Consider the following 115,343-nt stretch of genomic DNA (forward strand, 5'->3'; position numbering starts at 1 on the left):
GCAATCGATTCAAGTACTTTATCATTCATATCTCCAAAAGCATCTTGAGCAATCGTAAAGCGTTCATGTAACTTCTTCCCATATATATTCATCGCATATGCCATAATCGGCAAGGGCAGAAGTGCCGCAATTGTAAGTTGCCAACTGATTGAAAATCCCATCATAAAAACAATTGTGAGCATATATAAACTAGAATCAACAAGTGTCAAAATCCCAAAACCAGCAGTCATAGCAATCGCCTTTAAATCATTTGTCGCTCTCGCCATTAAATCACCAGTACGATTTTTGTGATAAAAGGTCGGCGTCATTTTCAACAAGTGCCCCATAAATTTTGAACGCATCGTTTTTTCAAGCACGAATGCACCGCCAAATAATTGGTGCTGCCATACGTAGGTGAGTACATACCCACCAACTGCCGCTCCAAATAAAATCCAAACATACTGTATAATCACTTCGTTTGTTAAAGAACCTACTTTTATATGATCAATTGTTAACCCAATTACTTTTGGAGGAATTACCTCTATTACATTTACAATTAGAAGCACTCCAATCGCGATGCTATACCTCTTCCAATGTTCTTTAAAAAACCATGTTAACTTTTGTAATACTGAAAACAATGAAATCTCTCCCTTCTCGATCTTGTTTCAGTCTATTTCTGTTATCCACTATCAAAAGCCCCTGCTTTTACACCGTACCAATTGTACTGATTCACCATATCTTCTCACCTTCCGTATTTTTTCTACCCCGCTATTTGCGGGCAGTAAAATCCCCACCTCAAGATTCAGCAAGAAATGAGAACGATAGATAAGGGGATAACTGCCCGTAAATGCCCGATTGGTTCAACTAACCATCCGTGGGAGATAAATCCCCCTTACGGATGGAAGTTTCACTTTATCGAAACCATACAAAGTATGGAAACAACCAAAATAGAGACAAAAAAACGCATACCGCCGCTTGACGATATGCGAGAAAAACGCATAAAAGCGTACGTTACGAAATACGCAACGTACGCTTTTTTTGAAAACAAAAAAGCACTATCTTTCCGTACGGGTTGCGTAATGATATGAATGTTTTCCACCATGTAATCCAACTAAGCCAGTCATATTTACCATTACAATCATTACGCGCACCCCCTTCATTTATTTTCCATTTTTAATTTTATAACTTTATCAACTTTTCTGTCAATTGTTTTTTTCATTATTTTACAAAACAAACTTTTATCACAAAAAATAAAAGATATACAATACCACTTCGATACCCGAAAAAATTATCTATCGATATTATTATGGATAATCCTATATTTCACTTACAAATAAGGTAAACCCCTTTAAGAAAGGGCATACAAAATAAAAATCACATAAGAAATCGTTTCCATAAACATTTTGTTTGAAAAATATTCTCAAACCCCCTACAATCACCATATACTCACTCTTACAAGTTGCTATTTTAGGAGGACAAATCATGACAACTAGCAATACGTACAAATTTTATTTAAACGGTGAATGGAGAGAAAGCTCTTCTGGGCAAACAATTGATATTCCATCACCATATTTACACGAAGTAATTGGTAAAGTACAAGCAATTACTCGCGGGGAAGTTGACGAAGCAGTTAAATCAGCACAACAAGCTCAAAAAGAATGGGCGGAAGCTTCTCTTCAAGATCGTGCAAAATATTTATATAAATGGGCTGATGAGCTTGTAAATATGCGAGATGAAATTGCCGATATCGTAATGAAAGAAGTCGGTAAAGGTTATAAAGATGCGAAAAAAGAAGTTGTTCGTACAGCGGACTTAATTCGTTACACTGTAGACGAAGCACTTCATATGCATGGCGAAAGCATGATGGGTGATAGCTTCCCTGGTGGATCTAAATCCAAGCTTGCAATCATTCAACGTGCACCACGTGGTGTTGTTTTAGCAATCGCACCATTTAACTACCCTGTAAACTTATCTGCTGCAAAACTTGCACCAGCTCTTATTATGGGGAACGCTGTTATCTTTAAACCAGCAACACAAGGCGCAATTAGCGGTATTAAAATGGTTGAAGCTCTTCATAAAGCAGGTCTTCCAAAAGGACTTGTAAACGTAGCAACAGGACGCGGTTCTGTTATCGGCGACTACTTAGTAGAACATCCTGGCGTAAATATGGTATCGTTCACAGGTGGTACAAACACAGGTGCTCACTTAGCGAAAAAAGCTGCTATGATTCCGCTTGTATTAGAACTTGGCGGTAAAGACCCTGGTATCGTACGTGAAGATGCTGACCTAGGGGAAGCTGCAAAACATATCGTTAGCGGCGCATTCTCATACTCAGGTCAACGCTGTACTGCAATCAAGCGCGTGCTTGTACATGAAAATGTAGCGGACGAGCTTGTTAGCTTATTAAAAGATCAAGTGGCTGAATTAACTGTTGGTTCTCCAGAACAAGACAGTACAATCGTGCCATTAATCGACGATAAATCTGCTGATTTCGTTCAAGGATTAGTTGACGATGCAGTAGAAAAAGGCGCTACAATCGTAATTGGTAACAAACGCGAGCGCAACTTAATTTACCCAACATTAATTGACAATGTAACAGAAGATATGAAAGTTGCTTGGGAAGAGCCATTCGGCCCAATCCTTCCAATCATCCGTGTTTCTTCTGATGAACAAGCAATTGAAATTGCGAACAAATCAGATTTCGGCTTACAAGCAAGTGTCTTCACAAAAGACATTAATAAAGCATTTGCAATTGCAAACAAAATTGACACTGGTTCCGTTCAAATTAACGGACGTACAGAGCGTGGTCCTGACCACTTCCCATTCATCGGCGTAAAAGGTTCTGGTATGGGAGCACAAGGTATCCGTAAGAGCCTTGAGTCTATGACACGTGAGAAAGTAACTGTATTAAACTTAGTTTAATATTTTAGAAGCTAGTCTACAGCTGTAGATTAGCTTCTTTTTATATTCTTTCATTCTCCTATTCACTTATCTAATATGCTTTAGGATCACTGTTCATTAACCAATCCATTACATTCTCAAATAAAGTTACAGAATAATTATGTTGTTTTTCTAGATTCAAGTGAGACAAAATATCAAAAATATTTTTTTCATTAGTTTAACACACAGATTAACAGAGCCTATTTCTAAAAAAACCCCTCTTCTTTTAATGACAAATTGTTCGCTATAGTCTGATTATTACTATATCCATTGACGTATAAAAATTCATTTGTTACCCTTGATTATGTTAATTTAATACATAAATCCTCATTCGTATCTCGGTGAGGTAGAGGTTGCAGTCATTAAGAGTATCATTTCAGGAGATGTAGTGGCATCGATGAATGAATGGGAAAGGAATGGTTGCCGAAGTAAGAAATGCCCACTGTGCATTCTTGCTGGGTCTGCTATTTAATAAGTGCAGAACTGTCACAAACAATTTGTTTGTGGAGAGCTATCGAGAGGTATGTCGTGGGTTTCCTATAAGATAGAAAGCACGTAGCGACAATTACACGTGCTTTTTTTGTTTTGTATGAAGCTTACCTTTCTTCCCTTTTTGGAAGACATACATATCTCCTCGCTTGACTTGGTTATACTAACTTTGGAGGTATTTTTTATGCAACAAAAAAAATGGGGTTTTTGGGTACTGACAGCATTTGTTGTTGGTAACATGGTTGGCGCTGGTATTTTCATGGTGCCAAGTACGTTAGCACAAACAGCAAGTCCTCTCGGTGTCACTTTAGCTTGGTTAACAACAGGGTTTGGTGTTTTAATGCTAGCTCTTGTTTTCGGTAATTTAGCAATTCGTCGTCCTGATTTAACGACAGGACCACAAAGTCATGCATATGCACTATTCTCATCACCAAAAAAGAAAAAAATGGCTGGTTTCAGTATGGTTTGGGGCTATTGGGTTGCAAACTGGGCAAGTAATGTCGCTATTATTACATCTTTTGCGGGATATTTATCACTCTTCTTCCCGATTATGAAAGACACACGCCTATTATTTTCGATTGGCTCTTTCGATATAGAAGTTGGAAAACTAATTACATTTTCTATTTGTTCTGTCTTACTATGGGGAACACATATGATTTTAACAAACGGTGTAAGCGGAGCTGGGAAGTTAAACTTCTTAGCAACAACAACAAAGGTGACTGGATTCCTTCTATTCATTGTTGTGACTTTGTTTGCATTTCAAGCTTCAAAATTTGGACAATGGTATACACCAATGATTGATAAAGAAGGCGTGTCACACGGACTGCTTTCACAAATAAATTTAGCTGCACTTACAACACTTTGGGCATTTATCGGTATTGAATCAGCTGTTTTATTATCAAACCGAGCTGTTTCTCCAAAAACGGTAAAACGAGCAACTGTAGCAGGTTTATTACTAACAGTTGCCATTTATTTAGGAATTACCATTTTAACAATGGGTGTTCTGCACATTGATAAACTTCAAACTTCTGAACGTCCATTAGCTGATGCATTAAATGCTGCAATGGGCCACGGCGGTGGGAAATTAATGGCACTACTTGCTCTTACTTCCCTATTCGGCTCTATCTTAGGCTGGATTTTATTAAGCTCAGAAGTACCTTATCAAGCGGCGAAAGAAGGATTCTTCCCTTCCTTCTTTGCAAAAACAAACAAAAAAGGAAGTCCAATTTATTCACTAAGACTGACAAATATTATGTCGCAAGTCTTCCTTTTCTCAACTTTATCAGGGACAATTGCTGAGGCCTATACATTCGTTATTACTGTCTCAACCTTAGCTTACTTAATCCCTTATCTCGTTTCACCAATCTTCCAATTAAAACTCGTTGCAACTGGTGAAACGTATAAAAACGAACCCGGTTCACGAATTATGGATGGTATTATCGCAGTCATTGCACTTTGCTATGCACTGTGGGTCATTAAAACTGGATCCTCAGATATAAAAACATTCCTTCTTGGAATTGGCTTATTTGTAATTGGCTTTGCATTTTATCCATTAATGAATCGCGATAAGAAAAAAAATGAAGAAAATAAAAACGAGCAAATTGCTTAAAGCAATTTGCTCGTTTTTATTTTTGTATAAGAAAGAAACCTATATAATAGAAGACAGAGGTGAAAAAACATGTCAATCGAAACACTATGGAGCACTCGTTTCCAAAAGCATATTCAAAACGTCATCATGTACTTTGCGCGCATGATTAGCGGTCTACTATACAGTTTCATCTTCGTCTCATGCATTGGTGCGTATTATTACGCCAAGTTTCTTAAAACATCTCCTTCTAAAGGCATTTCATTAATCATCATTATATCTCTGCTTACCATCATGATAACGAGATGTAAGGTTCGTACTTTTATCCAAAAGCCTGACGCTGTCTATTTACTGGCACTCGAAGAGAAATTAACATCTTATTTCAAACAGTCTCTTCTATACAATTATGTCATTCAACTTTTCCCATTGCTATTTACGTTTCTAATCATTACACCGCTAGCAATGCAAACATTACAGACAACCGTTCCATTCTTATGTACAATCTTTTTCATTTTAATGTTAATAAAAGGTTGGAACCTATATATCAATTGGATATGGCGTGATCAATATAACAGTCAAATCTGGTTTATCATTCGCTTCACTTGTAATGCACTCATTCTTTACACGCTCTTTCAGTCCGTATCAGTTGTTCTATTAGGTGCGATGCTATTACTTCTTGTCTTCCTACTTGTTTATACAACAAAACAGCCAACAAAACGAATTGGATGGGAATATATAATTGAGCAAGAAGAAAAAATGGACATGCACTTTTACCAATTTGCAAACTTTTTCACCGATGTCCCGCAGCTGAAAAAACAAGTAAAACAAAGAAAATGGCTAACAAGTTGGCTAGAACCTATATTACATAAAAAACAATCTACTTTTTTATATTTGAACACTTTATCATTCTTACGTGCGAATGATTATTTTGGTATATATATTCGATTGACTAGTATCGGTTCTTTTATTTTATATTTCGTACCGAATGTATTTGCAAAAGGCGCTATTACTTGTTGCCTCTTATATATGAGCTCTATGCAATTGCGTGCCTTATGGAAATATTTTTCAGGAAATAATATTGTAGCATTATATCCGATTTCATTTGAAGAAAGGGTACGTCAATTTCTTAACCTTGTATTTTCATTAGCAATCGTTCAGCTAGTGTTATTTTTCATTATTATATTCGCTGCACTCCAGCAGTTTTTACTTGTTCTTTCAACTATTATAGTCAGCATATTTTTTATCAAATTTATTATCTTACCAAGAACCAAAAAACAAATTTCTTCATCGGAAATTTAAATGAATGATTGTGTATTCTGAAAGAAAAAAACAGAAAGTTTAGCTAAAGAAGCTACTAGTAAAAAAAGAGAGCAGATTATCTGCTCTCTTATGATGCCTCATTATGTTCAGAGGAATGCTTAACACTCCCCATTCTCTTCAGTTTATTCCATCCTACCGCTACCCCTCGAATAGATGAAAATACAGATTTAATTACAACATAAGTCATAAATTGACGATAAATAAAGCGTTGTAAAATTAACCAGGCTAATGGTTTAGGATTCTCTTTCTCTAATTTAAATGCAAAAAGAGAAGCGAGAAGATCCATTGCAAAGAACACAAGATAAAACCCTAAAACTTTTAGAGGATTACTACCAAATAGCCCTATAATCATTAATATATCTGCTAAAGGAGCAATGAATTGCAGGACATATTGGAATAACCACATATTAGGTAATGCAACAAACCCTAATGTTTTATGCTTTGGGTTAAACAGTGCTTTTCGATGTTTCCAAAGACATTGGAGTGTACCATACGACCAACGATATCGTTGTTTAATGAGGCTTTTCACATCTTCAGGTGACTCCGTATAAGCATATGCTTTTTCTTCATATACAATTCGATGTCCTTGACGTAAGAATGTTATAGTAAGATCCGTATCTTCTGCCAGTGTATCTTCGCTTAAATATCCAGATTCAACTACATTCTTTTTACGCCATGCTCCAATAGCTCCAGGAACTACCGTGATACAATCCAACTCATCAAAAGCTCTGCGTTCTAAATTAAATCCTGTAATGTATTCAACATGTTGCCAAGTAGTTAACAAATTCCGTCTATTTCCCACTTTGACATTGCCTGAAACTGCTGCTACATTATGATCTTCAAAGTGTCTAATCATTAGAGAAATAGCATCTTGCGCAATAATAGTATCCGCATCTAAAGTGACAATGATTTCTCCTCGTGATTTTTGAAATCCTAAATTCATTGCGGATGATTTCCCACCATTTTCTTTCTGAATTAAACAAACTTTAGGATGTTTATGGAATGCTTCTTGAATTACTTTTGACGTACCATCTTTCGATCCGTCATCAACAACAATAACTTCAAATTCTCTATAATCACTATCCAAAATTGAGCGAATCGTCTTGGTAATAACCTTCTCTTCATTATATGCTGCTATCACAACACTAACGAAAGGTTGATAAGACGAATTAGTAAATAAACGAGATCTTGTTTTCCTTTTTTGCTTGAATGCAAAATAAATTAAAAATAGGAATCGGAAAATACCTAATCCAATAGCAATATAAAAAATAGTTGTTAATATATGCTTAGAATACCCCGCTCCTGAAAAAACAGCTTTGTTGTAAAGTAAATATTGCTTACCCTCAGAAGAAACGGGAGGCATTACTTCATCTCGTTCTTTATCCATTAAATCTGAAATTGTTACAAAACTATATCCATGTTTTTTAAGGTCTTTAATAATAATTGGTAGCGCCTCTACTGTATGGGTACGATTCCCTCCTGCATCATGAAGAAGAATAACATTTCCCTCCCCCTTATAAATGGGATTAAGAGCACGCTTTACCAATTCATTTGTTGAGGGCGTCGCCCAGTCCTCAGGATCAACTTTTTCTGCCACCATTGTATAGTTCATATTTTGTGCACGCAAAATAGGCAATATTTCATTTGATGAATCCGGATCAGCACCCGCTTCATATGGTGGCCTAAATAAAACCGTAGAATGTCCAGTTATTTCCTGAATCAGGCGCTGAGTTGTATTCAGTTCTACTTTTGTTCGTAGTAAAGACGTATCAGCTACGTTAGGATGTTTGAAGGTATGATTGCCAATTTCATGGCCTTCATCGTATATTCTTTTAACAAGACTAGGATTTAGCTGGGCGTTTTCACCAAGTACAAAAAAGGCTGCTTTTATTTTATACTCTTTTAATATATCTAGAATTTCCGGTGTGTATTTAGGATCTGGCCCATCATCAAATGTTAGTACTACTTGTTTTCCTTTTGGTTTTCCGTAGCGCTGCACTTGATATGCAGATGGTAGTGATTGATATACTTCATCTGTAAGATAGCCTTCTTTGCTTACTTTAAAATCTCTCAATCCATTTTTCTTTGCATTCTTAATCTGTAAAATTTCTCCTTGTCCAGAATATTTTACTTCATCTAAACTAGCGATTTTATGTAATGTGTCAGAATTTTTTTGTACCTCTATAGGATCTTTTAAAGCTTTCCATACAGTAGGATCTTCTGCTCCTAATCTCCATAATGCAACTCCCTTTGCATTGTTGTTCATTGCAATTTTTACTTGATTATAAAGAGTAACACCATCTAAGAACCAAGCAGTATGTTCTTTCGCTCCTTTTTTATATCGAAAATAAGGATTTCCACTAATCTTATCCCATTGAATTTTTATATTTGAATCATGAGCCATTGTCATAACTTCTGAGAAAGTTAAAGACTTCGCAGGTTTTTTGCTATTTACTTCCCAATCATATCCATAGTTACCGAAAGCAACTATAAGTTTCTCAGAGGGAATGTTTAGATCATTGAGCGTATGTTCAAACCATTTATTTGAAGCAATTGGTCCTGGTGTCCCTGCTCCATAGTGCTCATCATACATCATTACAATCATACGATCTATTACTTTGGCTAATGCACCATAATCAAAGGCTTTATCATTAGCAGGGACATCTTGCGTTACGAGCAAATGATGTTTGTGAAAGACCGTAGTAAGTTCTTTCATGAAATTTGTTAATTTATCTCTATCGCCTTCAGGTATTGACTCAAAGTCAATATTAATACCTGCAAATTGATTCTCTTCAATTCGCTTTACTAAATCATTAATAAACTTTGTCTGTACATTAGCTGGATCATTCAGTAACTTATGAATAAGTTTACTATCAGGACCAGAAGCTTCTTGCGTATAGTTAGTAAGCAAAGGCATAATTTTTACATGATTTTTTTTTGCTAACTTTACAATCTCAGGTTTAATCTCACTACTAATTGTTAAGTTTGCTTTTAAGTGATACCATTCTGGTACTAACATGGTTAATGAATCAATATTTTCTTTTAAAGAAGCAGTACTATTTTCATCCCAGTTTACATAAAAACCATAAACTTCTTTAGGTTGTTCGCCATTGCCTGTTGAATTTTCATTATTGCTTATTTCGGTATTAGAAGATTTGAATTCTCCCTTCTTTAACTGCTGGTCGCTGAGTTTTTGATTAATAGGTACAAGTTTAGTATCTTGCTGTACAGAAGGATTCATATTTGGAATTTCTGGTGTTGAAAAAATACTTCGAAAGAAAAAATAAAATACAATACTTATGCTAACTATTGAGATACATAGAAACCAACTGAAAGCTATTTTTCTTCTTCCTTTAGGATCATAAAAAACGGGTTTTGAGTTATCTTTCTCTTGTTGAATTTTTTTCTCCATTATTTTTTTACATACTCCTTTTCTTGTTATTCTGAATACAAGAATAAAATATTTTATTCTAAGTACAACGCAAACTATTTTAATAGATAGACTTCTAGGGTTTTGGTGCGAAAATAACTTAATAGGAATATAGAACAGTAATTTCCTGTTAACTTTGAGATCAAACGACTAATCCAAATAACTTATGAATGACTTCAACCTCATTTGGGGCAAATTTCACCCTTTGTTTGGTGAAGTTGCCCTTTTTCATCATATGCATGGCTTCGATACCTCTCAAAATCAAGGTTGCTGTACGAAATGACTTCAATCCTAACATGGAACGAACCCTCTTCTTCAATATTCTATGGATTTTTCTTTTCTTTCCCCTGATGTTGCGTGTCAGGAACGTTTTTGTCCTCTTTTTTATGCCCGTTGTTTTCGTTTATATTGCCTTTATTTTCTTGCTGAGACTCTTTATTTTCTTGTTTATATCCTTTTCCGTTGTTTTCTTGCTGAGACTCTTTATTTTCTTGTTTATACCCTTTTCCGTTGTTTTTTTGCTGAGACTCTTTATTTTCTTGTTTATACCCTTTACCGTTGTTTTCTTGCTGGGACTCTTTATTTTCTTGTTTATACTCTTTACCGTTGTTTTCTTGCTGAGACTCTTTATTTTCTTGTTTATACTCTTTATCGTTGTTTTCTTGCTGATGCCCATTATTTCCTTTTGATTGCTGGGGTTGCTGTTCCTGGGATTGCTTTTGTTCTATTTGCTCTTGCTTCTCATATCTTTCTTCTTTTACAGGAGACAAATTCGATGATGCATCGGGTGATGACTTTGGTTGCGAATGTATCTCCTGAGGGTGTTCCTCCTGATTAGACGGCGGTGCAGGAGGAGTAAGCGATTTCTTCTTCTCATTCTCTTGCTTTATATAGACACCTGTGCCGACTCCTGCTTTCTTGGCATTCTCTCGCACTTGCATCGTACTACTTTGATATACGACTGTAACATGTTTTGTCTCATACTCTTTCTTTAATTCTTGCATAGCCTTTTCCAACTGTGGTTCTAGCGACTTGTCCTTTGTAACAGCTGTTAGCATAATTTGCTTGTCATTCGTTAAGTATCCATCCTCTTGACTTTGCTTTACAATGGTACGTACTACGTCTTGCAAAAGTTTACTTTTCCATCGTTTCATTTCTTTTAAAATGCGCTTTCCATCATCATTACAAGCTCGCAAATCTATAACACGAAGATCCTTTGTTACGCTCGCCTCTAAACTTGGATTAATATCAATTGAGACATAAGCGAGTGCTTTTTCTTCCGGTTGGTTGTAGAAAAACAGAAACACACATAGAAAACAAGCAACAAGTAATGATGCAGGCTTTAAGAAAGAAGGGATTGAAAAACGCGGTACTCTTTGTTCTTGTTCGTTAAACGAGATTTCCTCTCCAATCATATAAGAGTGCGATTTTCTTTTAAACGTAATAAACTCTCCATCTGGAGTTAAAACAACTACGCTATGTTTTTTTATATCCATCACAATCCCTTTATTCATCATGCTTCCCCCCTCTTATATAATCAAGAATATATGTATAGTTGTTTGCAAAGATAATACACATTGCAATAATGTATTTTCTATGCCGCTCCAACGTTTTACGACTTGCCCTAACACGCGGTTCAATGTGTTTAAGCGGTAACTTTTTCTTTCGAAACAGCTCTTCCATCATTTTCTCTTCTTTTATAATAATCTTTACAATTTCTATTAAGTGCTCACGCGTATCACGATGCTTTGGAGATTCCTTAGCAAGCTCTGAAAATGTGATTTTAAACTCAGCTAGTACAATTTGAAAATGAAGAATCTCCTCCTTACGGTTTCTGTTTTCCATCTCTTTCATATACTCCGTAAGCGATACCTGCATTTCTACCATTTCCTCTTGCTGGTCTTCTTTTAAAAAGACGAGATTATGCTTAGACTCCTTGCGTATATAGTCAATTACATCCCTTTTTATAAGAAGCTCAGCAAACGCTAGAAAAGATTTTCCTTTTTTATATGAATACTGTTCAATTGCTTGATTAAACGCAAACAATCCAATGCTGTATTCATCATCCTGCTCCGTAATATACCGGCGGCAGACAGACGAGATTGATTTTCGAATAAAAGGCCGATACTGTGCGATAAAAGCTTCCTTATCTCCTCCGTTGTTTTGTATGTTAAATACGATATCTTCTATTTTCGGTTTTTTTATGATCTTCATCACTAAACTCAACACTAGTAATCCCCCTCCCTCCTTTTGCTTCAAATAGCAAAATGGTCACTAAAGAAGTGACCATTTCATCACATTTTCTTACTACTTTTCTTTGTGCTTGTCTTCTTGCTGTTGTTCATGTTTTTCGTGACCGACTTTTTTACCGTTGTCTTGATGATCATTCTTTTCTGTTTGACCCTTTTGGTTTGATTGCTCATGCTTCTCATAAGAAACAGCCGGTTTATGTGCTGGCTGTGTTACTTGTTCTGGTTGTGCTGGAGTTACTTCTGTATTTTGATCTACTTTTTTGTTTTCTTTTGCAATAGCGTCCGCTTGTTTTTCTTGCTCTTTTTCTATTTTAGCTACAATCTTTGAAAAACTCTTCTCTATATTTTTGGTAATTGCAGCTTTTGCTTTCCTTACTATATATATTCGGGGGGAATAAAAATTTTCTGGGGGTCAAAAAAATATTTTTTTATAAAATAGATAAACAATTTTTTCCAAAAATAAAAAGCTGACAATTTCATCAACTTTTTCATAGATTCATATGTAAAAATACTCGCATTCATTTTATCTCGGTTCTGGTGCAAAAATGTTTGATCACATATATAAAAGATGGGAGCCCTACGATGAACAACACTCAAACTTTAACGCCCCCAAGTAACTCTGAGGAAAACCAAAGAAATATTAGTTTGCAAACATTAAGGGTCATTGGACTCATTGTATTAATTAGTGGTTATACCATTGTCACACTCTCTGAAGTAGGTGAACTGAAGAACCTTTTAATGAACCCAAGCACTAGCAATACATTAGCTGAAGTAGACGTTTTTTAGAAAAAAATGGTATATAAAAAGCGAATCATTATAAAAACGATTCGCTTTTTGTATATGTTCTTATCCTATATGAGGTATGTTTTCTTCACGGTATTCTGTCCTATTAATTGCTTTTCTAAATAATAAAATACTACTTACACCAATTAAAAAATAAACAATACTCATTCCCCATGATGCAATGAATGAACCAAGCATAATTCCTAATGCTCCATTCATTTTTGCCACCTGGAATACCATACCATTGATTGCCATATAAGAGCTCCGTGCATCATCTGGAACCATATCAGCCATAATGGATTGACGAACTGGCACATACATCATCTCGCCAACCGTTTGAAAAAGCCCCGCTATTAATAAGATCCACAAGCTACTACTTGATCCAAGTATTGTAAATCCAATTGTATAGATAAATAAGCCAACATATAATATTTTCAAATCATTAAAACGCTTCATCATTTTAATCACAAGTGCTGAAAATAAAACAATCAAAATCGTATTCTCCGCAGAAATCCAGCTTAGCATGCGGATACCTGTTAAATCAAAGGTTCCGTGATTTCCAAATACGAAATGCACCGTTTCAAATTCCTTTTGCAAGCGTACACCTAAATAATTATTGATCTGAAATTCTAATGATAATGTACCTATACTGGCTATACAAAAAATTAAAAAAGTTCGATCTGTCATCACAACTTTATAACTTTCAACCATTTCCTTTAGTACGTGCTTCTTTTTTATAATTGGCCGAGCGACATATACTTCTTCCATATATACAGCAATTAAATATAGCGTCAGCAGTGCTACCACTGTTAATAATACAAATAGTTGCAAACGATAATGTTCAAATAATAGACCACCAAAAATCGCTCCAATTGCAATAGACAAGTTAATTGCCCAATAATTAATACTGTACATTACTTTTCTATTCTCCGGTGTACTCACATCAATTAACATCGCCTCTGTTGCCGGATTCATAAGTCCTGAACCAAGGCTATTTGTTAGCATAAACACAAAAGTGAGCCAAGGTGAATCTACATAATTTGAATTCGCAATTCCCATACAAGCGATAGAAACTACTTGTATCACTTGCCCTATAATCATAACCTTTTTTCGTCCTAATCGATCTCCAATATAACCACCATAAAGCCCAATGACGAGTGCCGCCATTACGTTTATTAGTAATAAAACACCTGCAAGGACACTCCCGAGCTTTACTGAAAAATAAATCGCCATAAACGGGAAAATCATTGTTGATACAGTGCGTGTTAAAAATGATGTTATAATTCTAATTTTTATATTTCGATGCATACTCCAAAATCCCATTGTTTCTTCCCCCTTATGTGTATTCATTTTACTTTGAAAAAGTGGAAGAAAAAGGTTAGAATATTCTAAAGAATTTCCCCTTTTATTGGGAAGGAGTCGTTTAAACATGAAAGTGATGGACTATTATATTCAACTACGATTGCATGATCCAGAAAAACAGTACATGCAAAATAGCTTGCAAGAATTAGCCAATATTTTATATTGCAGTACAAAAAACGTAAAAATTTTACTTAGAAAAATGAATGAAGAAAAATTAATTACGTGGACACCAGGACGAGGACGGGGAAATAAAAGTGAAGTTCTCTTTCTCCATACCATTTCAGAAGTGGTTATGCTCTATGCGGAATCTCTCTTACAGCAAGATAAATTAAAAGAGATATTTCTTCTTTTAAAACAACCATTTCCTGCTTCCCTCCGAAAAAGCTTAGAAGAAAAACTACAGCAGCATTTTGGATACCAACCTTTAAACGATATGTATGACGTGCTAAAGATACCTTGCTCGCGAAAAATACTGCCACTTGATCCAGCATTTGCAGCTGTAACAACAGAGAGTCATCTCATTAGTCAAATTTTTGATACATTAGTGAATTACAACTACAACACAGAAGAAATTGAGCCACATCTCGCACATACATGGGAGGTTAGTGACGATCAACTTACCTGGACCTTTTATTTACGAAAAGGCATCCATTTTCATCATGGAAGAATCTTATCTTCTAAAGATGTTCAATTTTCATTTGAAAGATTACAACGTGTACACTCTCCTTATGCCTGGTTAACTGAAGAGATTGTGCAGATTGAAACACCATCACCACTACAAATAAGCTTTCACCTCCGAAAGCCGAACTTGTTTTTTCTGCATTATGTAAGTTCAATGCAATTAGCCATTTTACCGCATGATGTAGAAATACAAAATCATTATTATATGGGGACGGGACCTTTTAAATTACATAGTTATTATGAAGATCAAGTTGTATTAGAAGCATTTACAAATTATTTTAAAGAGCGTGCGTTACTTGATCGAATTGAGCTTTGGCGTATTCCGGAACATGCACAAATACATACACATTATGAACTACCAAATACTAAACATACAAAAGAACACGAAGTACAAATAGAAGAAACCGGGTGTATATATGCCGCATTTAACTTTACAAAGCCTGGTCCACATCATGATATTTATTTTCGAAAAGCTTGGAGAGAAATATATGACGTTGAATCGATTATTCGTGATTTAAAAGGTATGCGGACTATCCCCGCATCAAGCTTCTTTCCAAGTCGAAGCCGAGAAGCAATGAAACAATCTTATTCTTTATGCAAAGCAAAGGAATACCTGAAAAAAAGTACATATCAAGGTGAAACTATACATATTTACTTTTTCTCTTTTAAAGATAGTGCTCATGATGCAATTTGGCTAAAAGAGCGTTGCCAAAGCTTAGGCATACAAGTGGAATTACACCCTTTTCCTGTCTCAGACTACTCGGATCGTTCTATTGATCAAAACGCCGATATTATTTTAATGGGAGAAGTTTTTGCTTCTGATTTAGAAATCGCCTTTTTAAATGTATTTAAAAATAAAAGCTGCTTTATCAATCGCTTTATGCATCCTCACTATCAAAAACAGATTAATTGTTTACTAGATACATTCTTAGCCGAAGAAAATAAGGAACATCGTTATAAACTTATATACGAAATTGAAGAATTCCTTCGAACGGAATATATCATTTTATTTAATTATCATGTTCTAAAAAAGAAGATCTACCCATCTTCTTTAAAAAATGTAACGATCGATTCTTTTGGCTGGACGGATTTTTCAAAGCTCTGGATTCATCCTACAGAATCAGCTAAAGAGTATTGAAATCAAATTACTTAACCATTTATATATATTCATTTTAAATTTCCGACATATAAGTCGCGGTTATGAAAACAAAGTAAGTTCTTCACTCATTTTCTCCTTCTGTTTTCACATGGCATGGAGCTAAAAAAGGAACTGACCGCTCCTACGCATGATCGGATCCTCTCTCCCGCCTAAAAGAAATGGTTTTATGTCGGTCTTTCAATCCGCATCTCTATAATATGGATAACTTGCATAACCGTAAAACCTCAATCTTCAGATTGAGGTTTTACTAGCTATTTATTTTTAAAATTTAGGAAAGGTTTACTACTTCTTTTAAATGTGTTTCCAGTTCTGCTAAAAACATATCAATATTAGGATTTTTGACTACATCATAGCACGCAAAACTCTTTAAAGGACTCATACCAATAAATTTCTGTACTCGGTGCAAATGACCAATTGCTTCTTCTAAACTCTCACCTTCAAAGAATTGTGTGGAATTCTGAAATGCTGTTTTAGGTGCATTCCATGTAGTGGAAAACATGTATTGTTTCTCTGTTAATAATCCTCCTGTTCCGTATTGATCTCCTCCTTTAAAAAAGAGGCCGTACTCATATACTTCATCCATATACGTTTTAAATAATCCTGGTACACTAAACCAATAAATCGGTGTTTGATAGATGATAACATCCGCCCATAAAAACTTTTGTTGTTCTTCCTTAATATTGTATCCATCTTGAATAATCGTTGTTTTCACATGATTCTTTTCACTGAGTAAACTGACCATGTGATCAACCAATGTTTGATTTAATTTCCCTCCGTCGGCACTATATTTTTGATGACCATTTATGATTAGTATGTTTTTCATAGTTTTCTTCCCCTTTATCTGTTATTGATTGAATTGCATATATCTAAATCCACATTTTTTCGTACCGCTATCATTTAATTCTCAGCTACTACTCCAAGTTGTTGCATAAGAGTAAGATTGTCCTCTAAATGCCAGTCTTCCGTAATTTTCCCATCCTTAATACGTAAAATATCAATGGCAAAAAAGCTAATCGGCTTTCCATTATGCGTTCCTGTAAAGGATAGACGAGCTGTGACCTTATCACCAACCACTAATAAATCCTCAATCTTGCAATGTATATCCGGAACGACTTTACGAAAGTTTTTTGCAGCAAATGCTAAGCCTTCAGGACCTTGCGGGCGCCCTTTTGGCAACGTATTATCAAAAAATTTCTCTGTAACGGTTTGTGGAATAAGCTCCTCATTGCCAGTATCCCAAAATGCATAAAAACGTTGGGCTGTATGAATCATTACTGTAGCTTCTTTTTGACTTAATGAAGGATCGATTGTCATTGTTTTAGGTTCTGGCGAGCCTTTCAACAATTGAATTTCACTTTTAGAAGCAGACGTTTTTGTATTACTGCACGCAGTAAGTATGGTACCGATTATAACAATACAAATTACGAGAAAACTAAATGACCACCATAACTTTTTTGTTTGATTTTTTATTTTCATCATAGTCACCTCCTTCGTTTAGAAATCATTTGTGGTTCCTAACGCTATTTTATATGCAGTAATTTTCCTTTTGGAAGTAGTGATATTTTTTTCATATAGTTACTAAAAAGATAGTTTTGTGATACTATAAAGCAAATCAATTCAAAAAATTTTTATGGAGGCTATTTCCATGAGCAATATAGATCCGATTGTATTAACGAAAGGTTCACCTGATATACCTTGTCCTATTGCAAAAACACTCGACGTAATTGGAACAAAATGGACATTTTTAATTATTCGTGACCTTCTTATTGAAGGAACATTGCGCTTTAGTGATCTACTAAAATCAATGGATGGTATCAGCCCAAAAACACTCTCACTTCGCCTTAAAGAATTAGAAAGTCAAGGTATTGTAACAAGAAAGGTTTATCCTGAAGTTCCTCCTCGAGTGGAATATACCCTCACGGATAAAGGGAAACAATTAGAAGGTATTTTTATCGAATTAAAGCGCTTTGGGCTAACTTTATAAAGTGGAACCTAACTTCTTTGCTTGCACTGCATTTTGAGGGGGAAAGATTACTGCCCGCAAATAGTAAGATAAAATAAAAAGGAGATGATCGCCTATACACAAATATGTGGCGGTCAATCTCCTTTGTTATTTATCTTTGGATGATAGGGATGCTCAATCGCTGGATATACAACATTCAAAACTATAATCGGCATTATGAATGCAAATCGCAAATGAGGGATGTTTTTTGATTTGTATAGCATTCTTGAAAAGTGCAAGTGTTAAACCGTTTTATATTTTGAACTTGGATCTGGTAAAGTAATCCATGTTTTTATTTCCTCTCTATATCGTTTTTTAACTCGTATTATCAATCTATCACTATGTAATTTACACAACACATCAAACTTATTATTTTAAAAAGAGACTACAAAAGTGAAAATTTATTACAGCTCTTTCTATAGATTTATAAAAGCTCCTTCAAATTTCGAAGGAGCTTTTTTCTTATTTTTAAGATGTATTTAAAAATGTAACTCTACTTATTTTTTATTTCGCTAAACTTTCTACCATTTGCTTTTCTTTCCACATGACTGTAATACCGATGCCAATAGCCATAATAAAAGCAGAGAAAAGATACGGATAGTGGATGTTTACATCAAATAGTATTCCTCCCATAGCCGGCCCAACAATATTACCTAAGCTTGTATAGGTTGAGTTCATTCCCGCAACAAACCCTTGCTCTTTCCCAGCTGCTTTTGATAAAAATGTTGTTAATGCCGGACGAAGTAAATCGAATGCGAGAAAGATAAAACAAGTTACAGCTAATACTACCCAAAAATTAGAGATTAAGGTGGATACCACCGCTAATATTGCACCTGTGATTAAACATACTTGAATCAAGATTTTTTCACCAAGTATATCTACTAACTTTCCAAACATAAATATCTGTACAACAACACCAAAGATTGAGCTTATTGTAATAATGGTGGCAATATCCTTCGGTGTGAAACCAAATTTATGATCAGAAAACAGACTAAAAACAGTTTCATATGCTGATAACCCAAAAGCGAGTACAAATACAATAACAAATGCGATAAAGTAAAGTGGATTTAGTGATTTTTTTAAATCTCTAATAAAGTTTGTTTGCTTCGTATTAGCAGAAATTTCTGCTAGCTGTTCCGTTGTTAACGGCTCTTTAAGAATAAATATTGAAGAAACGCATGCGAAAAAAGCAATGGCTGCCGCAAAAAAGAATGGTATGCGCACACCATATTCTGCAATAAAACCACCGATGCCAGGTCCGATAATAAAACCTGTACTAATAGCAGCAGAAAGATATCCCATCGCTTTTGGTCGTTCTTGAACTGATGTAATATCTGCAACATATGCCGTAACACCAGGCATAATAAAGGCTGCACTAATTCCTCCTAACATCCTTGATATATAAAGCACCGATACATCCGTTCCCAAACCAAAGATAAGTTCTGAAGTACCAAAAATAAATAAGCCAATTATGATAATTTTCTTCCTGCCATAACGATCAACCCATCGTCCTGTTAATGGTGACATAAGTAGTTGTGCCACTGCAAATACGGCAACAAGATAACCCATCGTTTTTCCTGATAATTGCATGATATTCATAAATGACGGCATAACTGGGATGATGAGACCAATTCCGAGAAATGCAATGAATACATTACTTAGAAGAATGAGTAATACCATCTTTTGTTCTTTTATTGATTTCTTCATGTATTAACACCTCTTTCTGTAAAAATCATTGATGTGAAATTCTTCCCGACAATAATACCCAAGAGGTTTTTATTAGCGAAGATTCTTCATCCCTACAAACAGCAAGACAAAACAACATCACAAGTTATATCCTCTATATGGATTGAATGATGAGATTTATTTATAGTATTTACCTCTTACCTTATTTTTCATAAAATCCCTACTCGAAATGACTGACTATCATTCATTTTTAAACAAAATGAACCCATCTCTTTACTAGTAATGGATTCACCTAACTGTTTATTCCCGAATGTCCAATGCATGTGTTAAAAAGTCTAGTACTTCAGCTTTCTGGAGATCAGCCTGATCATCCTTTTTATGATCATATAAATAAACCTGTTCCGCTGCAGATTCAACCAAAGCAATAAATAACTTTGCAGTTCTTTCAGCGTGAATAGAATTACGAATTGCACCTGCATCTTTTGCTTCATTTAAGAATTGATTTAGCCACATATAAAGAGGTTGATATACAGTTTCCCATTCTTTTATATGCTCAGTTGATGCAAGACCAGCATACATTAATGCTTGTATTTCACGATATTCCGCTATAAAGTCAAAAACAGCATCTATCACTTGCATAACTTTCTTTGAAAAAGGTTCATTATTCTGTACTCGTTCTTTTACTGCATGTATCATCTTTTCAACCATAACTTCTGCTATTGCAGGCATAACAGATAATTTAGAAGGAAAATACAGATAAAAAGTTCCTTGAGCAATACCAGCCAATTTTACGATATCAGAGATCTTTGTTTTTTCAACGCCTTTTTCCTGAAACACTTCAATAGCTGCATAGACAATTTTCTCTTTTTTATTCATGATCTGAGTCCTTTCACACGCGTATTGAATGACCGTCACTCATTCTATATGAAAAATTATTGTACTGTCAACAATAGAGTATAAGACATTACTACTCCTCCTATACGATCTTTTTAACAAGCTTGTTCTATCTTTAAGAAAGAGCCTTTAAACCTGTCACTCCGCATACAATAAGAGCCACACTAATCATACGCGCCTTACTTTTTGATTCTCCAAAAAAGAACATATTTAACAAAACAGCTCCGGCTGTTCCTATACCAATCCAAACCGCATAAGCTACACTTATCTGCAAAAATAGGAAAGATGTATATAAAAATGCGAAAGACATACCAAATCCACCTATATAAATCGCTCCATGCGTTACTGTTTTATCCTTACTATACATTTTAAGACCTACTACACCAACCATTTCACAAATTGCGGCACAAAGGACAAAAATCCATCCCATCCTTAAGCAGCTCCTTTCATAACTTCTTCTTCTACTTCTTTGTTATCGGCTAACTTCAGGCCAATAACGCCAGCTACTATCATAACTATGAAAAATAATTTCCCTAGACTAAAACTTCCACCAAAAAGAAAAACGTCCATTAAGAAGGTTCCCACAGTTCCTGCTCCAGCAAAAACGGCATATACTGTTCCTGTCGCAAGATGTTCACATGCTTTAGAAAGCATATGAAAATCAACAACAATAATCCCTAGAATTATTGCCCAATGCCACCATACGTGAGCAGTATTAAAACCAAACACCCAAAAAACTTCAAAAATACATGTTAATATTACATATAACCAAGCTTTATTTTTCATATATTCCCACCTCTTATGACTGAATGTCATTCATTGTTAGCTTGAATTTATCCATCTTGCTATAACCAATGAATGAATATTTATTTTCTTATATCCAATGCATGCGTTAAAAAATCCAAAACTTCAGCTTTTTGTAAATTAGCTTGATCCTCTTTTGTATGATCATATAAATAAATTTGCTCTGCTGCTGATTCAACTAAAGCAATAACAAGTTTTGAAGTTCTTTCAACATGAATAGAATCCCGTATAACTTTAGCATCCTTAGCTTCTTCTAAAAAGCCTTTTATCCAAATGTAAAGAGGTTGATATAGATTCTCCCACTTTTTTATATGTTCGGTCGATGCTAAACCGACATATATTAATGCCTGTATTTCGTGATGTTCTTTTGTAAAATCAAAAATCGCATCTACAATTTGCGAGAATGTATCTAAGAAAGAAGAGCTAGCTTGTACTTTTTCTTCAACTGCACATATCATCTTCTCAACCATAATTTCTGCAATAGCAGGCACTACGGATAGTTTTGAAGAAAAATATAAATAGAAGGTTCCTTGAGCAATACCAGCTGATTTCACAATGTCCGAAATCTTTGTTTTTTCAATCCCTTTTTCCCTAAAACATTCGATAGCAGCATATACAATTTTTTCTTTTTTACTCATTATCTACACCCTTCCACGAAATAAAATGACTGAATGTCATTCATATTTATTGTACATTGATGATTTATAAAATGTCAATCATCCTTTTTTTGATAATTGTTCTTGTTCATACATATATTTAAAAATTCCATAAGGTGAAACTTTAATCAGTTGGGGTTTTATCCCTCACTGATTATTAGCCATCACCAATCAGGCTTTTACGGGCAGTAAGACCCGCGAATAGCGGGATAAACAAAGATTCTAGGAGTTTTTAATTAAATCCCTGAAATTAAGAGCATCCTGGAAGGGGCCTCTCATTATTTAAAATAAATTTGTCACTGGAACTACTCTTCATGTTGAAGGTGGACATACATTAATTTAATTAACGAGGAGGCTATCCCCTCCTCCTTCTGTTTATCTTAATTATCTATTTCATACTAAACCTCAAATAACATACCGAATCATCGCAACTTCATCACAACAATCAAATTTCGGACAATGCCGACAATCAACCCATACTTTTTCAGGTAGCGATTCCTTATCAACAAAATCAAATCCACATTTCTTAAAAAATGTAGTTTGATACGTTAAAGAAATAACTCTTTTCACTTTTATTTTAGTAGCCTCATTCATGACATGATTCACCAACATACGGCCTAAACCTTGACCCGCATATGTATCCAATACAACTAATGAGCGAATTTCTGCAAGATCTTCTCCTAAAACATGTAAACCAGCAACTCCCAAAATTTCTCCTTCCTCTTTCACAACATACAAACACTGTAGATATTGGTAAAGGGACAAAAGTGAACGCGGCAGAACAACTCCTTCTTTCGAATATATTTCTATTAAGTTATATATTTCTTTCACATCACTTGTAATCGCGTTAGAAATTTGCATAATATATCTCCTTAACATAAATATTCATAGCTTATAATGTATAATAATTCATAAATTTATATAATAATACGCCCACTTCTTAAACACGTCAATTATTATTCTGAATTTTTCATATAAAAATAAATACCGATTTCTTCTATATAACCAAGTCAAGTTGGGGCCATTTGCTTAACATACTACTAAAATATTGATCTAATGCGGGTTAAAGCCAAGTTTGAGATGTAGAAAGGCATATATGATGATTTCAGCGTGTCAAAAATCTAATTATAATACGGTTAGAAATGCATAATAAAAGACCTCAACTAGAGGTCACTTTGAAACGATAACTTGATTTTTACTTTTGAGTAGAAAGAAAATCCACCATACGAATAAAAACAAATAACCTATGGTCGTGAATATAGACCAAATAGCTCCTTGTTGTAATTGATTTATTAAATGTTCAAATTCATCCATTCCTTCCGCTCTTCCAATACTATTTATCAAACTAATTATTGGAACTGTTATAGCAAAAACAATGGCTAAAATGGATAAACTTTTCATTTTCTTTCGTATAACACAAAATATTGCAGCCCCTAATGTTATTAATAAAAATGAATAATATATTGCCCAAAACCAATTAGGAAGAGTCTCCCAATACATTTCCCCATCCCCCCTATTTACATTATTTAAGATCCTATTTATTGGAAATAATATAGCATATACATCACGGCTATGAAAATAAAAGAAGACCTCCTCTCATTTTCTTCCTTTGTTTTCACATGGCATGGGGCTAAAAAAGGCCCTGATCGCTTCTATGCATGATCGGACCCTCTCTTCCATCTAAAAAGTGGTTTTATATCTCATTCAGTACTTGTTTTCGAATCTCTTATTGGTAATACTGTAGAATACTTAATTTCACGCAGCGCTAAACTCGTTTGTATTCGCGTAATCCCAAGCTTATTTAACTTTCTAATAAAACGCTCCAACTCTTTACGATCTCTGTTTGCGACCTTTAATAGGTAATCATACTCCCCTGTTAAACAATGACATTCCAATACTTCCGGCATAGATTCCAGTTCCCTTTCCAATACTTCAAGCTTTTCAGATTGATGAATATTTGTACTCATAAAAATAAAGCATAATAAATCAAATCCAAGTTTCTCTTGATTTAAAATCGCGACTTGCTTATCAATAAACCCTTCCCCTTCTAGCCTCTTTATTCGTGCATGCATTGCAGCCGGTGATAAATTAACACGACGCGCAAGTTCGGCATTACTTACTTGTGATTCCTTTTGTAAAATATCTAAAATTTGTACGTCCAAATCATCTAACACTTTAATAACAGATGACTCCATAAAAATCCCCCTTTTTTCTTACCGACGATTCTTCGAAAAAATGCATAATAACCCTAGTGAAATTAAATAAAATTCCGTAATTACAAACCTAAACAAAACATTTTATTGAATTTTCACCATTATACAAAAGAACATATTAGATAACAAAGAAAAATGCTAAAATTATTTACAATCCATACGATATAAATCCATTTTGTGTTTTCAACACATAAGTCACTGCTATGAAAACAAAAAAGGACATACACTCATTTTCTCTTTTTGTTTTTACTCGGCATGGGGCTAAAAAAGGATCTGACCGCTTCTATCCATGGACGGATTCTCTCTTCCCCCAAAAAAGAAAGGTTTTTTATCAGTTTTTCAATTTATACACTAATAAAAGGAGTTCCAAACTATGCCTTATTTTTATGTCTTTTTATTATTGCTAACAAGCTTACTATGGGGGGGAAACTTTGTTGTTGGAAAATCACTTGTCGATCATGCTTCTCCAATGACGCTTACAAGTTTAAGATGGCTGATTGCGATTGTTTGTCTCTTACCGATTGTTTGGTTTAAAGAAAAGAAACTTTTTCCACCGCGCGCTACAATTCTTCCCTTACTACTTATGGGAATCACCGGCGTTGTTCTCTTTAACATTTTTCAATTCTTAGCGTTAGAACAAACATCCGCAACAAACGTTGGACTTATTTCTACGTTAAACGCGATTTCAATTGCACTATTTTCGTCTTTATTCTTAAAAGAAAAAATAAATATGCTTCAAATCTTATCTATGATTCTTTCTTTTTTTGGTGTAATTCTCGTCCTTTCAAAAGGAAATATCGCACTGTTATTTTCATTACATTTTAATAGTGGGGATTTGTGGATGATGGCTGCGGTTTGTATTTGGGGTATCTATTCTGTTTGTAGTAAATGGGCAACAAAAACAACTACGCCAATGATGGCAACTTTATATTCTGGTATTTTTGGTGTCATTATATTGCTTCCATTTAATATACCAAGCTTTACTGTTTCCAATATTAATGCTTCATTTATCACTTCACTACTATATACAGGCTTAATTTCAACTGTAGTCTGTATGGTATTTTGGAATATTGGTGTTCAAAAATTAGGAGCAACTACATCAGGAATTTTTCTAAATTTTAATCCAATTTTCACTGCCATTTTAGCGTTTCTTTTCTTAGGAGAAGAACTAACTTGGATCCAAATCTTTGGGACTATCACTGTTATTACTGGCTGTTATTTATTTTCTCACTTTAAAACAGTTGCTCATCAACCTAGCCAAACTTTAGTACGGCAGCACTCTTAATAGATCAACATCGCCATTATCTTTAACATAATGGCGATGTTTTTACATTCTTCACTTTTTACTTCTCATTTCTTTTAAATACTGCTGTTCTTCTGCTGGTGATAAACGTTCTGTTGCCTTTCCAGTATCCCCGCCTTGAATTTTCCACAAGAAGTTATGTTCCTCAACTGTTTGCGAAAAATCCTCTTTCTCCCAGCGGTCTAAAATAGCAAGTAGCCTTGTTTTATTATTAAAATTTTTACTACTCTCTACAGCCCTCTTCGTATTATGAATTTCCTTTTTCGTCATTTCAATAAATCCCCATTTCTCAGAGGATTTTACTTTTTGATGTACCATCTTATGCATAATAGATATAATTTCATCTTCACTAACTCGCGGCGTTTCTTCCACTACCTTCTTTTCCTTTTGAGCAATTACTTTCTGCTCCTTTAAACGTTTATCCTCTACTTCGACATACTCAAGAAATTTATAAGCGCCAAATATAACACCCATTACAATTACGATAGTCGTAATCGTCCCTATTATCCATTTTTTCATATTATGTATTTTGATATCTCCTCTAATTGTTACTAAAACAAATGGAATCGCCTACAAATAGCCGATTCCATTTGTTTATCATTTTTAAGCTTTCATCGCTTCTCTAACAACGTGACTATCCACATATTGCTTGAACTTCACGATTTTTCCATTCTCAAGTTGCCATACATGAACGAACTCTGCTTCAAATGCTTTTCCAGTTTCTTTATAGACTCCTGAATACACACCTTCAGCAATAATAACGTCTTTTCCTTTTACTTCATGGTACGTATTTACATTCGCTTTATAATCATCCCATTCTGATCCTAAACGACTAAATACATTTTCCATTACTGCATCTACACCAATATACGTTCCACCATATGGAAAACCAGCTGCCTCTGTCCATTCTACTTTTTCAGAAAGGGCTTCTACTAGATGTTTTGCATTTGAAGAAGATGGTCCTTCATATGTGCTTCGAATAATCTCTAAATTTGTTTTTTGTCCCATTATTTTTCCCCTCCAAACGCATTTTCTGCTAAAACAAGTCCAATTTCCCGTTCCTTTACATTTGGAAACCGTTCCTTCATTGCAGTTTGAATTTCTTCACTTGAAGGATTCTTCGAAGGTACTTCATCAAATGGCACTAAGTATTTACGAGTATGTTCAATTGCATCTTTCTCTCCATAAATAATCGTTGATGTAACTTGAAAGGCTTGTTCAGATCCTGTAAAGACTTCTACATGTAATTTTGACATGTTGTTTCCTCCGTTTTTCTATATACATTTACACTTTTATTATTTTATATTTCCTTACTTGTTATAATCACTCTATATTGTAACTAAAGTAGTTACAAATAAACCAAAAAAATATGCTATCTATTTACAACTCATACTTCATTGCTAAGTACTTAGTTGTAATCATCATAGTTACAACTAAGTGCCAAGTCAATACTTTAATATCAAAAAAATTCCCCAGCAAAATAGATATATACAAAAACACTGTTCTTTTCATAAATCTTCTTCAGAAAAGAACAGTGCTTTATATAATAATTTATTTTGCTTTGAGTACTTTTCCTTTTAAGAAACGATCTACATACCCTTCTGCTTTTACAACAAATAAATAGGCACCCATTGCTAATAATGCAAGATCTAATTCATATCCAGGATTCTTTCCGTCTCCTAATAAACCAGCTGCTCCGTTTACCTTTACAATTGCACCAACTAAGATAAGAGCAAATAATAATCCCACATATCTAACACCTAAGCCAATGATTAATAATAGACCACCAACTAATTCAAATGTTGCAACCCCATATGCGAGACCACCTGGTAAGCCAATGCTTGTAAACCAACCTGCTACATTATCAATACCTGATTGAAACTTTGCTAAGCCATGTGCAAAGAATGTAACTCCTAACACGATACGAATAATTAAATTACCAATATATTGATTCATTCTGAACTCCCCTTTTGTTTTGTTGTACAAAACTTTTTTTCACAAGACAAAACAATACATTGTTTCTTTTTATTCGTCAAATACTTTTTTTAAAGAAAATAAAAAAACATTACCCCTTTCACGGATAATGTTTCATAAAAAATAGCGCTCCTTCAAGGCTTAACATGTGGAAATGCATTCGAAAAAACATCAATGATTTTCTATTCTTTCGAGATAAGTTCAAATTTCTTTCCTGCATTTACGTAAGACAATAATGATAAATCTTCTTCAAAAACCGTTCCAATTACATTCACCTTTTCATTTTCTGGTAAATCATTTATAACAATTTGCATTTCACCTGCATATCTACCGTACAGTTCATTATCAATTGTAATACTCCCTATCTTTCTTTGAACTGTATTCATCGCTGGTAAAATAACAGTATGTCCTTCTCTTGATTCTACAGAACGAATGACATCACGCGCTGGATCAAGCCTATTCGTATGTACTCGCTCTACTGTTTCTAATACTTCTCTTTCACTAATCAGCAGTTTATAACGTATTGGAATAATCCCTTTATTTGCACTCGCAATTTCTTGTACACTTTTTAAGCTCCCACTTATATCTCCAATTAGTACTTTATCAACGAAGCAGTCTTCCACAAGTTCCAAATATGCCTCAAGTGGGCGCATATATCGGTGTTTTTCTAATGTAGGAAGCCCTTCATATAAAGGTCCTCTTTTTTCACCATCACCTGGAATAAATGCCATTGTTTTTATACCGCATTCACGCAAAAATTGATTTTGCTTTTGTAAAAATGATTTAGCAAGCCCTGTTTCAGGACGTGGATAAAAATTATGCCATGCTTCTACACAATCTACTCTCACACTTTCCTCAAGAAGCTCATTCCAAAATGATTCAGTGATTGTACTAGCATTTAATGCAATCTTCATCTTATGTGATATACGTGCAATTTGTTTCGGGTCTATACCATAATCAATGCGTAAACCAGTAATTCCCCACTCTACTAGCTGTTCCACATTTTCATACGTAATCCCTAAATAGTGTAAAGAACTTGGTGAAACGTCCACCATCAGTTCCATCTCATATTTTTCCGCTTGCTTCCCAAGTATTTGTATTAACTCCTTATAAGCCCTAGGATCATCTTCCGGAATGTGAAGAGAAGTGAAAATAGAAGAAAAACCGTATTTCCTTACCGTTTCCAACCATTTTTCTTGCTCTTCTATCCGGTCCTTTGAAAGATAAACAGATACTCCAATCATAGCAATCTCTCCTTTTGTCTCATACGAAGAAAAAGAGGAGGAAAACCTTCCTCCCCCTACAGATGCTCCGCCATTTCTTCTTTAAATCCAAAGAAATACGTAAAGATAAAACCAAATGCATAAGCAATAACAAGACCAAGAAAATATAGTAAATATTTATTATCAGCAATTAACGGAATTAATGATAACCCTGATACACCGATTCCGAGTGAAGCCGTTTTCATAACTGCCTGGAATGCACCGCCAACAGCTGCCCCTAAACAAGCCGTAATAAACGGTTTACCAAGTGGTAATGTGACCCCATATAATAAAGGTTCGCCAATTCCTAAGAAACCAACCGGTAGTGCTCCTTTAATTACATTACGAAGACGCTTATTTTTCGTTTTTACATAAATAGCAATCGCTGCCCCAACTTGCCCCGCTCCTGCCATCGCTAAAACCGGTAGTAATGGTGTTACATGAGTTTGATTAATAAATTCCATGTGGATAGGTGTTAGACCATGATGCAGTCCCATCATAACGAGCGGTAAAAATGTTCCTGCGAGTACAGCTCCTGCGACCGCTCCCCCGACATTTAAAATTGCATTAATACCACTTGTAATTCCATCAGATAGGAAACCAGCCACTGGTTGAATTGCTAACATCGTTACTAAGCTTACAACTAGTACCGTAATAAGCGGAGTCACTATAATATCCACTGCATTCGGTACTGCCTTTCGTACTTGTCTTTCCACTACAACCATAAGCCATGCTGCAAAGATTACAGCGAATAATCCACCGCGCCCCGGCACCATTGCTTCACCAAATAGTTTCACATTTGCCATAGCTGGGTTGAAAATTAAAATACCTGCAATCGCTCCGAGAACCGGAGTTCCGCCAAATTCTTTTGCCGTATTCCAGCCAACTAGAATACCTAAGAATGTAAAAATACCACCGCCAATTAAAAGTAACATTTGCAGCCATGTTGCATTTGGATCTGCCCCCGCATTTTTAGCAAAGTTAGCGACACCATTTATAATTCCTGATGCAACAAGTCCAGGGATTAACGGAATAAAAATACTCCCTATTTTTCGTAAAAAGCTTTTTACCGGTGTATTATTTTTTTTCTTGATTGCTGATTTCATTTCTTGGCCAAGATCTTCAAGATGCTGATCAGCAACTTCCCCAATTCGTAACCCTGTCAAAGTCTCCATTTCGGCTGCTACTTTATTCACAGTCCCTGGCCCAACTACAACTTGCAATGTTTCATCTTCAATCACACCCATGACACCGTCTACTTTTTTCAAAAGTTCCATATTCACTTTACTTTCATCATGAAGTGTTAGACGTAACCTCGTCATACAATGTGCAATACCACGAATATTTTTCGTTCCCCCAAGTTGCTCTGTAATCTCTTTTGCCATCCGCTGTTCTTTCTTCATTGTAAAACCCCCCTCCCCACTTTTTATAATGCCTTTTTCACAAATCCTTTCGCATCTGTTAATTTTCCAAGTGCTTCCCCATATTCACACTGTAGTAATATCATGACAATCGCAGCTTTCACATTACGATCTGCTTTCTTGTAATAAATCTCTGCTTCCTTATAAGCTATTCCTGTCGCTTCCATAATAATTCGTTTGGAACGCTCGACTAACTTTTCATTTGTCGACTGAACATCAACCATTAGATTCTTATAGACTTTCCCTACGCCAATCATAGAAGCAGTTGAAATCATATTCAGTACTAACTTTTGTGCGGTTCCGGCCTTTAAGCGTGTAGATCCTGTTAACACTTCTGCACCTGTCTCTACTTCCACACTAATTTTTGCAAATTTACTTATCTCTGCTCCCTTATTACAGGAAATGCTAGCTGTACTTGCTCCCGTAGAATTTGCATATTTTAGTCCACCAATTACATAAGGTGTTCTACCACTTGCAGCGATTCCAATAACAATGTCCTTATTACTTAACTGAATCCCCTTTAAATCATCTACTGCAAGATCTTCTCGATCCTCTGCACCTTCCACAGCCTTAGTAAACGCTTTCGATCCACCTGCTATAAATCCTTGTACCTGTTTCTCATCTGTTCCTTTACTTCAATTTCCGTAATCGCACTGCTTCTTCTCTTGTTTCTGTAAATTTATCCAATACTTGATTACCTATTCTATTAAATGTAATCACATACAAAGCATCAATTATATTAAGTTGCGTCATTCTTGAAGCAATACTTGCGATTCGATGATCCTGCTCTACGTCTGGCATACAAAGACGTATGGATGACTCTTTATATAACGGAGACGATTGATTGAGTGTAGTAATAGCAATCACAGTTGCTCCTTGTTTATTAGCATACTGCGCCATTTCTAGTACATCCTTCGTCCGGCCAGAAGTTGAAATGGCGACAAAAATATCCCCTTCTTCTAGATTGGTCACAAGTGGCAACATCATATGAAAATCAGATAGCATCATAGCCGTAAACCCTAGACGAGTAAACTTATACGCTCCATCCATTGCTGGCGTAGCTGATCCACCCACTCCATAAAATAATATTTTCTTTGCTCCTAAAATGGCATCTGCTGCTTTTTCTAACTCTTTTTTATCAATAGCAGTAATACTCGCTTCAATCGCAGCCTTATTGACATATGTAACTTTATTGAATAAATCAAACGGTCCGTCTTCTGTATTCATCACCGAAAAATCATTAATATTATAATCAGCAATTGTTAATTCTCTAACAAGCGCTAACTTAAAAGCTTTAAAACTTCCTATACCAATCGTTTTACAAAAGCGTACGACACTTGCTTCACTGGATCCTGCATTATTAGAAACTTCTCTTGTCGTTAAATTAGGAACAATTTCTGCATTCTCCATAATATACTGAGCAACCTTTTTTTCAGCTGGTGAAAATTGATCCATGTAATGTTCAATTTTAAATAATAGTGTTGACGGTTTCACCATTCATCCCCCATTCTTTACGGTTGCTTTTATTTTTCATATCCTAATTCCATATCTTGCGAATCATAAAGATAATAGACATCTTCACCAGGAGGATGAAACACATTTACAATTCGATCTCCTTTTTGATAGACCGTCCTTTCTCCTTCCGACCACTTCTTTTCCCATCCATTTATCCAAATTGCAGCATCAGGCAAAAAGGAAGTGTATCTATATCCTTTCAAATCATCTCCTGCAATATAAGAAGAGAAAACAGAAACAGGAAAATCTTTAACTTTTGATTCTTTTCCTAATGTAAATGGTAAACACATTAAAAGAATTACAACTACACATATAACTTTTTTCCATGTAATCTTCATTCATTTTTCTCCTTCCAGTACTAAAGCACACATAAATTTTAACACGATTATTACTTCGCCACTCTACACTATTACTATTTTTTATATTCATAAAAAAAGCTTATCCACATGAGATAAGCTTTCTTACCTTAGATAAAATACTTCTTCAATAACGGTGGTGTAATAATCGTAGTGAGTATAACAACAATTACAATGGCTGTGAAATTTTCTTTCGCCAATAAATTCGCTGCAAGTCCATTTGCTGCAATAATAAGTGCTACTTCTCCACGCGATACCATACCAGCCCCAATGCTAATAGAAGACTTTAAGCTAAAACCTGTTAACCTCGCCCCTAAGCCAGATCCCACTAATTTTGTAATAATAGCAATGATCGTCATGATGACAATAAACCAAATTTGGTTTCCAATACCTTGAAATGTAATCTCCATCCCGATGCTAACAAAAAAGATTGGTACAAAAATCGCATAGGCAATCGGCTCTATTTTATGTTCTACTTCATGTTTATATGTTGTTTGTGAAATGGCAATCCCTGCAGCAAATGCACCAATGATACCAGCAATCCCCATTTGCTCACTATAGTAAGCAAATGAAAAACAAATAATAAGTGCTGCACTAATTAACGCCTCTGACACACGAAGCGGCACCAACATTTTCATAATCCACGGAACCACTTTCCATCCAATGAAAACAATACTTACGAAAAAAATGATTTTCTTAGCGATAACAAGTGTAATACTCACATCTTGTGTGCCTAAAAAACTCATAACAAAGGCCAATAAAATAACAACGATAACGTCATCAAATACAGCAGCCCCTAAAATCGTTGTACTTTCCCTTGTATTCATTTTCCCTAAGTCTCGCAATGTTTGAACAGAAATACTCACTGATGTTGCACAGAGCAGTAATCCTAGGAAAATGGCATGTGATTGTAACATCCCAAATGCGAGTCCCGCCAAATACCCGCCAAGGAAAGGAAAAATGATACCTCCCATCGCTACTGCGAATGAAGATTTCAAATTACGATTTAATTCCTCCAAATCAGTTTCTAATCCTGCCATAAACATGAGTAACAAAACACCAATTTCACTAAGTTCATCAATAAGTTCAGAACTATTAATAATTCCAAAAACAGCGGGACCAATAATAATTCCAACAATTAATTTTCCTAGTACCGATGGTTGACCAAGTCTCACACTAATATCACCAGCTAATTTCGTACAAAGTAAAATAACGACAATTTCAAAATAAAACAGCATAATATCTTCTCCTACTTTATAAAATACATCTATTTTTGGTGTTAGTTTTTCCTTACATCTAAGATTTTATTTGTTACGTTTTTATTTGACAAAATATTCTGAATTGTAATAAAATTACTACAGCAATTCTATATTTTTTATCAAAGCACACAACTGTACCTCTATTCACTTATAAACTATTTTGTAGTGGGCTCATATTATATTCGCAGTTGTGAAGATTGAAGAATGAAGGGAGAGTCCAAGTGAAATCATTATTACGAAAAAAACCACTTACTACTGAATCACCACGACAATTAGAAAGAACGTTAACCGCATTAGATTTAACCTTTTTAGGAATTGGAGCTATAATTGGAACAGGCATTTTCGTCTTAACAGGTATTGTTGCGGCCAAACATTCTGGTCCTGGTATTATGCTATCTTTTCTTATTGCCGCATTTACCTGTGCATGCGTGGCCTTCTGCTATGCAGAATTTGCTTCTTCTATCCCTATTTCAGGAAGCGTTTACACATATGCGTATATGACAGTTGGAGAAGTCGTTGCCTTCATTGTTGGCTGGTGTTTAATGCTAGAATATTTACTGGCAGTTGCGGCGGTTGCTGTCGGATGGTCAGGATATTTACAATCGTTACTTTCCGGATTTAATATTCATCTACCCGCCATTATCGCCTCGGCCCCTGGAATGGGAAAAGGCGGAATAATCGATTTACCAGCTGTATGTATTTTACTTTTTATTACACTGCTTCTTAGCTTCGGTGTACGCGAAAGTGCTCGCATTAATAATATTATGGTATTAGTTAAATTAGCAGTGATTATTGCCTTTATCGTAGCAGGTGCAAAATACGTCAAACCGGAAAATTGGACACCGTTTTTACCATTTGGATATGATGGGATTATTACAGGTGCAGCAACAGTATTTTTTGCTTTTCTAGGATTTGATGCCATTGCAACAGCTGCTGAAGAAACGAAAAAACCACAGCGAGATTTACCAATCGGAATTATTGGTTCCCTTCTCATTTGTACGGTACTCTATATGATCGTATCCTTTGTTTTAACAGGGATGGTTCCTTATACACAACTAGACGTTTCAGATCCAGTTGCTTTTGCGCTTCATTTTGTTGGTGAAGACACAATTGCTGGGTTATTAGCTGTCGGTGCAATGACTGGAATGACGACCGTTCTTTTAGTCGTTATGTATGGACAAGTTCGCGTTTCCTATGCAATGAGCCGTGACGGGCTACTTCCAAAAGCATTAGCTCGCGTAAATCAAAGAGTTAAAATACCTCTATTAAATACGTGGATTACTGGCATTGCAGCAGCTTTATTAGCAGGATTACTAGATTTACATCTACTTGCAAATTTGGTGAACATCGGTACACTAACAGCCTTTACATTCGTTTGCTTTGCTGTACTTATTTTACGCAAAACACACCCAGATTTAAAAAGAGGCTTCCGTGCACCATTCGTACCTATATTACCAATCGTTGCAATTTGTTGTTGTCTCTATTTAATGATTAACCTTTCTGCAACAACTTGGAAAGGATTTGCTGTTTGGCTTGTCATTGGACTATGTGTATATTTCTTCTACTCTAGACGTAATAGCCATTTACTGACCAAAGAAAATAATGGTGAACAAAAAAAAGCATGAAAAACAGCTCGCTATATTAGCGAGCTGTTTTTCATTCGAGTTTGTTTTTTGTTAACGTTTGTAGAATGAAAAATATGCCGATGCAAGCTGTAAACCAGGCCCAATTTCCTATTGATGACGAGTAATTTACAATACCAATCGTAATTACAATCATCATTACGATTCGTACACAAGCTTCCATTTTTGCATATCCATTCTCCTTTATTATTTTGTTTCCTTCTTTTTCTTTTTCCATGCAGTTACACTATCAAAGAAAAAGTTAATGAACAACGCTCCTAATCCTGCTAATAGAAAAGTCATTAAAAACAGAACCCATTTGCTTTTATCTTTCAAAAAATAATATCCAACAAGGAGCACAACTGCAATCCATACATATTCAAGAATTCTTTTTAGCTTTTTCTCTTCCAAATCTTTCGCCCCTTTATGTTTCATCTCTCTTTATTGTAACATGAAATAATATATCGGCGGAATCGCTACATATATCGGCGATACGACATAAATTCCTACTAATAAAAGAAGCTCGCCCAAGGCAAGCTTCCCATTCTCTTACTCATTTACACTCTTTTCAACAAGCTGCATCGCATATTCTAATGTACGATTCATTGTTTCTACATACTGATCTTTTACTTTTGTATCTTTTACTACAGATTCTGCTACTTTGATTTTTTCTTCTAATGCTTTCACTGGACTTTCTTGATATTGTCCTGGTTCTTGCCCTACTTGAACTTTCGCTAATAAAGCTTTTGCTGCATCGATTGTTTTTTGTAATTTCTCTTTTGGCGTTTCTGGTTTTTGGTCAACTACTTTTGATTGTATAAATGTTTGATGTGCTGTTTTTAAACTCTGATATGCCCCAACTGCTTGCTCACCTGTCGTCACCATATTTTCAAATACTGCTTTTGCTCCATTATAACTTGTTTGTAATTCTGTAAAGGCAGCTTGTGAATATTGGCCCGGTTTTTCACCGAATTCATAAGAACCGGCTAATGTTTCTTTTGCTTTACCAATCTCTTCATATAAAGCATTTAATTCTTCTAGTTTTGTGCGATTTGTAAACTCATTGTATGCCGCTACTATTTCAGATGAAGTAAGTGCTTTACTATATAATTTTGCAAGCGCAACTTGTCCATGTAATGGAACTCCACCGTTACCATCGCTTGTTGGATCTGCACCAATCGCGAATGGTACATTCGGATGATACACTTTACCTATCACTGGCTGACTATTTACTTTTTTTCCATCTACATAGATTGCTAATTCATTTCCATTATACGTTCCTGTTAAATGATATGTTTTATTTGCCTCTAATTGTGTACCTATACGTTTATAGCTACCACCAATATGAGCCCATAATTCTACATATCCAGTTCCAGTAGATTCAAATCCAATTCCGCCGCTCTCTGTATTTTCCATAATAGCTTGACCGCGAATTTCATTCATAGAAAATACTGTTTCTAATGTAAATGTATTCGCCACTTTCTCTTTTTGCGCTGCTGAAAACGGGATATAACCAAATGTATTTGCTTCACCATTTAATTTCATTACATGCTTTTTCAATGCTTTATCATATTCAATTGATACATTACCTTTTACATCGCCTTTACTTCCAAATGGTGAGTTGTCTTTAAATATACCATCTAAAAAGTTAACATCAAATACATCCGCCTTTGGCACTTTCACATTAGGATCAATAATTTCTTTTTTTGTTGTTACTTCTGCTTGTAATGGCTGTTCACTTTCATTTTCGAATGAATCGATCGCAACTGCTTCTAGCAGGTATGTTTTTCCACTATCTAGCCCACCTAATGTAAACGTAAGTTCTTTCGGCACTGGATCACGATAAAACTCTGAGAATGCTAATAGCTTATTTTTGATTTCCCCTGTTTCTTTATCTCTTGCTTGCAGGCGATAAGAATGAACAAGTAGATTATCTACTGCTTGCGGGAAAGTCGCTGTTACTGAACTCTCAGTTACATTTGAAACTTTTAACTTTGCATTTTGCTCGAAAGATGGTTTTTCTTTATCACGGTTTTCCACATGTTTAAACGATTCTTTTTTAGCTGGTAATTGAACTTTCCACGGTTCACCTGTCCAAGAATTCGTGTGGAAATCACGACGATTAATTGTTACTTCTTTATCGTCTACCTCTACTAATAAACCTTGGCTTAAATCGCTTGCACCTGGCGGAATATTACCTTGAACTTTCCCGCCCTCTACTTCCATATAACTTACTGAAGATGTTCCAACAGATGTAAAGTCTTTTTGATGAATGGATCTTGGATCATCTAATGGATAGTGCGAATGACTAGAGAATGTAATTGCTTGCGGATAATCTTTTAATACTTCATTAATTTTTGCACTGTCCTTCGTTCCCCATTCATGACTACCATACACAGTTTCTTTAATGTGTTGGTGCAAGAACACGAAAATTGGTTTTTCTGGGTCATCAGCTTTTGCCTTTGCAATTTCTTCTTTCAACCAATTAATTTGTTTATCAGAATAATATCCATGTGTCGTTCCATCTTCTGGTGACATAACAAGGAAGTGATATCCCTTCACGACTTTATGATAATAAATAGATTCCATTCCTGTCTTTTCTAAGAAACGTTTTTGTGCATCCCCTGCCAATAAACCATTCCAGTAATCATGGTTTCCAAGTGAATTCATTCTCACTGCATCTTTATTTGCATATTGATTATACACTTGCATAAAACGATCATATTGCTGATTAGACCCTGAATCTGTAAAATCACCAACGATAACAAATGCGTCTTGTTTTGGCGCAAGTGTATTAAACTGCTCAATCGCTCTTTTCCAACGGAACGTATCATCTGTTCCGCTATTTTTAATATGTACGTCACTTACAACCGGAAAGACAAGTTTTTTCTCCTGCGGTTTTTCCTCTTGTTTCTTCTCTTCCGTTTGTGCGAAAGTGTTCCATGGAAACGATACAAACGCTAAAATGAAAACTGCTAATAATCCAATAAGACCTGTTACCTTCTGAAACATATTCCTACTCACGTAAATCCTCCTCATATGTTTGATTCAGTACAAGGATTATTGTATCTAACACATATTAACCTCGTTTAAATGAATAATGAAAAATATTACATCTTTGTAAATATACAGTCAGTTTCCTGTAAAGTTCCACAACAGCTATATAAATACAAATAAAAAACGACATAAAACCTTTATTTTTAGGTGGGAGAGAGCATCCGGCCGTGCATAGAAGCGGTCAGATCCTCTTCCTGCCCCATACCAAGTTAAAACAAAAAGAAAAAAACGAGTGCAGGTCACCTTTTGTTCTTCATAGCCGCAACTTATATGTTGGCAAATCAAAATGGAACAACTATATATCACTCATATATAGTTGTTCCATTTAAATCTCTATTAGACTAAATAGTAGATATGATGTCGATTAGCCCTACATGAAATATACAAAAGGATTTAACTTTACAATCTAGAAAAAGTATTATGTGATAACCAAAAGATGTTTGGAGGATAAAATTTGATTTTCTTTGATATTGATGGCACTTTACTAGATTATGATTATGCTGAAAAACAAGGCATTATAGACTTTTTTCATACACAAAGGGAATTTTCACACTTAGAACCAAAACCATTGATTGAACTATGGAACAGGATATCAAGTGAGTACTTTCAATTATTCCTTGATGGATCCCTATCCTTTCAAGAGCAAAAACAAAAACGGATGAAAAGGATATTTAAAAAGGTTAATCTAACTATTTTAAACGAAGAAGCTGATCAAAAATTCGGACTGTATCTACAACATTTTCAACGTAATTGGACTGTCTACAATGATGTAAGGAAATGCCTAGATTTTTTGAAGAACAAAGGGTTTGAACTAGGAATCATAAGCAATGGTGATTACAACCAACAAGTTCATAAACTTAAACAAATAGGGATTCATCATTATTTCTCTCATATTATTACATCTAGCCAAGTTGGAGTTGCTAAACCAGATTCGAAAATATTTAAAGAAGCAGCAATTAGAATGAATCAAGACACTAAGGAATGTTATTATGTAGGAGATCGCTTAGATACCGATGCAGTTGGAAGTAAAAATGCTGGGATGACAGGGATATGGATTAACCGTATAGATGATAAAAAGCATAAGGATATTATTACCATACATTCGCTATCACAATTGGAGAAAGCTATAAAAGTAGATTTTAATCACACAAAAAGATAGTCTATGTTAACAAAAGGTGCTTTCTGTATATGAAAGCACCTTTTAAGTCCCATACTTTTTCTATCGTCTAAAATACCTTTAATCAAACAATAGTCTCATCATCTTTCACATTGACTCCGCTTTATTTTTCTTTTTCAAAAACTTGAAAATAAACATTCCTATCACAATGAAACAAACAACCCCTAGTATCGGTAATGTATATTGTTCAACAATTGCCTCTGCCTTTTTCCAATGAGGTCCTAATTTCAATCCCACATATACATATAGCGTTGTGAGTGGCAACATCGCTACAAATGTGTATATGTTAAATTTCCAAATGTTCATTTTGGCGATTCCACATGGAACTGAAATAAGTGTACGAACCCCTGGAATAAATCGACCAAGAAACGCCACAGCCGGTCCATATTTTCCAAAGAAATGATCTGCTTTTTGAATCTGTTCTTCCTTTATAAAAAAGTATTTTCCATATTTCAGTAATAACGGTCGACCACCATAATAACCGATTGCATATAGTGTTAGCGGCCCCGTCGTTCCTCCGATCGTTCCAGCTAATACTGCGAGCCAAAAATTCATATCTCCTTCGTATACCCAATATCCAACAAGCGGCAACACAATTTCTGCTGGAATAAACTCAAATGTTAATGCTAGAATTACACCAAAATAAGAAAACTGCTTTAAATACTCAATCACATCTAAAATAAACTGCTCCATTTATGAACTCCTATCCTTTATTTAAATTATATTTTTCTTGTAAGTGCTTCGGTGCCATTTTCACAATTCGCTGTAAAATAAATAAGACAACAGCAATATCATCTAATCCCCCAAAAAACAGTAGAAAATCAGGGATGAGATCAAATGGAAATACGACATACCCAATTAAAAAAACAATGGATAGTATTTTCTTCTGCATAGCGACTTCTTTTGATGTAAAAAAGTCATATAAAAATGGACCAAATCGACGAAAATGAAGCATAAATCGAAATCGGTTTATAAACTTTTTCATTTTTCACCTCTCCTTTTTCTGCATACAAAAAGGACCTTTACCAAATATAGTAAAGGTCCTAAAAAAGACAATAAGGGGCCTTTACCATTGCTGGTAAAGGTCTCACTAACAACAAATCGTTGCCAATAAAGCCGAGGGTTTCTCCCTGTAATGACGACTTTATTGTGACAAGTTACTCCCCTTTATATACGCAATTTTATAAAATTACCTTAAAATATTTGATAGAACTTGTCAATCTTTTTCTATTGTTGAAGTAACTGATACATACTTGCTATCGCTTGTATTTCAGAACTTGGTGCTGGTGATAGCTGATAATACCCTTTCTTCACCATATACTGCCAAATGTCATAAGCATGGTGACTACTATTTAAAAAGGTATTTTCTAAAAGCGTTCTTAGTTCTGGATTCGCACACTCTAATAAAGAACCTGCACAATTAAATGCAGAAGATTTTTGATTCAGTAAATATCCAAGTGCAATTGATCGATCATTAGGAGGCTGCGCAGCCATGCTTGGTGTAACTGGCAAATACTTTTGTGAAGGTGCCTCTGTATAAGAAGCTAATACTGGTTTTAATTTAGACGGCTGAAACTTTGATATATTTGGAGTTGTCTCACCTTGTATAAATTCCACCTTCAAATTATAATCTTGCACATGAAGAGGAAGATGATTCTGTAACATTTGTTTCAACTCATCATCCTGTGCTTGCTGTATATATGTAGACATCGTATTAATCGTATTATAGTCTCCTGCTATCAGTTCACTTAAGTCACGTAATTCATGCGTTGCTAATTGCATATACTATTCCCCTTTCTACAATTCTTTTCTAGCATCTCCTAACAAAACAAAAATACTATATAAAAATCCACATCACTGCGGATTTTTATATAGTATAAATTAAAGTGGATTACACTTCGGCATCTCTAATCCTGAAGCTTGTGCTAATTTCAATAAATAATAACATTCTTCCCTTGCCATATGGTCTGCCATTCTTCCAGATATTAAGCTTAATACTTGATTAGATAACTCTAATTCTTCTAATTCGTGAAGAAAACGGGAGAATAGTGTTAATTCTAATGAAACATCTTTTGTAAATTTTTTTAGAGCTGGAAAAGAATGTAGTTCCGCCCGTAAGTAACCTGTCATTTCCACAGCTTTTAAATAAAACTGTTCAAAATGCTTTTCATATTCTTCACTCTTCTCTTTCAGTCGTTTCTCGACCAGATCTAATCCACCTGAAATGGCACCTGCATGACCCGCTGCATCCGTTAGCCAAGCAAGATGATAATGCAATTCATGAAAAACAGGTGGCACTTCTCCTTTTATTAAATATTCTAATACCATTATATACTCTTCCACTTCGTTCACCATATGGTTAATAAAAGTTGGTGTAAAATGAATGACAATTTTTCCTTCCAATTGCTTTTGTATAATATTTAACTTAAATTTTCTAATTTCCTTTGCTACTTTATGTGCATCTTTCGCAAATGCAATCAAATTTACCGTATGAATATTACTGAGAAATCTATCAAATGTTTGGACAAAATACATCGCTTTTTGAATATCTTCACTTTCATTTTGAGCTAAAGCATCTAAAAGAAACTGCGCATGATCGCCAAGAACCTTCAACCAGAATTTATGTTCAAACAACGCGATTTCTTCATACGTACTATTCATCCGGTTAACTCCCCCTTATCTACTCTTTCGGCGCAATTAGAATTCTATACTGGTCAGGATCATGCACAATAATACCTCTTTTCTCCGTTTTACAGCTCTCTAATTCTTGAAATGACACACAATAGAATTCTAATTTTTTTCGTACTTTTTCCATATCACAAAATGGCAAACTAAAATTTATATAAGAAGGCACTTCCTCACTGAAATCCCCGCCTTTTTCCCTATTTAAAACGAAGCAAATTCTTGTTGCACCAACATCATACCAGACGCCAGGCACATGTAATTGTGGTCGGTGTCTACTCGGCTGAAATCCCAAGATACCTTCATAAAAATATAATGTTTCCTTTAAATTTCTTACTTCTAATACAATGCAATTTGTAATAGTCTCCACGTACATTTCCTCCTTGACCCTACTAGTTTTTCTATATGAGTCATAAATAACAATTATGTCTGAATACAATACATAGTGATGAATGTTTCACTTATAAAGGAGGTTTGCATTATGGACAAATTTATGAAATCTTACACACCTTACCATAGTCCAAAAGATCCTTGTCCGCCGATTGGAAAGAGATTTTATTCAACCCCTCCTCATTTATATATGGGATTCCAACCAACTAATTTACCACAATTCCCTCCAAGAGACGCCTTACAAAAAGGCACTTTATGGCCTGCTCTTTATGATTATTATGAAAGCCCCCATAAGAAAGGAAGGTGACAAGAATCGTGACTCAAACACTGCCAGATGAATATTATGAATGGATAAAAGAGTTGCAAGAACTCGATTTTGTATTAGTTGAACTTACACTTTATCTAGATACTCATCCAGATGATGTTACAGCGATAAATCAATTTAATGATTTTTCCTATAAAAGAAGATTGCAAAAGCAAAAAATTGAAGAAAAGTATGGCCCACTCCAACAGTTTGGTAATAGCTACTCTAATGCTCCGTGGGAATGGAGTAAAGGTCCTTGGCCATGGCAAATATAAAGGAGAGAAAATATGTGGATATATGAAAAAAAATTGCAATACCCTGTAAAAGTAAGTACTTGTAATCCAGCACTTGCAAAATTATTAGTTGAGCAGTACGGTGGTGCAGATGGCGAATTGGCAGCTGCTCTCCGTTATTTAAACCAGCGCTACACGATTCCTGATCAAGTAATAGGTTTATTAACAGATATCGGTACGGAAGAATTTGCTCATCTTGAAATGATTGCAACAATGATTTATAAATTAACAAAAGACGCGACCCCTGAGCAGATGAAAGCAGCTGGACTAGATGCTCAATACGCTAATCATGATAGTGCACTATTTTATCACAATGCAGGCGGCGTTCCGTTTACAGCCACATACATACAAGCAAAAGGTGATCCAATTGCAGACTTATATGAAGACATTGCCGCAGAAGAAAAAGCAAGAGCAACTTATCAGTGGCTCATTGATTTATCAGATGATCCTGATATAAATGATAGCCTCCGCTTTTTACGTGAGCGCGAAATCGTTCATTCCCAGCGTTTCCGCGAAGCTGTTGAAATTTTAAAAGAAGAACGCGATCGAAAAATTTATTTTTAATTTTTTCAGCTACACATATCCTATTGATATGTGTATTTTTTATTGTCCATCTATCTTTCCCTAACTTCCATACCAACGTTTTTCCAAAAAGGCATAATTATTCAACTTAACGCATTATTTTTAAAATTATTTAAAATTCCCTGTTGCTTTCTAGTCATCAGACCTTTAAAATTAAAACAGTTACTCGACAAATTATTTGAATTTTCGACAAAATAACATATAGGAGGATTTTATATATAATGCGTACAACTTTAAAGCCATCGCAAATTCTCTCCATTAGCTTATTGCTATTTGCAGTTTTTTTCGGCGCTGGTAATATGATTTTCCCACCACTTCTTGGGCTTTCTTCAGGAGAAAACATGTGGGTTTCTATTTCAGGATTTATTATTACAGATGTAGGATTATCTTTATTAGCAATTGTCGCTGTTGCTCTTGCAGGTGGTAGTTTTAAAAGTTTAGCGAGCCGTGTTCATCCAAAATTTGCAGCAGTACTAGCTATTATTATTTACCTTTCAATCGGCCCACTATTTGTTATTCCACGAACTGGATCTGTTTCTTATGAAATTGGAATCGCACCGCTTTTTCCGGACCAATGGTATTCCATGTTACTATTTAGCTTTCTTTTCTTTACTGTTGTTTACTTCTTATCATTAAACCCATCCAAATTAGTTGATCATATTGGGAAGATATTGACACCAATCTTACTTGGTATTATTGCAATTATGGCAACAAAAGTGATTCTTTCACCAACAGGTTCGTTTGTTCCTCCTGTTGGCGACTATAAAGAGATTCCATTTTTCAAAGGGTTTTTAGAAGGATTTTTAACATTAGATGCGATTGGCGCTCTTGTTTTGTCAACAATTGTCGTAAATGCGATTCGTCAAAACGGTGTAACGGAAAAAGCTTCTATCGCAAAATACACAATTATTTGCGGAAGTATCGCTGCTTTCTTTTTAACAGTCGTTTATTTCTTACTTGGATACATCGGGGCATCAAATGGAAACCTAGGACAATTCGAAAATGGTGGTCAACTATTAGCGACTGTTATGTATCAATTATTTGGGACAAGCGGTAATATTTTGCTAAGTGTCGCAATTATATTTGCTTGCTTAACGACAGCTATTGGTGTAGTCAGTGCATTTGCCAACTATTTCACAACCGTATTAACAAATGTTTCTTATAAAAAGCTTGTATTATATGTTTGTATTTTTAGCTTTATTGTTTCCAATCTAGGACTCAGCTTATTAATCAAAATTACGTTACCTGTGTTAATCATTCTTTATCCAATTACAATCATCTTAATTTTTGTATCATTTATTGATAAATATACAAAGCGTAAACCATCTGTATACATCGGTGCAATGATCGCTGCATTCATCATTAGCTGTATTCATGCTCTTGATAATATGGGAATGATGCCAGCTGCTATTACATCTATTGCAAGCACAATTCCTTTGTATAAATTGGGAATCGGTTGGATTGTCCCAGCAATTATTGGGGGTATTGTCGGATACTTTATCCCGCAAGCACAAACGGAAGGTGAAGTTTCTACTAAATAAAAAGAAGCAAGCATTACACAAAATGCTTGCTTCTTTTTCATTTTCTATCACTTAATACAATGTTTGTATAAGAACGAACGGTTAACATGTAATAACAGTTTCCTAGGCTCTTTACATCGTATGTTTAAATGTAAATAACTCTTCTTTAGGAAGTGAAATAGACTTTACTTCTTCTACTTCTTCGTCTTTGTTCATTTCTCCTAACCTTACTTTTGCTATCGCATCCTCTATACTTCTTACAATCATATTCCCTGAGAAGATAGTGAGTCCAAAAAAAGTAATTGGTACGAGCGGGATCCATGGATGCACTGATAGAGAGCGAAAGTATACACCTATTAAACCAGACCATTCATGCGTATAAGAATCTAGTTCTTTTATCATACCTCCAAACCCTACGGTCCCTCCAAAAAACACTTCAAGTAATCCTAGATGTAGAAAGATAATAAGTGTTTGAATAAATTGTTGCATCAATACAAGTACAAACGTCATATATAAGTGTGGAAACAGATGTTTCACAACAATACGCCTTCTACTTCCGCCTAATATACGAGCAGCATCTATAAACTCTTCCTTTTGTAATTTCCGCACTTCATTTGCAACATAAAGAGAAATTGTCGGAACCGCCAGAGCAACAAGCAATATGACTTGAAATGATGCTCTCTCAAAGAAACTAGTCGTCTCTTCTCCATTCACAAAACTAGTTGCAAACTGAAGAAAGAAATATGCAATCATAACAGTTGGAATAACTGTAAAGCTATCAAAAAACGCTTCAATTTTTGAAAACCCTCTTTTTACATAGGTTCCTAATATAACACCAAAAAAGACACCTAAAACCACCCGCATCATCGCAATAAAAGCGGATATACCAATAGTCCACTTCGCCCCTTCAATGACTAAATGTAAAAGATCATAACCTTTTCGATCTGTTCCTAATAAAAATTTTGATGAAGGCGAAAATGGTGGAGCTTCTACATTTCCTTGCGCGTCATATTGCAGCGAAACTTGGCGAATATGCCCTCCATTCCACAATGTATTCCCAATGCTAAGTCCAACTAACACGACAAGAAATAAAATACTAAACCAAAACTTTTTATCACGCTTTATATATTTCCACATCTCTTACGCCCTCTCTTTCATCGCATCTGGAACGAAATAATGAAATGACTTAAATAGAACAAAGATCGGGATATAAATAAGTAAGATGCTCATTGTAAAAACTTCAATCGGTTGATAATTTTTAATGAATACAAAAATACCATGTGTGTTAAAAAGCCATTCTATAATATACAAATTTGATAACATAAACCAAATATTTGTTTTCGCAAAAAACAATGTACTAAGCAACACATTCCGCAATACATGACGATTTAAAATATAGAAACGATCAAACCCTTTCGCCCGTGCAAATAAAACATAATCCTTTTCTAATTCTGTTTCAAAGCGAAGTAGTAACAACTTTACAAACATAATCGTAGTGGGAATACTTAAACAAATAATAGGTAAACCCCGAATGGATTCTCCACTTAACGCAGCAATTTTGACAGGTAAAAACCCTGTCTTTTGAAAAAACCATACGACAAGAATTTGCGATCCGATAATAAGAAGAATGTCTGGGATGGACTCAAGAAAAAGCAGAAATGTTTTAATGCGCCGCTGTATATGCGAACGACTTCTCATCATCATATATACAATGCAGAAAGCTATACATAATGAAATAAAAAATGAAGCTAAAAAAATAATCATCGTTTCTTTATAATGAATAAATAGTTGTGGAAATAACGGTCGATTCATCCCATACGTTAAGTTTGGAACATCTATCAGTTTCATAACTGACATCTTTAAAGCCTGTACATACTGTGAAAAATTAATATGTAAGCCTTCGAATAGTTTTGGAAGAGCACCTAAACAAATAATACCAATAACAGAAAGAATAAATTGCACTGTAATCTCTATTCCATTTGAAATCACCTTTCTTGTCATTTTCCCCCTTCTCTCTATACAAATTTCCATTCTATTGATACTCCGCTTTATTTTATAAATAATTTTCAGAATTGTAAATATTTTCTGCGAAAAAAGAATCACTAGATTATGATCCCAGTGATTCTTTATGCACGCGTTTTTCATTTCTAACAAATGGCATATACAATAATAAGCACCCTATAAACGCAGCGATTTCTAATGAAATAATATAGTATGGATGCGGACCTAACATATCAAGTAATGAAGCTGTTTCTGGTTTATACGCCAAAAACATATAATTACCACCGGTTTTATAATTCACAAACGAAACAATTGGAATCAATATGTTTAAAAAAATCATCGTACGCTTGATTGATTGAAAAGTCGGCCTATATCCTTCTACCCATGTCATAAAGAGCGGTGCCAAAATGAGTAATACATGTGCGATGAAATATTCTATGAAGCGAAAATGCGGAAAAGCATATTGTAAGTTTGGAGTTAAAATAGCTTGTGATGCCCCAATAATCCCTGTAAAAAAGACAACTTCATATACTTTATAACTTTTTGTAATAACCATTATTGTTGCTAATACTAAACTAATGGTACATAACTCAAATGGTAATGATGTACTCAACTGAAAAATTCCAGCTTTCACTTGCCACACATCAAGTCCAATTTCACTTCCGATAAATAAAAAGGCAATCGCATATCGTACAGCCATATTCCATTGTTGCTCACGGAGTATGTCTTGAAAATGATAAAGAAAATAAGCTCCTATACCGATAAGAAGTAGTATAATGACATGTTGTTTTGAATACGGAACAAATGGCTCCACCGGAAATGCTCCAAAGTACGTTTCCATATTCCTCACTCCTTTCCTTCATAAATATTATTGTAAGAAAGAAAAGGCTCGTCAACCAATCTGCTCTCCCTCTAAACGAAAAGGCTCCAGATATACAAATTCTCAACCTTATTTCTCTCCATACGCTAACCTTACAAAACTGTAATGTTATTGTAAGCTAAAACGATTTGTCATATTTTCTCTCTCTTCTATACTGAAAACAGATACAAAAACGAGCGAAAAGGTGATAAATAAATGAAAAAGAAAAATAAAGTAATCATTACTGGGTTAGTAACAATTGGAATTGCAGCAGGTTCATATTTTGCTCTTGCTGGCGGTGGCGATGTAGCGAAAGCTTACAGCAGCTATAAAGTATCAGAAAAGCAAATTGAAAATGCACAAAAATTTGGTGGCGAAGTCATTCCAAATGGTATTGAAACAATCGCATTTGATCCTTCAAAAGGAACCTATGAGCTAGCTGTAAAAAAAGGTGATGAAGTCAAAAAAGGACAGCTACTCTTTAAATACAATGATCCTACTATGAAGCTAGGTGTAACGGAAGCAGAAATGCAAAAGAAATTAGCTGATAAAGAAGTAGCATTACTCCAGAAACAAATTGATACAGCAAAACAAAAATTACAAAAAGATAAAAATGCCGGTTCCCCTGGGGAGATGCTAAAAGCAACAGAAACTGAAATCGCACAACTTGAATCACAACTTGAAATAAAAAAATTTGAAGTTGAAAAAGCTGATCAAATGATTCAAACAAACAAAGAAAAACTCACTACACTGTCTGTAACAAGCCCAGCTGATGGCATAATTGAAGAGATTACAAAAAATGCGGATGAAAAAACAGGTATGAGCGGTATTACCCTTCGCACTGCTGGCCCTCTAAAAGTAAAAGGCCAACTATCAGAATATGAATTAGCTCACGTCAAGGTTGGGCAGGAAGTAACCGTTACATCCAAAACTGGACCAGGGAAAAAATGGACTGGTAAAGTCACAGAAATCGGTACAACACCAGCAAAGAGCATGGATGAAAACAAGACAGTATCTAACTATCAATTTATCGTTACATTAGATAATAATGAAGAGTTACAAACTGGATTCCACGTATACGTAACAAGCAAGTCTGGTGAAGCAACTGGTACAGTTATTCCAAAAAGCAGCATTGTGAAAAAAGGTGATAAAAATGTTGTATTTATCGTGAAAGACGGTAAGGCAAAGGAGCAAGCTGTTACTGTTGAATTTGAAACAGATGGTGAAGCGAAAGTTTCTGGCGTAAAAAAAGGTGACCAAATCATCTCTAAACCAGAGAAAGACTTAAAAGATGGTATGGAGGTTAGCGCCCAATGATTGATTTAAGAGGCATCACGAAAGCCTTTCAAAACGGTGAAGAAACAGTTCAAATCTTACATGGTATTGATCTAACACTTAATCAAGGCGAATTCACTTCTATCATGGGGCCGTCTGGTTCTGGTAAATCAACATTAATGAATATTATCGGCTGCTTAGATAAGCCGACAAATGGAACTTATTCGTTAGCTGGACAGAACATTTCAAACATGTCTGAAACGGAGTTAGCTCATATTCGTAATAAAGAAATCGGATTTGTATTCCAAAACTTCATGCTTCTCCCACGTCTCAATGCACTACAAAACGTAGAATTACCTCTTATCTACGCTGGAGTAGATAAGAAAGAACGACGTGAACGTGCTTTAGCTGCACTAACAAAAGTAGGTCTAGCAGATCGTGCCACGCATTTGCCAAATGAATTATCTGGTGGACAAAAACAGCGTGTTGCCGTTGCTCGTGCAATTGTAAATAATCCAAAGTTCATTTTAGCTGATGAACCAACTGGTGCGCTTGATACAAAGACAAGTAAGCAAATTATGGATCTCTTTTACGAATTAAACAAGCAAGGCTCAACAATCATTATGATTACCCATGATCGTGAAATTGGGGAAGCGGCAGCACGCCAAATTGTAATTCGTGACGGAAATATCGTCCAAGATTGGAGAGGTTAATTTTGAACACAAGTGAAAATATACGCATGGCCCTTTCCTCTATCTTCGCTCATAAAATGCGTTCTATTTTAACGATGTTGGGGATTATTATCGGGGTTAGTGCGATTATTACAATTATCTCAATCGGAGATGGAACAAACGCAAAGTTCCGTGAACAAATTGGCAAAGAAAAAAAGAATCAATTTTCAGTAAACTATACAACAGAAGATTATTCGGATATGGATGGGAAAATATCTGCAAGCATGTATGACAATGTCTCAAAAATTTCTGGTGTTCAAGATGTATATCCTGGTGTTAGAGGAAAAGAGAAAGTATATGCCGGAAAAAAAGAATTAGATATTGATATAACTGGTGTAAAAGGCGATTACTTTGAAGATACATCTCGCTTCAAACTTGAGCACGGCAGGTTGTTCACTGCCGCTGATTTAGATAAACCTGAACATACAATCGTATTACACAAAGATGCATTTGATAAATTGTTCCCTTCTTGGGAGGAAGGTTTATATGTTGATATAAAAGGTACTCCTTATAAAGTAGTGGGTGTATATTCTATCAAAGCAATGATGGGTGGCATGGAGTTTAAAGAAGGTGCTATCTCTGCTGAAAACTGGCCTGTTCTATTTGGGAAAAATAATTATGACGGCTTAACAGTAAAAATTGCCCCAGGTCAAGATAAGCAAACTGTGCAAGATGCAGTTGTAAAATCATTAAATGATGCGAAAAAACCAGAGCATACTGGGAAATTCAAAGTACCAAATCCACAAGACGATTTAAAAGAGATTGATAACTTCACAGGCATATTAAAAAGTGTATTCGGTGGTATTGCAGCAATTTCACTTTTAGTTGGTGGTATTGGTGTTATGAATATCATGCTTGTATCAGTAACAGAACGTACGCGTGAAATTGGTATCCGTAAAGCACTTGGTGCAACGCGTGGGAAAGTATTGATGCAGTTTCTCATTGAATCTTGTATCTTAACAGCATTGGGCGGATTCATTGGATTTGTGCTCGGTATTTTCTTCGCTTGGATCGTTGCAATATTCGCTGGATGGCCACTTGTTGTTTCCGTAAAATTAGGTTTAATTTCAGTAGCATTATCTATGTTAATCGGTATTCTATTCGGGTTACTGCCAGCTAATAAAGCTGCGAAACTTGATCCGATTGAATGTTTACGATATGAATAATAGAAAAAGGTTGCCCATCATAAGGCAACCTTTTTTATATTATTGAAGATTCCATACCAGCTCTCAATCTTCTCATAAACTCACTCTTACTATTCTCGTGGGCAAAGGCATGTTTAGGAACAATATTTGCACTCATCGAGCTAACATAAATAAAAATGTATGTCTCATTTTCTTCTACCTTCTCGATTCCTTTCCAATTTAGCTTTGTCTCTCCACCATTATTTGTTTCAATAATTCCTTCATCTATTATTTGTACATTGTGCTTACCTATTAAATTGTCATAGCTTCCTTCCCGAAGAATTTTCTTAATATTTCTCTCAATAAGTTTATAGAAACACTTAGGATAAAACACGATCCATATAACCCCTGCTAGTAAAAAAATAAAAGGTAAATCCATCGATTTATAATCTGGTGGTCCAAATAAAAAAACACTAAGTGAAACAGCAAACAGAATAATAGCTACAATATAATGCTGAAGAACTAAAGAGCGCTTTACCATTTTAGAATGTCTTGCATAATGCAGATTAAATGCAATAAAATCTTGTTCTGTTAACGTATATTCTACCTGCATTTTTCGCCCTCCATCTCTAACCAAAACTTCCTTATATTGTATCATTTATCCATTTTAATTTCTCTAGTTTTTTTCACGTCAAAGAAGCCACCATATTCATGATGGCTTCTTATATAAACATATTATTTCTTTAATACAAACCCAAACTTATCCCACGCTTGTAAATAATCCAATAAAAAAATCTCTTCTTCTACAACACGGCCAACTACATTTGTCTTCCCTGTATTCACCATATCTTTTAAAGCAATCTGTAATTCCCCTTTATACTGGCCATACTGTTCATTATCAATGAGAATATCGCCACGTTTAATCGGTCTTGTGTTATGAGGTTTAAACTCTTCTTTTTTATATTTTACACGGCTTTGTGTTGAACGAATCATATATTCAGATACATCCCCGCGATAAAAATGCGGTTCTTCTACTACAATCTTTCTTTCTAATTCTGTTGTTGTTTCATAAATTTCTACATCAAACGTTTGCTTTTCTTTATTTACTTCTCCGAGCACCTTTAATTCTTCTTCTGATGCATATGCATTCGCAATGATTACATCATCAATCAATTCTGTTGCAAATAAATGTTTCGCCTGCGTTGTCATTGGCAATTCACGATGTTGTTCGATTGTACATAACCCTTCCGTTACTGGCCATGGTCCATATGTCGCATCAAATGATGTAATAAAAGCAGCAGTTCTCATGCCGTAATCTTTAAATTGTTTTGAGCATTTCATAAAATGATCATACGAAAGACCAGAATAACGATGCGGGTAAAAATTATGACAACCAATTAAATTTTCACAGTTCGGGCGATGACTCATAATATTATCAACATATTTCGTACCGTTACTCATATTAATCTCAATTTTTAATCCATATGGGTTATATGTCATAATGGATTCTTCTAATCCTGAAAAACCAACATCTAGACGAATACCATATGCACCTAATTCATGGAAGAATGAAAGGTCGTTATAAGAAATACCAAGCTGTTCAAAAACAGCTGGACTAATATCAACAAGTACTTGGAAACCTAATTCATTCGCATGCGAAATCGTTTCCTTAAATTCTTTAACAATGTTCTCTTTTTCTCCATCCACTGATAATAAACATGTGAATACACGTGTAAAACCATATTGATGTGCTAATGTTAAATATTCCTTATCTTTCTCTACTGTAGAATGTTCTGGATAAATAGAAATACCTAATCGTCTCATGCATATACGCCTCTTTCTTCATCATCATTTTGTAAACCCTTTCAAACATATATAGTAAAGTAGTAGAAATCCCCTTCTACTTTACTATCCGTTTGAATCCGCTTTCTTTTCAGAAAAAACATCTCTATCAATCTTAACAACCAGCAGACTATACATCTATACTTTACCTTTTTTAAGAGCATTTGTGTATCATTTACACAAATTTGTAAATTTTTTCTCCCGAAAAATTGTTACATCATTTTAGTTCACCTTTCTTGACTGTTACATTAACCTCTACATATACTCGAAAGAACAGAGAAAAATATTTAGGGGATGAATATATGGGAGAAGCAGCACTCGTAAAACGAGAACCATTATGGACAAAAGAATTTATTGCGCTCATTTTAGCAAACTTATGTATGTTTTTAGGTTTTCAAATGTTAATTCCAACATTACCTGTTTACGTGAAAGAAATTGGTGGCACGAGTTCAAACATCGGATTTGTTGTTGGAATGTTTACTGTGGCAGCTTTAATTATTCGGCCGCTCACTGGAAATGCACTACAAAAATTTAGTAAAAAGCTGATTTTAATGACTGGTACTGCAATTTGCCTACTAGCGATGGGCAGCTACCTATTTGCCTCTACTGTCTTCCTCCTTCTTGCTGTTCGCATTTTACACGGAGCTGGTTTTGGTATTACAACCACAACATATGGAACTGTAGTCTCCTATTTAATTCCTGCAGCCCGCCGTGGTGAAGGTATGGGATATTTCGGTCTCTCTGGAACGATCGCTATGGCACTTGGTCCTCTTATCGGACTCTGGCTTATGCAAACTTATAACTTTACGATTCTTTTTTTATGTGCACTATCTTGCACAGTCGTTTCATTAATATTAACAAAGCTACTCAAAATTCAAACTACTGAGAAACCAATTCAACAAACACACGAAACGTTTTTAGATGGATTTATCGAAAGAAAAGCTTTACTTCCTTCATTATTAATATTGTGTATTACATTAATGTACGGAGGAATTGGGAGCTTTATCACGTTATTTGCTACGCAAGTCGGTATCGCTGATATTAGCCTTTTCTTCTTATTTAACGCCCTTGCCATCGCTGTAACACGCCCCTTCTCAGGAAGACTATACGATGTAAAAGGCCATGCATTTGTTATTATTCCCGGTGTTATCTTAACATTCGCAGGGATTATCCTGTTATCGTATACAACAACAATACCAAGTTTAATCATTGCAGCAAGCTGTTACGGAAGTGGATTCGGCGCTATTCAGCCGGCCTTACAAGCATGGATGATTGACCGTGTAGCTCCGCATCGCCGTGGCGTTGCTACCGCAACATTCTTCTCGGCATTTGACCTCGGCATTGGAGCAGGTGCAATTATCTTCGGATTCATCGCACACTTTACAGACTATGCAACTGTATATCGGTACTCTTCTGTGTTACTTATCGCGTTTCTCTTTATTTACATTACAAATGTACGGAAACAAAAACAACTTAATAAAAAAAATGAAAAAGCTGCTGGATGATTCAGCAGCTTTTCATTTTATCTATACACTGATTTCAAATGTACATATTCCTATGGTTCTTTACATACCACCATTAAACTTCCACTTTTTTGCTCAGTGCGTATTCTCATTTAATACATACACATAATATGACTATTACAAGTAATTTGTACAGAATAACATTACATTTAAGCTATAATTTCCCATAATATAAACGGTCTTTTTTTAAAGTTACGTAAATTTTTTAAAGCTTTGTAAATTTAATGTAAAGTTTACATTGATATCATTTACACCGCCTCAAATTTTAGTTAATAATTACACCGTACATGAAATTTTAAGGAGTGAAATGTGTGGAATTTAATGTTCAAGACATGATCTTCCAGTTTATTGGTGGATTAGGTATTTTCTTATTTGGGATTAAGTACATGGGAGACGGTCTGCAACAAGCAGCTGGTGATCGCCTACGTGACATTCTCGATCGTTTTACAACTAACCCACTTATGGGCGTACTAGCAGGTATGTTAGTTACCGTACTGATTCAATCTAGCTCAGGAACAACCGCTTTAACAGTTGGACTTGTAAGTGCTGGATTTATGACGCTCAGACAAGCAATTGGTGTTATTATGGGTGCTAACATTGGTACGACCGTTACAGCATTTATTATCGGAATTAAAATCGGAGAATATGCTCTTCCAATTATGGCAGTTGGGGCAATCTTACTATTCTTCTTTAAAAATAAAAAAGTACAATCTCTTGGACAAGTCGTATTCGGATTTGGTATGTTATTCTTCGGTTTAGAATTAATGAGCACAGGTATGAAGCCACTACGCTCTTTAGAATCATTCCAAGAATTAACTGTTAGTATGAGTAACAGCCCAGTCCTAGGAGTTATCGTAGGTACAATCTTTACATTAATTGTACAAAGCTCAAGTGCAACAATTGGAATCTTACAAGAATTATTCGGCCAAGGTGCAATCGATTTAAAAGCTGCTCTACCTGTACTATTTGGTGATAATATCGGAACAACAATTACAGCTGTATTAGCAGCGATTGGTACTTCTATTGCAGCAAGGCGCGCAGCATTAGTACACGTTATCTTTAACATAGTTGGTACCATCATCTTTACAATTTTATTAGTACCATTTACAAACTTAATTCAATATTTCCAAACATCGTTAAACTTAAATCCAGAAATGACAATTGCTGTTGCGCATGGAACATTCAACGTAACGAATGCGATTATTCAGTTTCCATTCATTGCAGTTTTAGCGTGGATTGTAACAAAAATTATTCGCGGAGAAGATGCCGCTATTGACTTTAAACCGCAGCATTTAAATCCAATCTTTATTGAACAATCTCCTGCTATCGCCTTAACAGAGGCACAAAAAGAGATTATTCGTATGGCAGAGTTCTCATTACACGGCCTAAAAGAAGCAACTCAATTTTTAAATACAAAAGAAAAGAAACATGCTGATATGGCAGCTCAACTAGAGGGCGCTATTAACAACTTAGATAGAAAAATTACGGAGTATTTAGTGTTACTTTCTGAAAAACCACTTTCACCAATGGATTCCGAAAAACATTCTGTCTTAGCATCTGTTGTCGGAGATATTGAACGCGTTGGCGACCATGTAGAAAACGTTGTAGAACTTGTGGACTCCCAAATTTCTAACCGTGTCACGCTATCAGATGAAGCAATGGCGGAACTAAATGAAATGCTTGAACTAACAATTTCAACATTACAAAATGCAATTGGCGCTTTAACAAACTTCGACACTGAACTTGCACAAACAGTCATTACGAAAGAACGTAAAATTGACCAAATGGAACGTGTATTGCGTAAGCGCCACGTGCTACGCCTGAATGAACGTAGTTGCTCAGGTGATGCAAGCATCATCTTTGTTGATATGGTAAGTAATTTAGAGCGTATCGGTGATCACGCTGTAAATATTGCAGATGGAGTTTTAGGGGAACAAGGAAAAGTTGCATTAAAACAAACACTATAGTACAAAAAAAGACGATCTGGATGAAGTGCACCCCAATTGTTAGACACAGTCTAATAATTGAAGGTGCACTTCATGATGATAAGGTCGTCTTTTTCTATAAATACAATTTAAAAAAACAAATATAAACCTCTCCTTTTTGAGCGAGAGAGAGCGTCCGGTCTTGCATAGAAGCGGTCAGGGCCTTTTTTAGCCCCATTCCAGGTTAAAACAAATGGAGAAAGTAAGTGCAAGCCTCCTTTTGTTTTCATAGCAACGACTTATATGCCAGCAAATCAAATTGCTCGAAATGATGCATGATTCATTATGTCTATCTCCTTTACTCTTAACAAACAGTATTTCTACTTCATTATATAAGACCTATAGAAAATGATATAATCTTCCTCTTGAACATATTTCAACAAATCTTACTTCTTTATTATTTTTTCATAATATGTATTTCTATTTCTAATACGACAAACTATAATTGTTCTATTGCTTATTCTCCTAAAATTAACTTTGCGAAAGGCGGAAAAATCTGACTTTTCGTAAAATAAATCGGATATTAGCGAAATGTAAATGATTTGTAATGTTCTTTTTCGCTAATATTCATTATAATTAGGTGATATGAGTATCGTATTTCAATCCAAATGAAGGAGTATATGAAATGGATCAAAACCCATCTTTGCAAGAAAATATACGAAATAATAAGAAAAAAGGAAAGAAAAAAACAAAAATTATTATAAGTGTCCTTTTATTATTTTTAATAATAGGAGGCAGTTATACTTGGTTTTTAGTAAATAAAGCATCCTCTGCTGTTTTTAATGCCGCCCACGATTTAGCACGCGGTGATAAATCAGATTTACGTGATAAAGCAGTTAAACCTATTTCTAATAATGTATCTGTATTAATCATGGGCGTTGATGAAAGCGATGTACGTGGCAAAGAATACGGTGCTGCTATAAGAACAGATGCAATGTTACTTGCAACTTTTAATAAAGATAGTAAAACTGTAAAACTTTTAAGTATTCCACGAGACACATATACTTATATCCCAATAGAAAAGAAAATGGATAAAATTACGCATGCACATGCATTTGGTTCGGCTAAAAATGGAAAAGCTGGTGGCCCGCAAGCTAGTATTGATGCGGTAGAAGATTTACTCCACGTTCCTGTTGATTACTTTGTAAAATTCAACTTTAAATCATTTATAAAAATTGTGGATGATTTAGGTGGTATTGAAGTAGACGTTCCTGTTGAATTTACTGAACAAGATAGTAACGATAATGCAGGTGCAATCCACTTGAAAAAAGGCGTTCAAAAATTAAACGGTGAAGAAGCTCTTGCTCTTGCTAGAACACGCCATATTGATAGTGATGCAATGCGTGGTCAACGTCAACAACTTGTTATCGAAGCCATTCTGAAAAAACTAACAAACATTGATTCTGTAACAAAAGTAGGAAATATTATTGATCACATTAATGGACAATTCGTTACAAACTTAACATTTGATGATATGTTATCATTCTATAAATACGGTTCAGATTCTTCACTTGAAAAATTACAAATTAATGGTGAAGATTGTTATATGGAAGCCGGTGATGATACATGCGGTCGTCCTAACGGCAAACGTACTTATTACTATATGCCAGTAGAAAAAGATTTAGAAGATTTAACAAAACAACTTCGTACTCATCTTGGACTACCTGAGTATAAGAAAGTTGATTCTGATGATAAAGAGAACAAGAAAAAAACAAGCTCTGAGAAAACAAAAGATACGAAACAAGATAACGATAATCGTCAAAATTCTACTAACCAAAAAAGTAACAATAACGATGAAAACGTAAAGACCAAAACAACATCGAATGAGAAAACAAAAGATACGAAACAAGATAACGATAATCGTCAAAATTCTACTAACCAAAAAAGTAACAATAACGATGAAAACGTAGAGACCAAAACAACATCGAATGAGAAAACAAAAGATACGAAACAAGATAACGATAATCGTCAAAATTCTACTAACCAAAAAAATAACAATAACGATGAAGACACAGAGACAACATCGAATAAAAATTAATATGAAACCCAGCTCTATAGAGATAGAGCTGGGTTTTTTATACACCCTAATATAATTTTGAAAACAACAAAAATTCTAACTTTTTTAACTATCAATTTCAATATCTTTAAATTATAATAAAAGGTAGAGTTATATTCTAATTAACAGGAGGCACAAACATATGAAAGCCGCAGTAAAGCATAATGTTTCAGACTTTAAAGATTATCTACAATCCAATGAAATACATATGGAAGAAAACATAGATGAGAATGATGGCTCTGTATTTTTTTCAGTAAACTTAGAAACAGAGAGTGGTGCAAAAGTTCGTCTTATCGCTGCCTTTCATAACGAGCATCCTACTGTCGATATATATTGCTTCAATGTCGCTCAAGTTCTTGATTCAGCTAAGAAAAGCGAAATATTGCATGTAATCAACGAACTAAATACAGCATATAGATTCGCAAAATTCACAATTAGTAACAGCGACTCCATTGATATTTCAACTTCCCTTGTATTTACAGAACCATACTTTAATCCTGCCCTTGTATTTGAGCATACTAGACTATTATATAAAGCTGCAAATGATGAATATGAAAGATTAATGAAACTTATTTGGGCTTAATAACTTGAACGCCACTGGAGAATCAGTGGCGTTCATACTTTCTATACTAGCCTTCTTCTTAAGGTATCTATATACTACTCTGTAATATCAGATAACAACCTTCCAACGAATCATATTACAATGCGATATCCATCCAAATTTTAATAGATGTTGAAACAATCAAAATCGCTAATATCCACTGCAATACTTTTTGATTTAATCTCTTCCCTACACTTGCCCCAAGTGGTGAAGCGATTAAACTTGCAATAGCAATCATTATAGACGGCAGTACCACTACTTGTCCTGTAGTTACTTTTCCAGCCGTAATACCGATAGATGAAATAAAGGTAATTGCTAATGAAGTTGCAATTGTCATATGTGTAGGGATTTTAAGAATGACAAGCATAATGGGCACAAGAATAAATGCCCCTCCTGCTCCAACAATACCAGAAGAAGCACCGACAATAAATGCTAACATACTAGCTAATCCTTTATTATACGTCAGTTCTTCTAAAGGAAGCTCGCTGCGATTTTTTTTCGGAATAAACATCATAATAGCTGCTATCGTAGCTAAAATAGCATATACAATATTAACTTGCCCTGCATCTAATACTCTTGAACCTAGACTCCCGACAAAACTTCCCACTAAAATACTCGTTCCCATATATAATACCAATGTTTTATTTATATAACCGCTTTTCCGATAAACCCATATACCTGCAAATGTTGCGAAAAACACTTGAATAGCTGTAATACCACTTACTTCATGTGCCGTATAACCAGTAAACCCTAATAGCACCGGAATATATAAAATCATCGGATAATTAATAATGGCACCGCCAATACCAACCATCCCTGAAATAAATGAACCAACAAAGCCAATAAGAAAGATTACAATCATAAAACTGAAGCTCATCTTTATTTTTCCCCCTTCTAAAAAGAAGGCATTCTTTAATTACCTTTAAATAAATAGATTCACATTTCCATCAGAAGCATCTGCTAAATAAGCTGCCACACCAGCGAATTCAACATCTTCCATAATCTCTTCTTCTTTTAGCCCTAATAAATCAACTGTCATTTGACAAGCTACAAGCTTAACACCTTGCTCTTTTGCCATATCAATTAAATCTGGAAGTGGCATAGCATTGTGCTTTTTCATAACATGCTTAATCATTTGAGGGCCCATACCGGCAAAATTCATTTTAGATAAGCCCATCTTATTTGCACCGCGAGGCATCATCTTTCCAAACATTTTCTCTAAGAAGTTTTTCTTTACTTTTACATATTCATCTTTTCGAAGTGCATTTAACCCCCAAAACGTATGGAAAATAGTCACCTCTTGATCATACGCCGCTGCACCATTGGCAATAATATAAGCTGCCATCACCTTATCGTAATCTCCACTAAACAAAACAATCGTTGTTTTTTTCTTTTTCTCCATGTTAACTCCCTACCTCAATATACCTATACGGGTATTTTGTGAAATATACAAAATCCTTTATTTATAAAAGAACTCTGCGTCGTACTCCATATTATTCTATTTTACCTTCCCAATCTAACATACCACCAGTCATATTTATAACCCCAAAACCATAGCTTTCTAAAAACTGAACAGCTCGTGAACTTCTCCCACCAGAGCGACACACCATAATATATTCTTTGTTTTTATCTAATTCATGCATGCGAAATTCCAACAGACCAAGTGGAATATGAATAGCTCCCGGAATTTTTCCTTCCATCACCTCTTCCACTTCACGAACATCAATAACGTGTAATACTTCATGATTCATCAATTTATTTTCTAATTCTTTTGCTGTCATTTCTTTCATTTTTCATTTCCTCCTTAATTCCAAGCATTCATACCACCTGAGACATTCGTAATATGTTGAAAGTCTAATTTTTTTAACATTTTTGTTGCTTGTTTACTTCTCATTCCACTTTGACAAATTACAATTACTTCTTTGTTTTTATCTAAATGACTCGCTTTTTGTACTAACTCATTTAATGGGATATTCTGAAACCCTTGAATATGATTCCCTCTAAATTCACCGGGTGTACGAACATCAATAAATTGTTTATTTTTTTTATTCATCTCCGTCTTTAGTTCTTTCCCGTTTATATTTTTAACTCCCTTAACGGGTAAAAAGCGAGAAATGATAAACCAAGCAACAAGTATAGTTAAAACAATATTGAATACTACATTTGCACTCATACACCATCTCCTCCAATCTTTCTCTATACAATTCGTATCCGTAGAGCAGGCCTTTTTGTTTTACGCCTTTTTAATCCAGAACTTCAGCACACCATTTTCCTCCATATTTTGCAATACTTCGTGTCCACCTGTTTTTGACCACGCTGGAATATCCTTTATCGCGCCTTTATCTGTTAAGTGAACCTCTAGCACTTCTCCAGATTGTAAAGCTTCCATAGCTTTTTTCGTTCTTACGATTGGCATTGGACATGCTAATCCTTTTACATCTAATACTTGTTTTACGTTCATATTCTATACCTCCAAAATATTTTTTAATTTTTACTTAATCATGTACCGCACAGCGATTTGGACCAATTTCCATTTCGCGCTCTTCTTCTACACTTGGATTGATTTTCCCCATATTCGTTTGACGAATATCTTGATATGCATTCGGCTGGGGCGGTAGATTTTCTGTAACTGTTTTTCGAAACTCCAACTCATCTTCAATATTTAATCCTGCATTTCGTTTAAATAGATCTTTCAGTTTTGCATGAACCCGCCCTTGCTCATTCATCTCACTTACTTTCGAATAATGTGCTGGTAAAACAATTAAATCTTGAGATAATGTTTTATAACGTGTATATAAAGTGTTACGTAAATCACTTACCCAGTCTTCCGCCTTACCTGCAAGGTCTGGGCGTCCAATGGAATCTACGAATAAAATATCACCTGATAGAAGGTAAGCATCGTCTACAATGAATGATGTACTTCCAATTGTATGTCCTGGTGAATAGATTGCCTCAATATCAATTTTCGTCTCTCCTACTGTAATTACTGTTCCTTCTACAAGGGGTTCATAAGAAAAGACAACTTCCTCAGCATCTTTTGGTGGCAACCAATACGTACCTTTCACCTTCTCTGCTAACTTACGACCACCAGAAATATGATCGGCATGTAAATGTGTATCCATAACGTTTGTAATCATAGCACCTTGTTCTTTTGCAAACTCCTCATATGCTTCAATTGTTCGCATAGAATCAATGACTACAGCTTCCCCATTTGAAATAACCATATAGGACAAACATCCTTTTCCAAGACGGTTAAATTGATACACGCTGCCACCATCTTTTAAATCCCCTACTTTAATCGGCTTCACATATTCACTCCAAGCTTTCATACCACCAGCTAAATAATAAACATTTTTCAAACCAGCCTCTATAAGTTGCTCAGCAACAAACTTGGAAGATCCTTCTTTGGCACATACAACAAGAATATCTTTTTCCTTTGGCAACTCTTCCAAGATGCTTTCTACGCCTTCTAACAAATCAAAGTATGGTTTATTAATGGAAAAAACTTGTTTCCCTTCCATTCTCCAATCCATATAATCCGCTTCATTACGAACATCTAAAATAAATAATTCTTCAAATAAAACTTTCTCAGCAACATCTTTCGCTTGTAATCCTATAGCATCCACTACCTTACCCCCTATGGTATAAATTTTGTTAAAAAAATTAAAAGTTAACTGCCCTACTCAAATTTTTTCTTATTCTTTTTCTGTATTAGCTTACTATTGTAGCAATTAACACACATATACCTGTATGGGTATATTAAAATGTTTTTTAAAATCTGTCAACACATTCGTTTGACAGATTATCTGCTTTTTACAAGCAGTTGTACAGCCTCTTTAATTAAATCTTCATTTGATGTATCGCCTTTTTCAAATTGTTCTCGCAAACAGTTTTCCAAGTTCGTTCCTACAATTAATCCAATTGAGCGATCCATAGCAGAGCGTGATGCTGTTAATTGTGTAATAACCTCTTTACAATCTTTTTCTTCTTCAATCATTCGAAGTACACCGCGAATTTGTCCCTCAATTCGCTTCAACCTATTTTTAATATCTTGATTATATTCCAACGTACTATCACCTCAATACTTTAATAGACATGCTTTATCTAAAAAAATGTCTACTGCACCAGATTGTAATAAAATTCTTATTTGAATTTACAACCTCATCATATACCCTTCAGGGTATTTTGTAAAGCCCTATTTTCATTTCGCCTTATCATAATCAATAGGGCTTTACTTTAAACCTATTTATATACAATCCGGTCTGGCAAAGCAGTTGCATACAATTTAAAACCACCATCTACATTCTTCACCTTATATCCTTTTTCCATTAACATACGTGCAGCAACATAGCCTCTCATACCTAGCTGGCATGTAATATATATTTCTTCATTTACTGGAATTTCATCCAATCTTTCACGTAATTCATCTAATGGAATATTAACTGATCCCTTAATCATCCCTTGTTTCAATTCATTCGGTTCACGAACATCCATTAAATATCCACCTTTTGGGGCAATATGATTAATTTCATGCCACTGCACTGTATCTACAAGCCCTTCAATCATATTACTTGCAGCATACCCCACCATGTTTACTGGGTCTTTTGCAGAAGAATACGGCGGTGCGTATGCTAATTCTAAATCTGGTAAATCCATTACCTTTAGCTTAGCTTTCATTGCCGTCGCAATTACATCAATTCGTTTATCTACACCGTCACGCCCAACAGCTTGTGCACCATAGATTTCTCCTGATTCTTTATTAAAAAGCAATTTTAATAAAATTGGATATGCATTTGGGTAATAACCCGCATGAGAATTCGCCTGTACATGCACTACCTCATAGGGTATATTTAAACGCTGCAATACCTTTTCATTTACTCCTGTTGAAGCAACCGTTAATTCAAATACTTTTGCAATTGATGTTCCCATCGTCCCTTTGTATACAGACTCTGTATGCCCATGAATGATATCCGCTAATAGACGACCTTGTCGATTTGCTGGCCATGCTAACGGAATCATTGTCTCTGTTTCTGTTACAAAATCTTTTACTTCAATCGCATCACCAATGGCATAAATAGATGAATCAGACGTTTGTAGTTTTTCATTTACTTTAATTGTCCCGCGTACTCCAAGTTCTAGTCCTGCTTCTTTTGCCAAGCTACTCTCTGGCTGGACACCGATAGACAGAATTACCATATCAGTATTGATTTTCGAACCACTTTTTAAGCGTACGACTGCTCCGCCTTCTTCAAAAACATCTACTCCATCTTCCAAAATGAGCTGAACACCATGCTTTTTCATATGTTCGTGTACATATGCTGCCATTTCATAATCAATTGGCGGCATTACTTGATTTGCCATCTCAACAAGCGTCACATCAATTCCTTTTTCTCTCAAGTTTTCTGCCATTTCAACACCAATAAATCCTCCCCCGATGACAGTAGCATGACGTGGTTTCTGCTCATCAATATACCCTTTAATACGATCTGTATCTGGTACATTTCGTAATGTAAACAACGCTTTTGCTGTTTCAATTCCTGGAATAGGCGGTACAATTGGCTTAGATCCTGGTGAAAGAATTAAAATATCATAAGACTCTTCGTATGTTTCATTTGTCATTACATTTTTCACAATAATTGTTTTTTCTTCTTTATTAATTTTTATCACTTCACTTAAAACACGAATATCTAAATGAAATCGCTTTGACATCTTTTCAACAGTTTGCACTAACAACTTCTGTCTCTCTTGAATCACACCACCAATGTAATATGGTAACCCACAGTTTGCAAACGAAATATATTCGCCTCGCTCAAACATAATAATTTCATCCTCTTCACTTAAACGACGAAGACGTGCTGCTACTGATGCTCCTCCCGCAACTCCACCAACTACAACAATTTTTTTGCTCATCTTTTCATAACCTCCACGATTATTTTTACTTTTCTTCTTTTTACTTACTACATATAAATATACCGGATGGTAAATTACATATACCCGTATAGGTATATAATAAACACAAAAAAATATAATGACAATATATAAAGCTCAAACTTTATGCTTGTTCACAAAATTGAAACAAACTTGGTATGAAAAAAGCCACTGGTTTCAGCGGCTTCACACATACTTCCGATGTACCATCTTCCCATCATATGAGAAGACAACACCTTTATTCTCAACATTAGATTCCATATGCACCGTTCTTCCCCATAACTGATGAATGTATGGCAATACTTTTTCTAAGTATTTTAAATCTAGCTCGATTCCTTCGTAACTATGTTTAATATACAGTTCCCCATTCTTTAAGTAGTCACCATCTTCTACTACTAAATACGGGAAACCTCCATTTGTTCTCATATTAACAAGCTGATCACGAACATGTTCCCACTCTTTATCAATTACCTTATACTCTTTTCCTTGGCGCTGGAATAAGTACATATCTTCTCTCATAACCAATTCTTTATTTAAGTAATTCCTTAAGAAGGATACGTCCCATTCAATTTCCCGTACTTCAAAGATTTTGTCACGGCCTGATCCAGGTTTTACACCACGACGTTTCATTTCTTCAGTTGGATTATTATAACGTTCTTCAATATCTTCGAACATTTTAATGCCAAGGTAGTATGGATTAATACTTGTTTTTGACGGCTGTACGACACCTGCGTTAAGCTTCGCAAATTCGATTGCTTCAGAAGATGTTAAGTCCATTTCCCGGAGTATACGTTGATGCCAGTACGAAGCCCAGCCTTCGTTCATGATTTTTGTTTCTAGTTGCGGCCAGAAATATAACATTTCTTCTCGCATCATCGTTAAAATATCACGTTGCCATTCATCTAGTTCCCTACTATATTCTTCAATAAAGAGCAGCAAATCTTTCTCTGGCTGCGGCGGGATTTTCTTTTTCTTCCGCATATTTGGTCGTTCTCGTTTTTTATTTCTATCATCTAAATTCCACAAATCATCATACTGTGAAACTCGTTTCTTTTCTACTTCTTCCTCTTCTAAGTCATCTATGCTCCAAGCTAGCTTCGGCCGCATAAGCGATGGATCAATATGTTCTTGAATGGCCAAAACAGCATCTAAAAACGTTTCTACCTCTTCTTTTCCATATTTATGTTCATATGCTTTAATTCGTTCTGCCGTCGCTGCCATACTTTCAACCATATCGCGCTTTGTATTTGAGAAGCGGATATTATTTTTAAAGAAATCGCAGTGTGCTAATACGTGTGCTACAATCAACTTATTTTGAATCAATGCATTTGTATCGAGTAAAAATGCATAACATGGGTCAGAGTTGATGACAAGCTCATATATTTTACTAAGTCCCAAATCATAATGTAGCTTCATTTTGAAGAATTGTTTCCCAAAACTCCAATGTGAAAACCGCGTCGGCATGCCATACGCACCAAATGTATAAATAATTTCCGCTGGGCACACTTCATAGCGCATCGGATAAAAATCAAGTCCAAACCCTGTTGCAATTTCAGTAATTTCAGCGATTGCATATTGTAGTGCTTTATCATCACTAGTTCTCATTATTTTCCCTCCTTACACTTTCCCTTAAGAAAGTGTATGAGGGGAAACGAGCTTTCATGAGAAATGATGAAAAATAGATACTCTACCCTTTACTTTAACCAGTAGTCCTCTTCATAATCATATGACAGATACTGCTCTTCATAACAGCGTTGGCACATATTATAAGGGTAATCCCCTGGCATATATTTTTGACAATACTTGTACCTTTTACGATGGTTTAGCAAGTGTTTGCTTACATACTCATCAATTACTGCAATATAAAAAAGTACTAGAAAAGCACAAAAAAGCCGGATACAAATTTCACATCATTTGCATCCAGCTTTCCACCTTTATCTATTACCCCTCAATAACTTCAAGCCTCTCCATAATCGGCGTGCGCTCTTTTCCTTCTGGCTTCTTATCGAAATAACCAATATGAAGGATTCCAACAATGCGTTGTCCTTTTGTTAATCCAATTCCTTCTATAAATAAAGGATTATAATTCAATCCGCCTGATTTCCAAACACATCCTAGTCCGCGCTCCCAAGCGAGTAACTGAAAGTTTTGTATAAATGCACATACTGCTGCGTAGTCTTCGTCGCGCTGGATTTGACGTGGATCTTCATCCATATACACAACGATTTGAGCTGGTGTACTTAGAAAACGATCGGATAAAACTTTACCTCGTTTTGCTCTGTCTTCTTCTGTAAAAGAATTTAATACAGCATCTACTAATTTTTGACGGCCTTCTCCAATAAATAATTTACATTTCCATGGCTCACGATGCTGATGGTTTGGTGCCCACGTTGCATCATTTAATAGTTCAATTAATAATTCTTTTTCTACTGTTTTATCTGTAAATGTACGAATGGAGCGTCTTTCTTTAATGATATTTGCAATGGAAGTATATGTAGTCATATGTTTCTCTCCCTTATCCTCATCTATATGTATAAGTTTATTACTGATATTGATTTTCAATTTCGATTATAACTCAGTTTTCTACCATTAATCAATGTTTTATGTTGTAAAACTAAGAAAATAATTTCTCGTGAATTATGGAAAAAAACTTGTAATGTTCACAAGTTCTTCACAACTTCTCCACAACTTTGGGAAACTCTATAGATAAAGTTTCCCATTTTATTCAATTAGGAGGAATATATGTATGTACAAAAAAGTAATAGCAAGCATTTTAGCAACAGGACTTTTATGCGGAATAGTAGTCTTCCCTGCTTCTGCTGCCTCTCAAAAAGAATTCACAGCGCATCATCACAAACCAATCTCAGATGAACAACTACAATCTTTAGAAAAACAAGGTTATAAAAAACATGAAATTTGGAAAGCAGCACACATTGCAAAGATTAGCAAAAAAGATATTAAAGATGTTTTATCGTACTATAAACAAAATAAATCTTGGAAAGAAACAGCAAAGCATTTTGGCGTGGATCCAAAGAAACTGCATAAACATCATATGAGTAAAGAAATGAAGCAAGCATTGCTGCAAAAAGTAGCCGAAATGCAAAACTCCACACCAGAACAAATGAAGAAAATAATGAAAGATAATAATATTCGTTTGCATCACCTTACAGTTTTAACCATCATTGCACAAAAAAGCAATACACCATTCAATGACGTATTAAAAATGAAAAAAGATGGCATGCATATTAAACAAATCGCAGAAAAATTAAATGTGAAAAAAGAAGATATAAGAGCTGAAATGATGAAATTAATACAGTCTGTGAAAGAAAAAAAGACAAATTAAACATAAAAAGGAAGAAGTATTTATCACTCTTCCTTTTATATACAAATATTAAAAAAAGCTGTTCAAAAGACAAACATTGTCTAACTTTTGAACAGCTTTTTTGTGTTTCCTGTATAAAATTTGTTCTTCCCAAAAAAACTAACGAGAGCATTCCATATAAGGGAAGGAGTGAAAATTATTGTTTAGCTTACCACGAAAAAATTCTAAAGCAAAAAACAAAAAAATGAGCTGTACCATTCCAGAATTTATTCATACGATGAAAGAATCTACTGATTTTGTTTCTTATAGCATTACAGAAAACGATGCACTATGTCTTTTTTATTATAAATCTGTCGTGGAAGAGCTCATAATTAAACGATTTATTTTGACACCTATTAAAAAGCAATTAGAACAAATCCAAAACATTGCAGACTTGACAAACATCGTCTTTATTGAAGACATTATTATCTCTCCCTCCATTGATGATATTCGTGAAAAGTTATTGGGTGGGTATGTACTCATAGAGTTACAAAATACATCCCATGCTGCACAGTATGCTTTAATTCAAGCAGAAAGTACCGTTCTTGGTAAGCGTTTATATAATGATACTGAAAATGAATATAGTGTAATTGGACCGAAAGTTGGTTTTGTGGAGAGCATTGATATAAATATTCACTTGCTACGTCGCGGCATCATAACAGAGCAACTCATTTTTAAAGAGATTATTGTCGGCTCTATGTCCAAGACACATGTTACCATTGCCTATATAAAAGGACTAACAAATGAACAACACATTAATACAGCGACGCAGCGTCTTCAAGATATTGATTTTGATGTTCCTTTTGATGCGACAATGATTGAACAATTTTTGAGTGATAATAGTAACTCACCCTTTCCCGTTTTACTGCCAACTGAGCGAGTTGATCGGGCTGTATTCGCTCTTATCACTGGTCAAGTATTAATTTTAACAGACGGATCACCGTATGCATTAGCCGGACCAACAACATTATTAGATTTTTTTGTTTCTCCAGAAGATTATTATTTACCATGGATCATTGGCTCTTTCTTCCGAGTGATTCGCTTTTTTGGGGCCTTATTTTCTCTGTTTTCTTCTGCCATTTATACAGCTGTCTTAACATTTCATTATCAAATGATCCCATCAGATTTGTTAGGACCTATTATTTTTTCTAGAGCCAATGTACCTTTTCCCCCAGTTTTAGAAGCACTCTTTTTAGAAATTACAATTGAATTACTTCGTGAAGCTGGGGCACGCTTACCTACAAAGGTCGGTCAAACCATTGGTATTGTCGGTGGAATTGTTATTGGACAAGCTTCTGTTCAAGCTGCTTTAACGAGTACAATTTTATTAATTGCTGTGGCTTTATCTGCATTAGCTTCTTTCACCATACCAACAGTGAAGATGTCTTCGACCATTCGTTTGCTCCGGTTTCCACTCATCCTTTTAGCCGGTGCCTTTGGCGGACTTGGTCTTATTGTTGGATTTGTGATGATACTTACGCACTTAATTCAGTTAAAATCACTTGGATCACCTTACTTAGTACCTTTGTATCCATTTCGTGGTTTAGCTACATCTGAAGGTTTTATTCGCTTCCCATTTAGCCACACAGCGCAGCGTCCTTCTTTTCTACGTCCAAAATCGAATTGGCGCTATAACCCAATGAAAGCAAAGACAAAACGTGATGGTGAAAAGACATGAAAAAATTTTTAACTGTATGGATTATTGGGGGATTATTTTTCCAATCTGCTTGCACTCAAACTCAAATTATTGATACACAAAGAATTATTCATGTTGCGGGATTCGATATAAACAAAAATAAAGAAGTTCAAGGAACGATTTTGTATCCCGACTATACCCGTGGTGTACAGACGAAACCAAAAATTCAGTCAACATCGGCAGATTCGATTGAAACAATCGCATCTCGTATGAATGGAAAGTCCCCTCACAATGTTGTTGTAGGACAAATGCGTACCGTGTTATTTGGGAAGTCTTTTGGTACGTATGGAATTGGTGATATTGTGGATAATTTACACAGGGATCCTAATATTGGAAGGGATGTACAATTCGCATTTGTCGACGGCTCAGCAGAAAAGCTGTTAAAACATATTGCGTCAAATGGTTCATTATATCTCTCTGACTTGTTGGATCAAAATATGATGAATGAAAATATTCCTCGTGCTACTTTAAATGTTTTTTTATATGATTACTATTCATATGGATCCGATCCATTCATTCCTTACATTCAAATGAGTAATAATAAAGCGGCTACAGTAAAAGGACTTGCATTTCTCAAAAAAGACAAAGTAGTTATGTTTACCGATCAAAAAGATTCATTTTTAGTAAAATTACTGACTCATCCTACTAAAAATGGTCGTTATGAAACGTCCATCCAAAAAGATGGCCATAAAGGGCTTATAGTCACACAAAACTTATCTGGAAAAAGCACCTATTCTCTTGATGGAGATGGTGAGATTCCGAAAGTAAACATTCATTTAAAACTAAATGGTTTGATAAAAAACTCTCCGAGTTGGCTTAATTTAACGAAGCCTCAAAATATAGCTTATATCAAAAAACAAATCGAGCAAACGATGGAAAAACAGTCTAAAGCTTTGATTCAGCAATTTCAACAAAAACAAATAGATCCGTTAGGAATACAGGATCAAATTAGAAGCCGTACGAGAAAATGGAACATACAACAAATACATAAAATGTATCCATCTGTAGATGTAAATATTGATGTAAAGGTTAATGTTGTGCAATCTGGTATCGGAGAATGATGAGGTGACGATATGAATACCAGCAGCAAAGAACTAACAGTATCTCCTTACTTCGCTTTCTTTTTAATTCACTCTCTTCAAATCGGAGTAGGAATTTTAGGATATCAACGTATCCTGATTAAAAGCGCTGGATATGACGCTTGGATTTCCCTTATCCTTATGGGATTTGCAACTCACATTGTTTTATTTTGTACGTTAGCGATGCTAGAGAAAGATGACGACTTAATCAATATACATACAACATGCTTTGGAAAGTGGATCGGATCTTTCTTTTCTCTATGCTTTACTGCTTATTTTCTTTTATTTTGCCTTACCATTCTTCGAACATATATTGAAGTCATTCAAGTTTGGGTATTTCCTACAATTAAATTGTGGAAGTTGAATATGCTCTTTTTATTCATTGTTTTTTATGTTATTAAAGGTGGATTTCGCTCTGTAACCGGTATCTGCTTTTGGGGGATCGTCATTCCTTTTTTTGTAATTCTTTTTTTAATTTTCCCAATGAAATATGCCCATTTCCGTAATGTTTTACCTATTTTGACGCATTCACCTTTACAAATTTTTCAATCAGCAAAAGATTCTATATTAGAATTTCTCGGATTTGAAGCATTGCTACTTGTATACCCACTCATTGAAAAAGGAAAATCTCTAAAAAGATGGGCACACGGTGGAATTGCTTTAACAACCATTATTTACGTTATCTTAGCACTCATTTCTTTCATGTACTTTAGTGAAGGACTTTTACAGCGTACAATTTGGGCAACCTTAACAATGCTTAAAATTATTAAAGTTCCTTTCATTCAACGATTTGAGTACATCATTATTTTTGTTTGGTTTCTCATCATTTTACCTAATCTTTGTGTAACGATTTGGTCTTCTTGCCAATCCATGAAACGATCGTTCCATATTCCGTTTAAGTTTACATTGCCTTTTTTCATTTTCATTGTGTATATCGCGTCTTTATTTATTATAAACAGAGAACATATTAATACATTGAACACGCTCCTATCTCGGGCTGGTCTGTATATTGTATATGTCTATATCCCTCTCCTTTTTCTATGGCATTCCATTCGCTGGCGGTTGAAAAATAAACAAAATAAAACTTCACCATAGGAAATCACTAGCGAGTTTGGTACAATTTTACTAATACAAAGGCAAAGGGGATATGCAGATGAAAAAATATCTATTCTCTCTACTTGTAATAGGCAGTCTCGTGCTTTCTGGATGTGGTGCAGCGGAAAAAAAACAATCGTCTGAACCGAAAGAAGAACACGCTTCTCATTCTCAGCAAGGTGATATACAAGAAACAACAAAAGGAATCGACACGCTACCAACGTTTCTGGACAAACTAGACCCACAAATGAAAGAAATCTATACAGTTGCAGGAAAAAATGCCGAATTATTAAATTGGATACCTTGTTACTGTGGATGCGGAGAAAGTGTGGGGCATAAAAATAATAAAAACTGTTTTATTCGTGAAATTAAGAAAAATGGAGAAGTTGTTTGGGATTCTCACGCAACGACCTGTGTAAACTGTTTAGAAATTGCGGTCGAATCTGCATCTATGCATCAAAAAGGAAAATCGACTCTTGAAATTCGAAACTACATTGATAATAAATATAAAGAAGGCTACGCAAAACCAACACCTACCCCAATGCCAAAAGCGTAAAAACGAGGAATTTCCTCGTTTTTTACTTTTTACGTAACATTTCCCTTAGCAAATTCTTTCAAGTGTTTTTCTTCTCGATTGACGTACACTATATGTAACTCCTCAGTAAGGAGGGTACACAATGCAGACATATAACGACTACGATAAAGCTCTCTATTACACGTATTGTTGTAATTGGGACAAGTTGCTTGTTTTAATGGTGCAAACTGATGATCAATTACTTTCTAAACGAATCGAGCATTTTTTACATGCTTACAAATATGGAAAAGAACTACCAGAAGTAGATAAACAACTTCAACTTCTATTCCAATATATCGACCATGCTTCACAAAAGTCGCATATAGAAGAAATAGACCAAGTACAAATGTAAATGAAGCGCTATTCTCCCTTTGAGAATAGCGCTTTTTTGAATATTTTTCCATATATTTGTTCATAATACACATATCAATAGTGGACGGACGTGATTATTTGTATAAATCCTTGTACGTATTTTTCAGCATGATGATACTGCTAATTGGTTGTGAAAAAGCGAATAATCCTCATTTATTTCAAGGGGTAAAACAAGAGAAAAGCATATGGAATATCTTAATTATCGGTAGCGATTCACGAGGTGAACAACAAGCCCGTGCTGATACAATTATGATTGCCCAGTACAATAAAAAAGAAAATACAGCAAAGCTCGCTTCAATTATGCGGGATAGTTATGTAGAAATTCCTTCTTATGATAAAAAATATAATAAAATCAACGCTGCCTACTACTATGGCGGCCCTGAATTATTACGAAAGACGATTCAACATAATTTTGGAATCGATGTTTCTCATTACGTTACGATTGATTTTGAAGCGTTTGTTAAAATTGTGGATACCATTGCACCTGAAGGAATTGAAGTGAATGTTACACAAACAATAATCGATGATATGGGACTACATGTAAAGCCAGAAATACAACCTCTTCACGGGAAAGATTTACTAAAATACGCGCGGTTTCGCCATGATACTGAAAGTGACTTTGGCCGTGTGAAACGACAACAAGAAGTACTCCGGGCATTGAAACAAACCCTTACTGATAAAGTTCACTCTATAGATGGGGTACTAAATTTACCAATAATGGCACATGAACTCTCTCCATATATAAAAACAAATCTAGATATACCAACGCTCTTTTCACTTGGGAATAATATTTTGTTTCAACCCATTGATAAAATCGAAACGATGCGAATTCCAATTGATAACGAATATGAATCTGCTCTTACCAAACACGCTGGTTCCGTATTAAAAATAAATCCAGAAACAAATAAAGAAGCAATTCAAAAATTTTTCAATGCTACAAAAGCCGTAAACACCCCCTAAAAACAAGGTTCATGGACCTTGTTTTTTTATTTCCAAGTTTTCCTCTTATAAAACTTTCCTTGATAAAAATATTTTCTCTTTATTTTCTTGTCCTCTTCATACTATAATTTAGTATGTAACTATTATAAGAGAGGTAAAAAACATGAAACGTGAGAAAAAACAAGAATATGCATTGTTTACTGCTTGGGGAGCTTCTTTTATTGCTACACTTGGAAGCTTATATTTTTCTGAGATCATGAAGTTTGAGCCTTGTGTACTTTGTTGGTATCAACGCATTTTTATGTACCCATTTGTTTTATGGCTTGGTATTGCAGTTATAAAAAAAGACTACCACATTGCTACATATTCTTTACCAATCGCAAGTATTGGTGCCTGTATTTCGTTATATCATTATGCCATTCAAAAAGTTTCTGCATTCTCAGCAGCAGGAGCAGCTTGTGGACGTGTGCCTTGTACGGGGGAATATATAAACTGGTTTGGATTTGTCACAATCCCATTTTTGGCACTTATCGGATTTGTCACGATTGCCATTTGTAGTTTGATTGTAATTAAAAATAAATAAGGAGATGACATAATGAAAAAAATGCTTATCTTTGGCGGTATTATTATCGTCTTATTTGCAGCTATGTTTGCTGTAACACAGATGGAAAACAAAAATACAACGAAACAAGAAAAAAATTACTATACAAATAAAATCTCTTCTTCTGATATTCGTAAAAATAACGAGGAAAAGAAAGAACAAACCATTTACTTCTATCAAACAGGTTGTCACTACTGTGAAAAAGTCTCACCTATTGTTGTACCAATGGCTAAAGACATGAACATTGATATGAAAGTCATTGATATTTTCAACGATAACCCAACTTGGGATGATTATAAAATTGAAGGAACACCAACAATTATTCATTTCAAAGACGGAAAAGAAGTAAGCCGCATTAATGGCGAACAGCCAAAAGATACTTTTGAAAAATGGTTTAAAGAAAACAAGAAGTAATAAGAAAAGGAAACTCCTTCTATACATGAAAGCTGTGTAAAATCCCACACTAATGTATAAGGAGGGGGTTTTATGCCAGAGGTACGCTGTTCTGTGTCCAATTGTTCATTTTGGGGACAAGGGAATTTTTGTCAAGCGAATTCAATCTTTGTCCAGCCTGATGATCAAAACACGAATCAATCAAATGAATCTTATACAAACTCGGCCTTAACAGATGAAACACTTGAAAGCTCTGCGTCAACAAGCGTTGAAACATGCTGCCAAACATTTAGACCGAAATATTAACAAGCAAATCTCCACCTCCTTTTGAGGTGGGGATTTTTCTTTTATACTATGTACAAATACAATGTTTAAGAAGCAAAGCCATTTTGTTTCTTTTACAAATAAAATAAGTGCGGTAACTTGTACCAATCGCGAGCAATCGTTTCTCTCCTAACACTTAAAGATGTAGAAACATACAGCTAAAGGTATGCTTCTACATTATAACAACCCCATATTTCCATGCATCATGCATTATCGTCATATACACAATCAATATAAAAACTGTTCCAAACAATGTTATCCTGCGATAGATTCCATCTTCCCCTTCTCTCGCTTCAACAAAGGACCAAATAAAACCAACGAAAAGTAATAAATCAATATAGGGAATATACAGATTAAACATAAATGAAACATACAAATAAATAATAAATAAGCAATTCGTTAACAAAAAGATTTTAAATGCAAATTGGCTATTCCCTTTTCTCATAACACGCCCGCCCCCAATCTGTACTGTATTATATTCACAAGAACAGAATAGTTGCGATTGGACCAACTAATTACACTTTGCTATATAAATTCGCTGCTATGAAGAGTAAAAGGTGACCTCCACTCATTTCCTCTCTTTGTTTTAACATGGCATGGGGCCAAAAAAGGCTCTGACCGCTTCTATCCACGGACGGATCCTCTCTCACATCCAAAAAGAAAGGTCTTTCGCTTTTTATTTATATAACAAATAAGCTATCGCCTATTTACGATAGCTTTACTGTATATTATATTTCCTCTTATATATATTACTTAAAATGGAATAAGGCACTTGCTCATAACGAATTTTCCCGCCTGTTTCATCCATAATATACAAATTATTACCTATATAATAACTTCCATTTTTCCCTCGAGAATAAACAGCATATCGTTCATTCGGCAATACTGTTTTTACTTTCGTAAATTGACCATTTGGTTCTTGCCAATATATATTCATACGATCCACAAGTGTTAACATTCCAATTTGCTCTTCTTCTACTATACGTCCATTCCAACTTGTAACACGATATCCAAGCTTATGCGCTGCATATTCTGGAGATGTATAAAACTGAGAAATAATTACTTTTGTCCGTAACGATACTCGGTCATATAGCCATTGTATATCTCGATCATGCATGCGAATGCAACCGTTTGATTCTCTTCTTCCAATCGTCCCTTCTCGATTTGTACCATGAATTGCATATTCTTTTTCATTTAAACCGATCCATCTTGTTCCAAGTGGATTATTCGGTGCACCACCCGGAATATTTTTACGGTGATATTCTTTATTTTTATATTTATTAATGATACAAAATGTGCCTTCAGGGGTTGGTGTGTTACGCTTTCCAGTTGTAACAGGAAACGTCCTTACATATTTTCCATTTTCAAAAAAAGATAATTGATTTGTAGTAAGGTTAATAAGTATTAAATGATCTGCACTAGCAAAAGTGCTGATTGGTAGACAGAAAAAGAATATCACCATCAAACATATCTTCTTCATTCATATCCCCCCAGTACCATCATCTACGATGGTACCATTAGCTTTTACTATGCACTCAATTCTTATGAACAAAAACACAAAGATTCTTCAGATTTAACTTATCCATTCACAATTACACCACCATTTACGTGAATGATTTGTCCGGAAACATATGTGGAATCGCCTGAAGCTAAATATACATAAGCAGGTGCTAATTCATACGGCTGCCCTGGTCTTTTCATCGGTACATTACTTCCAAATTCCGATACCTTCTTCTTATCAAAACTCGCTGGAATAAGCGGTGTCCAAATCGGGCCTGGCGCAACACCATTTACACGAATTCCTTTTTGAACTAGTGATTTTGCAAGTGAACGTGTAAAAGCAACAATCGCTCCTTTTGTTGCAGAATAATCAATGAGTTGCTCGTTTCCTTCATACGCAACGATCGAAGCTGTATTTATGATTGTATCTCCCTGCTTTAAATGTGCGAGCGCAGCTTTTGTAACGTGAAAATAAGAAAAAATGTTAATGCGAAATGTTTTTTCAAGTTGCTGCGCTGTAATGTATTCTAAACTTTGCTGCGGGTATTGCTGCGCAACATTATTCACAAGAACATTTAAACCACCTAGCTTTGAAACTGCTTCCTTTACGATGTGCTGACAATGTTGTTCACTACTTAAATCACCTGGGAGTAATATGCATTTCACACCTTGCTTTTCCACAAGTCTTTTCGTCTCGTTCGCATCTTCAAGTTCATCTAAATACGCAATCACAATATTGGCTCCCTCTTTTGCGAACGCAATTGATATCGCTCTTCCAATTCCACTATCCCCTCCTGTAATAAGCACATTTTTCCCTTTTAATTTTTCACTACCGCGATAATTAGGATCTTCGTACTCTGGGAGAGGATTCATCATCGATTCAATCCCCGGTTGTCTATTTTGATGTTGTGGTGGTAACGTTAAAAACTTTTTTTGCTCAGGCATACACATTTCAGCTCCTTCTCATTTCTCTTTCTTATGATGTACACATTTATAAAAAGTACTTATACATTAAAAGCCGAAACGTAGGAGCTGTTCTGTGATTAATATTCGAAATTAAGACATAAAATAGAAATTGTTATAAACTTTTTTGTGCGAAACTCTTGCAATAGAACCAAAAAGCGAATATTATATATAACTGTTGTGGCAATCATTCGTAAACAGAAAGGATGTTTATATGTTTAACCTTTCAAAACATAAAACTTCTATTAAAACTGAAATTATGGCAGGTATTATTACCTTCTTAACAATGGCATATATCATTGTCGTAAACCCTATCATCCTTGGGGATGCAGGTGTTCCATTTGAACAAGCATTTACAGCGACAATTATTGCCGCTGTTGTTGGAACATTATTTATGGCAATCTTTACAAATTTACCAATTGCAATCGCGCCGGGTATGGGACTTAACGCTTATTTCTCTTACTCTGTTGTAAAAGCGCATGAAGGAATGACCTTTGCAATTGCATTCTCTGCTGTATTTGTAGCAGGTATGATTTTAATTTTGTTATCATTTACATCTTTCCGTACAAAATTAATGGAAGCAATTCCTGAAAACTTAAAACATGCAATTACTGCTGGTATTGGCTTATTTATTGCTTTTATCGGTTTACGTCTGACGGGCATTGTAACAAAACATCCGTCTAACTTAGTTGGGCTTGGAGATCTTCATTCGCCTCCTGTACTACTAGCGTTAGCTGGACTTGGAATTACTCTGATTCTTATGTCCTTAAATGTAAACGGCGCATTATTCATCGGAATGCTCTTAACAGGAATTATCGCTTATTTCACAGGTCAATTAACATTTCCAAACGGTATTACATCAATGCCTGGATTACCAGAAGGAATTATTGTTTCAAATCCAATTACTGCTGTTTCTGATGTGATTCATTACGGATTATACGGCGTTGTATTCTCACTCTTCCTTGTTACACTATTCGATACAACAGGTACACTACTTGGTGTTGCTCAGCAAGGTGGATTTATAAAAGATGGTAAACTTCCAAAATCGGGACGAGCTCTTCTATCTGATTCTTTCTCAGCAACAATCGGGGCTATGTTCGGAACAACACCATCAACAGCATATATTGAATCATCTGCGGGTGTTGCAGCCGGTGGACGTACTGGTTTAACAACAGTTACAGTAGCTGCATTGTTTGCCGTTGCTGCATTCTTTGGTCCTCTAGTAGGTGCTGTTTCTGGTGTTTCAGCAATTACATCTCCATCATTAATTATTGTTGGTAGCCTAATGATGGGCGCTGTACGCCACATTGATTGGGATACATTCGACGAAGCATTCCCAGCATTCTTAGTAATCTTAAGCATGCCGCTTACATCAAGCATCGCAACAGGTATTGCACTTGGATTCATTTCGTATCCACTTATGAAAATGGCAAAAGGACAATTCCGTGCTGTGCATCCACTTGTATATGTATTTGGTATTTTGTTTGCTTATCAATTAGTTTTCTTACCGCACTAATAAAAAAGCCTTGGCTCACAAATTCTGTGAACCAAGGCTTTTTCTAATATTCCTTATTCATTTGCAATTCTTTACTATACTTTTGAATCAAAAATGAAGAAATAAACATCACCATTCCTGCGCTAAAACCAATTAGTTGATCTAATAAAAGTTCATCATGAATCAGAAAGCGTAATAGAAATACTCCACCAAAAATAAACATTGCCGTATATCCCATACGTCTAAGTCCCTTATATACATTTTCCATATGTATCATTCCTCTATACACTTTTACCCAAATTATACCACAATTAGCTCTTAATAGATTTTATATTCAGTCTATTACAAGAACAAAAACCCCTGAAAGAGGTTTTTCCATCCATTACCTTTGTAAAAACACCTGTAAATCCGCAAATTGTCTTGCTGCATCTTTATAGCCTTGTTCATATAAATTTTGCAGCTTTTGTGGATCTTTTTCCATTCGATCCACTTGAAGTGGTACTTCTGGACGAATGACAAATAGATTTCCAGCTAACTCTTCTTTTTCAATATAATGAAGTGTCTCATTGTATACTTCATAACGAGAAAGCATCGTATTGACAAGATTAGGATATTTTTTATAAGCTTTTGCTGCAATCCATCCAAATTTTGATTTTTTCTTCGCATATCCATGGTTTCTCGTTAAAATAACAATCGATTTCTCATAACCATCTTGCTGTGCTTTACGAACTGGGATTGGATCCGAAATTCCGCCATCCAATAATTGTTTACCACGATAATTTACAACTGGTGCGATAAATGGCAATGAGCTAGAAGCTTGTAATAAAGTCAATGCATCTTCATTTGTTCCTTCTTTTTCAAAATACATTGGTTCACCGGTTTCACAATCTGTCGTTCCTACTAGAAAACGCTCTGCACTATTAAAGTATGTGTCAAAATCAAATGGCACGTGCTGTTCTGGAATTTCACGAAAAATAAAGTCCATATCAAATAACTGACGTTTTTTCCATAAATTTTTGTAAGATAAATACCTCGGATGTGTTGCATAATCAATATTTACTGTTTTATTTCGATTTCTTTGTCTTGAAATATATGAAGCCGCATGACATGCTCCTGCTGAAACACCAATAATATAGGGAAAATATAAATCCTGCTCCATAAAGTATTCTAGTATTCCACCCGTATATACACCGCGCATACCGCCGCCTTCTAATACTAAACCCGTATTTTCAAGCATTGTTTTCTCTCCTCTTTATATACATAGACTCTTTAATTATTCATCTTGTTAAATATCTCTTTCTATTATATAAGAGTCTTCACAAAAACCATATTCAGAAGGCTTGGTGCGAACGAAAAATTATTCTTCTACTTCTCTAAATGGGATCCTACATCCTTTACAAACCTTTGAATCAATGATAATTCCTCTTCTGTATACTGATTTAAAAGTAACAACCACTTCTCTTCAGCTTGTTGATGCAATTTCTCATGCGCCATGTAAATTTCATTTCCGTTGTCTGTTAAACGAAAAAATATTTCCTTTTGATTATCTAACATTCTCATCTTTTCAACAAATTGTTTATTAAACAATTTTGTACAAATTTTAGAAATTGCTCCCTTTGTCATCCCCATCTCTTCAGTAATAGCTGTTACATTCATTAATCCTTTTTTTCCTATGCATTGGATCACATGTAATTCTGATAAAGACATGCCACTTACCCCTGTCTCACGAAGAAAACGCTCATCATTTCCTTTCATATGCTCTTCTTGTTTATGAAAAAGTGTACGAATATCCGAAAGTATTTCTATTTGCCTTACTGTACGGTCCAAGTCGAATCCCCTCCATGATACTTCATAAGTTTCCACAGAAACAATTTAATTATATACCATTTCAAAATAAAAATTAAATTCATTTTTATCTTTACAAGTAAGAAAATAATGTTAAAATTATTTTAGTTTCCAAGGAAACTAAAATAAGGAGGTTTTCTGATGAATCACTCATTATCTTCATCAAAATTAAAATCTATTTTGTATATCGTTTGTATTAGCGCTCTATTAGGTTCCTTTGCTCAAAACATTTACACGCCCCTCTTACCAATGATTCAAGATTCTTTTCACACCTCTCTTTATCTTGTGAATTTAACTGTCTCTATTTTTACTTTTGTTCTTGCAATTATGCAGCTTGTTTATGGACCATTAATTGATACAAAAGGACGCAAATATATTCTTCTTCCCAGTCTATTCATAGGTACAATCGGTGCAATTGGTTGTGCTTTTACAACAAACATTTATTTATTTCTTATTTTCAGAGCAATTCAAGCATCAGGGATAGCTGCGATACCTGTTGTAGCGGCTACTATTATTGGGGACTTATTCGAAGGAAAAGAACGAGGGAAAGCCATGAGTCTTTATCAAATGCTACTTTCCATTGCTCCTGCTGTAGGCCCTCTCATAGGCGGCTATCTTGGAAATATAAATGGTCACGTATCTATTTTTCTATTCTTATCTACGATTGGCATAGCCCTATTAATTGTAAATATTGCATGGCTACCAGAAACAAAACCGGTTATTCCTAAAAAAGCTACAACAACTAATAATTATTGGAGTATCTTAAAACACAGAACTGGTTCTGCTATTGCGATCATTGGATTTATGCAGTTCTGCATTTATTTTTGTTTTCTTGTTTTTTTACCAGCAATATTAGCCAATTTAGTTCATTTCAACACAAGTAAAATTGGGCTTATGTTTGTACCAATGTCTCTATGTATTATGCTAGGAAGTTATTGCTACAAGTTTTTACAAACATTACTTACAACAAAACAAGCTTTACTTCTCACCAGTTTTCTCAATATCACATGCGTTATTCTATTTTCTTTCACATATCATATAAATATCCCAATCCTTATCATTGCAACATCCCTATACGGTTTTAGCATGGGACTATCAATTCCAACCCATACAACTCTACTAACAGAAGAATTTGTAAGCGAACGAGCAACTGCCATTGGTATCTACAACTTTATCCGTTATATCGGAATGGGTACAGGACCAATCGTAGGCAGTTTTCTACTCTTTAATCAAAATTACTTTTGGATTTTCTTTGTAGAGGCAATTGTTTTTCTGATTGTGGTCTTATATTCTATGAAAAAGCTAACTTCTCATCCTGTAAGAAAAGCTAGAATTCAAAAAGCTAAATAAACATTTATGTATATTACAAACAAAAAAGAGAATGTCCGAAAACAGCTATTTTACTGCATTTGGACATTCTCTTTTTTATACTCTCTGATCTGCCACAATATGAATATCAATATGCTTCGTCTGCCTCATAATTTCATTTACAATGGATCCTTTTCGAATTTCTTCCCATCTTGTTCTTGCTGATTGACCAAGTAAAATTTGGGTGACCTGTAATCGTTTTGCCACTTCAATAATGACATCAGCTGGCTTTCTTCCTTTCGCTTCTTCCAATACGAAAGTAGCATGAAATTGATTGGTTAACGATTGCCACTCCTCAATTGTTTGCCTTTTGCTTGCCGATATTAATTCTATATTTTCTCTTTCAACATTTAATACATACAATTCAGCGTTTAATCGATCTGCCATACGCCAACCACGCCGTATTAATTTCTCTGCTGTTGAACTATATTGCACACAAACGAGAATTTTTTCTTTTACACCTATTGGTTCTGTCACTGACTGACTAATCTTCTCGTCCATATCGTCGGCAACTTCACGAAGTGATAACTCTCGTAAAGCTCCTAAATTATTAACCGTAAAAAAATTTTGTAAGCTTTGCTGAATTTTTCCTTCTTTATATATCTTTCCATCTGTCAATCGTTTCCTCAAAACTTCAGGGGTTACATCAACAAGTTGAATTTCATTTGCTTTTTGTAAAATAAAATCAGGAATACGCTCTCGTACTTTTACATTCGTGATTTGTTCCACAATATCATGAACGCTTTCTAAGTGTTGAATATTAAACGCTGATAATACTGATATCCCAGCGTCCAATAATTCTTCTACATCCATATAACGTTTTTTATGTTTTAATCCAGGTATATTACTATGTGCCAATTCATCCACAACAACTACTTGCGGTGCTCGCTTTATAATCCCCTCTACATCGAGCTCATAAAATACTTTTCCTTTATAGTTTATTTCTTTTAACGGTATTCTTTCTAAATCAGCAATTGCTTCTTCTGTTTCTTTTCTTCCATGCGTTTCAATTAAACCTATTACAATATCAATATTCTCTTTTTTCATTTCTTGCGCATCAAACAACATTTTATAACTTTTCCCTACTCCTGGAGCAGCACCTACATACAGCTTTAATTTCCCGCGATTTTGCTGGCGTATATATTCTAAATATTCTTCTGGCGTTCGTCTTTGAAACGTCGGTTTATAATCATCTGCATACATTACGCGCACAACCTTTCCTAGTAAACAACGCTACCTCAATCGATTGGATTGAGGTAGCAACAATACTATTTCATTATTTTCTGTAATTCCAGATTTAATTTCAAAACGTTCACACGATCCTCTCCAAATAATCCTAGTGCAGCACCTTCTGTTTGAGACTTAATCATTTGATTTATTTTTCCTTTCGGAATATTCGTTAATTTCGAGATGCGATCAACTTGTACGTAAGCTGCCTTTGGACTAATATCAGGATCTAATCCAGAACCTGAATTCGTCACTAAATCCATCGGTACTTCCGTAACTGAAACAGTCGGATTTTTATCCTTCCAATTTGCTACACTTTCTTCTACACGTTTTACTAAATCAGGATTAGATGGTGCATAGTTATTTGATCCTGACGCTTCTGCTTTATATTCTATACTAGAGACGCGTCCATGAAAATAACGTGGGTCTGTAAAGTTTTGACCGATTAACTTTGAGCCAATCACTTCATTTTTTTCATTATATATAAGACTTCCATCCGCATTATCCTTCATCACTGCTTGCGCAATTCCAGTTACAAGCAGCGGGTATAAAAGCCCACAAAGAACAAGAAATGTAAAGGTAACACGAATGACCGGTGAAAGTATATTTTGTTTTTTAGCCATTTTCTTTTCCCCTCTTCCTTATATGAACAATCCTACAATTAGATCAATTACCTTAATCCCAATGAAAGGAACAATGACTCCTCCAAGTCCGTAAATTAATAAGTTGCGACCAAGCAATGCATTGGAACTCATCGGTTTATACGCAATCCCCTTCATTGCTAATGGAATGAGTAATGGAATGATAATCGCATTAAATATTAATGCTGATAAAATAGCTGAAAGTGGCGAAGTTAATTTCATTATGTTCAGTGCTTCCATTTGCGGAATTGCTAATGTAAACATCGCTGGAATAATCGCAAAGTATTTTGCTATATCATTCGCGATACTGAACGTTGTTAATGCACCACGCGTCATTAGCAGCTGTTTACCAATACCTACAACCTCAATAATTTTTGTTGGATTGGAATCTAGATCAATCATATTAGCCGCTTCTTTCGCAGCTGTTGTTCCACTATTCATCGCTAATCCAACATCCGCTTGCGCTAACGCTGGTGCGTCATTCGTACCATCGCCAGTCATTGCCACAAGTTTTCCTTTATCTTGTTCTGTTTTAATAACTGCAATTTTATCTTCTGGCTTACATTCTGCAACAAATTCATCTACACCTGCTTCTTTCGCAATTGTTGCTGCTGTTAATGGGTTATCACCTGTACACATGACCGTTTTGATTCCCATTTGGCGAAGTTGTTCAAAACGTTCGCGCATACCAGGTTTTACAGTATCCTTTAAATAGATTAAGCCATAAATACGATCATCCACTGCAACTACAAGTGGTGTCCCACCTTCTTTTGAAATTAAATCTGCCTTTTGATTCACATCTTTTGGAATCGTACCACCTTGCGCTTGTACCCACTCAATAACAGCACCAACTGCACCTTTTCTTACTTTTGTACCATCAAGTAAGTCTACACCACTCATTCTTGTTTCTGCTTTAAACGGAACAAACTCTCCTTGCTCAGCAAGCTCACTGTTATATGATAAAGCTTTTGATTTTACATATTCAATTACAGAACGACCTTCTGGTGTTTCATCTAAAACTGATCCTAATGCAGCCCATTTTGCTAATTGTTCAATTGTTTCGTTTCCTACAGGAAGTAATGTATGTGCCATCCGGTTTCCAAAAGTAATAGTACCCGTTTTATCTAAAATAATTGTATTAATATCACCCGCAGCCTCTACAGCTTTACCTGACATTGCTAATACATTAAATTTCGTAACACGGTCCATTCCAGCAATCCCAATCGCGGATAATAATCCTCCAATTGTTGTTGGAATTAAGCAAACAAGAAGTGCAACAAGTACGGCTGTATCAATCTTAAACCCTAAATAATTTGTGAAAATTGGTAGTGTTACAACTACAATTAAGAAAATAAGAGTTAAACTTGTCAGTACTGTATTCAAAGCTATCTCATTCGGTGTTTTTTGACGAGCAGCCCCTTCTACTAAAGAGATCATTTTATCTATAAATGACTCACCTGGATTGCTTGTAATCGAAATTGTAATCTCATCACTAACAACCATTGTACCGCCTGTTACCGAACAAAAATCACCACCTGCTTCTTTAATAACAGGAGCAGATTCACCTGTTATTGCTGATTCATCCACCGATGCCAAACCTTTAATGACTTCACCATCACTTGGAATCATTTCCCCTTGCTTTACAATTACAATGTCACCTTTTCTCAGCTCAGTCGCTGAAACTTGAACGATTTTCCCATTCTCTTTTATGACATTTGCAAATACATCTTTCTTCGATTGTTTCAAAGAATCTGCTTGCGCTTTCCCACGCCCTTCAGCTAATGCTTCTGCAAAATTCGCAAATAACACTGTAAATAATAGAATGAGAGAAACTGTTATATTAAACCAACCTGGTATACTACTAGATTCATTGGGAAGGAATGATAAAATCAAAGTAATAATAAATCCAATTTCCACTACGAACATAATTGGGTTTTTCACCATTACTTTCGGATTCAGCTTCGCAACTGATTGTTTCATTGCATGTGTAACAATATCACGATCCATCGTTTTCGCTTGTCTAACCTCATCTTCTACAACATGTACCCGTGATTGATTCGCTTGTTTTTCTTTTACCACTACAGGTCTCATCATTTACCCTCCATTACTTCAATGTAAGAAATTCTGCAATTGGGCCTAATACTAACATTGGGAAGAATGTTAACGCACCGACAATTACAATTGTCCCAATGAAAATTCCACCAAATAAACTATTATCTGTTCGGAATGTTCCGACTGTTTCTGGTACTACCGTCTTCTCTTTCAATGAAGCTGCAACAGCTAACATCGTAATTAAACTGAAATAACGTCCTAAAAACATAACTAAACCAGTTGTAATATTCCAAAATGGTGTATTATCTCCTAATCCCTCAAATCCAGATCCATTGTTGGCAGCAGAAGATGTATACTCATATACAACTTGCGTTAAACCATGAAAACCTGAATGAGAAATCGCATCCGTCCCTAAATGAGTTGAAAGGGCCAATGCTGAAAATCCTAAAATAAGCAATGGATGAAATAATATTGTTACCGCAATTAATTTCATTTCTTTTCCTTCAATTTTCTTACCTAAAAATTCTGGTGTCCGTCCAACCATCAATCCAGATATAAAGACTGCAATAATTGCGTACATAATGATATTGACAAAACCTGCTCCAACACCACCAAACACTGTATTTAACATCATGTTTACAAGTGGTACCAATCCACCAATCGGTGTTAACGTATCATGCATTGTATCAACTGCACCTGTTTCGGCTGCTGTTGTTACTGTCGCATACAGTGAAGAAAAGACTGTTCCAAATCGTACTTCTTTTCCTTCTGTACTGCCTTGCACATGTTCCATACCCATTTGATTTAATACTGGATTCCCATGTAATTCAGATGAAACAATCGTTACAAACCCAATTAAAAACACCATAAATAGGGAAACGAAAAGGATACGTCCTTGTTTCTTATTGCCAACCATTCGTCCATACGTAAACGGTAAAGCTGTTGGCAGTAACATCATGAGCATCATTTGTAAGATGTTAGTGATTTGTCCTGGATTCTCAAATGGATGTGTGGAGTTTGCTCCGAAGAATCCGCCACCATTGTTACCAAGTTCCTTAATTGAAACAAATGAAGCTACAGGACCACGCAAAATACTTTGTTTCACACCTTCAATTGTTTGTGCTGTAACTGCTCCGTCTAAAGTTTGCGGTACACCAAGCGCAACAAAAATCAGTGCTGCAACAAATGCAATGGGAAGAAAGACCCTTGTTAAAGCTCGAGTAAAATCAACGAAAAAGTTCCCCAGTTCCTTGCCTGCTAATCCTCTTATAAAAGCCATAACAAGTGCTAATGTCGTTGCCGGTGCAGCAAACATTAAAAATGTGATCCCAATTAATTGTGATAAATAAGATAATCCGTTTTCGCCGCTATAATGCTGTAAGTTTGTATCCGCCATAAAGCTGATTGCTGTATTAAAAGCAAGCGTTGGCTCCATCCCTTCAATATGAGCTGGATTTAATGGAAGCACGCCTTGTAAGCGAAAGATGAAGTATACAACAACGATCATGAAACCATTGAGTGCAACTAATGATAGTGCATACTGTTTCCAAGTTTGATTGTACGACTTAACACCCGCAATTTTGAAAATAAGCTTTTCAAAAGGGCCAAATACTTTATCTAATTTTCTACTACCTTGAAAAGCTTTCTCTAAATAAATCCCCGTTGGCTTTGCAACAAGAATAAACAATAACATTGTGATGACAACTGCAACCCAAATCATAATGAATGATTCCCCCTAATTAAAACTTTTCTGGATTTAATAACGCATAAACTAAATACACAGTAATCGCTGCAACAATAACCGATAAGGCAATCATCATGATTGCTTCCCTTCTTTCACAACTTTATCTGACCAGCTCGCTAGCCCTATCATAGATGCTACCAATACAACACAGATTCCGATCATCACAACATCAAGCATTATAATCCCTCACTTTAAAATGTTAAATTTTACCATCTACCCATCAAAAAAAGAACACTGAGGCTCTACTCAGTGTTCAAAAATGAACAACACAAAAGTAAACCTCCTCTCCAAACGCTTACGAGGTTAGCTGTCGGATTCGGGCCTAAAGAGTAGCCCTACTTTCGTAATGAAAGATTCACCCCAAGTGACAATGCACAAAATTGGTTCCCCCGCTCCATTTCTGGACTCAGCGATATCAGGTTGTTTTTGGAAATATTTATGAACAATTTATGAATGTAAATATACTCCTCTATATTTAACTTGTAAAGAGTAAAATTACCTAAAATAAGAAAATATTTCATCATTTAAACGCTTACATTGGTTAAGATTAATATTTTATCATCTGTTTCCTTGTCTTTTCTTTCTTTTTCATTGAAATCAACTTTTAATATAAAATAAAAAAGAGCGAATTATGTTAAGTACTTCTTTTAGCACTTAACACTCGCTCTCTTCCTCATACTAATTTTATCCCGCTATTTGCGGGCAGTAAGCCCCCCACAGAAACGAAGAAGTTTCACTTTATTCTCTACGCAAAAATGAACGTAAATTTCTCCCGCGAACAAAGACTTGTGTCAGCTCCACATGCATTTTTTCATACTCAATGATATCCGTTTCTAAATATAAACTATCTTCTGACGGCAATATCATATACGGCTTTGGAAACATAGGATCCATTGCTAATTCTTGAACTCGCTCTACTGATACTGCCCAACGATTCGCTATATCCTCGCGTAATAACACCTTCATCATCACTTCCCCCGCCCTATTCAAAAAATAAAAAAGAAATGTTATCACAATTTGTAAACACTACAAATGTAGCTCCAATTGTTTGATAGAGCCTTACTGGATATCTTTTATTTCTTGTGACAACTGTAATAGGTGCTTGAAAAGAAAATCGAATACGCTCGGTAAAAAAGCTAACTGTTGGAAGCTCATCTCCTAGCAGGATTACTTTTTTAATCCTCTTGCCAATATTAGTTACATTCTGCTCACCATTGCAACAATAAGTTGATTCAAATCCACACGCTCGCACTTCAGCCGCTACATGTTCAGTTGCGGTAAAAATAATCATATCTTGTTGAAAAGGCACTAATTCTCGTAAACTGTTTACTTTTTCCTCTTCCCCTACACAAATGAGCGTTACCTCTTTTTCCCCATCCATGTACATCATCCTCCTTAGCATAAAAGAATTCAAATATAGATTGATATTCTCCTATACTAATCAGACCGATGAAGTGATGTATCCATCCATGCACCATCCTCTCTCAAGACGCTTACGAAGTTAGCTGTCGGATTCGGACTTTGAGAGTAGCCCTACTTTCATCATGAAAGATTCACCCCTAGTGACCATGCACAATTTGGTTCCTCCGCTCCAAATGAATCGGACTCAGCGTTACAAAAACAGATTCTGGCTGATATAATACTCCTAAATATGGAAAAAGTAAACAATAAAAAAAGCCAGTTATAAAACTGACTTCCCCATCAAGACTTGAATATTTACGCACGAGTTTCTTGACGTTTACCCCGCATTAATAGGCAGTAAGATCCCCATCTCAAAATGCAGCGAAAGCAAAAACTACTAGATGGGGGACCAACTTCCTGTAAAAGCCCGATTGGTTCAACTAATAATCAATGGGGGATGAAACTCCCCACTGATTAAAGTTTCACTTTATATGCAAAATGATTCGTTGGGCCATGACCACTTCCAATATTCAATTGCTGTTCAATTGCTATGCTAATAAACTTTTTCGCTTCTCGAACCGCTTCTTCGATTGGATACCCATTTGCAAGTCCTGCCGTTACAGCAGACGCAAATGTACAACCGCTACCATGCGTTTGTTTGGAGTCTATTCGTTCACTTTTATACTCAATAAATTGTTCACCATCAAATAAGAAATCAATAACTTCATTTCCTTGATAAGCGGCATGTCCACCTTTCATAAGAACGTACTTAGCTCCTAATCTATGCAATTCCTTCGCAGCTTCTTTACTATCTTGGATGTTATGAATCTCCATCCCTGTTAATACTTCTGCTTCCGGTACATTCGGAGTCACAACTGTTGCAATTGGCAATAAATGTTCTTTCAATGCTTGCACTGCTTCTTGCTGTAATAACGATGCACCACCTTTTGCAATCATAACAGGATCTAGTACAATATTATTCCAGCCAAACTTTTTAATATTTTCTGCAACGACCTTAATAATTTCACTACTAAATAGCATGCCGAGCTTAACAGCATCTGGTGTTAAATCAACACCAATTGAATTTAATTGCTCCTGAATCCCTTCAAGGGTAACAGGATATACTCCTTGCACACCAAGTGTGTTTTGAGCTGTAATAGCTGTAATAGCTGTCATTCCATATACACCAAGCTCTTGAAATGTTTTTAAATCTGCTTGAATACCTGCACCACCGCCGCTATCTGATCCAGCAATTGTTAAAGCTTTATTCACTTTCATCTCACTCATCCTTTTCTATCCAAAATAGCGATGATAAATCGTTTTTGCTTCTACTATATCTTTTGTTCCATGCACAAGTACGCGTCCATCTTGAAAGGCAACTAGTCGCTTCCCTTCAACTGAAAATGATAATAAATAGGGATTTACCATTAAATCTGCTACGCGATCGCGCAGCAGCTCTTTATATCGTTTAAAATCTGATTGTTCTTTATAAGGAGGTCTGATTTGAACTGTATTTCTTCCGCATAAAACTGCAGTTTTCGATGTATTCTCTTTACTTAAATATGGGTAGAGTGCTTCCCCACCACATGATGGACAATTCGGCTTTCGAAGCTTTTGCACATTCATACATGAATATTCGTTTTTCCATACATCAAACGACACAAGTCCATCACGAAGTGCTTCATAATCCTCTACTAAAATTTTAATCGTTTCCGTTACTTGATAAGAAACAACGAGAGATACAGCAGGTGAAATAATACCTGCTGTATCACATGTTGCTCCGCCAAGCGGAATAGATTGTAATAAACAAGATAAACATGGCGTTTTTCCTGGTAAAATCGTATAAGAAAGGCCGTAACTTCCTACACACGCCCCATAAACCCACGGAATTGAATTTTTTTGTGATATATCATTTACGATAAAACGTGTTTCAAAATTATCAGTCGCATCAATTATTACATCGACATTTGTAACAAGCTGTTCTAATTCCTCTGCTGTCACATCTTGAACATATGCTTCTACAATTACATTGCTATTAATCGCTTGCAAACGTCTTTGTGCTGCTACAGCCTTCGGAAGATTACTTTCTACATCCTCCTCACAATATAGCTGCTGACGTTGTAAATTGCTCCAATCAATATAATCGCGATCCACAATCGTTACATGGCCGACGCCAGCTCTTACAAGCATCTCTGCATTCGCGCTACCAAGTGCCCCAGCACCAATGATTAACACATGCTTTCCGCCTATTCTTTGCTGCCCTTTTTCACCAATTGGAGAAAATAACTCTTGGCGAGAATATCGATTATTCAACTACGCTCATTCCTTCTAACGGGCTACTTGCTGTCGCGCAACGCTTACGTGCAATACGTCCTGCTTCAAATCCTAAACGTCCTGCATGAATACCTAATTTCATTGCTTCTGCCATTTTAATAGGATCCTTCGCTCCAGATACAGCTGTATTTAATAGCACACCATCCGCTCCTAATTCCATCGCAAATGCTGCATCAGCTGGACTACCAACACCTGCATCCACAATTACCGGTACTTTTGCTTGTTCAATAATAAAGCTTAAGCTTAATGGATTTACAATTCCAAGTCCTGAGCCAATTGGTGATGCACCAGGCATAATCGCATGAACACCAAGTTCCTGTAATTTACGTGCTAATACAACATCATCAGATGTATAAGGAAGAACAATAAATCCTTCTTCTAACAACATTTCAGAGGCTTTTAAAGTCTCCACTGGATCAGGTAATAACGTTCTGTCATCACCAATAACCTCTACTTTTACCATGTCACAAAGCCCTGAAGCTTTTGCTAATTTCGCAATACGAACTGCTTCTTCAGCATTTTTTGCCCCTGCTGTGTTTGGGAGTAATATATATTTTTTTACATCAATTTTTTCTAATAAATTGGGTTGGTCTGCATCAAATATATCCATACGACGTACTGCAAATGTTAAAATTTCTGCCTCTGATACTTCAATTGCTTTTCTTTGTACATCAAAATCAGAAAATTTCCCTGTTCCTAATAAAAGTCTAGAATGAAATGTAAATGGTCCAATGTTTAACATAATCAACCGCCTCCTACGAAAGTTACAATCTCAATTTGGTCTCCATCAAAAACAGATGTATCTCGATGGTCTTCTTTTTGCAAAATATCTTGGTTACATTCCACCACAACAATTTTTGTATCCAATCCTAAATGTGTAAGCAATTCTGCTACTGTCTTAACACTCCCAGGTACCTCTACTTTCTTACCATTAATTTTCAAATTCAAACTTCCATCCCCTTTCTATATAAACCTTTCTTGTTAGGTGGGAGAGAGCATCCGAACATGCATAGAAGCGGTCAGATCCTTTTCCTGCCCCATGCCAAGTAAAAACAAAGAAAAAAAAACGAGTGTAGTTCAGCCTTTATTCTTTGTCACATTGACTTACATGTTAAAAAATCAAAATACATTTATATAAAGTGAAACCTTAATCAACATGTGTTCTTTTTATCCTCCATCAATCAGGCGCTTACTGCCAGTTAATGCAGGATAAGTTGATTTAGAAACCAATGAATCTAGCAAATAATTCCCTTGCTTTCCTTCTATTAAATTTGCCATATATTGACCAGAAACGGGACTTAATAAAATACCGTTTCTGTAATGACCGGTACAAGCATATAATCCTTTTATTTCCTCATGTGCCCCCATATAAGGAACCTCGTGATTAGATTGCGGGCGTAATCCCGCCCACGTACTTTCCCATTCAGCTTCTTTCAAAGCCGGCAAGATTGTATAAGCACGTTCTAATATCGAAGTAATACTTTCTGGTTGTACAGACTTATTAAACGTATGAGGCTTCATCGTTGCTCCAATTACATAGCGTCCACCACGTTTTGGCGCGATATAAAACCGCTCTTGGAAAATAGGAGATTGCAGCAATGGTTTACGGCTCTTTACGGCAACAACTTCTCCTTTTACAGGATATGTACCCCACTCACTATGAAAATGATGAAGTAGTTTTGTACTCCACGAACCACCAGCAATTACTACCTTTTCACATGTAATCATACCTTCATTCGTAACAATTCCTACTACTCGGTTGTTTTCTATTTTGATATCAAATACTTCTGTTTGTTCATATATATCAGCACCAGAAATGGCCGCAGAGTGTGCAAATGCCTTTGTAAGTTCCGGTGCAATAACATGACCATCTTTTGGATAATATACAGCCCCAATGATCGATGAAGAGAGGAATGGCTCTTTTTTATAAAGCTCATCTCCTGTCAGAAAATATGATTCTTCACCTGTTTTCTGTTGCCAGTCCATAATATCTAGTATTCTTGTCTTCTCATCTTCATTTTGAGCTATACGATATATGCCTTTCTCTTCATATCCAATATCAATACCCGTTTTTTCACGTAAAGCTACTGCAAGTTGTGGAAATATTGTACGGCTTTCTCTAGCAAGCTCAAATAGTGGATCGTACGCATCCCACTCCGCCTGTACACCAAGTAAACCTGCCGCTGCTTTAGAAGCTTCAGACGCAATCCTTTGTTTCTCAACAATTGCAACTTGGTATCCTCTTTCCGCTAGAAAATGTGCAACTGAACTCCCAATCACACCGCCGCCAATAATGGCTACATCATACTTCTTACTCATGATTTTTCGCCCACTTTCTTATTTTCTCCTTGTACAACCTTGCCTGCTCATACGGATTACTATCACTTACAATCCCAGACATAACAGCAATACCACTCACGCCAGCTCCAAGAACCTCTCCTATATTTTTAGGTGTTATCCCTCCAATAGCTGTAATCGGTATCGTTAACCGCCTTGCTATATCTGAAATCTCTTCCAACCCTCTTGCCGGAACATCTTTCTTACAACTCGTTGAAAATACATGACCATAAACAAGTGAATCTGCTCCATTTTTGAACGCTACTATCGCTTCCTCTAAAGAATGCACAGAATAACCAACATGCAAATAAGAAAACTTTTCCTTTACAGACCTGACATCAGCACTTCGATATCCCAATTGTACGCGAGGAATATTTAATAGAATTGCAATATCGATTCGATCATTAATCACAAGCTTAGATGCCGGAAAGCCTCCTTTTAGGAGACCTTCCACACCTTCATATAACTCTTTCGTACTTTTCTCTCGCTCACGAATATGCAAATAATCAATCTCACTCTCAATTTGCATCGCTACATTCGCTAACTCTTCGAATGCCATCTGGCCATTTGAGATAACGTGGAGCTCATCTTTCATATTCACTCGCCTACTTTAAAATATTTTCGAATAATTCATTGGCAGGAACAATCTCTTTTGTCATGCCTTTTTCTTTCAACCATTTATTTTGTTTTTCCCATGACTCTTTCGTATCTGATAAAAATGGCTCATCTTTCGTTTCCATTTTCTCTAACAAAATTTTCATACTTTCTTTTTCAACTTCTGGAACAAGTGGGAAATTTTCCTTTTCTTGATGATTTAATAAAATACCCAGTGCTTCGTCCGGATTCTTTTTCATAAATTCATATCCTTTTTTCGCACCTCGTAAAAAGGCTTGCAACGCTTCTTTATCTTTTTTCAACGTTTTATCACCTGTTACAAAAACAAGTTCATGATAATTTGGTACACCATAGTCAGCTGGGTTGAAGTACGCTGGTTCATGGCCTTCATGACGCATAACAGGAACTTCATGGTTAATATAAGCACCTGTGACAGCATCTACTTTTTTCGTAATTAACGCTGGTACTAAATCAAATCCAACATCTACTACTTTTACAGTATCCGGATTGCCACCAGCTTCTTTTACCATCGTTTTTAAATACGCTTCACTTAAAGGTGTTCCAGAATAACCAACTGTCTTTCCTTCTAAATCTTTTGGTGAATTGATTCCCTCTGATTTTAATGATACGACGTGATTTAATGGTGAACGGACCACAGCTCCGATTGATTTCACTGGAATTTGTTCATTTGCTTTTGCAATGACAACATCTGGCTGATAATATAAACCAACTGTTACTTTCCCCGCTGCTGCCAACGTTAATGGATCGGTTGGATTAGAAGGGAATTTAATATTTACTTTCACGCCTTCTTCTTTAAAATATCCTTTTTCAATCGCCGCATAGATAAAACTATGGACTGCATTTGGATACCAGTCGAGCATAACTGTTACTTCTTTTTCAGCCTTTTTCTTTTCTGATGATGAATTGCTGGAACACCCTGCAATCATTGCAACTAATAATGTAAACACAAAGATGCGTTTGAATAATTTCATGAATGTTTCCTCCAACTAATGAATTTCTTTTCTAATATAGAAACAACTAAAACAAATAAAATAGCTAGTAATGATAGAAGCACAATCGGTGCAAACACACCAGCTCCGTCTAACTGTGTCATCATTCGTTTACTAAAGTATCCTAAACCAACTTGCGCACCAAGCCACTCACCAATTGCTGCTCCAATGACACTAAGCGGAACAGCAATTTTTAAAGCAGAGAAAAAGTACGGAAGTGCAGATGGCAACTTTAACTTTAGAAAAATATCTTTTTTCGTTGCGCCATATGTCACTAAAAGCTCCTCCCATTCCTTTTTCGTGCTGCGCAATCCATCATACGTATTTACCGCAATGGGGAAAAAGGTAATCAAAACTGTCACAACGACTTTGCTCCAAATTGAATAGCCAAACCATAAAACAAATAATGGTGCTAAAGCAGTAATTGGAATCGTTTGTGAAGCAACTAGTAACGGATAAAAAGCTCTTGCTACCCATTTACTCGCATTCATAGACATCGCCAGTCCAACACCAAGTACAATAGAAATAACTACGCCGATTAAGACTACATATAAGGTTGCTGGCAAATGAACTGTAAGTAATATGTCACGCAGTGCCCACATTTTAGCTAGAATTGCAGTAGGAGATGGCAAAATATACATCTCATCTACAATTCTAGCCCCCACTTCCCAAGCTATGAGTAGTATGCCACTTAAAATCAGTGCAGGTAGTAACTCTGTCACACGTTTCATACGAGCACCTGCCTTTGCAGCATACCGAGTAACTCATCTTTTAGCCCTAGTATCTCAGGCCTATGCAAATCTTTTCTTGAGCGCTCCGTTCCAAGTGGTACAACACGCTCCGTTAAAGTTGTTATAGGTTGCTCTGTCACTATTAAAATCCGATTAGAAAGAAAAAGTGCTTCTTCTACATCGTGTGTAATAAATAAAATGGTTTTTTGCCACTGTTTCCATTGCTCAAACAACCATTCTTGCAACGTTGCTTTCGTTAATGCATCTAATGCGCTAAACGGCTCATCTAACAATAAAATGTCCCCGCCTGTTAATAAAGTTCGAATAAAGGACACTCGCTGCCGCATACCACCTGATAAATCTTTCGGATATTTGTTCTCGTATCCTTGTAAACCAAATTGTTCTAACAGCTCTTTTGCCTTTACATGTGCTTCTTTTTTCTTTATCCCCTGGCACTCTAACGGCAATGCCGCATTTTCAATAATCGTTCTCCACGGCAGGAGCATATCTTTTTGTGGCATATACCCTACAGGATGACTCGAGGTTTCTGTAAGTTGAATCGTTCCAGCCGCTACATCTTCTAATCCTGTAATTAAACGAAATAATGTACTTTTGCCACAGCCACTCGGTCCAATGATGCTAACAAACTCTTTTTCTTGTACAGAAGCATCCAGACCCTGTATAATTGGCTTTTCATCATAATGAAAGGAAACATTATGAAACTGTAGTATGCTCTTGCTCCTCAAAGCCCCACATCTCCTTACGATACGCCATATCCCAGAATAAATACTCAAAGCGGCTGGAATATAAGAAAATCTCTTCTAATTTGTCTAACTCTTGTTCAGACTTTCCTTCAGCTAGTTTATTTAATAACTCCATTAGCCAAATGCAAAGGCTTCCATACTCTTCTGAGCTATATCCTTGAATCCACTCACCAAAAAATTCATGATCTCTCGCTCCTGGAATATCATTTAAACGTTTTCCAATCTCCCAGTAGCTCCACATACATGGAAGCAGAGCCGCAATTAACTCTGCAAGCGTACCATTTTGAGATACTGACATCATATAGTTTGTATACGCTAAATTTTTAGCAGATGGTTTTGCCTCTTCCATCTCTTGTACAGAAATACCAAGGCGTTTTGCATACTGTTTATGGATCGTCATTTCTCCATTTAAAATGCCGTCTATTTGTTCTGCAAATTTTGCCATAACTTGCGGATTAGTCGCTTTCACAACCCCAATTGCATAAACCTTCGCATAATCTAGTAAATATAAATAATCTTGTATGATGTAATATTGGAATTTATCTTTTTCTAATGTACCGTCCCCCATCCCAGTTACAAATGGGTGATTATGACTTTTCTCCCAAACCGGCTGCACAGTCTCAAATAACCTCTCACAAAATCTCATTTATATTTCCCCTTCTTTCATATCTATTTATCTAAATAAAAAAGCCACTTCTCTATATAAGAAGTGGCTACAGCAAATAAAAATACATTTATTCGTTGTTCCACTTCCCTACGCTAGCATAATCTAGATCAGGTCTATAAGGGTTAAGGATTATTCCTCTCTCAGCACATAAAGCACCCCTAGTGGTTTTCACTATAAAATTGTCAAATAAAAAAGCCCTGTTTCTTTACGCAAAGAAACAGGGACTGATTGTTAATGTCCGAATCGCTTCCCTACGCTAGCATAATCTAGATCAGGTAATAAAAGGATCAAAGACTCTCGGCCTTACTCTCAGCTGGCAACACCAGCTCTCCTAGCATAATATGAAATTACCATAGTCAGTATAACACTGTCATGGATCATCAGCAACTGTTTTAACTTATTCCAATCCTATTTACGAGCCATGAATCCAATACAAAGTAAGAATTCTTTCCATCAAAGTTCTACTTATATAAAATATGAAAAATAAATATATATATCCATTTTGATTTTCCAACATATAAGTCGCGGCTATGAAGAATAAAAGGTGACCTGTATTCATTTTTTCTTTTTGTTTAACTTGGTACGGGGTAGGAAAAGGATCTAACCGCTTCTATGCATGGCCGGATGCTCTCTCCCGCCTAAAAAGAAAGCTTTTCTGTCAGCTTTTCAATTCGGATTTATATATCTATTCAGAAAATACCAATTATCTTTAATCCATATTATAATGATTATTAATCTATTATTCTTTTAATATATTTCGATTCCATTAAAAAATTGTTATTTTTCTCATTTCGTATTACAGTTATGTGAATAGTGCACAAAATATTATATCTTTATACTATAATAGGGGATGTATTAACACATCTATGGGGGGCTAATATTAGATGAAACAGAAAGCTACAGCTTTAACGGCAACTACTGTCGCAGTCGCATCTCTACTTCCATCCATAACTCAAGTAGATACATGTACTGTAGCAGCTCAAGAATTGCCTACACAAAACACTCAATATATAAAACCGAATCTAAAAATATTATATTCGAATAATAAAATAAAAGCAAGGAATAATGCTAGCTCCGTAAAAAATACAAATATTTCTACATCTACTAAACGGAAAAACAGTTATATTGTAACTGTTGATGATCAAGTTCAGACTGGGGAATTGTTAGGACATATAGGAAATACAGGCCATTCACTTGGGCAGCACCACCATTTTGAATTACATAATGGTGAATGGAATTTTGAAAAAACAAACGCGGTAAATCCACTGCAGTATTTAGTTCGGTAATATTATATGCCACGTAATATTCCCTTAATAATTGAGTATTTTGCTTTTCTCGGTTTAATTTGTTGTTTAGTAATTTACAATACTAACATTGTTTTTTTGAGTATTGTTATCTTATTTGTTACTATCGAATCTTTGATGGAAGCATTCAAGATCCGACTAAAGAAACACATTTCTCATATATATACTGCATTTGTTATTATCGGCGGTTTAATAACAAATATTATTTATAGTGGTTTTCACCTGGCTGCTATATTCCCTGTATTTTTTATAGGGGTACTACTCATTATTTCCCAATATATTTACATTCCTGATCACCGTAAGAAACAACAAGAAGCTTAGAATGGACGTATGTCTACTTCTCATTTACGACTAAATAAAAAAAGAGTCTCACTTTGAAGTGTGAGACTCTTTTTTTATTTATTCATTATATAGAGTGAACAAGGGAAAGCACAAAACTTTTCTTTATCCACACGCATATCGTTCATAAATAAAACTTAAATTATATTTCTTCTCTAAGCCCACTCGTTGTTCCTCATCACACCAGTAAAATAAAATATCATGAATCGTTGCATAACGCTTATTCTTTAGAAATTGTTTAATAAATGACGGTAAACAATCATGTAATTGTATAAATATATAATTCCGCAAAAGTTCTTCCTTATGTTCAATTCCTTTACAAACATACATCAACTCTTCACAATAATATGCATGTTGCGGAACTTGAATCATTTCAAAAAATGGTACATATGATAATAGTTTTCCAATGAAATGCTCATATCGAGTCATAAATTCAAACGACATGTGCTCCATCATTTCTTTCATTACATAAAGATAATCATCCACATGCGTGGTTTTTAACGGATTAAGACGATCAGAAATTTGAGCAATTACAGCCCTTTGACATGCAACAACAGAACGACTCGGTCCATAATATGTTAAAAAATCCGTACACTTACGATATTTTTTTAATAAGTCATATATGTATAAGTCATAAACGTATGTATTGCAGTATATTGCTAAATTCATCATCTCTTGATCTAATTCTTCTTTAGACAATAGTTTTGCCTGTTTGCAAATATAAAAGAATGTAAGTTCCATTACTTCCTTATGAGATAATAGCTTCTCACATTTTTCAATACACTCTGTATTAAATTTAATTCTTTCCCATATCATTACATCATCATTTTCTAATTTACCAATTCGATATTTTACAATTAAGTAGTTCCAAGCCACAACTTGAGTTAAAATATCCCACGTTTCATATTCCATAGATGTATGTACAAATTCATCTAATCTTTGGTTCACCATAAATGTATACGCTTCCTTATACCAACCGATTTTCTGGCATAAACGAACAATACGAATTAAAGTTGGTATTTCATCCTTATGGAACTGTGGCAAGTCCTGCACCTTATTCATTCCATATAAAATAAACGGAGCCAAGTTTTCTTGTTTATAAAATTCTTTTTCTTTCCAGGCTAAAATTGTCCGTTCTTTTCCTTCGCCTTTTGGATGATTTGGTACAAGTAAAGAAAATAAATCCGCAAAATTATTGGGTTCTACATAAACATCTGTAACCAAATTCCAATTTGGATTACTTTGTACATCCCTCATATCATTTCCCCTCCATTTCTATTTATATATAAAATCTTTGATAGATTAGTAGATAAACATAACATTATAAATATTAATATATTCAAAATAAATTATAAAACTTATATTTATTATTATATCATTTTTTAACATAACAAAAATTAGCAATAGGAATTTTTAACCAAAAATTCAAATGAAATTAACATATATCATTCTTCATATATACTTAGTTAAGCATCTTTACACCTTATATACATCTATGCCTAACATTTTGGATACGTTTTAATAACAATATAATTTTGCTTACAGTATTAATAAAGTGAAACTTCCATCAGTAGGCATTTTCTTCATCCACCACTGATGGAAAGTCCTCACCAATCGGGCTTTTACAGGCAGTTATCCCCCACCTATCTTCCTTGCTTCTCTCTAAACCTTGAGGTGGGGGGTCTTACTGCCCGTTAATGCGGAATAAAACGTATCCAATCTTACCTATTCTCTAGCATCTAAATCCACTGTATTTTCTACCCTAAAAATAATCTGCATCTACTCGTTATTCTGTATGCTCGGAAATCTCACTTAAAGCAAATCCAGCTTGATCATCAGCTTTCTCTGCTATTGCTAAATCACCTAGCGCTAACATCCCAACAAGCTCGCCATTCTCAACTACAGGTAGTCTTCTGATTTGATGCTGCGCCATTAACTCTGTAGCATTTTCAATAGGGTCATCAGGAGATACGGAAACAATTTCTGTTGTCATGACATTTGTAATTTTATTAGACCCAGGGTGTTTCTCAGCAATTCCACGAACAACTAAATCACGATCTGTGACAAGACCAACCACTTGATTGTTCTCTACAATTGGAATCATCCCAATGGCCTCTTCTTTCATTTTCACAGCAGCTTCATATACATTATCTAGCGGTGTACATTGCACAATATCGGTACTCATAAATTCTCTAACTATTGTCATGTAGCTCTATTCCCTCCTTTTTATACATACTATAGTTTTTCCAAAATCCCTCTATTTATTTCATAATAAATAGAGGGATTTTGGATTGACGATATCGTATATTAGAAAAGAACGTAGCTTCACATTATATTTTTCACAAGAAAAAAAGAGCCAGCAAATTGCTGACTCTTTTGTATGACCCGTACGGGATTCGAACCCGTGTTACCGCCGTGAAAGGGCGGTGTCTTAACCACTTGACCAACGGGCCATGGCTCCGCAGGTAGGACTCGAACCTACGACCGATCGGTTAACAGCCGATAGCTCTACCACTGAGCTACTGCGGAATATGGTGGGCCTAAATGGACTCGAACCATCGACCTCACGCTTATCAGGCGTGCGCTCTAACCAGCTGAGCTATAGGCCCATATTTCTTACAGGGGCAGTAGGAATCGAACCCACACCGGAGGTTTTGGAGACCTCTGTTCTACCTTTAAACTATGCCCCTAAGTGGTGCCGGCTAGAGGACTTGAACCCCCAACCTACTGATTACAAGTCAGTTGCTCTACCAATTGAGCTAAGCCGGCTTGTCAAAAAAAAAAGATGGCTCGGGACGGAATCGAACCGCCGACACGAGGATTTTCAGTCCTCTGCTCTACCGACTGAGCTACCGAGCCTTTATGTAAATGGCGGTCCCGACCGGGGTCGAACCGGCGATCTCCTGCGTGACAGGCAGGCATGTTAACCACTACACCACGGGACCATTTGGTTGCGGGGACAGGATTTGAACCTGCGACCTTCGGGTTATGAGCCCGACGAGCTACCGAACTGCTCCACCCCGCGACGATATTATATTATTAAAAAAATGGAGGAGGTAGAGGGATTCGAACCCCCGCGCGACTCTCGCCGCCTGTCGGTTTTCAAGACCGATCCCTTCAGCCGGACTTGGGTATACCTCCATGAAGTAAATATTAATTATATCTTTTAGTTATCTTTGTACATCTAATAGTTTTTATTAACTATCCAATCATTCCATTTTAATTATTATAAAATGGAGGAGGTAGAGGGATTCGAACCCCCGCGCGACTCTCGCCGCCTGTCGGTTTTCAAGACCGATCCCTTCAGCCAGACTTGGGTATACCTCCAATAAATAACTAAAGTGGAGCCTAGCGGGATCGAACCGCTGACCTCCTGCGTGCAAGGCAGGCGCTCTCCCAGCTGAGCTAAGGCCCCATGTTTTAAAAATATCGGGAAGACAGGATTTGAACCTGCGACCCCCTGGTCCCAAACCAGGTGCTCTACCAAGCTGAGCCACTTCCCGTTAATAAAAGCGCGCCCGAGAGGACTCGAACCCCTAACCTTTTGATCCGTAGTCAAACGCTCTATCCAATTGAGCTACGGGCGCATATGGTGCCGAGGGCGGGGGTCGAACCCGCACGGTGGTCACCCACCGCAGGATTTTAAGTCCTGTGCGTCTGCCTGTTCCGCCACCCCGGCATGTCATATTGAAAATTGGAGCGGAAGACGGGATTCGAACCCGCGACCCCAACCTTGGCAAGGTTGTATTCTACCACTGAACTACTTCCGCAAGACATGTATGAGATATTTTATTAAAAGTGCGGGTGAAGGGAGTCGAACCCCCACGCCAAAGGCGCCAGATCCTAAGTCTGGTGCGTCTGCCAATTCCGCCACACCCGCATATTTTTTAAAAAAATGGTGAGCCATGAAGGACTCGAACCTTCGACCCTCTGATTAAAAGTCAGATGCTCTACCAACTGAGCTAATGGCTCTTAATGGCTGGGCTAGCTGGATTCGAACCTTCGACCCTCTGATTAAAAGTCAGATGCTCTACCAACTGAGCTAATGGCTCTTAATGGCTGGGCTAGCTGGATTCGAACCAGCGCATGACGGAGTCAAAGTCCGTTGCCTTACCGCTTGGCTATAGCCCATTAATTAAGAAATGGTGGAGGGGGGCAGATTCGAACTGCCGAACCCGAAGGAGCGGATTTACAGTCCGCCGCGTTTAGCCACTTCGCTACCCCTCCGACATTATATGGTGGAGGATGACGGGATCGAACCGCCGACCCCCTGCTTGTAAGGCAGGTGCTCTCCCAGCTGAGCTAATCCTCCATTTGCCTGGCAACGTCCTACTCTCACAGGGGCAAGGCCCCAACTACCATCGGCGCTAGAGAGCTTAACTTCCGTGTTCGGTATGGGAACGGGTGTGACCTCTCTGCCATCATTACCAGACTATATTCATTTGAGACAAACACTATTATACTTTATTGATAAAAAAAGTCAACACGTTTTTTTATGTTCTCTCAAAACTAGATAACATTTGCTTCATATTATATGGTTAAGTCCTCGATCTATTAGTATTCGTCAGCTCCACATGTCACCATGCTTCCACCTCGAACCTATCAACCTGATCATCTTTCAGGGATCTTACTAGCTTACGCTATGGGAAATCTCATCTTGAGGGGGGCTTCATGCTTAGATGCTTTCAGCACTTATCCCTTCCGCACATAGCTACCCAGCTATGCCCTTGGCAGAACAACTGGTACACCAGCGGTGCGTCCATCCCGGTCCTCTCGTACTAAGGACAGCTCCTCTCAAATTTCCTACGCCCACGACGGATAGGGACCGAACTGTCTCACGACGTTCTGAACCCAGCTCGCGTACCGCTTTAATGGGCGAACAGCCCAACCCTTGGGACCGACTACAGCCCCAGGATGCGATGAGCCGACATCGAGGTGCCAAACCTCCCCGTCGATGTGGACTCTTGGGGGAGATAAGCCTGTTATCCCCGGGGTAGCTTTTATCCGTTGAGCGATGGCCCTTCCATGCGGAACCACCGGATCACTAAGCCCGACTTTCGTCCCTGCTCGACTTGTAGGTCTCGCAGTCAAGCTCCCTTATGCCTTTGCACTCTACGAATGATTTCCAACCATTCTGAGGGAACCTTTGGGCGCCTCCGTTACACTTTAGGAGGCGACCGCCCCAGTCAAACTGCCCACCTGACACTGTCTCCCGGGTCGATAAGACCCGTAGGTTAGAATTTCAATACAGTCAGGGCGGTATCCCACCAGCGCCTCCACCGAAGCTAGCGCTCCGGTTTCAAAGGCTCCCGCCTATCCTGTACAAACTGTACCAAAATTCAATATCAGGCTACAGTAAAGCTCCACGGGGTCTTTCCGTCCTGTCGCGGGTAACCTGCATCTTCACAGGTACTATAATTTCACCGAGTCTCTGGTTGAGACAGTGCCCAAATCGTTACACCTTTCGTGCGGGTCGGAACTTACCCGACAAGGAATTTCGCTACCTTAGGACCGTTATAGTTACGGCCGCCGTTTACTGGGGCTTCAGTTCAGAGCTTCGCTTACGCTAACCCCTCTCCTTAACCTTCCAGCACCGGGCAGGTGTCAGCCCCTATACTTCGCCTTACGGCTTCGCAGAGACCTGTGTTTTTGCTAAACAGTCGCTTGGGCCTATTCACTGCGGCTTTCCGTTAAGAAAGCACCCCTTCTCCCGAAGTTACGGGGTCATTTTGCCGAGTTCCTTAACCAGAGTTCTCTCGCACACCTTAGGATTCTCTCCTCGCCTACCTGTGTCGGTTTGCGGTACAGGCACCTTTTATCTCGCTAGAAGCTTTTCTTGGCAGCGGGGAATCAAAGACTTCGCTCCATAAGGAGCTTCCCCATCACAGCTCAGCCTTCACGATAAGCGGATTTGCCTACTTATCAGCCTAACTGCTTGGACGTGCACAACCAATCGCACGCTTCTTCTATCCTTCTGCGTCCCTCCATTGCTCAAACGATAAAGAGGTGGTACAGGAATATCAACCTGTTGTCCATCGCCTACGCCTGTCGGCCTCGGCTTAGGTCCTGACTAACCCTGAGCGGACGAGCCTTCCTCAGGAAACCTTAGGCATTCGGTGGACGGGATTCTCACCCGTCTTTCGCTACTCATACCGGCATTCTCACTTCTAAGCGCTCCACCAGTCCTTACGGTCTGACTTCACTGCCCTTAGAACGCTCCCCTACCACTGATACCATAGGTATCAATTCGCAGCTTCGGTGGTGTATTTAGCCCCGGTACATTTTCGGCGCAGAGTCACTCGACTAGTGAGCTATTACGCACTCTTTAAATGGTGGCTGCTTCTAAGCCAACATCCTAGTTGTCTAAGCAACTCCACATCCTTTTCCACTTAATACACACTTTGGGACCTTAGCTGGCGATCTGGGCTGTTTCCCTCTTGACTACGGATCTTATCACTCGCAGTCTGACTCCTAAGGATAAGTCATTGGCATTCGGAGTTTGACTGAATTCGGTAATCCGATGAGGACCCCTAGTTCAATCAGTGCTCTACCTCCAAGACTCTTACACTTAAGGCTAGCCCTAAAGCTATTTCGGGGAGAACCAGCTATCTCCAGGTTCGATTGGAATTTCTCCGCTACCCACACCTCATCCCCGCACTTTTCAACGTGCGTGGGTTCGGGCCTCCATTCAGTGTTACCTGAACTTCACCCTGGACATGGGTAGATCACCTGGTTTCGGGTCTACGACCACGTACTAAACGCCCTATTCAGACTCGCTTTCGCTACGGCTCCGCCTCTTCAGCTTAACCTCGCACGGGATCGTAACTCGCCGGTTCATTCTACAAAAGGCACGCCATCACCCATTAACGGGCTCTGACTATTTGTAGGCACACGGTTTCAGGATCTCTTTCACTCCCCTTCCGGGGTGCTTTTCACCTTTCCCTCACGGTACTGGTTCACTATCGATCACTAGGTAGTATTTAGCCTTGGGAGATGGTCCTCCCAGATTCCGACGGAATTTCACGTGTTCCGCCGTACTCAGGATACATTCAAGAGAGAACGAAGTTTCGACTACGGGGTTGTTACCCTCTGTGACGAGCCTTTCCAGGCTGCTTCGTCTACCTCGTTCCTTTGTAACTCCGTATAGAATGTCCTACAACCCCAAGAGGCAAGCCTCTTGGTTTGGGCTAGATTCCGTTTCGCTCGCCGCTACTCAGGAAATCGCATTTGCTTTCTCTTCCTCCAGGTACTTAGATGTTTCAGTTCCCTGGGTCTGTCTTCCATACCCTATGTATTCAGGTAAGGATACCATACCATTACGTATGGTGGGTTTCCCCATTCGGAAATCTTCGGATCAAAGCTTACTTACAGCTCCCCGAAGCATATCGGCGTTAGTCCCGTCCTTCATCGACTCCTAGTGTCAAGGCATCCACCGTGCGCCCTTTCTAACTTAACCAAACTAAAATTAAAAAATATGAGCTACACTGTTATCTAGTTTTCAAAGAACATACATTTATTTCTGAGAGATAGTTCTCTCAAAACTGAACAAAACGAAACACGGAAACTTATATTGATGAACAGCGTTCATCAATTCTCCATAGAAAGGAGGTGATCCAGCCGCACCTTCCGATACGGCTACCTTGTTACGACTTCACCCCAATCATCTGTCCCACCTTAGGCGGCTGGCTCCAAAAAGGTTACCCCACCGACTTCGGGTGTTACAAACTCTCGTGGTGTGACGGGCGGTGTGTACAAGGCCCGGGAACGTATTCACCGCGGCATGCTGATCCGCGATTACTAGCGATTCCAGCTTCATGTAGGCGAGTTGCAGCCTACAATCCGAACTGAGAACGGTTTTATGAGATTAGCTCCACCTCGCGGTCTTGCAGCTCTTTGTACCGTCCATTGTAGCACGTGTGTAGCCCAGGTCATAAGGGGCATGATGATTTGACGTCATCCCCACCTTCCTCCGGTTTGTCACCGGCAGTCACCTTAGAGTGCCCAACTTAATGATGGCAACTAAGATCAAGGGTTGCGCTCGTTGCGGGACTTAACCCAACATCTCACGACACGAGCTGACGACAACCATGCACCACCTGTCACTCTGCCCCCGAAGGGGAAGCCCTATCTCTAGGGTTGTCAGAGGATGTCAAGACCTGGTAAGGTTCTTCGCGTTGCTTCGAATTAAACCACATGCTCCACCGCTTGTGCGGGCCCCCGTCAATTCCTTTGAGTTTCAGCCTTGCGGCCGTACTCCCCAGGCGGAGTGCTTAATGCGTTAACTTCAGCACTAAAGGGCGGAAACCCTCTAACACTTAGCACTCATCGTTTACGGCGTGGACTACCAGGGTATCTAATCCTGTTTGCTCCCCACGCTTTCGCGCCTCAGTGTCAGTTACAGACCAGAAAGTCGCCTTCGCCACTGGTGTTCCTCCATATCTCTACGCATTTCACCGCTACACATGGAATTCCACTTTCCTCTTCTGCACTCAAGTCTCCCAGTTTCCAATGACCCTCCACGGTTGAGCCGTGGGCTTTCACATCAGACTTAAGAAACCACCTGCGCGCGCTTTACGCCCAATAATTCCGGATAACGCTTGCCACCTACGTATTACCGCGGCTGCTGGCACGTAGTTAGCCGTGGCTTTCTGGTTAGGTACCGTCAAGGTGCCAGCTTATTCAACTAGCACTTGTTCTTCCCTAACAACAGAGTTTTACGACCCGAAAGCCTTCATCACTCACGCGGCGTTGCTCCGTCAGACTTTCGTCCATTGCGGAAGATTCCCTACTGCTGCCTCCCGTAGGAGTCTGGGCCGTGTCTCAGTCCCAGTGTGGCCGATCACCCTCTCAGGTCGGCTACGCATCGTTGCCTTGGTGAGCCGTTACCTCACCAACTAGCTAATGCGACGCGGGTCCATCCATAAGTGACAGCCGAAGCCGCCTTTGAATTTCGCACCATGCGGTGCAAAATGTTATCCGGTATTAGCCCCGGTTTCCCGGAGTTATCCCAGTCTTATGGGCAGGTTACCCACGTGTTACTCACCCGTCCGCCGCTAACTTCATAAGAGCAAGCTCTTAATCCATTCGCTCGACTTGCATGTATTAGGCACGCCGCCAGCGTTCATCCTGAGCCAGGATCAAACTCTCCAATAAAGTTAGTTTGTCTAGCATCTAAAATAAAAATTGACGTTTCACGTTGTTTGTTTCGTTCAGTTTTCAAAGAACTCATCCATCGCCGATTAGCGACTTCCTTATGTTAGCATCTTCATTTTTCGATGTCAACTAAGTTTTTTTAATTTCTTTTTTCGCTTTCTGCGTTTCTCGCATCAGCGACGTTTATTAATATACCACCCTCATTTTAAAATCACAAGTGTTTTTTAAAAATAATATAAAAAAATTTCCGCTTAATAATTCCACCTCTTTATTTCATATTAAATGGATCTTCTTCCTCCTGACTTCAACAGAACTTTAAAAGGCTAAAATACCCAACCAACTCTCTAGCCCTTCCTTACAAAATCCTATTCACTCGCTACTTAAGAATAATTTTAGAATTTTTTTACATTTAATTAATGAAAGATATCCAGATTTTGTTATATAGTAACAAAGTAGGCTAAAAAACAACTTAAACGGAGGAATCATTTTTATGGATAGGTTAACAAAATTCTCATTAAAAAATCGAGCCGCTATCATCATCATGGTTTTTCTCATTTCTGTGCTCGGCATTTATTCCGGCTCCAAATTACCGATGGAGTTTCTACCCAGCGTTGATAATCCCGCAATAACTGTCACTACAATGTCTCAAGGGCTAGATGCTGAAACATTGACAAAAGAAGTAACCGAGCCGCTTGAAAAAAAGTTTCGAAATTTGGAACACGTCGATACAATAACTTCTTCTACTTATGAAGGCTTATCTCGTATCGATATTGCGTATACATCTAAAGCTAATATGAAAGATGCTACACGTGAGGTCGAAAAAATTACCAACAACGTAAATTTCCCAAAAGAAATTACAAAACCCGTCGTCAGTCAACTTAATACCTCTATGATTCCACTCGCACAGATTACCGTTCAAAAACAGAATGGTTTTACAAAAGCAGATGAAAAACAGATTGAAAAAGAAATCATCCCGCAACTTGAAAATATCGACGGCGTTGCTAACGTCATGTATTACGGTAAATCAACATCTGAGCTATCTATCATATTAGACCCAAATGAAATGAAAAATAAAAATGTGACACCACAGCAAGTATTAGCCGCTTTACAAGGAAAAGAAACTTCCACTCCAGTTGGTCAAGTTACTGTCAATAACGAAGACCACAGCCTACGCGTCATTGGAAATGTCAAAAATGTAGATGAAATAAAAAATATGTCACTTACCCCTCAAATCAAATTACAAGATATAGCTCAAGTAAAAATAAAACAACATTTTGATACCGTTTCACATGTGAATGGCGAAGAGGGAACTGGATTAGTTATTATGAAAGAACCTAGCAAAAATGCAGTTGCAATCGGAAAAGAAATTGATAAAAAAATAAAAACTATAAGCAAAGAATATAAAGATACTTATACAATTAAATTAATATCCTCTACTCACGAACAAGTCGAAAACGCTGTTACAAGTATGGGAAAAGAAGTAATCTTAGGAGCAATCGCTGCAACATTTATCATTTTAATCTTTTTACGTAGTATTCGAACAACACTGATCGCTGTCGTTAGTATTCCATTATCCATTTTACTAACACTATTTTTACTTGATCAATCTAATGTTACATTAAACATTTTAACTCTCGGGGGCTTAGCGGTAGCGGTTGGTCGACTTGTTGACGATAGTATTGTTGTCATTGAAAATATCTTCCGGCGCTTACAAAAAGACCATTTTTCAAAAGACATCATTCTAGACGCCACAAAAGAGGTAGCCGTTGCGATTACCTCTTCTACTTTAACAACAGTCGCTGTCTTTTTACCTATCGGTCTTGTATCAGGTACAATCGGTAAGCTAATGTTACCTATGGTATTAGCCGTTGTATACTCTATACTTTCTTCACTAGTGGTGGCCTTAACCGTTGTTCCACTTATGGCATTTTTATTACTGAGAAAAACAAGGCAGCGTACACCGAAACCTTCAAGAAAGTATACAGCTACTTTAAAGTGGGCCCTTTCACATAAGTTTATTATTTTATTTTCTTCTATCTTATTATTTGCCGGATCAATTGCTGCTTATATATTACTTCCAAAAGCAAATATAAAATCAGAAGACGATACGATGCTTTCAATTCAGATGACATTCCCAGCAAATTATGATTTTGAATCCAGAAAGCAGACAGCCTTTGATTTTGAAAAAAAATTACTTTCTAACGGCGATGTAAAAGATTTTATTTTACGAATGGGTTCCAGTGCTGAAGATGCACAGTTTGGATTTACAACTAAAAATAACCTTGCATCTATTGCTGTAGTCTTCAAAAAAGGAACAGATATCGATCAATATATCAAGAAACTAAAAAAAGAGCACGCAGACTTTAAACCAGCCGAATTCGATTATACAAAAGCAAGCTATTCTAGTTTTGGCGGTGGAAACAGCTTGCAATTTAACGTGACAGCAAACAATGAGACGAATTTAAAAAAAGCTGCTGATCTCGTTGAAACAAAACTAAAAAGTATAGACAGTCTTTCTAAAGTAAAAACAAATCTAGAAGAATCAAAAAAGGAATGGCAAATCGATATTGATCAAAAGAAAGCGGAACAAGTTGGATTAACTCCGGAAACAGCAGGCCAACAAGTTTCATTCCTTATGAAAAAATCACCAATCGGGCAACTGACAATTGATGATGAGAAAACAACTATTATGCTCGAACATAAACAAGAAAAGATAAGTAACAAAGAAGATATTCTTAACACAAATATCTTGTCACCTATAGCAGGATCAATTCCTTTAAAAGATATTGCAACCATTTCAGAAAAACGATTACAAACAGAGATTTTCCATAAAGACGGGAAAGAAACCATTCAAATAACTGCCCAAGCGACAAATGAAGATTTAAGTAAAGTAAACACTGAAGTGAACAAAGCTATTTCAGAATTAGACCTACCAAACGGCGCGAAAGTTAAAATTGCTGGTGCAACCGAATCAATGCAAGAAGACTTTACAAATTTATTCAAAATCATGGGTATCGCAATCGGGATTGTTTATTTAATTATGGTCATTACTTTCGGGCAAGCACGCGCCCCATTTGCGATTTTATTCTCTTTACCACTAGCTGCTGTTGGGGGGATTTTAGGATTAATCATTTCAGGAACACCAGTCGATTTAAACGCACTCATCGGCGCATTAATGTTAATTGGTATTGTTGTTACAAATGCCATCGTACTAATAGAACGTGTTCAACAAAATAGAGAGCATGGCATGACGACGCGGGAAGCTTTACTAGAAGCAGGTTCTACAAGGCTACGACCAATTATCATGACAGCTATTACAACAATAGTAGCGATGTTACCATTATTATTCAGTCAATCACAAGCAGGCAATATGGTATCTAAAAGTTTAGCGGTTGTCGTCATCGGTGGTTTAGCAGTTTCAACTGTACTCACACTAGTTGTCGTCCCGGTTATGTATGAGCTATTAGATAAATTCGGCAAAAAACGAAGCTCACGTAGAAAAGTAAGCTCGTCTATAGATACACCAAGAACTTAACAAGAAAAACGTTATCTTCAGTTTTGAAGATAACGTTTTTCTTTCTACTATTATTATACTATCACAGCATTTCAATTACTCATTCATGTATACCATTACTTTATCTATATAATCTTCCAAAGGTTTTCCAGAGTCCACAATAAGATATGTAAAATCAGACGGTCGTTTACTACCATCTAACCACTTTTTAAACGCTTCTTCAGATTCCACTTCCTCAATTTGACTTATCATTCGCTTCCGTTTCTTTAACCTATTATTAATTTCTTCTATATTATTAAGATAGCATTCAACGTATTTGTATTTCACATTATACTTTTTAGACAACTTCATTCCCTTTTCTAACATTTCTGTATAAAGACACGGGCTATCCAATATTACACTATGCCCCTGGGATAAATGAAAATCTATTAAGGCCCATTCGATTTCATACGAAATTCCACCAGCGTCCGTCGTTTCAATTTGACGAGTTTCTAACGACTCTAGTAAGGCCGTTTTTACAATATCATGATCAATCACAATTGCACCTGTGCTTTTTGCTATATGTCTAGAAAGCGTTGATTTTCCCGAACCTGGAAAACCTGACATTTGAAGAAAAAACATAAAAAAGCAAACCTCCCTTATATTTCATTTTCTATTCCACAATTTATTCATATATTTACATACACATCATTTTACCATAGGAACTATCCTTTTTAATCGAAGAACTCTCTCTACTACTTTCCTCCTACAAAACAAAAAAAGCTCTCTGCCTATTTAAGCAGAGAGTCCTTTATCAATATAGGGTACAAGCATTTAAGCTGCTTTTGCTTTTGTTGTTTTACGAGATTTTTTCGCTCCCGTAAAACGTTTATGAAGTACAGCTGCCGTAAAACGAGCAATAACATTAAACAGTAATACCATAATAATTAATACTGCCGCTGATTTTGTTGCAATTAACTTCGCATCTGGAATAATCCCTTCAGAGTTCAATTTCCAAATATGAACTGCTAATGTTTCAGCTGGTCGAAATGGATTCAACGGATGTGCAGGGCTTGAAAAATCAGCTGCAGAATTTAAAATCGGTGATGTTAATCCCGCTGTATAAATTAACGCCGCCGCCTCACCAAATATACGACCCGCAGCTAAAATAATCCCCGTAATAATTTGCGGCAATGACGTCGGAATAATAATTCGCACAATCGTTTGCCACTTTGTTGCACCAAGTCCAAGACTCGCTTCTTTTACATTAGACGGAACTTCTGTAATTGCACTTTCACAAACACGCGTTAGACCCGGTAAATTTAAAATCGTTAAAGCGAGCGCACCACCCATTACCGTATAGCCCCAGCCTGTCATTGTAACAAATACTAATAAACCAAATAAACCAACAACGATAGAAGGCAATGATGCCATCGTTTCAATACATAAACGAACAAACCCTAAAAACCGTCCTTGTTTCGCATATTCCGCAAGATAAATCCCTGCTCCTAATCCAAGCGGAATTGAAATGACTAAGGTAATAACAAGCATATAAAAAGAGTTGAATAATTGCGGACCAATTCCACCTCCAGCTCTTGTATTGCTTGGTTCTCCGAATAAAAAACTTGGATCCCAAAATCCCCAACCCTTTTGCAGAATTTCGTATACTAAGAAAACAAGTAAAGCTACTACAAATGCTGCAACTGCATATAAAATACCCGTCCAAATATTATTTACTTTTCGTGCATTCATCGTTATCGTTCACCTCTTTGACCAATTGCTCGAATTACTAAAATAAATAGGAATGAAATAACAAGTAATATCATTGCCAATGTCCATAAAGCATTATTCCAGGCGGTTCCATTTAACGTATTCGTCATATCCATTGTTAGAATACCTGTCAATGTTGCCGTTGGACTATAGATCCCTTCAGGCAATTTAACAGTATTCCCTATTACCATTTGAACCGCTAACGCTTCGCCGAAAGCACGAGCTAGCCCTAGAACAATCCCTGTTAAAATACCTTTTTTTGCAGCTGGAACAATAACACGGCTAATCGCTTGCCATTTCGTCGAACCTAAACCATAAGAGGCCTCCAAGTAATCAAATGGAACCGAACGTATTGCATCGGAAGCAATACTAGCAATAGTAGGTAAAATCATAATACTGAGCACAATAATACCAGCAATTAAACTAAAACCAACACCACCGAATGAATCACGTAAAAGCGGAACTAAAATGGTAACCCCTAATAAACCATATACTACTGAAGGAATTCCAACTAATAATTCTAAAACAGGCTTTAATACTTTATTCCCAAACTTTGGTGAAATTAAGTTCATAAATATCGCAAGAGCAAGCGCGATTGGCGCACTAATAACGACCGCACCTAATGAAACAAGCATTGAACCAACAATAAAGATAACAGCACCAAACGATCCCTGATCAGCATTCGGATTCCATTTTGTTGACGTCAATACCTCAGAAAATGAAATGCCACTTTGCGTAAAAGATTGAATTCCTTTCCCGCAAATAAACGCAATAATTGCTAATGTAACAAGAACAATAAATATACCGCAAAACGTAACAAGCGTTCTTCCGATATATTCACTTTTTACATAATTAATTTGTTTTTTCCCCTTCATCACAGGACACAACCCCACTTCATAGATTGAAATGAACAAGGCTGGCCTCGCAGCCAGCCCTGTTAAATGTTTACTTATTCAGTTTAGACATTGGAATATAACCCATATCTTCAACTTGTTTTTCGAAGTCTTTACCTTTTACATAATCGATATAAGCTTTTGTAGCTTCTTTCGCTTCCCCTTTTGTTACCATGTACTCATAAGACCAGAATGGATATTTGCCCGCAGAAATATTTTCAACTTTTGGCTCTGCACCATCAATTTTTACAGTTTGTAATGCACCTTTTTTATCGCCTACCATATAAGACATTGCAAGATAACTAATAGAACCAGGAGTAGAGTTAATTGCTTGTTCTACCGCACCGTTAGAATCTTGTGTTGTACCTGTTCCATCGTTAATCTTC

112 protein-coding genes, 20 tRNA genes, 3 rRNA genes, 2 pseudogenes and 5 riboswitches (2 of these 142 cut by a window edge) are annotated in these 115,343 nt (G+C 36.3%); of the genes and pseudogenes, 35 read left to right on the forward strand and 102 right to left on the reverse strand.

The features are described 5' to 3' along the window. Nucleotides 1-617, reverse strand: partial view of an ABC transporter ATP-binding protein gene (locus MHH45_RS12105; RefSeq protein WP_016133168.1) — the beginning only. It extends 1,138 nt beyond the left edge of the window; only the first 617 of its 1,755 coding nucleotides appear in the window; it begins with the start codon at nt 615-617; the stop codon falls past the left edge of the window. Between the two features lie 844 nt (nt 618-1,461). On the opposite strand from MHH45_RS12105, the gene MHH45_RS12110 reads away from it, so the two are divergent. From MHH45_RS12110 to MHH45_RS12120, 3 genes are all read left to right on the forward strand, one after another. Further along, nucleotides 1,462-2,901, forward strand: coding sequence for an NADP-dependent glyceraldehyde-3-phosphate dehydrogenase (locus MHH45_RS12110; RefSeq protein ID WP_016113266.1), 1,440 nt, complete (start codon nt 1,462-1,464; stop codon nt 2,899-2,901). Nucleotides 2,902-3,258: 357 nt separating this feature from the next. Further along, nucleotides 3,259-3,441, forward strand: a riboswitch (Lysine riboswitch). A 151-nt stretch (nt 3,442-3,592) separates the two neighbouring features. Continuing rightward, on the forward strand, nt 3,593-5,017 hold the full coding sequence (locus tag MHH45_RS12115; RefSeq protein ID WP_016113265.1) for an amino acid permease: 1,425 nt from the start codon (nt 3,593-3,595) through the stop codon (nt 5,015-5,017). Nucleotides 5,018-5,086: 69 nt separating this feature from the next. Continuing rightward, on the forward strand, nt 5,087-6,292 hold the full coding sequence (locus tag MHH45_RS12120) for an ABC transporter permease (RefSeq protein WP_016113264.1): 1,206 nt from the start codon (nt 5,087-5,089) through the stop codon (nt 6,290-6,292). Nucleotides 6,293-6,380: 88 nt separating this feature from the next. Here MHH45_RS12120 and MHH45_RS12125 read toward each other — a convergent pair whose 3' ends face one another. From MHH45_RS12125 to sigI, 4 genes and pseudogenes are all read right to left on the reverse strand, one after another. After that, a complete protein-coding gene (locus MHH45_RS12125; protein WP_077295139.1) occupies nt 6,381-9,725 on the reverse strand; it encodes a glycosyltransferase in 3,345 nt (1,114 codons plus the stop codon). Between the two features lie 160 nt (nt 9,726-9,885). Beyond that, a pseudogene (locus MHH45_RS12130) lies at nt 9,886-10,071 on the reverse strand (IS6 family transposase); the annotation flags it as partial. Beyond that, nucleotides 10,067-11,257, reverse strand: coding sequence for an anti-sigma-I factor RsgI family protein (locus MHH45_RS12135; protein ID WP_077295137.1), 1,191 nt, complete (start codon nt 11,255-11,257; stop codon nt 10,067-10,069). The pseudogene MHH45_RS12130 and the gene MHH45_RS12135, both read right to left, overlap by 5 nt. Further along, nucleotides 11,250-11,972 carry an RNA polymerase sigma factor SigI gene (gene sigI, locus MHH45_RS12140; protein ID WP_077295135.1) on the reverse strand — a complete coding sequence of 241 codons (723 nt, stop codon included), beginning with the start codon at nt 11,970-11,972 and terminating at the stop codon, nt 11,250-11,252. Before sigI ends, MHH45_RS12135 begins: the two co-directional genes overlap by 8 nt. 605 nt (nt 11,973-12,577) lie before the next feature. Between sigI and MHH45_RS12145 the strand changes: the two genes are divergently transcribed. After that, nucleotides 12,578-12,781, forward strand: coding sequence for a hypothetical protein (locus tag MHH45_RS12145; protein ID WP_016113258.1), 204 nt, complete (start codon nt 12,578-12,580; stop codon nt 12,779-12,781). Between the two features lie 60 nt (nt 12,782-12,841). Here the strand turns inward: MHH45_RS12145 and MHH45_RS12150 are convergent, their stop codons facing one another. Continuing rightward, nucleotides 12,842-14,101, reverse strand: a complete 1,260-nt coding sequence (locus MHH45_RS12150; protein ID WP_088093929.1) for an MDR family MFS transporter — start codon at nt 14,099-14,101, stop codon at nt 12,842-12,844. A gap of 106 nt (nt 14,102-14,207) precedes the next feature. On the opposite strand from MHH45_RS12150, the gene MHH45_RS12155 reads away from it, so the two are divergent. Beyond that, the gene (locus MHH45_RS12155) at nt 14,208-15,959 is read left to right on the forward strand and encodes an SgrR family transcriptional regulator (RefSeq protein ID WP_088093930.1); all 1,752 of its coding nucleotides are present in this window, start codon (nt 14,208-14,210) and stop codon (nt 15,957-15,959) included. Nucleotides 15,960-16,248: 289 nt separating this feature from the next. Here the strand turns inward: MHH45_RS12155 and MHH45_RS12160 are convergent, their stop codons facing one another. Continuing rightward, entirely contained in the window at nt 16,249-16,803 is a 555-nt protein-coding gene (locus MHH45_RS12160; protein ID WP_016113255.1) for an NAD(P)H-dependent oxidoreductase, read from the reverse strand. 74 nt (nt 16,804-16,877) lie between these two features. Continuing rightward, nucleotides 16,878-17,459 (reverse strand): ester cyclase, encoded by a 582-nt coding sequence (locus tag MHH45_RS12165; RefSeq protein ID WP_139350053.1) that lies wholly within the window; start codon nt 17,457-17,459, stop codon nt 16,878-16,880. Between the two features lie 166 nt (nt 17,460-17,625). On the opposite strand from MHH45_RS12165, the gene MHH45_RS12170 reads away from it, so the two are divergent. Next, nucleotides 17,626-17,964 (forward strand): winged helix-turn-helix transcriptional regulator, encoded by a 339-nt coding sequence (locus tag MHH45_RS12170; RefSeq protein WP_077295125.1) that lies wholly within the window; start codon nt 17,626-17,628, stop codon nt 17,962-17,964. Between the two features lie 522 nt (nt 17,965-18,486). Here MHH45_RS12170 and MHH45_RS12175 read toward each other — a convergent pair. From MHH45_RS12175 to MHH45_RS12210, 8 genes are all read right to left on the reverse strand, one after another. Then, nucleotides 18,487-19,689, reverse strand: a complete 1,203-nt coding sequence (locus MHH45_RS12175) for an MFS transporter (protein WP_016113252.1) — start codon at nt 19,687-19,689, stop codon at nt 18,487-18,489. Between the two features lie 279 nt (nt 19,690-19,968). Continuing rightward, entirely contained in the window at nt 19,969-20,547 is a 579-nt protein-coding gene (locus MHH45_RS12180) for a TetR family transcriptional regulator (RefSeq protein ID WP_033671375.1), read from the reverse strand. A gap of 130 nt (nt 20,548-20,677) precedes the next feature. Further along, entirely contained in the window at nt 20,678-20,992 is a 315-nt protein-coding gene (locus tag MHH45_RS12185) for a DMT family transporter (protein ID WP_003195471.1), read from the reverse strand. 2 nt (nt 20,993-20,994) lie between these two features. Next, complete coding sequence (locus MHH45_RS12190) at nt 20,995-21,348, reverse strand: DMT family transporter (protein ID WP_016113250.1); 354 nt, start codon at nt 21,346-21,348, stop codon at nt 20,995-20,997. Nucleotides 21,349-21,428: 80 nt separating this feature from the next. After that, nucleotides 21,429-22,007, reverse strand: coding sequence for a TetR family transcriptional regulator (locus tag MHH45_RS12195; RefSeq protein WP_303745078.1), 579 nt, complete (start codon nt 22,005-22,007; stop codon nt 21,429-21,431). Nucleotides 22,008-22,427: 420 nt separating this feature from the next. Further along, complete coding sequence (locus MHH45_RS12200) at nt 22,428-22,883, reverse strand: N-acetyltransferase (protein WP_016133177.1); 456 nt, start codon at nt 22,881-22,883, stop codon at nt 22,428-22,430. A gap of 309 nt (nt 22,884-23,192) precedes the next feature. Beyond that, on the reverse strand, nt 23,193-23,522 hold the full coding sequence (locus tag MHH45_RS12205) for a hypothetical protein (RefSeq protein WP_016113247.1): 330 nt from the start codon (nt 23,520-23,522) through the stop codon (nt 23,193-23,195). Nucleotides 23,523-23,722: 200 nt separating this feature from the next. Continuing rightward, nucleotides 23,723-24,217: an Lrp/AsnC family transcriptional regulator gene (locus MHH45_RS12210; protein ID WP_016113246.1), complete on the reverse strand. Its 495-nt coding sequence runs from the start codon at nt 24,215-24,217 to the stop codon at nt 23,723-23,725. 391 nt (nt 24,218-24,608) lie between these two features. On the opposite strand from MHH45_RS12210, the gene MHH45_RS12215 reads away from it, so the two are divergent. Further along, on the forward strand, nt 24,609-25,520 hold the full coding sequence (locus MHH45_RS12215) for a DMT family transporter (RefSeq protein WP_016113245.1): 912 nt from the start codon (nt 24,609-24,611) through the stop codon (nt 25,518-25,520). Between the two features lie 51 nt (nt 25,521-25,571). Here MHH45_RS12215 and MHH45_RS12220 read toward each other — a convergent pair whose 3' ends face one another. The 10 genes and pseudogenes from MHH45_RS12220 to MHH45_RS12265 form a co-directional block, all read right to left on the reverse strand. After that, nucleotides 25,572-26,057: a DUF6241 domain-containing protein gene (locus tag MHH45_RS12220; protein ID WP_016113244.1), complete on the reverse strand. Its 486-nt coding sequence runs from the start codon at nt 26,055-26,057 to the stop codon at nt 25,572-25,574. Nucleotides 26,058-26,141: 84 nt separating this feature from the next. Continuing rightward, a complete protein-coding gene (locus MHH45_RS12225; protein WP_016113243.1) occupies nt 26,142-26,546 on the reverse strand; it encodes a nuclear transport factor 2 family protein in 405 nt (134 codons plus the stop codon). Continuing rightward, nucleotides 26,546-26,794 carry a hypothetical protein gene (locus tag MHH45_RS12230; RefSeq protein WP_016133178.1) on the reverse strand — a complete coding sequence of 83 codons (249 nt, stop codon included), beginning with the start codon at nt 26,792-26,794 and terminating at the stop codon, nt 26,546-26,548. The genes MHH45_RS12225 and MHH45_RS12230 overlap by 1 nt, the downstream gene beginning before the upstream one ends. A gap of 295 nt (nt 26,795-27,089) precedes the next feature. Further along, entirely contained in the window at nt 27,090-27,494 is a 405-nt protein-coding gene (locus MHH45_RS12235; protein ID WP_088093931.1) for a DoxX family protein, read from the reverse strand. A gap of 200 nt (nt 27,495-27,694) precedes the next feature. Further along, on the reverse strand, nt 27,695-28,756 hold the full coding sequence (locus MHH45_RS12240) for a DUF871 domain-containing protein (protein WP_016113241.1): 1,062 nt from the start codon (nt 28,754-28,756) through the stop codon (nt 27,695-27,697). A gap of 56 nt (nt 28,757-28,812) precedes the next feature. Then, entirely contained in the window at nt 28,813-30,177 is a 1,365-nt protein-coding gene (locus tag MHH45_RS12245; protein WP_016113240.1) for a PTS transporter subunit EIIC, read from the reverse strand. Nucleotides 30,178-30,200: 23 nt separating this feature from the next. After that, nucleotides 30,201-30,824: pseudogene (locus MHH45_RS12250) on the reverse strand (N-acetylmuramic acid 6-phosphate etherase); the annotation flags it as partial. 1 nt (nt 30,825) lies between these two features. After that, a complete protein-coding gene (locus MHH45_RS12255) occupies nt 30,826-31,689 on the reverse strand; it encodes a MurR/RpiR family transcriptional regulator (RefSeq protein ID WP_016113238.1) in 864 nt (287 codons plus the stop codon). Between the two features lie 29 nt (nt 31,690-31,718). Further along, nucleotides 31,719-32,048, reverse strand: a complete 330-nt coding sequence (locus MHH45_RS12260) for a hypothetical protein (RefSeq protein ID WP_016113237.1) — start codon at nt 32,046-32,048, stop codon at nt 31,719-31,721. 128 nt (nt 32,049-32,176) lie between these two features. Next, nucleotides 32,177-33,304 carry a cation:proton antiporter gene (locus tag MHH45_RS12265; RefSeq protein ID WP_016113236.1) on the reverse strand — a complete coding sequence of 376 codons (1,128 nt, stop codon included), beginning with the start codon at nt 33,302-33,304 and terminating at the stop codon, nt 32,177-32,179. A 242-nt stretch (nt 33,305-33,546) separates the two neighbouring features. Here MHH45_RS12265 and MHH45_RS12270 point away from each other — a divergent pair, with 242 nt between their 5' ends. Further along, a complete protein-coding gene (locus MHH45_RS12270; RefSeq protein ID WP_016113235.1) occupies nt 33,547-34,950 on the forward strand; it encodes an amino acid permease in 1,404 nt (467 codons plus the stop codon). 31 nt (nt 34,951-34,981) lie between these two features. Here the strand turns inward: MHH45_RS12270 and MHH45_RS12275 are convergent, their stop codons facing one another. From MHH45_RS12275 to MHH45_RS12285, 3 genes are all read right to left on the reverse strand, one after another. Beyond that, nucleotides 34,982-35,131 (reverse strand): RpiR family transcriptional regulator, encoded by a 150-nt coding sequence (locus tag MHH45_RS12275; protein ID WP_229165982.1) that lies wholly within the window; start codon nt 35,129-35,131, stop codon nt 34,982-34,984. 23 nt (nt 35,132-35,154) lie between these two features. Beyond that, nucleotides 35,155-35,358, reverse strand: a complete 204-nt coding sequence (locus MHH45_RS12280; RefSeq protein ID WP_033671378.1) for a hypothetical protein — start codon at nt 35,356-35,358, stop codon at nt 35,155-35,157. Nucleotides 35,359-35,496: 138 nt separating this feature from the next. After that, nucleotides 35,497-37,986, reverse strand: coding sequence for a LamG-like jellyroll fold domain-containing protein (locus MHH45_RS12285; RefSeq protein WP_088093932.1), 2,490 nt, complete (start codon nt 37,984-37,986; stop codon nt 35,497-35,499). A 472-nt stretch (nt 37,987-38,458) separates the two neighbouring features. On the opposite strand from MHH45_RS12285, the gene MHH45_RS12290 reads away from it, so the two are divergent. Further along, complete coding sequence (locus MHH45_RS12290; RefSeq protein WP_016113232.1) at nt 38,459-39,163, forward strand: HAD family hydrolase; 705 nt, start codon at nt 38,459-38,461, stop codon at nt 39,161-39,163. 105 nt (nt 39,164-39,268) lie between these two features. Here the strand turns inward: MHH45_RS12290 and MHH45_RS12295 are convergent, their stop codons facing one another. From MHH45_RS12295 to MHH45_RS12315, 5 genes are all read right to left on the reverse strand, one after another. Then, complete coding sequence (locus tag MHH45_RS12295) at nt 39,269-39,874, reverse strand: DedA family protein (protein ID WP_088093933.1); 606 nt, start codon at nt 39,872-39,874, stop codon at nt 39,269-39,271. A 10-nt stretch (nt 39,875-39,884) separates the two neighbouring features. Further along, nucleotides 39,885-40,166: a YkvA family protein gene (locus MHH45_RS12300; protein WP_016113230.1), complete on the reverse strand. Its 282-nt coding sequence runs from the start codon at nt 40,164-40,166 to the stop codon at nt 39,885-39,887. 242 nt (nt 40,167-40,408) lie between these two features. Beyond that, on the reverse strand, nt 40,409-40,963 hold the full coding sequence (locus MHH45_RS12305) for a spore coat protein (RefSeq protein ID WP_016113229.1): 555 nt from the start codon (nt 40,961-40,963) through the stop codon (nt 40,409-40,411). A gap of 99 nt (nt 40,964-41,062) precedes the next feature. Then, the gene (locus MHH45_RS12310) at nt 41,063-41,842 is read right to left on the reverse strand and encodes a DUF2935 domain-containing protein (protein WP_016113228.1); all 780 of its coding nucleotides are present in this window, start codon (nt 41,840-41,842) and stop codon (nt 41,063-41,065) included. A 19-nt stretch (nt 41,843-41,861) separates the two neighbouring features. Further along, nucleotides 41,862-42,233 carry a VOC family protein gene (locus tag MHH45_RS12315; RefSeq protein ID WP_033671368.1) on the reverse strand — a complete coding sequence of 124 codons (372 nt, stop codon included), beginning with the start codon at nt 42,231-42,233 and terminating at the stop codon, nt 41,862-41,864. 111 nt (nt 42,234-42,344) lie between these two features. Between MHH45_RS12315 and MHH45_RS12320 the strand changes: the two genes are divergently transcribed. From MHH45_RS12320 to brnQ2, 4 genes are all read left to right on the forward strand, one after another. Further along, nucleotides 42,345-42,560, forward strand: a complete 216-nt coding sequence (locus tag MHH45_RS12320; RefSeq protein ID WP_016113226.1) for a spore coat associated protein CotJA — start codon at nt 42,345-42,347, stop codon at nt 42,558-42,560. A gap of 8 nt (nt 42,561-42,568) precedes the next feature. Beyond that, nucleotides 42,569-42,832, forward strand: a complete 264-nt coding sequence (locus MHH45_RS12325; RefSeq protein ID WP_003195420.1) for a spore coat protein CotJB — start codon at nt 42,569-42,571, stop codon at nt 42,830-42,832. A 12-nt stretch (nt 42,833-42,844) separates the two neighbouring features. Then, the gene (cotJC, locus tag MHH45_RS12330) at nt 42,845-43,414 is read left to right on the forward strand and encodes a spore coat protein CotJC (protein ID WP_003195416.1); all 570 of its coding nucleotides are present in this window, start codon (nt 42,845-42,847) and stop codon (nt 43,412-43,414) included. Between the two features lie 239 nt (nt 43,415-43,653). Next, entirely contained in the window at nt 43,654-44,973 is a 1,320-nt protein-coding gene (gene brnQ2, locus MHH45_RS12335) for a branched-chain amino acid transport system II carrier protein BrnQ2 (protein ID WP_088093934.1), read from the forward strand. 111 nt (nt 44,974-45,084) lie between these two features. On the opposite strand, the gene MHH45_RS12340 is transcribed toward brnQ2, so the two are convergent. The 3 genes from MHH45_RS12340 to MHH45_RS12350 form a co-directional block, all read right to left on the reverse strand. Continuing rightward, entirely contained in the window at nt 45,085-46,089 is a 1,005-nt protein-coding gene (locus MHH45_RS12340) for an ABC transporter permease (protein WP_016113224.1), read from the reverse strand. A 3-nt stretch (nt 46,090-46,092) separates the two neighbouring features. After that, nucleotides 46,093-46,953, reverse strand: coding sequence for an ABC transporter permease subunit (locus MHH45_RS12345; protein WP_016113223.1), 861 nt, complete (start codon nt 46,951-46,953; stop codon nt 46,093-46,095). 106 nt (nt 46,954-47,059) lie between these two features. Next, nucleotides 47,060-47,794 carry a YwaF family protein gene (locus MHH45_RS12350; protein ID WP_016113222.1) on the reverse strand — a complete coding sequence of 245 codons (735 nt, stop codon included), beginning with the start codon at nt 47,792-47,794 and terminating at the stop codon, nt 47,060-47,062. Nucleotides 47,795-48,028: 234 nt separating this feature from the next. On the opposite strand from MHH45_RS12350, the gene MHH45_RS12355 reads away from it, so the two are divergent. From MHH45_RS12355 to MHH45_RS12365, 3 genes are read left to right on the forward strand one after another with little or no spacing between them, the layout of a single operon-like run. Beyond that, nucleotides 48,029-49,129 carry an efflux RND transporter periplasmic adaptor subunit gene (locus MHH45_RS12355; protein WP_088093935.1) on the forward strand — a complete coding sequence of 367 codons (1,101 nt, stop codon included), beginning with the start codon at nt 48,029-48,031 and terminating at the stop codon, nt 49,127-49,129. Further along, nucleotides 49,126-49,800 carry an ABC transporter ATP-binding protein gene (locus MHH45_RS12360; protein ID WP_016113220.1) on the forward strand — a complete coding sequence of 225 codons (675 nt, stop codon included), beginning with the start codon at nt 49,126-49,128 and terminating at the stop codon, nt 49,798-49,800. The genes MHH45_RS12355 and MHH45_RS12360 overlap by 4 nt, the downstream gene beginning before the upstream one ends. 26 nt (nt 49,801-49,826) lie before the next feature. Next, nucleotides 49,827-50,984, forward strand: a complete 1,158-nt coding sequence (locus tag MHH45_RS12365) for an ABC transporter permease (protein ID WP_414847992.1) — start codon at nt 49,827-49,829, stop codon at nt 50,982-50,984. Between the two features lie 34 nt (nt 50,985-51,018). Here the strand turns inward: MHH45_RS12365 and MHH45_RS12370 are convergent, their stop codons facing one another. Both MHH45_RS12370 and MHH45_RS12375 read right to left on the reverse strand, forming a co-directional pair. Next, a complete protein-coding gene (locus MHH45_RS12370; RefSeq protein WP_249922706.1) occupies nt 51,019-51,555 on the reverse strand; it encodes a YcxB family protein in 537 nt (178 codons plus the stop codon). A gap of 122 nt (nt 51,556-51,677) precedes the next feature. Next, the gene (locus MHH45_RS12375) at nt 51,678-52,766 is read right to left on the reverse strand and encodes a DUF871 domain-containing protein (protein ID WP_016113215.1); all 1,089 of its coding nucleotides are present in this window, start codon (nt 52,764-52,766) and stop codon (nt 51,678-51,680) included. A 320-nt stretch (nt 52,767-53,086) separates the two neighbouring features. Here MHH45_RS12375 and MHH45_RS12380 point away from each other — a divergent pair, with 320 nt between their 5' ends. From MHH45_RS12380 to MHH45_RS12395, 4 genes are all read left to right on the forward strand, one after another. After that, nucleotides 53,087-54,289: an MFS transporter gene (locus MHH45_RS12380; RefSeq protein WP_016113214.1), complete on the forward strand. Its 1,203-nt coding sequence runs from the start codon at nt 53,087-53,089 to the stop codon at nt 54,287-54,289. 329 nt (nt 54,290-54,618) lie between these two features. Next, a complete protein-coding gene (locus tag MHH45_RS12385) occupies nt 54,619-56,274 on the forward strand; it encodes a Na/Pi cotransporter family protein (protein ID WP_016131198.1) in 1,656 nt (551 codons plus the stop codon). Nucleotides 56,275-56,917: 643 nt separating this feature from the next. Beyond that, complete coding sequence (locus MHH45_RS12390; protein WP_340862338.1) at nt 56,918-58,330, forward strand: LCP family protein; 1,413 nt, start codon at nt 56,918-56,920, stop codon at nt 58,328-58,330. A 160-nt stretch (nt 58,331-58,490) separates the two neighbouring features. Next, the gene (locus MHH45_RS12395) at nt 58,491-58,931 is read left to right on the forward strand and encodes a hypothetical protein (protein ID WP_088093939.1); all 441 of its coding nucleotides are present in this window, start codon (nt 58,491-58,493) and stop codon (nt 58,929-58,931) included. Between the two features lie 115 nt (nt 58,932-59,046). Here the strand turns inward: MHH45_RS12395 and MHH45_RS12400 are convergent, their stop codons facing one another. From MHH45_RS12400 to MHH45_RS12445, 10 genes are all read right to left on the reverse strand, one after another. Beyond that, complete coding sequence (locus MHH45_RS12400) at nt 59,047-59,826, reverse strand: sulfite exporter TauE/SafE family protein (protein WP_088093940.1); 780 nt, start codon at nt 59,824-59,826, stop codon at nt 59,047-59,049. Nucleotides 59,827-59,871: 45 nt separating this feature from the next. Then, the gene (locus MHH45_RS12405; RefSeq protein WP_088093941.1) at nt 59,872-60,351 is read right to left on the reverse strand and encodes a DsrE/DsrF/DrsH-like family protein; all 480 of its coding nucleotides are present in this window, start codon (nt 60,349-60,351) and stop codon (nt 59,872-59,874) included. Between the two features lie 91 nt (nt 60,352-60,442). Beyond that, nucleotides 60,443-60,739 carry a rhodanese-like domain-containing protein gene (locus MHH45_RS12410; RefSeq protein ID WP_006093617.1) on the reverse strand — a complete coding sequence of 99 codons (297 nt, stop codon included), beginning with the start codon at nt 60,737-60,739 and terminating at the stop codon, nt 60,443-60,445. Nucleotides 60,740-60,753: 14 nt separating this feature from the next. Next, the gene (locus tag MHH45_RS12415; protein WP_088093942.1) at nt 60,754-61,122 is read right to left on the reverse strand and encodes a rhodanese-like domain-containing protein; all 369 of its coding nucleotides are present in this window, start codon (nt 61,120-61,122) and stop codon (nt 60,754-60,756) included. A 60-nt stretch (nt 61,123-61,182) separates the two neighbouring features. Next, nucleotides 61,183-61,410, reverse strand: a complete 228-nt coding sequence (locus MHH45_RS12420; RefSeq protein WP_016113207.1) for a sulfurtransferase TusA family protein — start codon at nt 61,408-61,410, stop codon at nt 61,183-61,185. Nucleotides 61,411-61,444: 34 nt separating this feature from the next. Further along, nucleotides 61,445-62,575 carry an MBL fold metallo-hydrolase gene (locus MHH45_RS12425; protein WP_088093943.1) on the reverse strand — a complete coding sequence of 377 codons (1,131 nt, stop codon included), beginning with the start codon at nt 62,573-62,575 and terminating at the stop codon, nt 61,445-61,447. Between the two features lie 176 nt (nt 62,576-62,751). Further along, nucleotides 62,752-63,015 (reverse strand): metal-sensitive transcriptional regulator, encoded by a 264-nt coding sequence (locus MHH45_RS12430; RefSeq protein WP_088093944.1) that lies wholly within the window; start codon nt 63,013-63,015, stop codon nt 62,752-62,754. 176 nt (nt 63,016-63,191) lie between these two features. Further along, a complete protein-coding gene (gene cdr / locus MHH45_RS12435) occupies nt 63,192-64,859 on the reverse strand; it encodes a CoA-disulfide reductase (RefSeq protein WP_016113205.1) in 1,668 nt (555 codons plus the stop codon). Nucleotides 64,860-65,063: 204 nt separating this feature from the next. Beyond that, complete coding sequence (spoVR, locus tag MHH45_RS12440; protein WP_016113204.1) at nt 65,064-66,482, reverse strand: stage V sporulation protein SpoVR; 1,419 nt, start codon at nt 66,480-66,482, stop codon at nt 65,064-65,066. A 336-nt stretch (nt 66,483-66,818) separates the two neighbouring features. Further along, the gene (locus tag MHH45_RS12445; protein WP_088093945.1) at nt 66,819-67,379 is read right to left on the reverse strand and encodes a nitroreductase family protein; all 561 of its coding nucleotides are present in this window, start codon (nt 67,377-67,379) and stop codon (nt 66,819-66,821) included. Between the two features lie 244 nt (nt 67,380-67,623). On the opposite strand from MHH45_RS12445, the gene MHH45_RS12450 reads away from it, so the two are divergent. The 10 genes from MHH45_RS12450 (at nt 67,624) to MHH45_RS12495 (ending at nt 75,293) form a co-directional block, all read left to right on the forward strand. Continuing rightward, nucleotides 67,624-68,220, forward strand: coding sequence for a hypothetical protein (locus MHH45_RS12450; protein WP_016113202.1), 597 nt, complete (start codon nt 67,624-67,626; stop codon nt 68,218-68,220). Between the two features lie 178 nt (nt 68,221-68,398). Continuing rightward, nucleotides 68,399-69,916, forward strand: a complete 1,518-nt coding sequence (locus tag MHH45_RS12455) for a spore germination protein (protein ID WP_416076124.1) — start codon at nt 68,399-68,401, stop codon at nt 69,914-69,916. After that, nucleotides 69,913-70,995 carry a Ger(x)C family spore germination protein gene (locus MHH45_RS12460; RefSeq protein WP_088093946.1) on the forward strand — a complete coding sequence of 361 codons (1,083 nt, stop codon included), beginning with the start codon at nt 69,913-69,915 and terminating at the stop codon, nt 70,993-70,995. Before MHH45_RS12455 ends, MHH45_RS12460 begins: the two co-directional genes overlap by 4 nt. A gap of 12 nt (nt 70,996-71,007) precedes the next feature. Then, entirely contained in the window at nt 71,008-72,108 is a 1,101-nt protein-coding gene (locus tag MHH45_RS12465; protein ID WP_088093947.1) for a GerAB/ArcD/ProY family transporter, read from the forward strand. A gap of 58 nt (nt 72,109-72,166) precedes the next feature. Beyond that, the gene (locus MHH45_RS12470; protein WP_088093948.1) at nt 72,167-72,664 is read left to right on the forward strand and encodes a PCYCGC motif-containing (lipo)protein; all 498 of its coding nucleotides are present in this window, start codon (nt 72,167-72,169) and stop codon (nt 72,662-72,664) included. A gap of 121 nt (nt 72,665-72,785) precedes the next feature. After that, nucleotides 72,786-73,034 carry a YhdB family protein gene (locus tag MHH45_RS12475; RefSeq protein ID WP_016113200.1) on the forward strand — a complete coding sequence of 83 codons (249 nt, stop codon included), beginning with the start codon at nt 72,786-72,788 and terminating at the stop codon, nt 73,032-73,034. Between the two features lie 98 nt (nt 73,035-73,132). After that, nucleotides 73,133-74,014, forward strand: coding sequence for an LCP family protein (locus MHH45_RS12480; protein WP_088093949.1), 882 nt, complete (start codon nt 73,133-73,135; stop codon nt 74,012-74,014). Nucleotides 74,015-74,156: 142 nt separating this feature from the next. After that, nucleotides 74,157-74,576, forward strand: coding sequence for a disulfide formation protein C (locus MHH45_RS12485; protein ID WP_088093950.1), 420 nt, complete (start codon nt 74,157-74,159; stop codon nt 74,574-74,576). 12 nt (nt 74,577-74,588) lie between these two features. Continuing rightward, nucleotides 74,589-75,008 (forward strand): thioredoxin family protein, encoded by a 420-nt coding sequence (locus tag MHH45_RS12490; protein ID WP_088093951.1) that lies wholly within the window; start codon nt 74,589-74,591, stop codon nt 75,006-75,008. A 72-nt stretch (nt 75,009-75,080) separates the two neighbouring features. Next, nucleotides 75,081-75,293: a DUF1540 domain-containing protein gene (locus MHH45_RS12495; protein ID WP_088093952.1), complete on the forward strand. Its 213-nt coding sequence runs from the start codon at nt 75,081-75,083 to the stop codon at nt 75,291-75,293. A gap of 190 nt (nt 75,294-75,483) precedes the next feature. Here MHH45_RS12495 and MHH45_RS12500 read toward each other — a convergent pair whose 3' ends face one another. The 3 genes from MHH45_RS12500 to MHH45_RS12510 all read right to left on the reverse strand — a co-directional run bounded on the left by MHH45_RS12500 (nt 75,484) and on the right by MHH45_RS12510 (nt 77,756). Continuing rightward, the gene (locus MHH45_RS12500) at nt 75,484-75,756 is read right to left on the reverse strand and encodes a hypothetical protein (protein ID WP_016113195.1); all 273 of its coding nucleotides are present in this window, start codon (nt 75,754-75,756) and stop codon (nt 75,484-75,486) included. Between the two features lie 273 nt (nt 75,757-76,029). Further along, nucleotides 76,030-76,791: a L,D-transpeptidase gene (locus MHH45_RS12505; RefSeq protein ID WP_016113194.1), complete on the reverse strand. Its 762-nt coding sequence runs from the start codon at nt 76,789-76,791 to the stop codon at nt 76,030-76,032. A gap of 98 nt (nt 76,792-76,889) precedes the next feature. Beyond that, entirely contained in the window at nt 76,890-77,756 is an 867-nt protein-coding gene (locus MHH45_RS12510) for an SDR family oxidoreductase (protein WP_088093953.1), read from the reverse strand. 232 nt (nt 77,757-77,988) lie between these two features. Between MHH45_RS12510 and MHH45_RS12515 the strand changes: the two genes are divergently transcribed. Further along, on the forward strand, nt 77,989-79,290 hold the full coding sequence (locus MHH45_RS12515) for an NCS2 family permease (RefSeq protein ID WP_016113192.1): 1,302 nt from the start codon (nt 77,989-77,991) through the stop codon (nt 79,288-79,290). A 43-nt stretch (nt 79,291-79,333) separates the two neighbouring features. Here the strand turns inward: MHH45_RS12515 and MHH45_RS12520 are convergent, their stop codons facing one another. The 3 genes from MHH45_RS12520 to MHH45_RS12530 form a co-directional block, all read right to left on the reverse strand. After that, nucleotides 79,334-79,537 (reverse strand): hypothetical protein, encoded by a 204-nt coding sequence (locus tag MHH45_RS12520; protein WP_016113191.1) that lies wholly within the window; start codon nt 79,535-79,537, stop codon nt 79,334-79,336. A gap of 114 nt (nt 79,538-79,651) precedes the next feature. Next, the gene (locus tag MHH45_RS12525; protein ID WP_016113190.1) at nt 79,652-80,506 is read right to left on the reverse strand and encodes a patatin-like phospholipase family protein; all 855 of its coding nucleotides are present in this window, start codon (nt 80,504-80,506) and stop codon (nt 79,652-79,654) included. Nucleotides 80,507-80,634: 128 nt separating this feature from the next. Further along, nucleotides 80,635-81,096, reverse strand: coding sequence for a MarR family transcriptional regulator (locus MHH45_RS12530; RefSeq protein WP_016113189.1), 462 nt, complete (start codon nt 81,094-81,096; stop codon nt 80,635-80,637). Between the two features lie 159 nt (nt 81,097-81,255). On the opposite strand from MHH45_RS12530, the gene MHH45_RS12535 reads away from it, so the two are divergent. Beyond that, nucleotides 81,256-82,464 (forward strand): MFS transporter, encoded by a 1,209-nt coding sequence (locus tag MHH45_RS12535; RefSeq protein WP_016113188.1) that lies wholly within the window; start codon nt 81,256-81,258, stop codon nt 82,462-82,464. A gap of 75 nt (nt 82,465-82,539) precedes the next feature. Here the strand turns inward: MHH45_RS12535 and kdpDN are convergent, their stop codons facing one another. The 18 genes from kdpDN to tenA all read right to left on the reverse strand — a co-directional run bounded on the left by kdpDN (nt 82,540) and on the right by tenA (nt 97,984). Beyond that, nucleotides 82,540-83,685, reverse strand: a complete 1,146-nt coding sequence (kdpDN, locus tag MHH45_RS12540; RefSeq protein ID WP_016113187.1) for a KdpD-like non-kinase potassium sensor — start codon at nt 83,683-83,685, stop codon at nt 82,540-82,542. Between the two features lie 65 nt (nt 83,686-83,750). Then, on the reverse strand, nt 83,751-84,332 hold the full coding sequence (gene kdpC, locus MHH45_RS12545) for a K(+)-transporting ATPase subunit C (protein WP_088093954.1): 582 nt from the start codon (nt 84,330-84,332) through the stop codon (nt 83,751-83,753). A gap of 18 nt (nt 84,333-84,350) precedes the next feature. Next, nucleotides 84,351-86,441 (reverse strand): potassium-transporting ATPase subunit KdpB, encoded by a 2,091-nt coding sequence (kdpB, locus tag MHH45_RS12550; RefSeq protein WP_016113185.1) that lies wholly within the window; start codon nt 86,439-86,441, stop codon nt 84,351-84,353. 13 nt (nt 86,442-86,454) lie between these two features. Beyond that, on the reverse strand, nt 86,455-88,122 hold the full coding sequence (gene kdpA / locus MHH45_RS12555; RefSeq protein WP_016113184.1) for a potassium-transporting ATPase subunit KdpA: 1,668 nt from the start codon (nt 88,120-88,122) through the stop codon (nt 86,455-86,457). Between the two features lie 19 nt (nt 88,123-88,141). After that, nucleotides 88,142-88,222, reverse strand: a complete 81-nt coding sequence (gene kdpF, locus MHH45_RS12560) for a K(+)-transporting ATPase subunit F (RefSeq protein WP_000972378.1) — start codon at nt 88,220-88,222, stop codon at nt 88,142-88,144. Beyond that, nucleotides 88,219-88,323: a hypothetical protein gene (locus MHH45_RS12565; protein WP_016113183.1), complete on the reverse strand. Its 105-nt coding sequence runs from the start codon at nt 88,321-88,323 to the stop codon at nt 88,219-88,221. The genes kdpF and MHH45_RS12565 overlap by 4 nt, the downstream gene beginning before the upstream one ends. 101 nt (nt 88,324-88,424) lie before the next feature. Continuing rightward, nucleotides 88,425-88,568, reverse strand: a riboswitch (cyclic di-AMP (ydaO/yuaA leader). A 316-nt stretch (nt 88,569-88,884) separates the two neighbouring features. After that, nucleotides 88,885-89,112, reverse strand: coding sequence for a hypothetical protein (locus MHH45_RS12570; RefSeq protein WP_033671008.1), 228 nt, complete (start codon nt 89,110-89,112; stop codon nt 88,885-88,887). A gap of 16 nt (nt 89,113-89,128) precedes the next feature. Then, nucleotides 89,129-89,527, reverse strand: coding sequence for a hypothetical protein (locus MHH45_RS12575; RefSeq protein WP_016113181.1), 399 nt, complete (start codon nt 89,525-89,527; stop codon nt 89,129-89,131). Nucleotides 89,528-89,620: 93 nt separating this feature from the next. Beyond that, a riboswitch (cyclic di-AMP (ydaO/yuaA leader) is annotated at nt 89,621-89,768 on the reverse strand. 253 nt (nt 89,769-90,021) lie between these two features. After that, a complete protein-coding gene (gene thiD / locus MHH45_RS12580; protein WP_140386009.1) occupies nt 90,022-90,834 on the reverse strand; it encodes a bifunctional hydroxymethylpyrimidine kinase/phosphomethylpyrimidine kinase in 813 nt (270 codons plus the stop codon). 6 nt (nt 90,835-90,840) lie between these two features. Continuing rightward, nucleotides 90,841-91,860, reverse strand: a complete 1,020-nt coding sequence (locus MHH45_RS12585; protein WP_088093956.1) for a thiazole biosynthesis adenylyltransferase ThiF — start codon at nt 91,858-91,860, stop codon at nt 90,841-90,843. Further along, the gene (locus MHH45_RS12590; protein WP_016113178.1) at nt 91,853-92,623 is read right to left on the reverse strand and encodes a thiazole synthase; all 771 of its coding nucleotides are present in this window, start codon (nt 92,621-92,623) and stop codon (nt 91,853-91,855) included. The genes MHH45_RS12585 and MHH45_RS12590 overlap by 8 nt, the downstream gene beginning before the upstream one ends. Before the next feature lie 2 nt (nt 92,624-92,625). After that, entirely contained in the window at nt 92,626-92,829 is a 204-nt protein-coding gene (gene thiS / locus MHH45_RS12595) for a sulfur carrier protein ThiS (RefSeq protein WP_016113177.1), read from the reverse strand. A gap of 219 nt (nt 92,830-93,048) precedes the next feature. Then, nucleotides 93,049-94,200: a glycine oxidase ThiO gene (gene thiO / locus MHH45_RS12600; RefSeq protein ID WP_016113176.1), complete on the reverse strand. Its 1,152-nt coding sequence runs from the start codon at nt 94,198-94,200 to the stop codon at nt 93,049-93,051. Beyond that, nucleotides 94,193-94,813, reverse strand: coding sequence for a thiazole tautomerase TenI (tenI, locus tag MHH45_RS12605; RefSeq protein ID WP_016132544.1), 621 nt, complete (start codon nt 94,811-94,813; stop codon nt 94,193-94,195). Before tenI ends, thiO begins: the two co-directional genes overlap by 8 nt. 10 nt (nt 94,814-94,823) lie before the next feature. Next, on the reverse strand, nt 94,824-95,825 hold the full coding sequence (locus tag MHH45_RS12610) for an ABC transporter substrate-binding protein (RefSeq protein ID WP_016113174.1): 1,002 nt from the start codon (nt 95,823-95,825) through the stop codon (nt 94,824-94,826). Then, on the reverse strand, nt 95,822-96,574 hold the full coding sequence (locus MHH45_RS12615) for an ABC transporter permease (RefSeq protein WP_088093957.1): 753 nt from the start codon (nt 96,572-96,574) through the stop codon (nt 95,822-95,824). The genes MHH45_RS12610 and MHH45_RS12615 overlap by 4 nt, the downstream gene beginning before the upstream one ends. Beyond that, entirely contained in the window at nt 96,571-97,320 is a 750-nt protein-coding gene (locus tag MHH45_RS12620; protein ID WP_016113172.1) for an ABC transporter ATP-binding protein, read from the reverse strand. The genes MHH45_RS12615 and MHH45_RS12620 overlap by 4 nt, the downstream gene beginning before the upstream one ends. Next, nucleotides 97,289-97,984 carry a thiaminase II gene (gene tenA / locus MHH45_RS12625; RefSeq protein ID WP_088093958.1) on the reverse strand — a complete coding sequence of 232 codons (696 nt, stop codon included), beginning with the start codon at nt 97,982-97,984 and terminating at the stop codon, nt 97,289-97,291. The genes MHH45_RS12620 and tenA overlap by 32 nt, the downstream gene beginning before the upstream one ends. 88 nt (nt 97,985-98,072) lie before the next feature. Next, nucleotides 98,073-98,175: riboswitch (TPP riboswitch) on the reverse strand. 61 nt (nt 98,176-98,236) lie between these two features. Then, nucleotides 98,237-98,348, reverse strand: a riboswitch (TPP riboswitch). A 541-nt stretch (nt 98,349-98,889) separates the two neighbouring features. Between tenA and MHH45_RS12630 the strand changes: the two genes are divergently transcribed. Beyond that, the gene (locus tag MHH45_RS12630; RefSeq protein WP_088093959.1) at nt 98,890-99,291 is read left to right on the forward strand and encodes a M23 family metallopeptidase; all 402 of its coding nucleotides are present in this window, start codon (nt 98,890-98,892) and stop codon (nt 99,289-99,291) included. 6 nt (nt 99,292-99,297) lie between these two features. Next, nucleotides 99,298-99,630: a hypothetical protein gene (locus MHH45_RS12635; protein ID WP_088093960.1), complete on the forward strand. Its 333-nt coding sequence runs from the start codon at nt 99,298-99,300 to the stop codon at nt 99,628-99,630. 123 nt (nt 99,631-99,753) lie between these two features. Here MHH45_RS12635 and MHH45_RS12640 read toward each other — a convergent pair whose 3' ends face one another. From MHH45_RS12640 to MHH45_RS12760, 25 genes are all read right to left on the reverse strand, one after another. Then, complete coding sequence (locus MHH45_RS12640; RefSeq protein ID WP_016113168.1) at nt 99,754-100,905, reverse strand: DUF3965 domain-containing protein; 1,152 nt, start codon at nt 100,903-100,905, stop codon at nt 99,754-99,756. Between the two features lie 529 nt (nt 100,906-101,434). Then, nucleotides 101,435-101,854 (reverse strand): CBS domain-containing protein, encoded by a 420-nt coding sequence (locus tag MHH45_RS12645; protein ID WP_016113167.1) that lies wholly within the window; start codon nt 101,852-101,854, stop codon nt 101,435-101,437. A gap of 175 nt (nt 101,855-102,029) precedes the next feature. Continuing rightward, nucleotides 102,030-102,101: transfer RNA gene (locus tag MHH45_RS12650), tRNA-Glu, on the reverse strand. Between the two features lies 1 nt (nt 102,102). After that, nucleotides 102,103-102,177: transfer RNA gene (locus MHH45_RS12655), tRNA-Asn, on the reverse strand. Nucleotides 102,178-102,180: 3 nt separating this feature from the next. After that, nucleotides 102,181-102,257, reverse strand: a tRNA-Ile gene (locus tag MHH45_RS12660). Nucleotides 102,258-102,267: 10 nt separating this feature from the next. Beyond that, nucleotides 102,268-102,338, reverse strand: a tRNA-Trp gene (locus tag MHH45_RS12665). 3 nt (nt 102,339-102,341) lie between these two features. Then, nucleotides 102,342-102,417, reverse strand: a tRNA-Thr gene (locus MHH45_RS12670). Between the two features lie 17 nt (nt 102,418-102,434). Continuing rightward, nucleotides 102,435-102,507: transfer RNA gene (locus MHH45_RS12675), tRNA-Phe, on the reverse strand. 10 nt (nt 102,508-102,517) lie between these two features. Next, nucleotides 102,518-102,593, reverse strand: a tRNA-Asp gene (locus tag MHH45_RS12680). A gap of 3 nt (nt 102,594-102,596) precedes the next feature. Further along, nucleotides 102,597-102,673, reverse strand: a tRNA-Met gene (locus MHH45_RS12685). Between the two features lie 23 nt (nt 102,674-102,696). Continuing rightward, nucleotides 102,697-102,789: transfer RNA gene (locus MHH45_RS12690), tRNA-Ser, on the reverse strand. Nucleotides 102,790-102,882: 93 nt separating this feature from the next. Next, nucleotides 102,883-102,975 (reverse strand) — tRNA-Ser (locus MHH45_RS12695). Nucleotides 102,976-102,990: 15 nt separating this feature from the next. Further along, nucleotides 102,991-103,063, reverse strand: a tRNA-Ala gene (locus tag MHH45_RS12700). Between the two features lie 14 nt (nt 103,064-103,077). Then, a tRNA-Pro gene (locus MHH45_RS12705) sits at nt 103,078-103,151 on the reverse strand. A gap of 10 nt (nt 103,152-103,161) precedes the next feature. Further along, a tRNA-Arg gene (locus tag MHH45_RS12710) sits at nt 103,162-103,235 on the reverse strand. Nucleotides 103,236-103,238: 3 nt separating this feature from the next. Beyond that, nucleotides 103,239-103,327, reverse strand: a tRNA-Leu gene (locus tag MHH45_RS12715). A 16-nt stretch (nt 103,328-103,343) separates the two neighbouring features. Further along, nucleotides 103,344-103,418, reverse strand: a tRNA-Gly gene (locus MHH45_RS12720). A 29-nt stretch (nt 103,419-103,447) separates the two neighbouring features. Then, nucleotides 103,448-103,528 (reverse strand) — tRNA-Leu (locus tag MHH45_RS12725). A 16-nt stretch (nt 103,529-103,544) separates the two neighbouring features. Then, a tRNA-Lys gene (locus MHH45_RS12730) sits at nt 103,545-103,620 on the reverse strand. An 84-nt stretch (nt 103,621-103,704) separates the two neighbouring features. Continuing rightward, nucleotides 103,705-103,779: transfer RNA gene (locus MHH45_RS12735), tRNA-Gln, on the reverse strand. A 12-nt stretch (nt 103,780-103,791) separates the two neighbouring features. Next, nucleotides 103,792-103,875, reverse strand: a tRNA-Tyr gene (locus tag MHH45_RS12740). A 9-nt stretch (nt 103,876-103,884) separates the two neighbouring features. Continuing rightward, nucleotides 103,885-103,960 (reverse strand) — tRNA-Val (locus tag MHH45_RS12745). 4 nt (nt 103,961-103,964) lie between these two features. Next, nucleotides 103,965-104,080: ribosomal RNA gene (rrf, locus tag MHH45_RS12750) — 5S ribosomal RNA — on the reverse strand. 102 nt (nt 104,081-104,182) lie between these two features. Then, nucleotides 104,183-107,104 (reverse strand): 23S ribosomal RNA (locus tag MHH45_RS12755). 145 nt (nt 107,105-107,249) lie between these two features. After that, nucleotides 107,250-108,801: ribosomal RNA gene (locus MHH45_RS12760) — 16S ribosomal RNA — on the reverse strand. The 16S, 23S and 5S rRNA genes sit together here with 20 tRNA genes alongside, the layout of an rRNA operon. Nucleotides 108,802-109,291: 490 nt before the next feature. Here MHH45_RS12760 and MHH45_RS12765 point away from each other — a divergent pair. After that, nucleotides 109,292-112,336 (forward strand): efflux RND transporter permease subunit, encoded by a 3,045-nt coding sequence (locus MHH45_RS12765; RefSeq protein WP_088094578.1) that lies wholly within the window; start codon nt 109,292-109,294, stop codon nt 112,334-112,336. A gap of 75 nt (nt 112,337-112,411) precedes the next feature. Here the strand turns inward: MHH45_RS12765 and MHH45_RS12770 are convergent, their stop codons facing one another. The 4 genes from MHH45_RS12770 to MHH45_RS12785 all read right to left on the reverse strand — a co-directional run. After that, complete coding sequence (locus MHH45_RS12770; RefSeq protein ID WP_016131193.1) at nt 112,412-112,936, reverse strand: AAA family ATPase; 525 nt, start codon at nt 112,934-112,936, stop codon at nt 112,412-112,414. Between the two features lie 192 nt (nt 112,937-113,128). Then, nucleotides 113,129-114,046, reverse strand: a complete 918-nt coding sequence (gene pstA, locus MHH45_RS12775; RefSeq protein WP_088094577.1) for a phosphate ABC transporter permease PstA — start codon at nt 114,044-114,046, stop codon at nt 113,129-113,131. A 2-nt stretch (nt 114,047-114,048) separates the two neighbouring features. After that, nucleotides 114,049-114,939, reverse strand: a complete 891-nt coding sequence (gene pstC, locus MHH45_RS12780) for a phosphate ABC transporter permease subunit PstC (RefSeq protein ID WP_033671007.1) — start codon at nt 114,937-114,939, stop codon at nt 114,049-114,051. Between the two features lie 70 nt (nt 114,940-115,009). After that, nucleotides 115,010-115,343: the 3' end of a phosphate ABC transporter substrate-binding protein PstS family protein gene (locus MHH45_RS12785; protein ID WP_016113162.1), read on the reverse strand. 569 nt of this gene lie beyond the right edge of the window; 334 of the gene's 903 nt are visible here — the last part of the coding sequence; the start codon falls outside the window, past its right edge; its stop codon occupies nt 115,010-115,012.

The sequence above is a fragment of the Bacillus sp. FSL K6-0042 genome (genome assembly GCF_038006685.1).
GTDB classification, from domain to species: Bacteria; Bacillota; Bacilli; order Bacillales; family Bacillaceae_G; genus Bacillus_A; species Bacillus_A pseudomycoides.

What these genes read in the sequence shown, in the direction of transcription:
- tenA (WP_088093958.1), bottom strand. Translation starts at nt 97,984, where the DNA reads ATGAGATTTTGTGAGAGGTTATTTGAGACTGTGCAGCCGGTTTGGGAG.
- MHH45_RS12535 (WP_016113188.1), top strand. Translation starts at nt 81,256, where the DNA reads ATGAATCACTCATTATCTTCATCAAAATTAAAATCTATTTTGTATATC.
- MHH45_RS12150 (WP_088093929.1), bottom strand. Translation starts at nt 14,101, where the DNA reads ATGGGATTTTGGAGTATGCATCGAAATATAAAAATTAGAATTATAACA.
- MHH45_RS12765 (WP_088094578.1), top strand. Translation starts at nt 109,292, where the DNA reads ATGGATAGGTTAACAAAATTCTCATTAAAAAATCGAGCCGCTATCATC.
- MHH45_RS12355 (WP_088093935.1), top strand. Translation starts at nt 48,029, where the DNA reads ATGAAAAAGAAAAATAAAGTAATCATTACTGGGTTAGTAACAATTGGA.
- MHH45_RS12275 (WP_229165982.1), bottom strand. Translation starts at nt 35,131, where the DNA reads ATGGAAGCTTGTGTACGAATCGTAATGATGATTGTAATTACGATTGGT.
- MHH45_RS12230 (WP_016133178.1), bottom strand. Translation starts at nt 26,794, where the DNA reads ATGTCAAAATTACATGTAGAAGTCTTTACAGGATCTGAACAAGCCTTT.
- MHH45_RS12240 (WP_016113241.1), bottom strand. Translation starts at nt 28,756, where the DNA reads ATGATTGGAGTATCTGTTTATCTTTCAAAGGACCGGATAGAAGAGCAA.
- thiD (WP_140386009.1), bottom strand. Translation starts at nt 90,834, where the DNA reads ATGAGTGAGATGAAAGTGAATAAAGCTTTAACAATTGCTGGATCAGAT.
- MHH45_RS12305 (WP_016113229.1), bottom strand. Translation starts at nt 40,963, where the DNA reads ATGCAATTAGCAACGCATGAATTACGTGACTTAAGTGAACTGATAGCA.
- MHH45_RS12345 (WP_016113223.1), bottom strand. Translation starts at nt 46,953, where the DNA reads ATGACAAGAAAGGTGATTTCAAATGGAATAGAGATTACAGTGCAATTT.
- MHH45_RS12770 (WP_016131193.1), bottom strand. Translation starts at nt 112,936, where the DNA reads ATGTTTTTTCTTCAAATGTCAGGTTTTCCAGGTTCGGGAAAATCAACG.
- MHH45_RS12405 (WP_088093941.1), bottom strand. Translation starts at nt 60,351, where the DNA reads ATGGAGAAAAAGAAAAAAACAACGATTGTTTTGTTTAGTGGAGATTAC.
- tenI (WP_016132544.1), bottom strand. Translation starts at nt 94,813, where the DNA reads ATGAAAGATGAGCTCCACGTTATCTCAAATGGCCAGATGGCATTCGAA.
- MHH45_RS12215 (WP_016113245.1), top strand. Translation starts at nt 24,609, where the DNA reads ATGCCTTATTTTTATGTCTTTTTATTATTGCTAACAAGCTTACTATGG.
- MHH45_RS12245 (WP_016113240.1), bottom strand. Translation starts at nt 30,177, where the DNA reads ATGAAGAAAGAACAGCGGATGGCAAAAGAGATTACAGAGCAACTTGGG.
- MHH45_RS12375 (WP_016113215.1), bottom strand. Translation starts at nt 52,766, where the DNA reads ATGAGACGATTAGGTATTTCTATTTATCCAGAACATTCTACAGTAGAG.
- MHH45_RS12515 (WP_016113192.1), top strand. Translation starts at nt 77,989, where the DNA reads ATGTTTAACCTTTCAAAACATAAAACTTCTATTAAAACTGAAATTATG.
- MHH45_RS12205 (WP_016113247.1), bottom strand. Translation starts at nt 23,522, where the DNA reads ATGTATTGGGAGACTCTTCCTAATTGGTTTTGGGCAATATATTATTCA.
- MHH45_RS12575 (WP_016113181.1), bottom strand. Translation starts at nt 89,527, where the DNA reads ATGGATGGGGAAAAAGAGGTAACGCTCATTTGTGTAGGGGAAGAGGAA.
- MHH45_RS12115 (WP_016113265.1), top strand. Translation starts at nt 3,593, where the DNA reads ATGCAACAAAAAAAATGGGGTTTTTGGGTACTGACAGCATTTGTTGTT.
- MHH45_RS12485 (WP_088093950.1), top strand. Translation starts at nt 74,157, where the DNA reads ATGAAACGTGAGAAAAAACAAGAATATGCATTGTTTACTGCTTGGGGA.
- kdpB (WP_016113185.1), bottom strand. Translation starts at nt 86,441, where the DNA reads ATGAGACCTGTAGTGGTAAAAGAAAAACAAGCGAATCAATCACGGGTA.
- cdr (WP_016113205.1), bottom strand. Translation starts at nt 64,859, where the DNA reads ATGAGCAAAAAAATTGTTGTAGTTGGTGGAGTTGCGGGAGGAGCATCA.
- MHH45_RS12235 (WP_088093931.1), bottom strand. Translation starts at nt 27,494, where the DNA reads ATGAATCAATATATTGGTAATTTAATTATTCGTATCGTGTTAGGAGTT.
- MHH45_RS12495 (WP_088093952.1), top strand. Translation starts at nt 75,081, where the DNA reads ATGCCAGAGGTACGCTGTTCTGTGTCCAATTGTTCATTTTGGGGACAA.
- MHH45_RS12520 (WP_016113191.1), bottom strand. Translation starts at nt 79,537, where the DNA reads ATGGAAAATGTATATAAGGGACTTAGACGTATGGGATATACGGCAATG.
- MHH45_RS12160 (WP_016113255.1), bottom strand. Translation starts at nt 16,803, where the DNA reads ATGAAAAACATACTAATCATAAATGGTCATCAAAAATATAGTGCCGAC.
- MHH45_RS12295 (WP_088093933.1), bottom strand. Translation starts at nt 39,874, where the DNA reads ATGGAGCAGTTTATTTTAGATGTGATTGAGTATTTAAAGCAGTTTTCT.
- MHH45_RS12410 (WP_006093617.1), bottom strand. Translation starts at nt 60,739, where the DNA reads ATGAAAGAAATGACAGCAAAAGAATTAGAAAATAAATTGATGAATCAT.
- MHH45_RS12590 (WP_016113178.1), bottom strand. Translation starts at nt 92,623, where the DNA reads ATGTTAAACATTGGACCATTTACATTTCATTCTAGACTTTTATTAGGA.
- MHH45_RS12370 (WP_249922706.1), bottom strand. Translation starts at nt 51,555, where the DNA reads ATGCAGGTAGAATATACGTTAACAGAACAAGATTTTATTGCATTTAAT.
- MHH45_RS12110 (WP_016113266.1), top strand. Translation starts at nt 1,462, where the DNA reads ATGACAACTAGCAATACGTACAAATTTTATTTAAACGGTGAATGGAGA.
- MHH45_RS12350 (WP_016113222.1), bottom strand. Translation starts at nt 47,794, where the DNA reads ATGGAAACGTACTTTGGAGCATTTCCGGTGGAGCCATTTGTTCCGTAT.
- MHH45_RS12220 (WP_016113244.1), bottom strand. Translation starts at nt 26,057, where the DNA reads ATGAAAAAATGGATAATAGGGACGATTACGACTATCGTAATTGTAATG.
- MHH45_RS12645 (WP_016113167.1), bottom strand. Translation starts at nt 101,854, where the DNA reads ATGACAATAGTTAGAGAATTTATGAGTACCGATATTGTGCAATGTACA.
- MHH45_RS12190 (WP_016113250.1), bottom strand. Translation starts at nt 21,348, where the DNA reads ATGAAAAATAAAGCTTGGTTATATGTAATATTAACATGTATTTTTGAA.
- kdpDN (WP_016113187.1), bottom strand. Translation starts at nt 83,685, where the DNA reads ATGTATGCAGATGATTATAAACCGACGTTTCAAAGACGAACGCCAGAA.
- MHH45_RS12320 (WP_016113226.1), top strand. Translation starts at nt 42,345, where the DNA reads ATGGACAAATTTATGAAATCTTACACACCTTACCATAGTCCAAAAGAT.
- MHH45_RS12505 (WP_016113194.1), bottom strand. Translation starts at nt 76,791, where the DNA reads ATGAAGAAGATATGTTTGATGGTGATATTCTTTTTCTGTCTACCAATC.
- MHH45_RS12135 (WP_077295137.1), bottom strand. Translation starts at nt 11,257, where the DNA reads ATGAATAAAGGGATTGTGATGGATATAAAAAAACATAGCGTAGTTGTT.
- MHH45_RS12400 (WP_088093940.1), bottom strand. Translation starts at nt 59,826, where the DNA reads ATGAGCTTCAGTTTTATGATTGTAATCTTTCTTATTGGCTTTGTTGGT.
- MHH45_RS12415 (WP_088093942.1), bottom strand. Translation starts at nt 61,122, where the DNA reads ATGAGTGCAAATGTAGTATTCAATATTGTTTTAACTATACTTGTTGCT.
- MHH45_RS12285 (WP_088093932.1), bottom strand. Translation starts at nt 37,986, where the DNA reads ATGAGGAGGATTTACGTGAGTAGGAATATGTTTCAGAAGGTAACAGGT.
- MHH45_RS12450 (WP_016113202.1), top strand. Translation starts at nt 67,624, where the DNA reads ATGTACAAAAAAGTAATAGCAAGCATTTTAGCAACAGGACTTTTATGC.
- MHH45_RS12570 (WP_033671008.1), bottom strand. Translation starts at nt 89,112, where the DNA reads ATGAAGGTGTTATTACGCGAGGATATAGCGAATCGTTGGGCAGTATCA.
- MHH45_RS12310 (WP_016113228.1), bottom strand. Translation starts at nt 41,842, where the DNA reads ATGAATAGTACGTATGAAGAAATCGCGTTGTTTGAACATAAATTCTGG.
- MHH45_RS12465 (WP_088093947.1), top strand. Translation starts at nt 71,008, where the DNA reads ATGAATACCAGCAGCAAAGAACTAACAGTATCTCCTTACTTCGCTTTC.
- MHH45_RS12420 (WP_016113207.1), bottom strand. Translation starts at nt 61,410, where the DNA reads ATGAACGTAAAACAAGTATTAGATGTAAAAGGATTAGCATGTCCAATG.
- MHH45_RS12360 (WP_016113220.1), top strand. Translation starts at nt 49,126, where the DNA reads ATGATTGATTTAAGAGGCATCACGAAAGCCTTTCAAAACGGTGAAGAA.
- kdpA (WP_016113184.1), bottom strand. Translation starts at nt 88,122, where the DNA reads ATGATTTGGGTTGCAGTTGTCATCACAATGTTATTGTTTATTCTTGTT.
- MHH45_RS12365 (WP_414847992.1), top strand. Translation starts at nt 49,827, where the DNA reads ATGGCCCTTTCCTCTATCTTCGCTCATAAAATGCGTTCTATTTTAACG.
- brnQ2 (WP_088093934.1), top strand. Translation starts at nt 43,654, where the DNA reads ATGCGTACAACTTTAAAGCCATCGCAAATTCTCTCCATTAGCTTATTG.
- MHH45_RS12630 (WP_088093959.1), top strand. Translation starts at nt 98,890, where the DNA reads ATGAAACAGAAAGCTACAGCTTTAACGGCAACTACTGTCGCAGTCGCA.
- MHH45_RS12475 (WP_016113200.1), top strand. Translation starts at nt 72,786, where the DNA reads ATGCAGACATATAACGACTACGATAAAGCTCTCTATTACACGTATTGT.
- MHH45_RS12395 (WP_088093939.1), top strand. Translation starts at nt 58,491, where the DNA reads ATGAAAGCCGCAGTAAAGCATAATGTTTCAGACTTTAAAGATTATCTA.
- MHH45_RS12185 (WP_003195471.1), bottom strand. Translation starts at nt 20,992, where the DNA reads ATGGGATGGATTTTTGTCCTTTGTGCCGCAATTTGTGAAATGGTTGGT.
- MHH45_RS12170 (WP_077295125.1), top strand. Translation starts at nt 17,626, where the DNA reads ATGAGCAATATAGATCCGATTGTATTAACGAAAGGTTCACCTGATATA.
- MHH45_RS12155 (WP_088093930.1), top strand. Translation starts at nt 14,208, where the DNA reads ATGAAAGTGATGGACTATTATATTCAACTACGATTGCATGATCCAGAA.
- MHH45_RS12380 (WP_016113214.1), top strand. Translation starts at nt 53,087, where the DNA reads ATGGGAGAAGCAGCACTCGTAAAACGAGAACCATTATGGACAAAAGAA.
- pstA (WP_088094577.1), bottom strand. Translation starts at nt 114,046, where the DNA reads ATGAATGCACGAAAAGTAAATAATATTTGGACGGGTATTTTATATGCA.
- MHH45_RS12125 (WP_077295139.1), bottom strand. Translation starts at nt 9,725, where the DNA reads ATGGAGAAAAAAATTCAACAAGAGAAAGATAACTCAAAACCCGTTTTT.
- MHH45_RS12225 (WP_016113243.1), bottom strand. Translation starts at nt 26,546, where the DNA reads ATGGGACAAAAAACAAATTTAGAGATTATTCGAAGCACATATGAAGGA.
- MHH45_RS12340 (WP_016113224.1), bottom strand. Translation starts at nt 46,089, where the DNA reads ATGTGGAAATATATAAAGCGTGATAAAAAGTTTTGGTTTAGTATTTTA.
- MHH45_RS12445 (WP_088093945.1), bottom strand. Translation starts at nt 67,379, where the DNA reads ATGACTACATATACTTCCATTGCAAATATCATTAAAGAAAGACGCTCC.
- MHH45_RS12510 (WP_088093953.1), bottom strand. Translation starts at nt 77,756, where the DNA reads ATGCCTGAGCAAAAAAAGTTTTTAACGTTACCACCACAACATCAAAAT.
- MHH45_RS12390 (WP_340862338.1), top strand. Translation starts at nt 56,918, where the DNA reads ATGGATCAAAACCCATCTTTGCAAGAAAATATACGAAATAATAAGAAA.
- MHH45_RS12470 (WP_088093948.1), top strand. Translation starts at nt 72,167, where the DNA reads ATGAAAAAATATCTATTCTCTCTACTTGTAATAGGCAGTCTCGTGCTT.
- MHH45_RS12640 (WP_016113168.1), bottom strand. Translation starts at nt 100,905, where the DNA reads ATGAGGGATGTACAAAGTAATCCAAATTGGAATTTGGTTACAGATGTT.
- kdpF (WP_000972378.1), bottom strand. Translation starts at nt 88,222, where the DNA reads ATGATGATTGCCTTATCGGTTATTGTTGCAGCGATTACTGTGTATTTA.
- MHH45_RS12615 (WP_088093957.1), bottom strand. Translation starts at nt 96,574, where the DNA reads ATGAAACGTGTGACAGAGTTACTACCTGCACTGATTTTAAGTGGCATA.
- MHH45_RS12490 (WP_088093951.1), top strand. Translation starts at nt 74,589, where the DNA reads ATGAAAAAAATGCTTATCTTTGGCGGTATTATTATCGTCTTATTTGCA.
- MHH45_RS12635 (WP_088093960.1), top strand. Translation starts at nt 99,298, where the DNA reads ATGCCACGTAATATTCCCTTAATAATTGAGTATTTTGCTTTTCTCGGT.
- cotJC (WP_003195416.1), top strand. Translation starts at nt 42,845, where the DNA reads ATGTGGATATATGAAAAAAAATTGCAATACCCTGTAAAAGTAAGTACT.
- MHH45_RS12200 (WP_016133177.1), bottom strand. Translation starts at nt 22,883, where the DNA reads ATGCAAATTTCTAACGCGATTACAAGTGATGTGAAAGAAATATATAAC.
- pstC (WP_033671007.1), bottom strand. Translation starts at nt 114,939, where the DNA reads ATGAAGGGGAAAAAACAAATTAATTATGTAAAAAGTGAATATATCGGA.
- MHH45_RS12525 (WP_016113190.1), bottom strand. Translation starts at nt 80,506, where the DNA reads ATGCTTGAAAATACGGGTTTAGTATTAGAAGGCGGCGGTATGCGCGGT.
- MHH45_RS12120 (WP_016113264.1), top strand. Translation starts at nt 5,087, where the DNA reads ATGTCAATCGAAACACTATGGAGCACTCGTTTCCAAAAGCATATTCAA.
- spoVR (WP_016113204.1), bottom strand. Translation starts at nt 66,482, where the DNA reads ATGAGAACTAGTGATGATAAAGCACTACAATATGCAATCGCTGAAATT.
- MHH45_RS12145 (WP_016113258.1), top strand. Translation starts at nt 12,578, where the DNA reads ATGAACAACACTCAAACTTTAACGCCCCCAAGTAACTCTGAGGAAAAC.
- MHH45_RS12610 (WP_016113174.1), bottom strand. Translation starts at nt 95,825, where the DNA reads ATGAAATTATTCAAACGCATCTTTGTGTTTACATTATTAGTTGCAATG.
- MHH45_RS12175 (WP_016113252.1), bottom strand. Translation starts at nt 19,689, where the DNA reads ATGAAGAAATCAATAAAAGAACAAAAGATGGTATTACTCATTCTTCTA.
- MHH45_RS12460 (WP_088093946.1), top strand. Translation starts at nt 69,913, where the DNA reads ATGAAAAAATTTTTAACTGTATGGATTATTGGGGGATTATTTTTCCAA.
- MHH45_RS12300 (WP_016113230.1), bottom strand. Translation starts at nt 40,166, where the DNA reads ATGAAAAAGTTTATAAACCGATTTCGATTTATGCTTCATTTTCGTCGA.
- MHH45_RS12265 (WP_016113236.1), bottom strand. Translation starts at nt 33,304, where the DNA reads ATGCTGTTTTATTTTGAAATTGTCGTTATTTTACTTTGTACGAAATTA.
- kdpC (WP_088093954.1), bottom strand. Translation starts at nt 84,332, where the DNA reads ATGGCTAAAAAACAAAATATACTTTCACCGGTCATTCGTGTTACCTTT.
- MHH45_RS12500 (WP_016113195.1), bottom strand. Translation starts at nt 75,756, where the DNA reads ATGAGAAAAGGGAATAGCCAATTTGCATTTAAAATCTTTTTGTTAACG.
- MHH45_RS12260 (WP_016113237.1), bottom strand. Translation starts at nt 32,048, where the DNA reads ATGAAGATTACATGGAAAAAAGTTATATGTGTAGTTGTAATTCTTTTA.
- MHH45_RS12565 (WP_016113183.1), bottom strand. Translation starts at nt 88,323, where the DNA reads ATGCTTGATGTTGTGATGATCGGAATCTGTGTTGTATTGGTAGCATCT.
- MHH45_RS12210 (WP_016113246.1), bottom strand. Translation starts at nt 24,217, where the DNA reads ATGGAGTCATCTGTTATTAAAGTGTTAGATGATTTGGACGTACAAATT.
- thiO (WP_016113176.1), bottom strand. Translation starts at nt 94,200, where the DNA reads ATGAGTAAGAAGTATGATGTAGCCATTATTGGCGGCGGTGTGATTGGG.
- MHH45_RS12165 (WP_139350053.1), bottom strand. Translation starts at nt 17,459, where the DNA reads ATGATGAAAATAAAAAATCAAACAAAAAAGTTATGGTGGTCATTTAGT.